The organism is Bacillus sp. 95MFCvi2.1 (assembly GCF_000374965.1).
In the GTDB taxonomy this organism is placed as follows: Bacteria; Bacillota; Bacilli; order Bacillales; family Bacillaceae_G; genus Bacillus_A; species Bacillus_A pseudomycoides.
In genome coordinates this window covers 1-81,474 of sequence record NZ_KB895711.1, presented here as the reverse complement: position 1 = coordinate 81,474, position 81,474 = coordinate 1, and the positions used below count along the sequence as shown (strand labels likewise).

Annotated in this window: 94 protein-coding genes, 1 rRNA gene and 3 pseudogenes; 51 read left to right on the top strand and 47 right to left on the bottom strand. The window is 36.6% G+C overall.

Annotation, left to right across the window (positions count from 1 at the left end):
* The coding region (locus tag C568_RS31140) for a thiol-activated cytolysin C-terminal domain-containing protein (protein WP_018782878.1) at positions 1–389 on the top strand (389 nt) is incomplete at its 5' end.
* A gap of 339 nt (positions 390–728) precedes the next feature.
* Here the strand turns inward: C568_RS31140 and C568_RS0123475 are convergent.
* From C568_RS0123475 to C568_RS0123465, 3 genes are read right to left on the bottom strand one after another with little or no spacing between them, the layout of a single operon-like run.
* Positions 729–1,334 carry an ABC-2 transporter permease gene (locus C568_RS0123475; RefSeq protein ID WP_018782877.1) on the bottom strand — a complete coding sequence of 202 codons (606 nt, stop codon included), beginning with the start codon at positions 1,332–1,334 and terminating at the stop codon, positions 729–731.
* Entirely contained in the window at positions 1,327–2,193 is an 867-nt protein-coding gene (locus C568_RS0123470) for an ABC transporter ATP-binding protein (RefSeq protein ID WP_018782876.1), read from the bottom strand. Before C568_RS0123470 ends, C568_RS0123475 begins: the two co-directional genes overlap by 8 nt.
* Positions 2,194–2,198: 5 nt before the next feature.
* Positions 2,199–2,570 carry a GntR family transcriptional regulator gene (locus tag C568_RS0123465; protein WP_003208951.1) on the bottom strand — a complete coding sequence of 124 codons (372 nt, stop codon included), beginning with the start codon at positions 2,568–2,570 and terminating at the stop codon, positions 2,199–2,201.
* A 351-nt stretch (positions 2,571–2,921) separates the two neighbouring features.
* Here C568_RS0123465 and C568_RS36150 point away from each other — a divergent pair, with 351 nt between their 5' ends.
* A complete protein-coding gene (locus tag C568_RS36150; protein ID WP_003201647.1) occupies positions 2,922–3,056 on the top strand; it encodes a hypothetical protein in 135 nt (44 codons plus the stop codon).
* 126 nt (positions 3,057–3,182) lie between these two features.
* Here C568_RS36150 and C568_RS0123455 read toward each other — a convergent pair whose 3' ends face one another.
* Entirely contained in the window at positions 3,183–3,476 is a 294-nt protein-coding gene (locus C568_RS0123455) for a hypothetical protein (protein ID WP_141522328.1), read from the bottom strand.
* 170 nt (positions 3,477–3,646) lie between these two features.
* Between C568_RS0123455 and C568_RS0123450 the strand changes: the two genes are divergently transcribed.
* The 3 genes from C568_RS0123450 to yunB all read left to right on the top strand — a co-directional run bounded on the left by C568_RS0123450 (position 3,647) and on the right by yunB (position 6,225).
* On the top strand, positions 3,647–5,062 hold the full coding sequence (locus tag C568_RS0123450; protein WP_331271564.1) for a bifunctional metallophosphatase/5'-nucleotidase: 1,416 nt from the start codon (positions 3,647–3,649) through the stop codon (positions 5,060–5,062).
* Positions 5,063–5,129: 67 nt separating this feature from the next.
* Positions 5,130–5,432 (top strand): YunC family protein, encoded by a 303-nt coding sequence (locus C568_RS0123445; protein WP_003201652.1) that lies wholly within the window; start codon positions 5,130–5,132, stop codon positions 5,430–5,432.
* A 55-nt stretch (positions 5,433–5,487) separates the two neighbouring features.
* A complete protein-coding gene (gene yunB, locus C568_RS0123440) occupies positions 5,488–6,225 on the top strand; it encodes a sporulation protein YunB (protein WP_003201655.1) in 738 nt (245 codons plus the stop codon).
* Between the two features lie 158 nt (positions 6,226–6,383).
* Here the strand turns inward: yunB and C568_RS0123435 are convergent, their stop codons facing one another.
* Entirely contained in the window at positions 6,384–7,382 is a 999-nt protein-coding gene (locus C568_RS0123435; protein WP_018782873.1) for a M23 family metallopeptidase, read from the bottom strand.
* A gap of 190 nt (positions 7,383–7,572) precedes the next feature.
* Between C568_RS0123435 and lipA the strand changes: the two genes are divergently transcribed.
* Positions 7,573–8,469 carry a lipoyl synthase gene (lipA, locus tag C568_RS0123430; protein ID WP_003201659.1) on the top strand — a complete coding sequence of 299 codons (897 nt, stop codon included), beginning with the start codon at positions 7,573–7,575 and terminating at the stop codon, positions 8,467–8,469.
* A 97-nt stretch (positions 8,470–8,566) separates the two neighbouring features.
* On the opposite strand, the gene C568_RS0123425 is transcribed toward lipA, so the two are convergent.
* The 4 genes from C568_RS0123425 to C568_RS0123410 form a co-directional block, all read right to left on the bottom strand.
* The gene (locus C568_RS0123425; RefSeq protein ID WP_003201661.1) at positions 8,567–9,043 is read right to left on the bottom strand and encodes a YbaK/EbsC family protein; all 477 of its coding nucleotides are present in this window, start codon (positions 9,041–9,043) and stop codon (positions 8,567–8,569) included.
* A 19-nt stretch (positions 9,044–9,062) separates the two neighbouring features.
* On the bottom strand, positions 9,063–9,773 hold the full coding sequence (locus tag C568_RS0123420; protein WP_080740350.1) for an N-acetyltransferase: 711 nt from the start codon (positions 9,771–9,773) through the stop codon (positions 9,063–9,065).
* Between the two features lie 28 nt (positions 9,774–9,801).
* Complete coding sequence (locus C568_RS0123415; RefSeq protein WP_029427661.1) at positions 9,802–10,371, bottom strand: histidine phosphatase family protein; 570 nt, start codon at positions 10,369–10,371, stop codon at positions 9,802–9,804.
* Between the two features lie 89 nt (positions 10,372–10,460).
* Positions 10,461–11,240 (bottom strand): YhfC family intramembrane metalloprotease, encoded by a 780-nt coding sequence (locus tag C568_RS0123410; RefSeq protein ID WP_018782870.1) that lies wholly within the window; start codon positions 11,238–11,240, stop codon positions 10,461–10,463.
* Positions 11,241–11,407: 167 nt separating this feature from the next.
* Between C568_RS0123410 and C568_RS0123405 the strand changes: the two genes are divergently transcribed.
* Positions 11,408–12,142 carry a MerR family transcriptional regulator gene (locus C568_RS0123405; protein ID WP_018782869.1) on the top strand — a complete coding sequence of 245 codons (735 nt, stop codon included), beginning with the start codon at positions 11,408–11,410 and terminating at the stop codon, positions 12,140–12,142.
* Positions 12,143–12,182: 40 nt separating this feature from the next.
* On the opposite strand, the gene C568_RS0123400 is transcribed toward C568_RS0123405, so the two are convergent.
* On the bottom strand, positions 12,183–12,761 hold the full coding sequence (locus C568_RS0123400) for a YhcN/YlaJ family sporulation lipoprotein (RefSeq protein ID WP_016112382.1): 579 nt from the start codon (positions 12,759–12,761) through the stop codon (positions 12,183–12,185).
* 148 nt (positions 12,762–12,909) lie between these two features.
* Here C568_RS0123400 and C568_RS0123395 point away from each other — a divergent pair, with 148 nt between their 5' ends.
* Positions 12,910–13,182: a YutD family protein gene (locus tag C568_RS0123395; protein ID WP_371388589.1), complete on the top strand. Its 273-nt coding sequence runs from the start codon at positions 12,910–12,912 to the stop codon at positions 13,180–13,182.
* Between the two features lie 39 nt (positions 13,183–13,221).
* Here C568_RS0123395 and C568_RS0123390 read toward each other — a convergent pair whose 3' ends face one another.
* The 4 genes from C568_RS0123390 to glpX all read right to left on the bottom strand — a co-directional run bounded on the left by C568_RS0123390 (position 13,222) and on the right by glpX (position 15,881).
* Positions 13,222–13,737 carry a GNAT family N-acetyltransferase gene (locus C568_RS0123390; protein ID WP_006096415.1) on the bottom strand — a complete coding sequence of 172 codons (516 nt, stop codon included), beginning with the start codon at positions 13,735–13,737 and terminating at the stop codon, positions 13,222–13,224.
* A gap of 11 nt (positions 13,738–13,748) precedes the next feature.
* Positions 13,749–14,249, bottom strand: a complete 501-nt coding sequence (locus C568_RS0123385) for a S4 domain-containing protein (protein WP_018782868.1) — start codon at positions 14,247–14,249, stop codon at positions 13,749–13,751.
* 375 nt (positions 14,250–14,624) lie between these two features.
* On the bottom strand, positions 14,625–14,891 hold the full coding sequence (locus C568_RS0123380) for a DUF3055 domain-containing protein (protein ID WP_018782867.1): 267 nt from the start codon (positions 14,889–14,891) through the stop codon (positions 14,625–14,627).
* 18 nt (positions 14,892–14,909) lie between these two features.
* Positions 14,910–15,881, bottom strand: coding sequence for a class II fructose-bisphosphatase (glpX, locus tag C568_RS0123375; RefSeq protein WP_003208882.1), 972 nt, complete (start codon positions 15,879–15,881; stop codon positions 14,910–14,912).
* A gap of 147 nt (positions 15,882–16,028) precedes the next feature.
* Between glpX and C568_RS0123370 the strand changes: the two genes are divergently transcribed.
* From C568_RS0123370 to C568_RS0123360, 3 genes are all read left to right on the top strand, one after another.
* Positions 16,029–16,469 carry a DUF86 domain-containing protein gene (locus C568_RS0123370; protein ID WP_003201498.1) on the top strand — a complete coding sequence of 147 codons (441 nt, stop codon included), beginning with the start codon at positions 16,029–16,031 and terminating at the stop codon, positions 16,467–16,469.
* A gap of 81 nt (positions 16,470–16,550) precedes the next feature.
* A complete protein-coding gene (locus tag C568_RS0123365; RefSeq protein WP_018782866.1) occupies positions 16,551–17,183 on the top strand; it encodes a helix-turn-helix transcriptional regulator in 633 nt (210 codons plus the stop codon).
* A 98-nt stretch (positions 17,184–17,281) separates the two neighbouring features.
* Positions 17,282–18,046, top strand: coding sequence for a TIGR01457 family HAD-type hydrolase (locus C568_RS0123360; RefSeq protein ID WP_003208886.1), 765 nt, complete (start codon positions 17,282–17,284; stop codon positions 18,044–18,046).
* A gap of 569 nt (positions 18,047–18,615) precedes the next feature.
* Here C568_RS0123360 and C568_RS0123355 read toward each other — a convergent pair.
* Entirely contained in the window at positions 18,616–19,200 is a 585-nt protein-coding gene (locus C568_RS0123355) for an NAD(P)H-dependent oxidoreductase (protein WP_018782865.1), read from the bottom strand.
* Positions 19,201–19,459: 259 nt separating this feature from the next.
* Here C568_RS0123355 and C568_RS0123350 point away from each other — a divergent pair, with 259 nt between their 5' ends.
* The 4 genes from C568_RS0123350 (at position 19,460) to C568_RS0123335 (ending at position 23,796) form a co-directional block, all read left to right on the top strand.
* Positions 19,460–20,248 carry an ABC transporter ATP-binding protein gene (locus C568_RS0123350; protein WP_003201505.1) on the top strand — a complete coding sequence of 263 codons (789 nt, stop codon included), beginning with the start codon at positions 19,460–19,462 and terminating at the stop codon, positions 20,246–20,248.
* Complete coding sequence (locus C568_RS0123345) at positions 20,232–22,805, top strand: FtsX-like permease family protein (RefSeq protein ID WP_018782864.1); 2,574 nt, start codon at positions 20,232–20,234, stop codon at positions 22,803–22,805. The genes C568_RS0123350 and C568_RS0123345 overlap by 17 nt, the downstream gene beginning before the upstream one ends.
* Before the next feature lie 163 nt (positions 22,806–22,968).
* Positions 22,969–23,508: a hypothetical protein gene (locus C568_RS0123340; RefSeq protein ID WP_003208889.1), complete on the top strand. Its 540-nt coding sequence runs from the start codon at positions 22,969–22,971 to the stop codon at positions 23,506–23,508.
* A gap of 24 nt (positions 23,509–23,532) precedes the next feature.
* The gene (locus C568_RS0123335) at positions 23,533–23,796 is read left to right on the top strand and encodes a response regulator transcription factor (protein WP_003208890.1); all 264 of its coding nucleotides are present in this window, start codon (positions 23,533–23,535) and stop codon (positions 23,794–23,796) included.
* A 49-nt stretch (positions 23,797–23,845) separates the two neighbouring features.
* Here the strand turns inward: C568_RS0123335 and C568_RS0123330 are convergent, their stop codons facing one another.
* Genes C568_RS0123330 through C568_RS0123300 form a run of 7 tightly spaced genes read right to left on the bottom strand, consistent with a single transcriptional unit; the run spans position 23,846 to position 31,589 of the window.
* Positions 23,846–25,141: a helix-turn-helix domain-containing protein gene (locus tag C568_RS0123330; protein WP_018782863.1), complete on the bottom strand. Its 1,296-nt coding sequence runs from the start codon at positions 25,139–25,141 to the stop codon at positions 23,846–23,848.
* A complete protein-coding gene (locus tag C568_RS0123325; protein WP_003201514.1) occupies positions 25,138–25,806 on the bottom strand; it encodes a vWA domain-containing protein in 669 nt (222 codons plus the stop codon). The genes C568_RS0123330 and C568_RS0123325 overlap by 4 nt, the downstream gene beginning before the upstream one ends.
* 60 nt (positions 25,807–25,866) lie before the next feature.
* Positions 25,867–26,679: an HAD family hydrolase gene (locus C568_RS0123320; RefSeq protein ID WP_018782862.1), complete on the bottom strand. Its 813-nt coding sequence runs from the start codon at positions 26,677–26,679 to the stop codon at positions 25,867–25,869.
* On the bottom strand, positions 26,676–27,794 hold the full coding sequence (locus tag C568_RS0123315; RefSeq protein ID WP_018782861.1) for a cysteine protease StiP family protein: 1,119 nt from the start codon (positions 27,792–27,794) through the stop codon (positions 26,676–26,678). Before C568_RS0123315 ends, C568_RS0123320 begins: the two co-directional genes overlap by 4 nt.
* Complete coding sequence (locus C568_RS0123310; RefSeq protein ID WP_018782860.1) at positions 27,791–29,179, bottom strand: phosphoribosyltransferase family protein; 1,389 nt, start codon at positions 29,177–29,179, stop codon at positions 27,791–27,793. The genes C568_RS0123315 and C568_RS0123310 overlap by 4 nt, the downstream gene beginning before the upstream one ends.
* Positions 29,106–30,320, bottom strand: a complete 1,215-nt coding sequence (locus C568_RS0123305) for an HpcH/HpaI aldolase/citrate lyase family protein (protein ID WP_003201524.1) — start codon at positions 30,318–30,320, stop codon at positions 29,106–29,108. Before C568_RS0123305 ends, C568_RS0123310 begins: the two co-directional genes overlap by 74 nt.
* Before the next feature lie 12 nt (positions 30,321–30,332).
* Positions 30,333–31,589 (bottom strand): TerD family protein, encoded by a 1,257-nt coding sequence (locus tag C568_RS0123300; RefSeq protein WP_006096403.1) that lies wholly within the window; start codon positions 31,587–31,589, stop codon positions 30,333–30,335.
* A gap of 165 nt (positions 31,590–31,754) precedes the next feature.
* On the opposite strand from C568_RS0123300, the gene C568_RS0123295 reads away from it, so the two are divergent.
* Positions 31,755–32,240, top strand: coding sequence for a GNAT family N-acetyltransferase (locus tag C568_RS0123295; protein ID WP_018782859.1), 486 nt, complete (start codon positions 31,755–31,757; stop codon positions 32,238–32,240).
* 157 nt (positions 32,241–32,397) lie between these two features.
* Here C568_RS0123295 and C568_RS0123290 read toward each other — a convergent pair whose 3' ends face one another.
* Both C568_RS0123290 and C568_RS0123285 read right to left on the bottom strand, forming a co-directional pair.
* A complete protein-coding gene (locus C568_RS0123290; protein WP_003201532.1) occupies positions 32,398–32,673 on the bottom strand; it encodes a stage V sporulation protein S in 276 nt (91 codons plus the stop codon).
* Between the two features lie 296 nt (positions 32,674–32,969).
* A complete protein-coding gene (locus C568_RS0123285; protein WP_018767382.1) occupies positions 32,970–33,461 on the bottom strand; it encodes a phosphatidylglycerophosphatase A family protein in 492 nt (163 codons plus the stop codon).
* A gap of 119 nt (positions 33,462–33,580) precedes the next feature.
* Here C568_RS0123285 and yutH point away from each other — a divergent pair, with 119 nt between their 5' ends.
* Positions 33,581–34,582 (top strand): spore coat putative kinase YutH, encoded by a 1,002-nt coding sequence (gene yutH / locus C568_RS0123280; protein ID WP_018767383.1) that lies wholly within the window; start codon positions 33,581–33,583, stop codon positions 34,580–34,582.
* A gap of 213 nt (positions 34,583–34,795) precedes the next feature.
* Here the strand turns inward: yutH and C568_RS0123275 are convergent, their stop codons facing one another.
* Positions 34,796–35,032: a NifU family protein gene (locus C568_RS0123275; RefSeq protein WP_000431179.1), complete on the bottom strand. Its 237-nt coding sequence runs from the start codon at positions 35,030–35,032 to the stop codon at positions 34,796–34,798.
* A 208-nt stretch (positions 35,033–35,240) separates the two neighbouring features.
* Here C568_RS0123275 and C568_RS0123270 point away from each other — a divergent pair, with 208 nt between their 5' ends.
* Both C568_RS0123270 and C568_RS0123265 read left to right on the top strand, forming a co-directional pair.
* Entirely contained in the window at positions 35,241–35,549 is a 309-nt protein-coding gene (locus tag C568_RS0123270; RefSeq protein WP_006096400.1) for a YuzD family protein, read from the top strand.
* A gap of 87 nt (positions 35,550–35,636) precedes the next feature.
* Entirely contained in the window at positions 35,637–36,443 is an 807-nt protein-coding gene (locus C568_RS0123265; protein WP_006096399.1) for a nucleotidyltransferase domain-containing protein, read from the top strand.
* A gap of 93 nt (positions 36,444–36,536) precedes the next feature.
* On the opposite strand, the gene C568_RS33530 is transcribed toward C568_RS0123265, so the two are convergent.
* From C568_RS33530 to C568_RS0123245, 4 genes are all read right to left on the bottom strand, one after another.
* Positions 36,537–36,695: a YqbF domain-containing protein gene (locus C568_RS33530; RefSeq protein WP_016112359.1), complete on the bottom strand. Its 159-nt coding sequence runs from the start codon at positions 36,693–36,695 to the stop codon at positions 36,537–36,539.
* Between the two features lie 218 nt (positions 36,696–36,913).
* The gene (locus C568_RS0123255) at positions 36,914–37,702 is read right to left on the bottom strand and encodes an ABC transporter permease (RefSeq protein ID WP_018782857.1); all 789 of its coding nucleotides are present in this window, start codon (positions 37,700–37,702) and stop codon (positions 36,914–36,916) included.
* Positions 37,686–38,345, bottom strand: a complete 660-nt coding sequence (locus C568_RS0123250) for an ABC transporter ATP-binding protein (RefSeq protein WP_006096396.1) — start codon at positions 38,343–38,345, stop codon at positions 37,686–37,688. Before C568_RS0123250 ends, C568_RS0123255 begins: the two co-directional genes overlap by 17 nt.
* A 275-nt stretch (positions 38,346–38,620) precedes the next feature.
* Complete coding sequence (locus C568_RS0123245; protein ID WP_006096394.1) at positions 38,621–39,691, bottom strand: NAD(P)/FAD-dependent oxidoreductase; 1,071 nt, start codon at positions 39,689–39,691, stop codon at positions 38,621–38,623.
* Positions 39,692–40,197: 506 nt separating this feature from the next.
* Between C568_RS0123245 and C568_RS0123240 the strand changes: the two genes are divergently transcribed.
* The 6 genes and pseudogenes from C568_RS0123240 to C568_RS0123215 all read left to right on the top strand — a co-directional run bounded on the left by C568_RS0123240 (position 40,198) and on the right by C568_RS0123215 (position 43,721).
* Complete coding sequence (locus C568_RS0123240) at positions 40,198–40,437, top strand: YuzB family protein (protein ID WP_000595023.1); 240 nt, start codon at positions 40,198–40,200, stop codon at positions 40,435–40,437.
* A 25-nt stretch (positions 40,438–40,462) separates the two neighbouring features.
* Positions 40,463–40,891: pseudogene (locus C568_RS0123235) on the top strand (nucleoside transporter C-terminal domain-containing protein); the annotation flags it as partial.
* A 178-nt stretch (positions 40,892–41,069) separates the two neighbouring features.
* A complete protein-coding gene (dapF, locus tag C568_RS0123230) occupies positions 41,070–41,936 on the top strand; it encodes a diaminopimelate epimerase (protein WP_006096391.1) in 867 nt (288 codons plus the stop codon).
* Between the two features lie 41 nt (positions 41,937–41,977).
* Positions 41,978–42,331 carry a HesB/IscA family protein gene (locus C568_RS0123225; protein WP_003201551.1) on the top strand — a complete coding sequence of 118 codons (354 nt, stop codon included), beginning with the start codon at positions 41,978–41,980 and terminating at the stop codon, positions 42,329–42,331.
* 689 nt (positions 42,332–43,020) lie between these two features.
* A complete protein-coding gene (locus tag C568_RS33525) occupies positions 43,021–43,176 on the top strand; it encodes an FbpB family small basic protein (RefSeq protein WP_006096389.1) in 156 nt (51 codons plus the stop codon).
* 191 nt (positions 43,177–43,367) lie between these two features.
* Positions 43,368–43,721 carry a YxeA family protein gene (locus C568_RS0123215; RefSeq protein ID WP_018782854.1) on the top strand — a complete coding sequence of 118 codons (354 nt, stop codon included), beginning with the start codon at positions 43,368–43,370 and terminating at the stop codon, positions 43,719–43,721.
* 32 nt (positions 43,722–43,753) lie between these two features.
* On the opposite strand, the gene C568_RS0123210 is transcribed toward C568_RS0123215, so the two are convergent.
* Complete coding sequence (locus C568_RS0123210) at positions 43,754–44,206, bottom strand: DUF523 domain-containing protein (protein WP_018782853.1); 453 nt, start codon at positions 44,204–44,206, stop codon at positions 43,754–43,756.
* Positions 44,207–44,323: 117 nt separating this feature from the next.
* On the opposite strand from C568_RS0123210, the gene C568_RS0123205 reads away from it, so the two are divergent.
* The 4 genes from C568_RS0123205 to C568_RS0123190 all read left to right on the top strand — a co-directional run bounded on the left by C568_RS0123205 (position 44,324) and on the right by C568_RS0123190 (position 47,842).
* Positions 44,324–44,509, top strand: coding sequence for a hypothetical protein (locus C568_RS0123205; RefSeq protein WP_003201556.1), 186 nt, complete (start codon positions 44,324–44,326; stop codon positions 44,507–44,509).
* A 309-nt stretch (positions 44,510–44,818) separates the two neighbouring features.
* The gene (locus C568_RS36145) at positions 44,819–45,745 is read left to right on the top strand and encodes an N-acetylmuramoyl-L-alanine amidase family protein (protein WP_018782852.1); all 927 of its coding nucleotides are present in this window, start codon (positions 44,819–44,821) and stop codon (positions 45,743–45,745) included.
* A 350-nt stretch (positions 45,746–46,095) separates the two neighbouring features.
* Positions 46,096–46,818: an N-acetylmuramoyl-L-alanine amidase family protein gene (locus C568_RS0123195; RefSeq protein ID WP_018782851.1), complete on the top strand. Its 723-nt coding sequence runs from the start codon at positions 46,096–46,098 to the stop codon at positions 46,816–46,818.
* 145 nt (positions 46,819–46,963) lie between these two features.
* Positions 46,964–47,842 (top strand): helix-turn-helix domain-containing protein, encoded by an 879-nt coding sequence (locus tag C568_RS0123190; RefSeq protein WP_018782850.1) that lies wholly within the window; start codon positions 46,964–46,966, stop codon positions 47,840–47,842.
* A 17-nt stretch (positions 47,843–47,859) separates the two neighbouring features.
* On the opposite strand, the gene C568_RS0123185 is transcribed toward C568_RS0123190, so the two are convergent.
* Both C568_RS0123185 and C568_RS0123180 read right to left on the bottom strand, forming a co-directional pair.
* The gene (locus C568_RS0123185; protein ID WP_006096383.1) at positions 47,860–49,107 is read right to left on the bottom strand and encodes an MFS transporter; all 1,248 of its coding nucleotides are present in this window, start codon (positions 49,105–49,107) and stop codon (positions 47,860–47,862) included.
* Positions 49,108–49,289: 182 nt separating this feature from the next.
* Positions 49,290–49,769, bottom strand: coding sequence for a GyrI-like domain-containing protein (locus tag C568_RS0123180; RefSeq protein ID WP_003201568.1), 480 nt, complete (start codon positions 49,767–49,769; stop codon positions 49,290–49,292).
* A gap of 193 nt (positions 49,770–49,962) precedes the next feature.
* Here C568_RS0123180 and C568_RS0123175 point away from each other — a divergent pair.
* Positions 49,963–50,229 (top strand): annotated as a pseudogene (locus tag C568_RS0123175) (SDR family NAD(P)-dependent oxidoreductase); the annotation flags it as partial.
* Positions 50,230–50,342: 113 nt separating this feature from the next.
* Here the strand turns inward: C568_RS0123175 and C568_RS0123170 are convergent.
* Positions 50,343–51,332 (bottom strand): NAD(P)/FAD-dependent oxidoreductase, encoded by a 990-nt coding sequence (locus C568_RS0123170; protein WP_006096381.1) that lies wholly within the window; start codon positions 51,330–51,332, stop codon positions 50,343–50,345.
* Positions 51,333–51,800: 468 nt separating this feature from the next.
* Between C568_RS0123170 and C568_RS0123165 the strand changes: the two genes are divergently transcribed.
* Positions 51,801–53,009 (top strand): NAD(P)/FAD-dependent oxidoreductase, encoded by a 1,209-nt coding sequence (locus C568_RS0123165; RefSeq protein ID WP_016132155.1) that lies wholly within the window; start codon positions 51,801–51,803, stop codon positions 53,007–53,009.
* A gap of 91 nt (positions 53,010–53,100) precedes the next feature.
* Here C568_RS0123165 and C568_RS0123160 read toward each other — a convergent pair whose 3' ends face one another.
* Positions 53,101–53,535, bottom strand: a complete 435-nt coding sequence (locus C568_RS0123160; RefSeq protein ID WP_018782849.1) for a DUF5391 family protein — start codon at positions 53,533–53,535, stop codon at positions 53,101–53,103.
* 239 nt (positions 53,536–53,774) lie between these two features.
* Between C568_RS0123160 and C568_RS0123155 the strand changes: the two genes are divergently transcribed.
* The 5 genes from C568_RS0123155 (at position 53,775) to C568_RS0123135 (ending at position 57,318) form a co-directional block, all read left to right on the top strand.
* Positions 53,775–54,269: an NUDIX domain-containing protein gene (locus C568_RS0123155; RefSeq protein ID WP_003201575.1), complete on the top strand. Its 495-nt coding sequence runs from the start codon at positions 53,775–53,777 to the stop codon at positions 54,267–54,269.
* A 15-nt stretch (positions 54,270–54,284) separates the two neighbouring features.
* A complete protein-coding gene (locus C568_RS0123150) occupies positions 54,285–54,602 on the top strand; it encodes a YuiB family protein (RefSeq protein ID WP_006096380.1) in 318 nt (105 codons plus the stop codon).
* Between the two features lie 85 nt (positions 54,603–54,687).
* Complete coding sequence (locus tag C568_RS0123145) at positions 54,688–55,314, top strand: 3D domain-containing protein (RefSeq protein WP_018767486.1); 627 nt, start codon at positions 54,688–54,690, stop codon at positions 55,312–55,314.
* A 69-nt stretch (positions 55,315–55,383) separates the two neighbouring features.
* On the top strand, positions 55,384–55,758 hold the full coding sequence (locus C568_RS0123140; RefSeq protein WP_018782848.1) for a DUF309 domain-containing protein: 375 nt from the start codon (positions 55,384–55,386) through the stop codon (positions 55,756–55,758).
* Positions 55,759–55,833: 75 nt separating this feature from the next.
* Positions 55,834–57,318, top strand: a complete 1,485-nt coding sequence (locus tag C568_RS0123135) for a leucyl aminopeptidase (protein WP_018782847.1) — start codon at positions 55,834–55,836, stop codon at positions 57,316–57,318.
* Positions 57,319–57,356: 38 nt separating this feature from the next.
* On the opposite strand, the gene cdaS is transcribed toward C568_RS0123135, so the two are convergent.
* A complete protein-coding gene (cdaS, locus tag C568_RS0123130) occupies positions 57,357–57,962 on the bottom strand; it encodes a sporulation-specific diadenylate cyclase CdaS (RefSeq protein WP_018782846.1) in 606 nt (201 codons plus the stop codon).
* A 143-nt stretch (positions 57,963–58,105) separates the two neighbouring features.
* Between cdaS and C568_RS0123125 the strand changes: the two genes are divergently transcribed.
* Positions 58,106–59,830 (top strand): phospho-sugar mutase, encoded by a 1,725-nt coding sequence (locus C568_RS0123125; protein WP_018782845.1) that lies wholly within the window; start codon positions 58,106–58,108, stop codon positions 59,828–59,830.
* Between the two features lie 191 nt (positions 59,831–60,021).
* Positions 60,022–60,909 carry a UTP--glucose-1-phosphate uridylyltransferase GalU gene (gene galU / locus C568_RS0123115; protein ID WP_018782844.1) on the top strand — a complete coding sequence of 296 codons (888 nt, stop codon included), beginning with the start codon at positions 60,022–60,024 and terminating at the stop codon, positions 60,907–60,909.
* Positions 60,910–60,948: 39 nt separating this feature from the next.
* On the opposite strand, the gene C568_RS0123110 is transcribed toward galU, so the two are convergent.
* Both C568_RS0123110 and C568_RS0123105 read right to left on the bottom strand, forming a co-directional pair.
* Positions 60,949–61,539, bottom strand: coding sequence for a biotin transporter BioY (locus C568_RS0123110; protein WP_018782843.1), 591 nt, complete (start codon positions 61,537–61,539; stop codon positions 60,949–60,951).
* A 50-nt stretch (positions 61,540–61,589) separates the two neighbouring features.
* On the bottom strand, positions 61,590–62,333 hold the full coding sequence (locus C568_RS0123105) for a DUF3298 and DUF4163 domain-containing protein (RefSeq protein ID WP_018782842.1): 744 nt from the start codon (positions 62,331–62,333) through the stop codon (positions 61,590–61,592).
* A 93-nt stretch (positions 62,334–62,426) separates the two neighbouring features.
* Here C568_RS0123105 and C568_RS0123100 point away from each other — a divergent pair, with 93 nt between their 5' ends.
* Entirely contained in the window at positions 62,427–62,810 is a 384-nt protein-coding gene (locus tag C568_RS0123100; RefSeq protein ID WP_006096373.1) for a hotdog fold thioesterase, read from the top strand.
* A 31-nt stretch (positions 62,811–62,841) separates the two neighbouring features.
* Here C568_RS0123100 and C568_RS0123095 read toward each other — a convergent pair whose 3' ends face one another.
* Both C568_RS0123095 and C568_RS0123085 read right to left on the bottom strand, forming a co-directional pair.
* Positions 62,842–64,218 carry a glycine--tRNA ligase gene (locus C568_RS0123095; RefSeq protein ID WP_003208934.1) on the bottom strand — a complete coding sequence of 459 codons (1,377 nt, stop codon included), beginning with the start codon at positions 64,216–64,218 and terminating at the stop codon, positions 62,842–62,844.
* Between the two features lie 640 nt (positions 64,219–64,858).
* On the bottom strand, positions 64,859–65,551 hold the full coding sequence (locus tag C568_RS0123085) for a DNA alkylation repair protein (RefSeq protein ID WP_018782840.1): 693 nt from the start codon (positions 65,549–65,551) through the stop codon (positions 64,859–64,861).
* A 98-nt stretch (positions 65,552–65,649) separates the two neighbouring features.
* On the opposite strand from C568_RS0123085, the gene C568_RS0123080 reads away from it, so the two are divergent.
* On the top strand, positions 65,650–66,111 hold the full coding sequence (locus C568_RS0123080; RefSeq protein WP_003208937.1) for a hypothetical protein: 462 nt from the start codon (positions 65,650–65,652) through the stop codon (positions 66,109–66,111).
* 96 nt (positions 66,112–66,207) lie between these two features.
* Here the strand turns inward: C568_RS0123080 and C568_RS0123075 are convergent, their stop codons facing one another.
* A complete protein-coding gene (locus C568_RS0123075) occupies positions 66,208–67,533 on the bottom strand; it encodes an ArsB/NhaD family transporter (protein WP_018767497.1) in 1,326 nt (441 codons plus the stop codon).
* A 277-nt stretch (positions 67,534–67,810) separates the two neighbouring features.
* Between C568_RS0123075 and kapD the strand changes: the two genes are divergently transcribed.
* Positions 67,811–68,434, top strand: coding sequence for a 3'-5' exonuclease KapD (gene kapD / locus C568_RS0123070; RefSeq protein WP_003201608.1), 624 nt, complete (start codon positions 67,811–67,813; stop codon positions 68,432–68,434).
* A 41-nt stretch (positions 68,435–68,475) separates the two neighbouring features.
* Here the strand turns inward: kapD and C568_RS0123065 are convergent, their stop codons facing one another.
* On the bottom strand, positions 68,476–68,859 hold the full coding sequence (locus C568_RS0123065) for a kinase-associated lipoprotein B (RefSeq protein ID WP_018782839.1): 384 nt from the start codon (positions 68,857–68,859) through the stop codon (positions 68,476–68,478).
* Positions 68,860–69,012: 153 nt separating this feature from the next.
* Here C568_RS0123065 and C568_RS33520 point away from each other — a divergent pair.
* The 3 genes and pseudogenes from C568_RS33520 to C568_RS0123055 all read left to right on the top strand — a co-directional run.
* A pseudogene (locus tag C568_RS33520) lies at positions 69,013–69,150 on the top strand (ThiJ/PfpI family protein); the annotation flags it as partial.
* Complete coding sequence (locus C568_RS34875) at positions 69,149–69,325, top strand: hypothetical protein (RefSeq protein WP_003201612.1); 177 nt, start codon at positions 69,149–69,151, stop codon at positions 69,323–69,325. The pseudogene C568_RS33520 and the gene C568_RS34875, both read left to right, overlap by 2 nt.
* A 69-nt stretch (positions 69,326–69,394) precedes the next feature.
* Positions 69,395–69,934: a superoxide dismutase family protein gene (locus C568_RS0123055; RefSeq protein ID WP_018782838.1), complete on the top strand. Its 540-nt coding sequence runs from the start codon at positions 69,395–69,397 to the stop codon at positions 69,932–69,934.
* A 35-nt stretch (positions 69,935–69,969) separates the two neighbouring features.
* Here the strand turns inward: C568_RS0123055 and C568_RS0123050 are convergent, their stop codons facing one another.
* On the bottom strand, positions 69,970–71,121 hold the full coding sequence (locus tag C568_RS0123050) for a MalY/PatB family protein (RefSeq protein ID WP_003201616.1): 1,152 nt from the start codon (positions 71,119–71,121) through the stop codon (positions 69,970–69,972).
* Between the two features lie 117 nt (positions 71,122–71,238).
* On the opposite strand from C568_RS0123050, the gene C568_RS0123045 reads away from it, so the two are divergent.
* Positions 71,239–71,490, top strand: coding sequence for a DUF1871 family protein (locus C568_RS0123045; RefSeq protein ID WP_003201618.1), 252 nt, complete (start codon positions 71,239–71,241; stop codon positions 71,488–71,490).
* A gap of 220 nt (positions 71,491–71,710) precedes the next feature.
* On the opposite strand, the gene C568_RS0123040 is transcribed toward C568_RS0123045, so the two are convergent.
* Entirely contained in the window at positions 71,711–72,550 is an 840-nt protein-coding gene (locus tag C568_RS0123040; protein ID WP_006096364.1) for an alpha/beta fold hydrolase, read from the bottom strand.
* 109 nt (positions 72,551–72,659) lie between these two features.
* Positions 72,660–73,652: a 2-hydroxyacid dehydrogenase gene (locus C568_RS0123030; RefSeq protein WP_029427658.1), complete on the bottom strand. Its 993-nt coding sequence runs from the start codon at positions 73,650–73,652 to the stop codon at positions 72,660–72,662.
* 83 nt (positions 73,653–73,735) lie between these two features.
* Here C568_RS0123030 and C568_RS0123025 point away from each other — a divergent pair, with 83 nt between their 5' ends.
* The 3 genes from C568_RS0123025 to yugI all read left to right on the top strand — a co-directional run bounded on the left by C568_RS0123025 (position 73,736) and on the right by yugI (position 76,070).
* On the top strand, positions 73,736–74,233 hold the full coding sequence (locus C568_RS0123025) for an Lrp/AsnC family transcriptional regulator (protein ID WP_003201624.1): 498 nt from the start codon (positions 73,736–73,738) through the stop codon (positions 74,231–74,233).
* The gene (locus C568_RS0123020) at positions 74,230–75,420 is read left to right on the top strand and encodes an aminotransferase (RefSeq protein ID WP_018782836.1); all 1,191 of its coding nucleotides are present in this window, start codon (positions 74,230–74,232) and stop codon (positions 75,418–75,420) included. Before C568_RS0123025 ends, C568_RS0123020 begins: the two co-directional genes overlap by 4 nt.
* 305 nt (positions 75,421–75,725) lie before the next feature.
* Positions 75,726–76,070, top strand: a complete 345-nt coding sequence (yugI, locus tag C568_RS0123015) for a S1 domain-containing post-transcriptional regulator GSP13 (protein ID WP_018767503.1) — start codon at positions 75,726–75,728, stop codon at positions 76,068–76,070.
* 119 nt (positions 76,071–76,189) lie between these two features.
* Here yugI and C568_RS0123010 read toward each other — a convergent pair whose 3' ends face one another.
* Positions 76,190–76,423, bottom strand: coding sequence for a DUF378 domain-containing protein (locus C568_RS0123010; protein WP_003201633.1), 234 nt, complete (start codon positions 76,421–76,423; stop codon positions 76,190–76,192).
* 355 nt (positions 76,424–76,778) lie between these two features.
* Between C568_RS0123010 and C568_RS0123005 the strand changes: the two genes are divergently transcribed.
* Positions 76,779–78,131, top strand: coding sequence for a glucose-6-phosphate isomerase (locus C568_RS0123005; RefSeq protein WP_003201635.1), 1,353 nt, complete (start codon positions 76,779–76,781; stop codon positions 78,129–78,131).
* Between the two features lie 298 nt (positions 78,132–78,429).
* Complete coding sequence (locus tag C568_RS0123000; RefSeq protein ID WP_018782835.1) at positions 78,430–78,840, top strand: YugN-like family protein; 411 nt, start codon at positions 78,430–78,432, stop codon at positions 78,838–78,840.
* Here C568_RS0123000 and C568_RS0122995 read toward each other — a convergent pair.
* A complete protein-coding gene (locus C568_RS0122995; RefSeq protein WP_018767505.1) occupies positions 78,830–79,825 on the bottom strand; it encodes a potassium channel family protein in 996 nt (331 codons plus the stop codon). The two genes, C568_RS0123000 and C568_RS0122995, sit on opposite strands and share 11 nt — an antisense overlap.
* Positions 79,826–79,929: 104 nt before the next feature.
* Positions 79,930–80,610, bottom strand: a complete 681-nt coding sequence (locus C568_RS0122990) for an MgtC/SapB family protein (RefSeq protein WP_003201638.1) — start codon at positions 80,608–80,610, stop codon at positions 79,930–79,932.
* A gap of 668 nt (positions 80,611–81,278) precedes the next feature.
* On the opposite strand from C568_RS0122990, the gene C568_RS0122985 reads away from it, so the two are divergent.
* Positions 81,279–81,474: ribosomal RNA gene (locus tag C568_RS0122985) — 16S ribosomal RNA — on the top strand; the annotation flags it as partial.

Sequence of the window (81,474 nt, the reverse complement as noted above, 5' to 3'; positions counted from 1 at the left end):
CAACTGCTGCTGTTCATAACAATACAGATTATATTGAGACTACAACTACAGAATATTCTAGTGCTAAAATGACGCTTGATCATACTGGTGGATATGTTGCTCAATTTGATGTATCTTGGGATGAAGTCTCATATGATCAAAATGGAAAAGAAGTACTAACCCATAAAACTTGGGAAGGAAACAACAGAGACAGAACTGCTCATTTCAATACAGTTATACCACTTCCGCCGAATTCAAAAAATGTAAAAGTTGTAGCAAGAGAATGTACAGGTCTTGCATGGGAATGGTGGAGAACAATTATTAATGAACAAAATGTTCCATTAACAAATGAAATGAAAGTTTCAATTGGAGGAACGACATTATACCCAAGTGCTAATATTAGTCATTAGTTAATAGAGGTACTATATGATTATGATGTAACGACAGATAACTAAGGTGATGTATACGCCTTAGTTATCTTTTCATTCAATGAGAGTACAATGTAAAGGATAATATTTTAAAAATCCCGTCACATCAATATTTGTATCCCATCTATACTGAAAATAAAATTAGTTTAATTTTAAATTTAACAAATCACTTACGATGATATTAGATATGTTATACAAAAAATATTTTGAAATTAATTTTCGTACATAAATAAAATCCGATGAAATCTCACCGGATTTTGCTCCTTCAAAAAGGTAACATATTCAATTTTTATTTTATTGTACAATACGGAAAATTCTGAATTAAAATGCTTTACGTTGATAAATGATTAATGATACCCCACATGAAATGATATAAGCACATACGATAATCATCGTAGCTATGGCATACAAAGTAGGTATAGATAAGCTGAAAATAGTATCAGTAACGGTACTAAACTCTGTTGCAAGAAATTGTACAGCACCTGGACCAAAAGCAGTTAATACTAAAAATAAAGCCATAATAATCAAAAGCATATGATCTTGTTTAAATTGATAAAATAGTGGAAATGTAATGGCTGCAAATAGCAAAAATAATGCATTGCCCATTACAATATGCTCTACAGTAAATGACTTTTGGAAGATGATAAGCATTGCGCTTGTTACAGCAATTGCCAACAACATGTAAACAATTGCTCCAATATAACGTGAAGCGACAATTTCCTTACGTGTATATGGCAAAGAATTTAATAAAATATTTGTTTCTGCCTTTGCATCATAGGCATGCGTATTAAATGGAATCAAAATACTTGCAATCGTAAATATTAAAATAGGGTGCTTGTTCATCACAATAAAAAAGATAATGAAGCCTAAATAAACTAGTAATTGTTTCTTCTGTAAAATTAAATCGCGCTTGATTAAATTAAGCATGGTGCCCTACTCCTTTCGAGTAATACATAATATCTTCTAATGAGGCGCGTTCAATCATAACCTCATTACCAAAAATTTGTTCAACTTCAGCTACATTATTTGTTAATGCCTCAAAGCCAGTCGGTGCACGATGAATATGCATAAAGGCTTTTTCTGTATCGCGATCTAATAAGTCCGTACTGCCTTTTACTAATGCATAGTTTTCTTCCACCTCATGAATTGACTGATTAAACATTAATTGTCCCTTTTTTAAAAAGGCAATAAAATCAGCGATGCGATCTAAATCCGTCGTAATATGTGTAGAGAAGAAAATTGTGCGATTGCCATCAAGCATTAATTCATGCAGTAAATTGAGTAACTCACGTCTAAAAATTGGGTCTAAACCTGCTGTTGGCTCATCCATAATAATCAACTCAGCATGATGTGATAGAGAAAGTGCTAATGAAGCCTTCATCTGCATACCTTTTGAAAAAGTTTTAATCGCTTTATTCATCGGCAGTTCAAACTGCTCTACATACTGCTTAAATATCATCTCGTCCCAATTTTTGTAAGCGGGTGCGACCATTCGCTTAATATCCTTTAGAGTTAAGCCCTCATAAAATACGTTACTATCAAAAACAAAACCGATGCGCTCCTTAATTTCCTTTTCGTGTGATGCGTAGTCTAAGCCGAAAATTTTAATCTCACCTGCATCTGGCTTTAATAAGTTCATCATCATTTTAATGGCTGTCGACTTCCCAGCACCATTTGCGCCAATGAAGCCTGTTACAAATCCTTTTTTGATTTGTAAATTTAATTGCTCTATCGAAAAACCTTGAAATGTTTTACTAACATTGTGTAGCTCTACTATATTCTCCATACATTTTACTCCTCATATAAAATAGTTAATAATTCTCGCAGTTCCGTTAAGGGTAGCCCAATTTCCTTACTATTCGTAATGACAGACAATAACTGTTCTTCAATAACTTTTAATTTTTTCTCACGTACTACATCTAAATTTTGTTCAGCAACAAAAGAGCCCTTACCTACAATCGAATAAATAAATCCTGTTCTTTCTAGCTCCTCATACGCGCGCTTTGTCGTAATAATACTGACTTGCAAATCCTTGGCGAGCTGGCGCATTGATGGGAGTGTCGTTCCCTCTTTTAAATCACCACTCAAAATTAGTGATTTTATTTGATTGGTAATTTGTTCGTAAATCGGCTCCTTAGAACTGTTTGAAATAATTATCTGCATGCAAATCCCTCTTAGTCTTTATATTGTATATACACTCTATATACAATATATAAATTTTATATCAAAAATGCAATGATTTTCCAGATTTTTTTTTTGTAAAGGGTACTCATGTAAATGAATAGTAGGTTTAATCATGGGAGTGAGTATATTCAAATTTATCCCGTAAAAGCTCGATTGGTTCAACTAATAATCAGTGGGGGATGAAGAAAATTCCCACTGATTAAAATTTCACTTTATTTTAGACAGCGTATCAAGAATGTTATAAGTGTGAATGCAAACGTCTATTATGTGTAGTTAAAACATTTAGAAATCCTCTTAAAAATTTTTAAGGAATTTCTAAAAAATAGATAAATGGGAATAACGGGAGGTGGAACATATGAAGCAATTTGCGAAAGGAGCATGGAGAAAAAAGTATGGGGAATTGTAAAAGAAAGCATTTATATTGCAGCAACATTTATTACAACTTATCTTTTCTTTATTTTCTAAAACAGAAGCTATCCCAGTATATGGGATAGCTTCTGTTTAAACGGTCTAAGTATTCAAAAAAGATAAAGAGTTTTGTTAGCTGTACCGTGAAAATTCCAAAGTGTTAAAGTCGTACGATGGGCGCTTTTACGGTTCCCTAAATCCAAATGCTCCAATAAGAACAGGGATGAGTAATATGAAAATAACAGCTAGAAGTGGAACAAAAATACCGACAAACTTCCATTTGCTTGGTTCGTTCTTGTTTATAGCTATCATGCTGAATATGAGGCCGAGGATGATGCAAGCGGTGCTAATAAAAAAGAAAATGATTGGTAAAAAACTTAAATTTGCTGCAAGGGCATAACTGAGTGAAAATGAAACAACTCCAGCTAATGTAACCCACAGAGAGAGAAAGCTATATTTGTTAAACAAAGGAATCACCTCCATACATCCATTTTAGTGTGGAAATTTTCTAATTAAAAGGTATCTTTTTGCTTTTTTCCCCAATCAGAGTACAATGTAAAATAGCAAGAAAAGGCGAAAAGTATTTACAGGATTATTGCAAGTAGATAGCGTAAAAGGCAGTAAGGAATTGAGAGGAGGTTTTTTCTCTGGATATAAATAAAGAAACAATCATTCACCTTTATCATACAAACGATATACATAGTCATTTTGAAAACTGGCCGCAAATTTCTCGGTTTGTACAAGAAGAGAAAAAGCGCAGACAAAAAGCAGGAGAATCTGTTTTCACATTAGATATTGGCGATCATGTGGATCGTTTTCATCGTATAACGGAAGCAACGAATGGAAAGGGCAATACGAAATTATTAAACGAAGCGTTATATGATTATGTAACGATTGGAAATAACGAAGGAATTACATTAGCGAAGGAGCATCTTGAACATTTATATGATGAAGCGAATTTTGAGGTGCTTGTAGCTAATTTATTTGAAAGAAATGGAACGCGTCCTAATTGGGCAAAACCGTACAAGCTGCATACAACTGCAGATGGAGTTACGATTGCTTTTATCGGCTTAACGGTAGCTTATCCAGAGTTCTATGAAATGCTGGATTGGCATATTGAAGATCCGATTGCACATTTGGAAGTAATTTTAGAAGAAGTGAAAGAAAAAGCTGATGTTACTGTTGTTCTTTCTCATCTTGGAAAGAATGCAGATGAGTATATGGCAGAGCATTATGATATTGATGTTATTTTAGGGGCACATACGCATCATTTGTTTGAGCGTGGTGTTCTTGTGAATGGGACTTTGCTTTGCTGTGGAGAAAAGTGGGGGCATTATGTCGGACATGTTCAGCTAACGGTGGATCTAGAGACAAAAAGAGTGACAGAAAAGGATGGGAGAGCGATTCGTACAAATCGTCTGTCAGCTTACGGAGAGTCATTGCCGACGATTGAAGCGTTAGAGAAAGAAAGCGAACTCATTATGGCAGATCCGATTGTTGAGTTAAAAGAACCATTGCCGATTGATTGGTTCCAGGAGACACAAATTTCCCGTATGTTAGCAAGTGCATTAAACAAATGGTGTAATGCGGAAATTGGGATGGTCAATGCGGGTGTGTTATTAGAAGGATTAGAAGAAGGAATTGTAACGCGCGGAGATATCCACCGCATTTGTCCACATCCTATTAATCCATGTGCACTAAAAGTAAAAGGAAAAACATTACGAGATGTTATTTTAAAAGCACGTCGTCCAAATATGGAACAACTTGAGGTGAAAGGCCTTGGTTTTCGCGGGAAAGTTATGGGGAAAATGATTTATGATGGCCTGGAAGTTACATTAGATACGATTCCTGGAAATAAAATTTTACTCGAAGATGTATTGATTAATGGAGAATCATTAGAGTTAGAACGTATATACACTGTCGGAACGATTGATATGTTTACATTCGGGTACTTATACCCAGAACTATCCACACTTTCTGAAAAACAATATTATATGCCAGAGTTATTGCGAGATGTGTTAACAGAGATGTTGATAACTTATACATCTTCCATCAAACTATAGGCTAGTTAACCTGTAACACTCATTTTTCTCTTTTCATAAAGATAAGAAAGAGAGGAGTGTGTGAACTATGGTTAATGTGGAACCAATTATCATTGATAACTATACGTTTATAGCGGTTAGCGTAAAGCTTCCGAAAACAAATTTGCTGGCTGTTATGAGCGATAAGGGATATATTATGTGTGGAGCTTTAGATGTCGGTCTATTAAACGAGAAGTTAGGGGACCGAGGTATTATTGCTGGCCGCGCAGTTGGTGTGAGAACGATTGAGCAGCTTCTTGAAGCGCCGCTTGAATCGGTAACGACTGAAGCCGAGGCTCTAGGCATTCCAGCAGGAACAATTGGAAAAGATGCTTTATTAAAAATGATATAGGTATATATCGTCCCTCTTTCTTGCATAGAAATGATATAAGAAGGAGGGTTTTTTTATGCGTACATTTCGTCCAAAAGCTTCGCGTTTCCGAAAAGGACCACTCCCCTTTCGGCATGTACTACTCATTTCGTTTATCATTTTTTTATTGTTAACTTTACAAGGATTCTGGATTGTGAATAAAAGTATTCAACCTACATTAATAAAATATGGAGAAACGCAGACACATAAAATGGCAACGGTTGTGATGACGAAAGCGGTAAAGGATCGAATTAAGGAAGGGTTTGATGTGGATTCATTAATGAAAGTACAAAACGATAAGAATGGAAGAGTATCCACAATCGATTTAAATACAAAGCAAGTAAATGAGATTTTGACATCGACTACTGCATACATAGAGAAATATTTGCATCAAGTGGAGAAGGGGGATATGAAGGCACTCGGTCTTCCAGAAGAGAGCGGAGTGTCAATGTCTGTTCCTCTTGGACGCATAACGGATAATGCACTCCTTGGTAATTTAGGGCCGAATATTCCGATTGATTTTACAACAATTGGTCATGTGAATACGGATATTAAGCAAAATGTAAAACCGCATGGAATTAACAATACAGCGATTGAAGTTGTTATGGAGGTACAGGTTACGCTACAGGTAATTATTCCATTTCGTACAAAAGAAATTACAGTAAAACAAAATATCCCAATTGCAACGCGAATTGTACAAGGAGAGGTACCATCTTATTATGGAAGCGGCGGAGTTGTTATGCCAGATAGTAAAGGGAAGAAAGCGGATGATTAAATCATTCGCTTTTTTATGTTGTATTGCTTTTTTAAGCTAATGCTAAAAAATATGGAAAATTTTATCGAATAAAGCAAAGGATTAACAAAATATGTATTATAACGGATGAGTAAGTTTGAAAAGACATTATAGGACCTAAAAGGAAACAACCGTAGCAATTAGCTACGGTTATTTTTTAAATTCGCACGTTCTTTCCGCTCCCACAAACTTAAATGCATATACGGATCAAAAGCCCATTCTGTATACCCGTTGTCTTTATATAATCCAAAGTGCAAGTGTGGTGGGAACTTTCCAGCTGTACCAGGAGGTCCATAACCTGTGTTACCAACGAAGCCAAGAACGGTTCCTGGCTCTACAATTTGTCCTAGCTGTATTTCTTTAGAAAAGCCACCTAAATGTGCGTAATAATGATAATTGTTATATAAATCACGAATGCCGATGCGCCAACCACCAAGGCGATTCCAACCTTTTGTTTCAATAACGCCGTAGCAGGTAGATCTTACTGGTACACCGTGCCTTGCGAAAATATCGGTGCCTTCATGAATACGTCTTCCTCCAAAACTCCGCCCAGCGCCAAATGTACTACGGTAGCTATTGTCGCTATGGACAGGAAGAGGGAAAGCATTCCCTTCTAAGTTAATACGACCATAGTGCTTATAGATTCGAGCATATTCGGTAATTAATTCAACCGTTTTTGCACGTCTATAATATTCCCAGAGCATAATTTTAATACGGTCTTCTGAAGTCCCTTGCTTTTTTATAATAGTTGCCATTGTATGCAAAAGGTCTCGGTCGTTATTTGCATTTGCAATTCCATCTTTATCGCCATCTAAACCAATCCCCCCAAACAGAGAAATCGTGTGGGGAAGAGTATCGTTAGTAGAACCATTGGCAGGTCCAGCCCACATTTCTGGTTTAAAGTAAATTGATATGATAGCATCGGGCTTTTTCGGAATATCTTTTCTTACGCTCCGTATATTGCGTTCATATTGATCAATTGCGGCTAAGTAATACCATGGAATATTAGCATCTTTTTCAGTTTCTTTATATAGTGTCATGCGCTTTTCGTATATTTGATTTTGATTCACTTCACCATAGGCAAGGCCTTGCCCAAGAAGAAAACAAATAGAAAGCAATAAGGCAATCTTTCGAGGCATGAAAATAAACTCCTTTCACAACATCACTCTTTCTAGTGTGGGATATACGAGATATTTCATTATAGTAAATCATTGGTAAAAATTCTTGGAATCTTCATTTGAGCAAATCGCTTTCATACGTTAGAATAGATATGTTACATTGAAAGAAGCGAACACGGTAAACTATTTCATATTGTGCGGAGTTGATAACATGACAAAACAAACAGAATATAAGCGCAAGCCCGAATGGTTGAAAATTAAGTTAAATACAAATGAAAACTATACAGGCTTAAAGAAAATGATGCGTTCTAAGCAGCTGCATACCGTTTGTGAAGAGGCGAAATGTCCGAATATTCACGAATGCTGGGCTGTAAGAAAAACAGCAACGTTTATGATTTTAGGTGCGGTTTGTACACGTGCTTGTCGTTTTTGTGCGGTTAAAACAGGCTTACCAACGGAGCTTGATTTACAAGAGCCAGAACGCGTAGCAGATTCTGTAGTACACATGGGCTTAAAACACGTTGTTATAACAGCGGTTGCACGTGATGATTTGAAAGATGGCGGAGCTGCTGTTTTTGCTGAAACAGTGCGCGCTGTTCGTCGCAAAAATCCATTCACGTCTATTGAAGTACTGCCATCTGATATGGGCGGGGTAGAAGAAAATTTAAAAATGTTAATGGATGCAAAACCGGATATTTTAAACCATAACATTGAAACAGTACGTCGATTATCTGACCGAGTTCGCGCTAGAGCAAAATATGATCGTTCCTTAGAGTTTTTACGTCGTGCGAAAGAAATGCAACCTGATATTCCAACTAAATCTAGCATTATGGTGGGACTGGGTGAAACAAGAGAAGATTTAATTGAAGCAATGGACGACTTACGTGCGAACAATGTGGATATTTTAACACTTGGACAATACCTACAACCATCTAAAAAACATTTACCAGTTATTAAATACTACACACCAGCTGAATTTGCAGAGCTAAAAGAAATTGCTCTTAGCAAAGGATTTAGCCACTGTGAAGCTGGCCCGCTTGTTCGTTCTTCTTACCATGCAGATGAGCAAGTACGTTCTGCAAAAGAAAATACAGCACAAGCAAAATAATAGTAAAAAATCCTTCTTAGCATGAAAACTAAGAAGGATTTTTTTACTTCAAACACAACTAAATAGGAAACAATAAAGGAAGTTTTACCGCAGTTTTTCAATTTGTTTTTCTATATTCTAAAACGGTATTTTGACATGTGGATAAAATCTTTTTCAATTCTTCTGTGGATAATTCAATTGTAAATTCCGGAACACCCGGTGTAATTAAAATTTTGTCATAGGCATAGACGGAACTATCCACAATAATTGTTACATTCTGTGAATAGCCAAAAGGAGCGACGCATCCCGGAATACATCCTGTTTGTTCTCTTAGTTCATCAGGTGAACAAATTGATAAGCGCTGCCCCGTGATTTCCTTCATTTCGTTTCTCTCGAGACGAGTTCCTTCCAATGTGAAGAAAACGTAATAGGATCCAGATTTTGATTTTAAAAATAAGCTTTTACTTGGAGCACCCTGCAAGCCAAGGCGTTCACGAACAACACGATCTGTCTCATAATCGAGAACTGGTTCATGTTCAAATTTTTCATAAGAAACATTTGTCTTATGTAATAAAGAGATTACTTCTTCGTACATATTTTTGTAATGCTCCTTTCTATATTTGCTGCATGTTCATCATGACTTTTTCAAATTTTTTTGCACTTAAAATTTCATGTGTTAAAAATTCTCCGTTATAAAAAGCTCCATATGTCGTGAAGGCACAAGGAGCATGCTGCGCATCTTCTCGCGATGTCAACTGAATGCATTTGAAAGGGATGTGATATTGCTGAGTGATATTGGCCAATTCTTGATGAATGTAATAATCAGTATAAGGACACTGATTTGTATAATAGACAACCAAGCCGTTTTGATTTGGAATCTTCATGTCCTTGGCGCTTGCTGTGAAATGTGGTGAAGGAGCATTTGGATCAAGTTTGTATACAAGTAATTCAAAATAAGGCGGTGCTGTATCACATACTTGAAACCCTTTTTTCTTTAAGTAGCCGCCATCTGATAAATAGGGGCGTTTTTTCTTGCTTGAAATAACAACGATTCCATGCTTTCCTTTCGCTTTAGAATCTTGCATACATTCTTCTAAGAGCTGTGCACCATAGCCTTGCCCTTTAAAACGCCCCGATACCCAAAAGCAATTGATGAATGTGTATCCTGGTGCAGAGATAGGCACCCATGCATACTCAGCCGGAATGTGTTCAATGAACACCTTTCCTTTTACATCTAGCTTTTTAAACATAAGTCCTTCTTCAAATCGATCCTTTAGCCACTCTTTTTTTAGCTCGACACCACGTTTCACTTTTTTGTCTGACATTGCACAGCAGATATGTTCTTGTTCAATATTATCTCGTGTAACAATTTTCAACGGTCTTTCCCCACAATCTGTGGATTGTCGTTTGTTCATCAATTGTAATTTCGTAAATATCAGGATTGCTTAAGTTTTTCCATGCTAGAAAACCAATCCGATTATCAAAGTACTTTAAAATGAGCGTTAATAAATTTCCATGTGTAACAAGTAATGTTACTTGGTGTTTTTGTTGTAAAATATCTTGAATAAGCGATGCAACGCGGTCCATCGCTTGTTTTGTTGACTCTCCGCCTAAAAAGGCAATATCTATATTTGTAAAAGTATATTCTAGTTTTTGTAGCCAATCTTCCATTGGATTATTGCTTAATATGCGTTCCTCTAGGCGCTCATCTTCGCCTACGGGTAGATTGGTTCGTAATGCAAATGGTGCAATGGATTGAATGGCTCGAGTAAAAGGACTTGAAATAATGGACTCTATTTGCAGGTTATTTTGTATGAGAAAATCAGCAAGAAAGTGTGCTTGCTTTTCCCCTGCAATTGTTAGTGCTGCATCTCGTTCTTGTCCAGTTGCTGAGCAGTGACGTACTGCGATAAGTTTTTTCAAAATCCATCCCTCATTTTTTAAGTTGACCATACATACTTCGACAAATAGGAAAAAAATCCTCTATACAAAAAAAGCTAAGCCACATGGACTTAGCTTTTTTCGGATTCAATTGTTAATTTGTCTTTCATTTTACGAATAAGAATAAAAGCGCAAATCGTAAAAATAAGCGTGATTCCTTCTGCAACAAATATGTTGATAATTTGTTTTTGATAAAGAGCTGCAAAGAAGTCTATAAATGCATGGAACAAGCCGGCATATATAACAAAAATATATTTCTTATGTTTTACGCCGTATAATACAAGCATTGAGAAGGCGATTTGTAAGACCAAAGCTAAGATTCTTTCTAAGCTACCAAGTAGGTAGAGATAGGAAGGAGTGCTAAGTAATAAATCTTGCACTTGACTGAGCTGAGGGGCCTTTTCAATAAGTTTTGAAAAACTTCCATTATTGATTGAAATAGCAAAGTATAGAGTTTGAAGACTAGCTAGAGCCCCAATTGAAATAGATTCAATCCCTCCGTGTCCAATTCCATATGCTAAACCATCTTTATATTCTTGATATTTCTTAAGTAAATAGAAGAAGGCTATGAATCGACCTGCTTCTTCAAAGATAGCGGCAGTAAGTCCACCATAGATGGCATAAAGAAATGGGTTTTTCAATATTTCCGATGTTGTTGGATTGCCCAGCATAAATACGTGAAAAGGTGTTTCGAGAATTTGTGAAAATCCAATAAAGATAAGAACCCCAACACCAACAACTTTCCAGTTTATATGATATTTTTTTCGAAAATAAATAAGTACAATAATTGGAACTAGAACCGAAATCGCTAGTTGCACAATCATACTGGTAATTACAGCATTTGAAACCATATTTTTCACCGCTTTCTAATATATGTACATATATATTATGCCTGAATTTTAAGGGAATGTGGAGTGGAGGAGTTTTTAGTCATAAAAAACACATAATTTAATAATCATTTTTTATTGACTCTCACGTTACGTAATACTTTATTGTATGTATGAAGGGAGGCGAAACAATGACAATGAGGGTAAAAGAAGTAGCTGATTTAGTTGGTATTAGTGTGCGCACACTGCATCATTATGATGAAATTGGGTTGTTAACCCCAGACGAGACGACAGAGTCAGGGTATCGTCTGTATTCCAATGAAAATCTAGAGACACTGCAGCAAATTTTATTTTTTAAAGAGCTTGGCTTCCCTTTAAAGAAGATTAAGGAAATTATCATGAGTCCTTCATTTGACCGGGAAGAAGCGCTTCAATTGCATAAGAAAATGCTGCTCGAGAAGCGAGCTAGACTGGATAAGGTGATTGCGACAATTGATAAGACAATTAAGCATACAAAAGGAGAGATTCAAATGACGAATAAAGAAAAATTTGAAGGATTTGATTTCAGCCAAAATCCATATGAGCAAGAAGCACGTGAGAGATGGGGAGACGAAGCTGTGGATAAAGCGAATAAGACAGCAGCTGGCATGCCTAAAGAAAAGCAAGAAGAGTTTAATGGCATTTATAGAAAGCTGGCTACACTTCGAAATGGCGCGCCTGATTCTAAAGAAGCACAAGAAGCAATCCAAGAATGGTACGATTACTTGCAAAACTTCGGTCAATATTCATTAGAGACATTCAAAGGATTAGGTGAAATGTATGTAGATGATGAACGTTTTACAAAAAATATTGACCAATTTGGAGAAGGTTTAGCACAGTTTATGTGCGATGCAATGGCGGTATACGCAGATAACCGTAAAAAATAAAAAAGATGGGGCTGTCTCAAGTGGGCAGCCACCATCTTTTTTATTTTTTAAGCATGTCATTTAATGTTTGATTCTGCGTATTATTCAAATGCGGATTTTTCCCCATTTCACGTTTTAGCATATCAAGGCTTTGTTCATATTCTTTATTGTTTAATGTACCAGATTGCAGACCTTGAATTTGCGTAATCAATTTTTGGTCTGTTGATACATATGCTTTATAATAGCGAGGAACGATGGATAAAGCTGTTTTATATACTTGATCTGTTACAAGAGCAGGATCGTTTGTTTTTGCTTTGTATACAACAAATACTTCGTCATCGGTCACAAGTGTAGCAGCATTTGTGACATCCGGAAGATTTACTGTCATACTTGTAATCATTTCAGCTACCTTCTCACGGTTAATGGCACCCACTTGTTTGTTAGATACTTCATGTTTTTGTTTAGAGGAGTATCCGACTCTTGTAAGCTTTGTATTTGTATTTTCTGTATGATACATGTCGTTTTTATTGGAGACAAGAACGCGGCTGCCTTTTTCATGTTCCATTTCAGCTTTATTTGTCGAGTAGCAACCTACAAATAAAGAGAGCGTGAGAAGAGAGAGTATCATTTGTTTTTTCAAGATGTATCACCTCCTTCTTCATAGCATTTACTACTTTTCAATTTTTTGTATTTGAAATTGTTGGTTGTTAGGCTTTGTGATACGATAAAAAGAAGAATGCTTAGAAAGGAAGTTAATGATGGAGCAAAAGCAGGAGATTCATGCTACAATGAGCATTAATAATGTTCAATACGAAGTAATTAAAGACTATCGTAACGGTTTTCGTGAAGAAGCATTTAAAGAGCGCTATGCAGAAATTTTAAATAAATATGATTATATCGTTGGTGACTGGGGCTACGATCAACTCAGATTGCGCGGTTTTTTTGATGATAGTAACCAACGTGCGACATATGATACGAAAATTAGTACATTATCGGAGTACTTATACGAGTACTGTAATTTTGGTTGTGCACACTTTGTATTACGAAAAGTGAAGAAGTAAAAAGAATTCCTCTTACGATAGGCGTAAGAGGAATTTTTTTTAATCAAGTATTTTTTCATAGCAGTTATACCAATTATAGGGCTTTGGTTTACTTGAAAAATAAACAGCGCCCCGGCATATATAATTATTTGTTTCGTATAAACGTAAGGAAACAGGATTACCTGTGAAAGCATCTAAGCGTATCCCGATATAGTTCTTTTGCTGTGCTTCATTTTCCCAAAAGGATAATAGTTCTTTACTATATCCTTTTCCTTGTGCGACTGGATGGATGACAAAAGAGTGGACAATGAGAAAACGTCCTTCCGTTTTTGACCAGTCAATAAGCGTATACTCTGGGGACTGCCATTCATTCAAAATGACGGCACCAACGATTGAATCATCTTTACATAGACAATAGAGTTCATTATTTTCTAAGTGGTAGGAAATTGTTTCTCGCGTCGGATAAGAGTCATCCCATTGGTAAATTTGTTTTTGGAGTAGGTCCGTTTTACACTGCTCATACATATCATCTAACTTATCTAATAGGTTAAGTGTACCTTTTGTTATTTTTAGCATATGTGTCCCCTTTACAAGCAAATTGAAATAAGATCACCTTCAGAAAGCGTTGTATTTGGTTTCATCTTCTGTCCATTCAACTGAATGTGTCCGTTTTTTATTCTGTCTACAATCGCGGTGCGGCTCCAATCTGAAATATACGTAGCGAGTGCTTTATCCATGCGATGAGAGCCAAAAACTGTTTCTAATACAATGGCTAATTCTGTAGTGCCAGCTTCTTTATATTGCATAATCGAGATAGTAGTGATCATCTCACCTTGTTCTTTTTGAAACACATCGATCGTTTCGACATGATCAGAAAAAGACTTATAAATGTGAAGTTTCTTGTTCCACGTATGTCCTTTCGGGCATTTATAAATGGCAAAGCGGTAAATATTTTTTCCGTTTGCGTTATGCCTATGAATGTTCGTATCAGTAAAAAGGGTGGTATGCCCGCAATTTTTACAATGCTTTTCGACTATCGTTTCAAATTCATTTTCATATAAATTCCAAGAAAGTTGTACTTTCTGCATTTTCCTTCACCTCGTTTGATGGTAAAGGAACGTAAGACAGCTATTTGGATGTCTTGCAGTATGAATGGGAAAGAAATAGGCAAAAATAAAAGGAGGTTCTCCCTTAAGAGGAACCTCCGTAAAACATCATACTACAGATGTGCTACGTTCCTTTGTAATGGGAAATGAACAGACTACTCCCTTGACAAAGCACATAGCTTTTTTGAGAGTAATGCTATTCAGTTGCTGATCCATTACAAAGTAAATGTTGGCATACGTAGTAGACGTCCTTTCTTCCAAATAGATTTGTTCATAAGTATAACATAAAAGATTGAAAATTCAAAACTTTGTTATATATAAAAAACACCAGCTATCAAGGTAGCTGGTGCCATAATATTATATAAGTTCAAATAAGAATGAGCGAAGTTCTTCTGCAATCTCTTCAGAGACAGAAAAAGCGTGCTCTAAGTAGCCAGGTTCGTTTAAATCGTCAGTGCCGATGATTGCAAATTTATTACGCTGCATATCAAGGACAATTGTTTTACTGTAATGGCGATCGGAATATAAAAGCGCTAAATCGTGGCGCTCATTTTCTCCCATAAAGCTAACGAAACGCGTTTTTGTATCGACTGTATCGTCGTAAAGAAAGAAACGTTCTTCCATACTACACAGGCTCCTTTTTTAAATATCTAAGTTTAAGTGAGGCTTATGATCTAAATGGTGATGTGTTTTAATAAAGCGTACTGTTCTTGTTTTGTAGCGCATAACGATAGAATATGTTTCTGCTAAGTCTCCGCCAAGGAATTTCACACCATCTAATAACTCGCCAGCAGATACGCCTGTTGCTGAGAAGATTGCGTCGTCACCAGATACTAAGTCATTTAACATAAGAAGTTGACGAGGGTCTTCTAATCCCATTTTACGGCAACGTGCTTCTTCTTCTTCGTTCATTGGAACTAAGCGTGCTTGCATTTCGCCTTCAAGACATTTTAGTGCTGCTGCAGAGATAACGCCTTCTGGAGCGCCGCCAATACCAACGAATAAGTCAATCCCTGTTCCTGGAAGAGCTGTTGCGATTGACGCACCAACATCTCCATCACCGAATAGTTTTACACGTGCACCTTTTGCGCGAACACGGTCAATAATATCTTGATGACGTTCACGTTCTTGGATGATAACCGTTAGGTCACGAATTTTCTTATTGTTTGCTTCTGCTACAATTTCAATTGTTTTTTCAATTGGATCATCTAAGCTAATCTTACCAGCTGCTTTTGGACCAACCGCGATTTTTTCCATGTACATATCCGGAGCATGAAGAAGGTTTCCTTTATCTGCGACTGCAATAACTGCCATTGCATTTGCAAGACCTTTTGCAACGATGTTTGTCCCTTCTAATGGATCAACGGCGATATCTACTTCTGGACCGTTACCTGTTCCTAGTTCTTCACCAATATATAACATTGGTGCTTCATCAAGTTCTCCTTCACCAATTACAACAGTACCTGCCATGTTTACTGAATCAAACATATCACGCATAGCGGTAGTTGCTGCATCATCTGCTTCGTTTTTCTTTCCGCGGCCCATCCATTGTGCGGATGCTAAGGCTGCTGCTTCTGTTACACGGACAATTTCTAATGCGAGTTCACGTTCCAAGGTGACATTCCTCCAATTTCAAAAATCATACAGTTATAACTATAACAAATAACGCGTGAAAGGTGAATTCGAAAAATTGTCGATTTTTTCAGAAGAAACGGTTACAATTAAAATGTAAATGCTTTAATTTCCAGGTAGGTGACATTCATGTACTTTGTAGACAGAAAAAAAATAGAGCAAATGTTAGCATGTTTAGAACAAGTAGTAGATACATTTCAAGAGAAGCAAGAATATGAAACGGATTTTGAATATTACGCATTAGAGCGTATGTCGCATCTCATCATTGATTGCATACTAGATGTTGGAAATGCAATGATTGATGGATTTATTATGCGTGATCCAGGGAGTTATGAAGATATTATTGATATTTTAATGGACGAAAAAGTCATAAGTGAGGAAGAAGGAAAAGGGATAAAAGAAGTGATTGTTCTTCGGAAAATGCTTATGCAAGATTATATTCAAATGAACCATGAAGAATTATATACAACGATTCAAAAACAAATTGCCGTGGTACAAAAATACCCTGCGAATATTCGCCGTTACTTAGAAAAGGAATTAGGACCTGTATCTGCATTTGTAGCAGAATAAGCGCATGGATAAGATCCCCATTAACCTTTTTGGGGGTCTTTTTTGTCTATGGGAACGGCTCAAAAGGGAGAAGGATGAGAAATGGAGGAAGCACGTACAACGAAGGAAGAAATTGTACAGCTTTTAAAAATAAATGGCGAACAAACAGTTGCATCGTTAGCTGAATCTTTAGAGATTACGGAGATGGCAGTACGTCGTCATTTAAGTAAGCTTGAGAAAGAAAAAATCATTCAGTCGAAAATGGTGCGTCAACATGTGGGAAGGCCAACATATGTATACGACCTAAGTCAAAAAGGAGAAGATTCGTTTCCGAAAGATTATAAGCAATTTGCTTTAGAAGTGTTAGAGGATTTAGAGTCAATCGGTGATGAAACACTTGTTAATGCTATTTTAAAAGCGAGAACGAATCGGATGGAGGAGCAATTACAAAAGCGAATCAGCAGACAAGATAATGTATGGCAGAAGCTTCGGGAAGTTGCTGTTATCCAAGAGAAAAAGGGATATATGGTACAAGTGAAGCAAGAGGGAGAAAACTCGTACATATTACAAAAACAAAATTGTCCATTAAAGGCTGTTGCTGAAAAATATCCACAGCTTTGTTTGGAGGAAGAAAGTATGTATAAGCGGTTGTTTTCTGATGAAAAAGTGAAAGTGTTATCAAATATGTGCAATGGTGACTGTCACTGTTCGTATCACATACAAGAGAAAAAATGAACGTTATGGGACGCTTTTAGACAAAGCGTTTTTTTCTTTGGAAAAAGCGGTTAATATAAGAAGGGTATGAACGCTAGAAAAAAAGGAGAGACAGATGGATGTATAAAGGCTATTTAATCGACTTAGATGGTACAATGTATCGCGGTGAAGAACAAATTGAAGAAGCAAGCGACTTTGTAAAAGCACTACAGGAGCGCGGCATTCCCTATTTGTTTGTAACGAATAACTCAACGCGTAAACCAGAGCAAGTGGCAGAAAAGCTTGTTCGTTTCGATATTCCAGCTAAACCAGAGCAAGTATTTACAACAAGCATGGCAACAGCAAACTTTATTTATGAGCGTAAACAAGATGCGTCTGTGTATATGATTGGTGAAGAAGGATTGCATGACGCACTTGTAGAAAAAGGATTCAAACTTGTGGATGAAAATCCTGACTTTGTCGTTGTTGGATTAGATCGCGAAATTACATATGAAAAGCTAGCGAAAGCATGTCTTGCAGTACGTAATGGTGCGACATTTATTTCAACAAATGGAGATATTGCCATTCCAACTGAGCGTGGTTTATTACCTGGAAACGGTTCCTTAACATCTGTTGTAACAGTGTCAACAGGTGTAGAGCCAATCTTTATCGGAAAACCAGAATCCATTATTATGGAACAAGCACTAAAAGTACTTGGCATGGCGAAAGAAGAAGCGCTAATGGTTGGGGATAACTATGATACTGACATTTTAGCGGGGATAAATGCTGGTATGCATACACTTCTTGTCCACACTGGAGTCACAACTGTGGAGAAGTTAACAGAGTATGACGTGCAGCCAACACAAGTTGTGCATAACTTGACAGAGTGGATTGAGAAGATGTAATAGTGGACAGGCAATCTTTTAGATTGCTTGTTTTTTGCTGAATGAAGGCTGTAATTCGATTTAAGTAGGGATGGGCGTAAGTGTATATTAAAATTACATTCATTGTTTAAATTATAGAAAAAGACCTGCTCACTCATCGTTAATCAACATACAGTAATGTAAATCCGTCAAAATATCCACAGCTTACTGTTTTGAGCACTTACTAAAGTAGGGATTATACAGCTGCTGGGAAGGTGGATTTAGCTGCTGAAAAACACTCACTTGAGTGTCTTTTTTACTTTAATAATATTTTTTATAAATGGATTTGCGAGAAGGGGAAGGGATATGGATCATACAATTACATTCAATTTTGGAATATCCATAGTAATTATTCTATTCGTTTTGTTTGTACTAGCTATATGCGGATGTTAAAAAGACACCCTTTCGAGTGTCTTTTTTTGACTTGAAAACCACATATGTATTAGGACTCCTATCTTATTTACTATTTTACCATGTTCAGTCATATCCGTTATTGAGAAAATTAAATCAGCATGTCACTCTGCGTTAACCTCACTGATGGAAGTTTCATCTTACCCTAATAAACGATTCACTACTTCTTTTACTTCTTCAAGATATTGTTTTCTCGCGCCGTCATCCACAGAAGGGACACTCGTATAGAATGTGTGCTCTAACGTTTCAATTCCTGTAAATTCAAAGATTCCAGCATCAGTTGTTTTCTTCATTGCATCAAACATACCGCTTGCTGTATAAGCTTCTTTTGTATTTCCCATTGTGGATAGTAGCAATCCTTTTTTACTGCTTAGTAACTTTTCAATTCCATTTTCACCATAAGCGTACGCAAAGCCGTGGCTAAATACACGATCAACATATCCTTTTAAGATTGCTGGAAGACCTGCCCACCACACTGGATAAATAAATGTGATGTTATCAGCCCAAGTGATATGTTCTTGTTCTTCTTTAATATCAGCTGGTGTATTTCCTTGAGAAAAGGAAACAAAATCAGAAGCTGCTAATACTGGATTGAAATTTAGTTCATATAAATCGCGAACACGTACTTCATGACCTTTTTCTTCAAGTTCACTTTTTACTGTTTCTAAAATCGCATGATTGAAGCTTTGTGGATTTGGGTGTGCATAAACGATTAGATGTTTCATGTTTATTCCTCCTATTTGTGGATATGTTGATAGTTTTTCTTAAAAAGAAAATATTATTGTAACTATTATGGTTACGAATCGAGGGGGAAATCAAGAAATTCAAATTCTTATTAGAAAATGTGAGATGTGCTATTTTGCGAAGTATGTTTCAAAATATATTTATATTACAATACAAGTACAGTGTGATAGGAAGATTGGTTTCGCAGCAGAATATATATTTAATATAAAGATAATTAAATGAAAAAAAGGGGTATAAAAAATGAATATCATTGAAATTGAAGGGGTAGAAAAATCATTTGATATTGGTGATAGTAAGGTAAAGATATTAAAGAGGATTAATCTCCAAATCCAAAAAGGTGATTTCGTTTGTATTATGGGAGCGAGTGGGTCGGGGAAAACCACTCTTTTACAGTTGCTTGGAGGATTAGATATTCCGACGACGGGAAGCATTCGAGTAGATGGTACTGAAATTTCATCATTAAAAGAAAAAGAACTCGCGTTGTTTCGGAGGCATAAAATAGGTTTTATTTTTCAGCAGTTTAATTTAATACCAGTATTTAATGCGGAAGAAAATGTGGGATTACCGTTACTGTTAGATAATGTCCCGCAGAAGAAGGCGACAACAGCGGCAAAGCGTTTATTAGAGCTTGTTGGTTTAAAAGGGAAAGAACAGTACTTACCATCGCAATTATCAGGTGGCCAGCAGCAAAGGGTTGCCATTGCGAGAGCATTTGCCAATGAACCAGCTATTATATTAGCAGATGAACCGACAGGAGCGTTGGATTCTGAAAATAGCAAAAATATCATTGCGGCTCTTCGTAATGCTTGTGATGAATTGGGGCAAACGGCAGTTGTTGTAACGCATGACCCGTTTGTAGCCGCTCATGCAGATAAAGTTGTTTTCTTACTAGATGGTGAAGTAATTCATGAACATGCCGAAAGTAAAGGATGGAAATTCCGGCATATTCCGCAGCAAGTTACGCACATTCAAGAGATTATGAATCGGCACTTTAAGGTAGGTGATAAGAGCGATGTCTTGGATAATTAAATATGCGGCCAAGTCTATTAGACAGAATTGGCTAAGGAACATGTTAATCGCTCTTGGGGCTGCTTTAGGCGTTATGTTAGCAACAATGTTACTACTAGGAAATCAGTCTGTAGAACAAAGTGTTAAAGAGCAGGTTGTGAGTCGTTATGGTGATTATGATTTGCAATTTGGTTATATTAAAAATGATGTGTATTTAAAAGATAAAAAATTAAAAGAACTGAATGGTTTTGAAAGTGCGGAAAAAATATCAAAAGTACTTATTCCTTATCCGTTACCAAATTATAAAGAGCTTTCTGGCAAACCATCGTATTGGGGTGTGGAACAAGATTCTCCCGATATGCGTTCTTATAAAATTACAGAAGGGCGATATCCGAAAGAAGGAGCGGAAGTAGCACTTACGAAAGGGTATACAGATCGAGAGAATATAAAAGTAGGAGATATGATTCGTCTGCCTTTTCCACCGCATGGTGAAAAAAATGTGAGAGTTGTAGGGATTTTGAATCCACCATTGATGGCAGCAATGGGACATAGCGCATATTTTCCAATTACTTGGATGCAACAGGAATTAAACTTACAAGGTCAATTTAACCTTGTTCAAGTGAAAACATCTGATGTCAATGTGAAGAGAATGATTGCTAGTGATGTGAATAAAAAATTTGAAAATATTAAAATAGATCAGCGTACATATGTAGATAAAGCATTAGAAAGATTAAATGTGATGAAGCCATTAGTCTTTAGTTTAGGTGGAATTGCTTTATTTGTTGTAGCGCTTTTGATTATGGGAAGCTTCTTCTTATCTGTAAGAAGTCGCTTTAAACAATGGGCTTTATTACGTGCGATTGGTAGTAATCCAAATCAAGTCATTTTCGTTGTTTTATTAGAAGCATTATGTATTGGAACGATTGGTTCGTTAGTAGGAGTTGTACTTGGTGCTAGCACACAGCAGCTCGCAGCTTCTTTTATTAACATGTGGGTGAATGTAGAAAGTACAGGGCAAGAATCATTTTCTATTTCATTTGAGATTTTATTCATTACATTTTTACTAGGGATTATCATGTCTGTAATAGGTGCAGCCATACCGGCATTTATGGTAAGAAAAATACCACCAGTTCAAGCTTTAAGACCAGGACTTCCGAGCAATCAAAAGAAAGAACGGAAATGGAGTATCTTCAGTCTTATTGTTTTAATGGCAGGTATCGTAATTGGTTTAAGTGGAACAGTTGTTGAAAAATATATTGGCTTTAATCCAAGTGCGATTGGAGCAATTTTATTTGCAATTGGTTTATTGTTTACAATTCCATTGTTGATTCGTGTGATTACGTCAGTTATCGCTAAACCATTTCAAACGATATTTCGCATTGAGACAACAATTAGTAGCCGAAATGTCATTCGTTATCGTAAAAAGGCAGCTGTTTCAGTCGCAATTCTAGCATTTGGATTTATGTTATCTCTAGTTGGAACGATGTATGTGAATGCGATGTATGAAGGAATGAAGCAAGGATTACAAAAGAATTTACCAGCAGATTTAGTCATTCGTGTTCCAATGGAGTCACAAGGAATTGAAAATATCCCATTTAATTGGCTAGGAAAGATACAAGACGTTAAAGGGGTAAAAGAAATTGTCGGAGCAGCCTCTGATTCCACATCTAAACTTGTAAATTATGACTTTAAAGAAGCAAATCAAGAATGGTACGAATTTATGAAGAAAAATAAATATAATTATGATGCGATGGAAGTTGTGGGTACTGATATTACAGCGTTTCAAAAGGTGACCAAGATGAAAGTTATTTCTGGTCAAAACTTGAGTACTCCATTAAAAGATGGAGAAGGAGTAATTACAAAAGAAACAGCAAAAAATTTAGGGATTAAGCTACATGATACGATTGAAGTGCAAGGGAAAGGGAAGCAAAAACAGTCTATTAAAGTCGTTTCTATTATCGAGAAAAACTTGAGAATGCAAAGTACTTATGTCTTCGTAAATGAACAATGGGCGCGAAATATGTTTCATGTAAAAGGATATGAATCGATTCAAATTATGACAGACTCTAAGGTACCTTTTGAAACAATTAAGAAGAAAGTAACAAAGATAACAAATGGTAAAGATAATATAGAGGTTATAAATAGTACCGATTTATTAAAAGAGCAAGAACAATTGTTATCTCAAATGGTTATGCTCATTCGTTTATTGGTTGTAATTATTTTTGTTATTTCGGGTATTGGCTTAATGAATGCGATTGTGGCAAGTTTACATGAAAGACGCGCTGAAATAAGTATGATTCGTGCAGTAGGAGCAATTCCTGGGCAAATGCGAAGAATTGTATGGCTAGAAGGTACATTACTCGGTGCAATAGCTGGATGTATAGGAATTGGAGGCGGTGTGATTTTTAGCTATATTGTCTTAACGAGTTTAGAACTAACCGTTATTACGATTCCATACAATCAAGTTTTATTACTGGCTGCAGCGAGCGTTATACTCGGAACAAGTGCAGCAATGATTGCTTCATCCCAGTTAAGAAAATTTAAACTAAGTGATACGCTCAAGGAATTATCAGCGTAAGAAAGACCGCTTTTATAGCGGTTTTTTTTTGTGAGTTTGGTTAAATCGTTCTATGAAATAATAAAAATTACTTCTGTTTTTTCAGTATTTTTAACTACTATAAATTAACTAACTCCACGTTATAAAGTAATAGTAAGGACTTGAAAGTGGAGGTGATCCATTCATGATTCATAACGAATTATTCATTAGAAACGAACAGACGGTTAGATTGTATCAGCGTATTATTTCGGACAAACTTTTTTCATTGCATGATAAAGGTGATGGAAAGGTATTGAATGTCCATATTAATATTTTGGCTCAGTTGTTGTATGAAGCATTTAAAGAAATCGATTTAACCAATTCTCCTGTTGTTCCCGTTCTTATTATTTCTAACCCTGTAGCAGTTCAAAGTATTTATGTTCCAGGGATATATACAATGAATTTTGTTTGTGATGAGTTCATGTATATTTGTGATGTTGATCGTCTTCAAAATGAGGTTGCAACATTAGCAATCGGCTATACAATCCAGCATAGTAGACTTGAGCGATTATTAGATAAAGAGGTAGAAAAAATGCTTCTGTATATGATTAAGAGAATAAAGAAATTTTTGGATATCCACGGTGAGTTAACATGTTCTTTTGAAATTGCTGTTAAGGAAGATGTTTTATTATATGAGAACAATCTATCTCCCGTTTTTTTATGTCAATGGATTGTAAATCGATAGGAGTAGAGGAAGGAGAATGAAAAAATGAGTGTCAGATTAAGTGCAAAAGAAAAAGAAGTAGCCATTCTCGTCTCAAACGGAATGAAGGATAAAGAAATTGCTCAAACGTTGTATATTAGCCGGAGAAGGGTAGGGGAGATAATAGCTTCTATTAAAGAAAAATGGAACATTCATCATCGTGTAGAAATTGGAATTCGGGCCTACTATTATGGGCTAATTACGATAGAAATCGCTCCTAGAGAAGAGAATTGTTCACAGAGGATAAAACAGAAGAGTTTTGTTTTTTAATTACAATTTTCGCCCTCTTTGATTGTGTGCAAAGAGGGGAAATGTCATTTTAGAAATTAGTTTGAAAATCTTCTATATCAAGGTCGCATTGTAAGGCGATTTTAAAATATTTTGCTCCTAATTTATAAGCACGTAATTCATAAAAATGATCTCCTAATTCAGTAGCTAGCTTTTTAACCTGTATATATTGTCTGTTACCCATTCCAAAATCAATAATTCTCTGCATTTCTTTCTCGTAGCCCTGATGGTCACCTTGAAGCTTATAGAGATGCGCTTTATATGTATAAATTTCGATATAAACAGAAGGCATATCGTAAGTTTCTAAGATTTTGATGGCTTCCGGCATGACTTTATTGATTTGCTCCCATTCTTTTAAATGTAAGTAAATTTCAATAAGGCTTCGCAATGCGTAAATATTTGACTCTTGCTGATTGATTGCTATATTTATTTTCAAGGAATGCTTGAAGTGTTGAATTGCTGTATCGAATTCTTCTAACCCTTGATATACTCTTCCGTAATTGTAATAAATCATTGCAAAATACATAGCAGGATCGTGAAGTTCTTTTACATATTGTTCAGCTTCTTTTAAGTATTCTAAGGATTCTTCGTATCTTTCATCGAGATGATATTGTACAGCAATTGTAATAAGCGTATCTGATATGAAAACTTTGTTATTTAACTTGCTATATATTTCATATGCTTTTTTTGAATATTTCCGGCTCACACTTTGGTTTTTAATGAGACGTTGTTTAACTAGGCTCATATTATAGTATAAATTAGCTCTTTGTAAGTTTTCTTCCGTAGTTAATAATTGATTTGCCTGCTCGTAGTATTCATTTGTTTTAATAAAATCTTGTTTCATATAAAAATAATTACCACATGCTATGTAATAATAGGAAAAGTCTTCAGCAAACATTTGATTAGGCTGATTAGGTATTAAATTTATTGCTTGTCGATAAATGGAATCACCTTTTTTGGGTGAACTAGTACGAGCGTAATAATGGAGTAGTACACCGGAAATATGTAAAAGAATTGGGAGTGGATGCATTTCCCGAGTATGTAACTCTAAAAAAGAAATTTCACTTTCAGTCAATTTATTATTCTCTTTATAGTTTATCGTAATTGCTATTATATCTGCCTCAAAGTCAGTTTTACTTTGCTCTGTGAGATAATCCACACTAATATCCAGTTTGGCTGAAACCTTCTCTAAAAAAGAATGAGAAGGTTTTGCCGTTCCATTTTCAACTCGACTTAAATATGGAATAGAACAAATTCCATTTACTAATTCCCCTTGTGTCATTTCGCGATGTATCCGGATTTGGCGTATCTTTTCTCCTATTTTCAAAGTATCACCTTTTTCTCCTTCGCTTCTTTTATCCACATCGGAAGTTCATTCAACAAATTGTTATACAACGTTTCATCTGTTGTTTTTTCGATATCGCGAATGTAGAAGAAGTTTGCGTTATCAATGAAACGCCCTTCCATTTCGTCTAGCTTTCTAAGAACGTCGAATTTGCCGTTTCCAATTCCAACAAACTGCCAAAAAATCGGTTGGTTAGAAGAGAATACAACCGGTTTTTGAATTCCTTTTTTACAGCCTCCATCGTTAATAAAAATAACAAAGGCAGGCTCTGTGCTTTTTTCTTCAATCGTATATTTTTTTATGATATCTTCCATTACTTGTGGCTCATCATTTCGGCCAAATTTATGAATGGAAGTGTTATTTAAAATATGTTTTTCAACATAACCAGCAAAATCTTTTTCGGTAACGGCTGGTAATCTTGAAAACTCATTATCGTACACCCAAATATCTAATGAACCATCATCATCGAATTGACTTGCTACAGCAAGAACACGTTCAACAACTTCTTGGACAGTACCGTTTTTATAAAGTGTTCGCATAGACCCAGAAATGTCTAATACGAGCGCAACTTTTGCGACAACGCCTGTTAATTTCTTTTTCTCTAATACAACGCGTACTGCTTCTTTTCTTAAAGTAATTGTACTCAAGTATAATCGCTCCTTTTTTTATCATGTAACAAAGATGCCGGTTCTTGAAGTATGTATAGATTACGCAGTAGGAAGAGAACTATGGACCATTTGAAGTGCTTTACTTACAATTTCCTCCGCTGCATATATACCAATTTCATTTGTTCTTACAATATGGGGTAATAAACTCCCCTGTTTTGTTTCAAGTTCACCATGAAGAGGTGCGATTGCATGATTCGCCCTTTCTAACATGCATAGATCAAGTAAGGAATCTCCAGCAGTAATTACGGTTTTTTCCTGAAGTTTTTCTTGTACATACTGAACAGCATCCCATTTGTTCACAGGCTTTGGCACAAAATATAATTTTCTGCCTTGCAATGAATGAGTCCATCCTTGTTTATCGAGCCAAGTGGTGAATGATTGTAATTCGTCGTATGGAATATTGTCACGCTTAATGATGCAGTAGTGAAATAAATCATCAGCTGTTTTTTGTGAAATGACCCATTCTTCATGAGAAATATTTTGAAATTCTGTTAGAACATCTTCTTTTTCCATGCATGCTACTAATCGCTCCGTTTGTATGTTTTCCCAAGTGTCATCTAGCTTACCGTTATGAAGGATATTACCGCCATTGCTTGTAATCGCATATTCCGGAATGACTTCTGTTTGAAATAGTGTAATACGTTGAAACTGTTCAATCGTTCGAGTTGTAACTGGGATGAATTGTGCTTGTAATTGTAGTTGTTTTAATAAAGAAATCGTTTTGTGTGTGATAAAAGAAATCTCTTTCCCATCTAAAGTCTCGATGAGCTTAATATGTTCGTCTTCTATGTTAGCTCGAAATGATTTCCGAGAATAAATGAGCGTTTGATCAAGATCGCTTGCAAAAATCATGAAGACGTCCTCCTTAGAGGTTTAATTATGCCGCAGCACGAATACGTCATATCTTTATAGATTTCTACTGGCACATTTTTTTCTTTTGCTAAAAGTAAAATGTGCTTTAAATCTGGATTGTTTTCGCCCTGGATTAAAATTTTCCATGGTACTCGTCTTAGTAAAACACGCGTTGTTTCTCCAACTCCTGGTTTAATTAAGTTTATATTTTCTATTCCAAAATGCTTTTGAATAGAGGCGATGTCTTGCATACCTTGCCAAGATGGTTCTGTATAGGTAGCAATAATGTGTTCTAGTTGCGTTGTTACGTCAGCGCTAATGGAAGGGAATAACGCTGTGATTTTTTCAATAAAGAAGTTAGATAAATCTTCTGTTTCTCGTTCTCGATAATATTTGGCGCCGTGGAAATCATTTGGACCAATATAAGTTTCATTTAAAACAGTGCGGCTGATTAACCCTGATACGGTCGCGTTTAAACAAGCGCTTGGAATGAGAAAATCTTCTCGTGTTCCATATATAGAAGTACAATGGCCCGGATCAGCAAGCACTGCCATGCAGTCTGAAATATATTCATGATTCTTTTCGTTAAATGTATACACAGATTGGCGTAGTTCTTTTTTTATCGCACCTTTTCCAGTCCAGCCATCAATGAACTGAATGGTTTGATTTGGATGGTGCTTCAAAATATAATGAAGGGCATTTTCATCGATGCCGCGGCCACGAATAATGGAAATACAATAATGCGGCAAGTCGATATTATATTGATAGCGAATGTATCGTTTTATTAAAACACCTATTGGTGTACCGGCCCTCGCTAGTGAAACAAGAACAAGCTTCTTTCCTTTCGTTTTTATAATTTGCTCGGCTATTATACCGGCTGCAATGGCTAGTTTACGTTTGTATTGCTCGAGTGAAGCAAAAAATAAATCCATATAAGGTTTAGATGGTTTATATTCAATTGGAAGCATTTCAGAGTAATGTGTGCCCGATTGAATTGCTCGTTCTCTTTCTTCTGTTACGCTTTCTTCTATGACAGCACTAATATCTTTTAATAGAAAAATAGCATCCTCTTTCGCATAACTACCGATAAGCTGTAATGTTTTGGGATCGGTCATATTTCTTCACCCTCACTTTCTACTAAACTTTTAAATGAAACGATATGAATGAGTGGAATAACTGTTTGTAATTGTGTAAGAAGGGAATGGAAAGCATCTTCCTGTAAATCACGCTCTATAAAAAGAAAGACTTCATCGTAGTCCCCAGGCTGGATATTATAAAAATAACTTGTAACTACTTTATCTTCAGGGCTTTCATAGGAAAAACGACTATGAATAGCGTATTGTACATCACCCGCGTAAGGATGAATAGGACTTCGTGTTGTTGATTGATAGGAAATGTTTTCTCCCATTTCAGCTGCGATTCGCATTGGAAGATACATAAACTCGCCAGTTCCTAAGCAGAGTGTCTGTTGACCTTTTCGATTTTTCCTTAAATCATGACCAATCTTTTTAGCAAAAGAGTGGATACACTTTTGATCATCGGATGAAATGCCAAAACGTCCTGTGTAGTTTATGTAACTGACATCATGGTTTATAGATGTATAAGGTAAAATAGGACATGAAATCATATGTTTTTCTATCTTAGACTCTATTGATTTATAAACTGTCTCATCATGTGAAGAAGAAGTAGTAACAGGACTACCAATTACGTCGATTGAACCGCTTAATAGAGAAATCACATGAATCGTAATATCAAGTTCTTGCTCGAGTTCTGTAAATTGTTTTCGATGCGCATCTGAGCGCCAATCTAATAAAGAAGCAATAATATATTCTTTTCTTGGAAACTTTTCTTGAATAGATCGAATGATATTAAGTGCGGTTTTTCCTGTTGTCATTTCATCATCCACAAGGACGATGGGCTGTTCATTTTGAAAATAGCTTTTGTCCACATAGCAACGATGTGATGTCGCGTGAGAATGTTCCTCTTCGAATGTAATGATAGGATCGATTTGTGAGATCATCTCCCTTGTTGTATGAACATATTTTGCATTTTGAAAACATTGAAACATCGAGTGGCCTAATGCGGTAGCTGTTTCTGCAAATCCGATAAATAATACTTCTTTTTCTAGAGGGAATTGATACTGGAGAATTGCCTCTAGCTCATTATTGGTACTGTCTTTAGAAGAAATCAGGTTAAGAATTTCTTTTTGATATGGATGATTTGTACGATGTAGCACTTCCATATATCTTGCAGCAAGAGCACAGCCTCCAGCTAAAGAGATTGCAGGTAGAACAGGAAGATGTTTTCCTAAAATGGTACTCACAAATAAAAAGCCGCGCCTCTTATTCATTCTTGCGGCCATTTGAAATAGTTGATCTGGTAATAACAAATATGGATTATGTAGCACATCTATATGAACTGTTATTTTATTTAAAATGTGGTACGTGTACGTTTTGTTTTGACTTTTCGGTAAGGAGATCGAAGAAAGTTTGTTGTTCATGTAGCACCCCATAAATATTAGATTTCAGAAGTGTTTTACGCGCCCAATTATAATGTGGCTTCACTTCATTCATTTTGTTAGAAAAGCTGCTTTTCATAACGCCGTTATACGTCTGAGCAGCTTCAAAAACAGCTTTTGCATCTAAATAATCTTCTAGTGTTACAACGTGCAAGGCTTGTACGAGTTTAATGTGAGAAGGGTGAATGACCGTTTTTCCAATTAATCCATTTGCTTGATCGAGCAATACTTCATGAATGAGCCCGTCCTCATAACGATGAAGCATTTCCTCACGCATTGTTACTCCAGCGCTTCCGAATGATTTACGGAACGGTGTTTGCCGAAGCTGTGGTTTTAGTACGCGCTGCCTGTTTCCGAAGTACTCCCACACAGGACCAGATATAACGTATTCATCTGCCTTTCTAGAAAAAATATTAATAATATCAGAAATACAATCACGAATAACAGCAATATCATAGATTGTCGTATCTTTATTTCGGCGAATGCCAAATATGCCAGAAAAGTCGGTGGCACCAATTCGTACGTTCAAAATGAAAGCGCGATAAGAATCTAGGATTGCTTTAATTGCTAGTAACGTATCAATACGAGTTTCTTTATAAATAATTTCAGGAGACTCTAAAATAGGCATCCCGTAAAGTGAAAGTGAATATGTTTCGTTTATATCCTGTAGTTCATGAATGTAAGACATTCCGTTCGCAGGTGTGAATTTAGGAAAGACAAAACCGCTCATACAATGAACGGCGCTACCTAGTTCATGAATGAGTGAACGCATCTGTTTCGGTTCACGAATCCGGATAAAGAGAAGTGGCACGTCTGATGGAAGAAGCCTGTTTGCATCAATCATATGAGCCAGTAGTTGCATTTGTATGACGACATTTTGCTCGGCAAGTTTCACATCTCCATCACTAATGGAATCTTCTAAACAAAGTACGATTGATGTAGCACCTTCGTGCTTTTTCGCGGCAATATCCACTGCGATTGTATCCTTTGTACCAGGTGTGTATAGAGTAGCACCTAATGCGTAAGCCAATTGTTCTTTTGTGATATCTTTGGAAAAGGTTATTGGCTCTTGATAGAAAAGTTTTTTCTTTTCTTCAGAAGACAGATAGGAAAAATGCTTCAAGTTGTCACCACCTTATTTTGAACCTGCGACCCAGTTCATGTTCCATTTGTAATGCCGATCCATTTCTAGGTGCCCTCTAAAATAGTTCACAAGCCTTTGTACTTTGAATGTCTCATCATTTACATTTTCGAGCATTGCAATTGCACATGTGTTGAAACCGTTACGGTGCTCATCCATTTTTACAATAATATCTGGGCCATTTTCCTGTTTTAATGTGACAATACCATCAACCTGTGACCAGTTAGCTACACCTTCATAAATATAAGAGAAAATTAATATTCTTTTTATTTCATGAATCATGTCTCCGTTAATACGTAAATTTTCTCCTTTATTTGAAGCACCTGTGCGATCGTCTTGATCTAAATGAATGTAAGGCTCGTTATAAAATGAACCAAATATATTTCCAAGTGGTTGTACAACACCTTTCCAACCATCTTTAAATTCAAACAAACAGCCTAAATCTAAATCTATTTGAGGGGAGCTATTTGCAGTTAAGGATGAAAAAAATCCTTTTTGTTTTGGTGTACTTTGTTTACCCCAGTTTAAGTTCACTGCAATTTCGCCAAGAGGCTTGTCCGTTTTTTGTAAGTTGATCGTATCTCCAGATTTCTTTAACTCAATTTTAGAAAGGTTAATACTTTTTGAAATAGGAGAAGGTGCAGCGGTTGTCTTTGCAAAAAAATCAGGTGGTGTATGGGATAAACCCAATTGTTTAGAAAGTTCGATAAGTCCGCCTTGCACACCGCGACCGATGGCACCAAATTTCCATTCTCCTTTGTAACGATAGACTTCACAGGCGATTAGTGCAGTTTCGGATGAGAATTGTTCTTTTAGATTATAGCGGAACATTTCGTCATTGTTTGCGGAGTTTAGAATGCGGACGTAAGAGTGAGCTATTTGTCCAAATGTTTGCAGACGAGTTTGTGCTTCGTGAATCGTAATAGTGAAAATAATACGTTCAATATGAGATGGGAGTTTGGAAAGGGAGATGGAAATTTCCTCGTCATCGCCAGATCCTGCTCCTGTACGATTGTCTGATGAAAGTGTAATCGCATCTTGTAAAGCAGATTGCTGTTTATAAAATATAATATGGTCTGTTGTTGTTAAGCTTCCATTTGCATCTAATAAGAAAGCAGCAGCATCTAAATCGAATGCATGTGAATTTGAATTCGTAGGAAGATCCCAGCCGAGACCTATTTTTATATGAGTTAATGTAGGATTTGTTTTTGTTAAATCTACCTTTTGTCCTTTACATAACTGTAGGGGCATTTTGATTTCACCTCTTTTAGAATAGTTAATCCAATCGTAACATGCTAAGAAAAGTTTTCCAATTTAGTATTTTGAAAATTTACAAACTTTTCAAAAACAAAGTGAGATAATAAGATAAATGTAGAAATTTGTTAGGGAATTGTTTTTTTGAAAGGAAGAAGAAAAATGAATATACACAAACTAACAGAGGCAGAAGCAAAAGAAATCAATACATGGCAGTATGAGGAACTATATTCGTTATACAGCTTTTCAGGCAGTGAAGAGACAATAGAAGAACTATTAGATGGTACATATTATGGCTGTTGTAATGAACATGGAGAATTAATAGGTTATTTTTGTTTTGGTGAAAACGCACAAGTGCCAGGGGGAAGAAATGCGAAGTTATACGTGGGAGAAGATACTGTAGATATTGGGCTTGGAATGAAGCCAGAGCTAACGGGGCGGGGGCTGGGGAAAGCCTTTTTGCAAGCTGGAATAAATTTGGCGGAAGAGCAAATCCAACCGGATAGACTTCGTTTAAGTGTTGCAGGTTTTAATAAACGGGCAATAAGGTTATATCAACAGGTAGGTTTTGTAGCAGAAAAAACTTTTGATGATAGAGGAAGAGAGTTTATTTTGATGACATATTCCTGTAGGAAGAAGAGAAACTGAAGAATTGATACAATAGGGAAAAGACTGATTGTTATCAGTCTTTTCATATATCATTTAACAATTGGTATTTATGAATCTAATAAAAGAATGCAGTTGAGCGGAGATGTTCTTTCATAATTTTTGTATGGATGGTTTGAATGATAAGCTATCATTTTTTCTACGATCTAATTTTTCTAGGGCCGACAATTAATTTGATTGCTGTACTTTTCTCGTTATTGATTGTGATATCTGTAAATGCTGGAATGAGAACAAGGTCAATGCCGCTAGGAGCTACGAATCCTCTTGCAATAGCAACGGCTTTAACTGCTTGATTTAAAGCACCAGCTCCAACTACTTGAATTTCTGTACTACCTTTTTCTCTTAATACACCGGCAATGGCACCTGCAACTGAATTGGGATTGGATTTTGATGATACTTTTAAAATATTATCCATATAAATTGCTCCTCCTGTTATTGAATCATTTTTTTTATTACTGAAAGGAATGTAATTCGCATATCTTTAACTAATATTCAGATCCCAATCAAACAGAACCATTAAGCTTATTCATTCGCTACTTTTTAGGCTATTCCTGTTTATTCGTGTAAATAAAAAAATGATAGGTGTATGAAAAAATCTTGAAAAGAAAGAAAAACATAACGGACCATGATTTTTTCACATGGTCCGTTATGTTTTCTATAACATTTTCAACTGAAAGTATTACGTAAAATTATGCTGACTATTGTTTTACTTTATTCCCCATGCTCCGCGCGATGTGCCAAACGACTAGAAGCGGCAGCGGCAATACCGCCAACGATGTCATCAAGGAATGTATGGACTTTCCCAGTTGATTTATCATTTAAGTATTCTAAAATACCTGGTTTTAATTTATCGATATATCCAAAGTTTGTGAAGCCGATAGAGCCATACACGTTTACGATAGAAAGTGCGATGACTTCATCAATTCCGTACAATCCTTCATCCCGTTTTACGATATCTTGTAATGGTTCGCTTAACATTCCTTTTTCGGCAAGGACATCTAATTCAATTCCTGTAATGAGTGCATTTTGTACTTCGCGTTTGGATAATACACGTTCTACGTTGTAACGACATTCTGACATCTCTAAATTTGGATGGTATTTCTTTTGAAGAAAATGAACAAGCTCCGCAATATCATCGATTGTTACACCACGTTCTTGTAGAAGTTGTAATGCTCTTTCTTGTAGTTGATTTGATTCTTTCATGTTATCACCTTTTTTTCTTTTTATTATTTGTATACGTTTTACTGCTTTATCATGTGCATAGGAATGAAAGGCGAGCACAAGCTCATATATATAAAGAAAAACCATAGGTGGCGACTATGATGATTCAGCATATTTATGAGCATTATCAAATGCATGTCAAAGAATTAATCCCCCTTGGCCCCTATAAAAGCTTTTGGATTCGCAATAAAATTTATGTACTTCTTCCGATTGGAAATATGGAGGAAGATGTACTTGTTGAAATGAAAAAATTAAGCGATTATATGAACCAGCAAGGGGATATTACTGTTGCGACTTTCGTTCCGACGGTGCACGGTTACTATGTAAGTGAGATAGAAGAAAAAAATTACTGTTTATTAAAAGGTATGCGTTTGCTTGAACGACATGCTACTTCGTTAGGTAGTGAGCTTTCCTTATTCCATAAACGAGGCGCTTTTTTTCCAGAAGAAATAGAACAATTAAGTCGCATTGGTGAATGGAAGTCATTGTGGGAAAAAAGGCTCGATCAATTAGAGCGATTTTGGCAATCACAACTTATGAATCAGCCATCAGATGTATTTGATCAACTATTTATTGAGTCTTTCCCATACTATTTAGGCATTGCTGAAAATGCCATTCAATATGTTGTTGATACAGAAATAGATGATACACCTCAGCTTGCCGATGCAGCAACAATCTGTCAAGAACGCTTTACCCCTTTATTATGGCAGCAAACTAATAAATTAAAAATCCCCATCGATTGGGTATATGATCATCCAAGTAGAGATTTGGCGGAATGGATTCGATATGTATCGATGGAAAAGAAGAAAGATTGGGAACAAACAATTTTTCAGTTTGTAACGGATTATGAGAAAAATTATGCACTTTCTTCTTTTGGCTGGCGTCTACTATTTGCGCGTCTTCTCTTTCCACTTCGCTACTTTGAAACGGTAGAACAGTACTATCTGACGGGAAATGAAGAACAAAAAAGTATGTATCGAGATCGCTTAGAAGACATTTTACACGATGTGAACCGTTCAGAGCAATTTATGAAGCATTTTTATGAATTTCTTCGCTTGCCTGTTGATAAGCTCGGAATTCGAAAGTTGGATTGGTTATCTTAATACGAATTTACAAAAAAGAGACCATAGTGGTCTCTTTTTTTGTAAATTATCCAGTGGAAGCAATTCTAAGCGAGCCGCTGCCGCCTTAAAAGATATCTAGCTCCAGCGGCTAGAATGTTCGGTGGCTTCGCTTCTTTCGCCGAGGCAAAAAACGCCTCTATGTCAGAAGCTCCATCCTCCTCACATTCTAAGTGAGCCGCTGCCGCTTTAAATTTAAAATACTTGTTCTACTTCGATAACGCCTGGTACTTCTTCAAGTAGTGCGCGTTCGATACCAGCTTTTAATGTGATTGTAGAACTTGGGCAGCTACCGCATGCACCCATAAGGCGTAGTTTTACAATACCTTCTTCAATATCTACTAATTCAACGTCACCGCCATCACGAAGTAAGAACGGACGTAATTTATCTAATACTTCTAGTACTTGTTCTTGCATATTTGGGTTTTCCATTTTTATCGACTCCTTTCATCCATTTTATTATAATCAAGATACAGGGGAAAATCTATTTTTTCTGTTCTTGTTTTATTGTCGAAATATTGTATCATGTTTACAATGTGTTTTTTCAGTATAGAGGACAAGAATTAAACTTGTAAAGAGATGTGCTTATAAGGTAAGTCATCTAGGCATACTGTTAGAACAGAGAAGTGGGGGAGAAGTAATGGTAAATGTTCAAGTATATGGTGCAAAAGTAATTTGTGCAAGCTGCGTTGGAATGCCGTCTTCGGCTGAAACATTTGAATGGCTACAAGCGGCAATTGGTCGCAAATATGAAGGACAAGATGATAAATTCAAGTTTGAATACATTGATATTCAGGAAGAGCAAGAAGATGCTGAGAAACAAGCTTTTGTAGAGCACGTAATTGAAGAGGATTTATTTTATCCAGTTGTTCTTGTAAACGGAGAAATCGTTGGAGAAGGAAATCCTCGTTTAAAAGACGTATACGAAGAAATTGAGAAATATTTATAATACAAAAAAGTCTTTGCGGTAGCAAAGGCTTTTCTTACATGTTTATATGAAAAAAATAACCGTTATAGGTAATGTTATCAAGGAGGTATGCGTGTGAAAGGGGTAGTGAAACATAGACTTCCAGAAGAAGTAAAGGTCTTAATGGAGCAATATGTGATTGGATTACAAGATATTTTTTTTAACGAACAATTAATTGGAGTATATGTATATGGTTCAATTGCATTAGGAGCATTTCATTTAGAAACGAGTGACGTTGATTTTGTTACAGTAACGAGAGAGTCGGTCAGTGAAACCCAGAACATACAAATAATTGAGTTACACAAAAAAATGAGTAAAAGCATGTTAGGAAGACGAATGGACGGTATGTATATTCCACTTGCTGATTTAGGGAAATACAATGAGGAAATGCCGCAGTATGTCTATTGTGCAGATGGAAAAGCTCACACAGGACATTGGGATGTGAATGCTGTAACGTGGTGGACGTTAAAAAATCAAGGGATTACTGTAATTGGGGAGGAAGCAAGTAAGCTTCCGTTTCAAACGCCATGGAGTGATGTGGTAGAAACAATGAAATATAATGTAGAACAGTACTGGAGTGAAAAAGCATCACGGCCATATTTATTTTTAATTGAAGAATGGGTAGAATCAGCTGTTGTAACGATGGGACGCATTTTGTATACATTAGAGCATAAAACAATTGTTTCAAAAGATGAGGGATTACAATATATGATGAGGGCGTCTAGTGAAAAATGGATACCTTTGTTACAAGAGGTAGAGCGGATGCGTCATAATAAGAGAGCGAAACGAATGATTTCCATTTGGAAGCGGGCACATATGACGAAGAAGTATGTGCTTAGTGGGATAGAGGAGTGCCGGAGGAAATGGGAAGAATAAAAAAGCAGCCATACTACAAATAGTATGGCTGCTCAGTTTGTAGATAAAGGGATTTGTTAGTGCTTAACGTACACACTACTAAGCTACTCATTATTATGCTGTGGAAGTATTCTCGTCTTTACGTACTTCGAAAAACTCATTTTTGCACAGGTATTTAAAAATTCTTTGTGTAACTTGTTCTTCTTGATCTAGCAAGAAGCGATGATCAAAAGCATAGAAGGATTGTCCCTGAATTAATTTAACATAATACATACCCCATACCTCCATTATAGAACGATACAAATCTAAAGATTTATTACTATAATATCCATAAATTGGATTGATATACCAGGTGTGTTAATCAGAGATTTTAAATGGAAGTTAAAGTAAATCAAGGATGTTGGAAGTATGGGGGAAATGAAATTCGCCTCTATGTTTTATGTATAGTCTCAATGGTTATAGTATGTTTCCTTAAGGGACACAATTAGCATTTAAGATTCTATCTCTTTCAATTGACACCGTTTATTAAAGAATGTTTTATAACCAAGTTGTAAAAAGATGATGACAGAAAAAGCTGTACTTCCGGAAATACCGAGTATAATAGCAATTTGATATTGAATGGCGGTAAATGGTGAAACTCCTGATAAAATTTGGCCTGTCATCATACCTGGAAGGCTAATGATTCCCATTCCTATCATGGAATTAATTGTTGGCAAAATAGCTGAATCGAAAGCATCCCTCACAAGGGGAGCTGCTGCTTGTTTCGGAGTTGCCCCAAGCATAAGCGCACCTTCAATGTGTTCGCGCTGTGATTTCATATTGTTTAAGAATGTATTTGCGCCGAGAGATATACCAGTCATCGCATTTCCGATAAGCATTCCAGCGATTGGAACGATATATTGCGGCGCATACCAAGGGTCGTGTCCAATAATTACAAAAATAAATAATAAAAGCGGTCCGATTGATCCCGCAATCATCGAAATTGCAGCCACACGTTTTAACTCTTTTGACATAGGTATATTTACTCGTTTATAGATATTAAAAATAGCAAATGTCGTAATAGAAGTAATGATAGCAATTGTATAAAATGGATTACTATTTTCAAATATGTATGTAAGTACGTATGCAACAAGGACAAGCTGAATGGTCATACGTAATGTAGCGATCGTAATTTGCTTTTCACGAGGTATTCCTTTTAATTTTACAAGTCCGATTAAAATGATAATGAAAATATATGCAGCGGCAAGTTGCCAAATTTGTAGTTCAATAACGCCCTTCAAGTGCGTGCACTTCCCTTCTAATAGCACCTTTGGTTTTACTGATTTCAATCATATCGTCTGCGATTTCTTCTGGGAGCTGCTGTGAATGGGTAATGAAGATAACCGTTTTCTTTTTTTGTCTCGCAATTGCAGTAAACTGTTTCATGACGCGCCTTTCTGTATCAGCATCTAATGCAGAAGTTGGCTCATCTAATAAATAAACGGGCGGGTCCATAAGTAAAACGCGAGCTAAGGAGAGCCTTTGTTTTTCGCCACCAGATAATGAGGAGGCGATATGTGTTAAATCTTTTTCTAAACTTACAATTGCTAGGGCTTCTTGTAATGATTCGTTAGTTGGAAAAGGTTTCTCTGAAAAGCGAAGTCCCATTAGCAGATTATCTTTTACGGTTCCGTCAAAGATGGGAGGTGTTTGTCCTAGCATAACGACTTCGCGGCGTAATTGAATAGGCGGATAAGACGAAATAGGTGCACCATTATATTCAATTTTGCCAGCTGTTGGTGACTGTAGATCATTGAGCATGCGAAGTAGTGTGCTTTTTCCGCTCCCACTCTCACCGATAATGCAGGTGATTTTTTCTTTGTGAATCTCTAAGTAAGGGATGTGCAGGATATCTTTATATGTTACGTCGTTTAATAGAAACATAATTTTCTCCTTTCTGATTCTATATAAACCCATCTTGATTTTCCAACATATAAAACGCGGCTATGGAAACAAAAAAAGATCTCTACTCGTTTACTTCCTTTGTTTTAACATGGCATGGGGCAGGAAAAGGCCCGAACCGTTTCTATGCATGGCTAGATGCTCTCTTCCATCTAAAGATTAGGTTTTATTCCGGTTTTCAATTTGTGCTTACATATTCATATCGTATCAAAAAAGGAGAAAAGTAGAAAAAAACAAGAGCGATAAGCTCTTGTTTTTTAACCGTTATGATATTTATACATCCAAAGGATACCCGACTTGAGAAGTCTAGGAACTCGTCCCATTAATGGTTGATTTGCTAATAATCCGAATCCGTGTTTCTTACCGAGAGAACCGAGAACACCTTTTAATTTAATAACAGGTAGTTCATCAGGAAGGGGTTCATTGTTCCAACGTTTTAATAATATTTGGACAATTTGTTCACCTTGGCCTTCAGCAAGCTGTGCGGAAGGTGCGTGCGGAAGGGCAGCACAATCCCCTACAACATAAACGTGTTCGTTATTCGGAATATTATGATATTTTGTTAATGCAACCCGACCACTACTATCTTGTTCGACTGGAAGGTTTCGAACAACTTCGTTTGCTTGAATACCAGCTGTCCATACGATTGCATCACATTGAAGTGGTTCGTCATGGTTGTACACAACGTTTGGTTCTACTTTCGTAATGTTAGAGTTTCGTATAATTGTAACATTATGCTTTACGAACCACTCTTCTACGTATCTACTTAATTTTTCTGGGAACGGGAATAAAATGCGATCTTTTCGATCAAATAAGTAGATCTTTAAATCAGAACGGCTTTCACGAAGTTCACTTGCAACTTCAACACCGCTTAAACCAGCACCGACAACAGCGACCGTTGCGTTTGGTTCTAAACTATTTAATTGTTCATACGTTTTACGAGTTTGTTCAATTGATTGAAGGCTATGTGTATATTCCTTCGCCCCCGGAACGTTATGATATTTGTCTTCGCAGCCAAGGCCGATAATTAAGTCATCATATTCGACAACTTCACCGCCATCGAGATGAACGGCTTTGTTTTCAAGGTCAACATTCGTTACAGTGCCATATTGAATGTTGAGACGCGGGTGTTCTGGAAACGGAATGCGAATATGTGTTTCGGAAATTGTACCCGCTACTAATGCGTAATATTCTGTTTTAAAACAGTGGTATGGTACTTTGTCGATTAATGTCACTTGGACATCATCTGGGAGTTGATTGTTTGGAAGAAGCCGTTGTAGAATTCTCATTCCACCGTAGCCGCCACCCAGTAATACGAGGTGTTTCATGATGGATTACCCCTTTTCTGTTGAAATATCCCCTAATCATACAATTATATATTGAAAAAATATTTTGACTTTACTCACTCAAATTATATCGAATTTGTGAACAAATAACAATGCATGAATGTGTACTCTGTTGTACAATAAGAAGAAAAGTGGGCAAACTGTTTTAATTTGTATGTTTGAAAATCAATATGTAGATAAAAAAACGATAGAAACCCGTTCTTTTAGGTTAGAGAGAGCGTCCGCCGATGGATAGAAGCGGTCAGTGCCCTTGTTGGCCCCATGCTGTGTGAAACCAGAAGGATGAAATGAGTGGAGATCTTTTTTTGTTTTCATAGCAGTGAAGTGTATGTTGGGAAATCAACATGGATTTATATAGAGAAGATCTTTTGATTCGAAATGAAACAGTAAAGTAGCTAAATATTTTATTAGGTGTAATTAAAACAACAAGAAACAGCTTAGTTTTCTTATTATAGATTTATTTTTTGAAGATACAGGGGGGGATTGTTTTGATTAAGCCATTAATCGAATTTTGTGTAGGTAATCTTGCGAGTGGCTCACAAGCAGCGCTAGAAAAATTTGAAAAAGATCCAAATTTAGATGTTATGGAGTACGGTTGTCTAGGATATTGTGGCATTTGTTTTGAAGGGCCTTTTGCACTTGTAAACGGGGAAGTCGTACAAGGTGCAACGGTAGAAGAACTTGTGAAAAATGTATATGATTACTTAGATGAAAATCCAATGTTTTAAGGCGTTGCAAAAGAGCGACGTCTTTTTTATTGCCATCATCGCTCTTTTGAATGGAATTGTTGGTGGGATTGGTGGTCTTTTCGGTTATCCAGATCTATCCCTACAACTTATATTAGGATATATTTTTTCACCGCTTGCGTTTGTCATTGGTGTACCGTGGACAGAAGCAATTACAGCGGGAAGTTTTATTGGGGAGAAGTTAATTTTAAATGAGTTTGTAGCGTTTACTGATTTTGCTCCTCATAGGGGGAAACTTTCAGAGAAAACAATGGCAATGATTACCTTTTCACTTTGCGGATTTGCGAATCTATCTTCTGTTGCCATTTTACTTGGGGGACTTGGGGGAATGGAGCCAACCCGTCGTAGTGATATTGCGAAATTTGGAATAAAGTCAATTGTAGCTGGAACACTTGCTAACTTATTGAGTGCTGCAATTGCAGGAATGTTTGTGTGAAATAAAAAAAGGCCCTTTCCGAGAAGGGCTTTTTTCTTACACAATTTGTGTAAGAACGGCTCTTATATAAAAGCCATCAAAACGTTGTCAAATATGAGAAACGGGGGACGTTCTTATTGTGTTCCAAAAGCATGCATTTTATACTTAAAACAACAAATTTTTTTTGGAGTGAATGAGGATGAATAAATTTTCTTTTACAAAAATGCATGGTCTTGGGAATAGCTATATATATGTAAATATGTTTGAAGAGCAAATTCCAGAAGAGGAACTATCTCTTGTAGCGGAAAAAGTGTCGAATATCAACACTGGAATTGGCGCAGATGGAATGATTTTAATTTGTCCGTCTGAAGTAGCACCAGTGAAAATGCGCATGTTTAATAATGATGGGTCAGAAGGAAAAAGCTGTGGAAATGGACTGCGTTGCGTAGCGAAATATGCGTATGAGCATAAACTAGTAGAAGAGACTGTTTTTACAATAGAAACATTGGCTGGAATTGTAACGGCTGAAGTGACAGTAGAAGACGGTATCGTTACATTAGCTAAAATTGACATGGGAGCACCTCGTTTAACTCGTGCAGAGTTACCGATGCTTGGCGAGGGAGAAACACCGTTTATTCGTGAAGACTTCCTATACAATAATCATCGCTATGCGTTTACTGCTGTTTCAATGGGAAATCCGCATGCGGTCATTTTTGTTGATGATGTGGAAGAAGCTCCGCTTACAACATTAGGTCCGGTACTTGAGACTCATGAAATGTTCCCGGAACGAGTGAATGTTGAATTCATTGAAATTGTAAATGACAATGAAATGAACTTCCGCGTTTGGGAACGTGGGTCAGGTGTGACGCAGGCATGTGGAACAGGAGCATGCGCAGCAGTTGTTGCAGCAGTGTTGAATGAAAAAATGAAACGCGGTGAAGAAATTACGGTTCATTTAGCGGGCGGAGATTTAATGATTGCCTGGACAGAAGAAGGGAACGTTTTGATGAAAGGTCCAGCGGAAGTAATTTGCCGCGGAGTGTATGAGTACAAGATAGAGGCGTAAAGATGTATAATAGAACGAGAGAAGAAAGGAAGGTGGATTTCATGATTGATGTAACAGAACAAGCAGCATATCAAATTAAAGATATGTTAAAAGATGCTGAAGATGGAGAGAAGTACGTTCGCCTTGCTGTGCATGGCGGTGGATGTAGCGGTCTTTCTTACGGTCTAGGATTTGAAAGAGAACCAAATGAAGACGACACAGTGCTTGAGTTTTTCGGTGTTGAATTTGTTATTGATAAAGAAAGTGCTCCGATTGTAAAAGGAGTAAAAGTTGATTACAAGCAATCTATGCTTGGCGGCGGGTTCACAATCGATAACCCGAATGCAATCGCATCATGCGGATGTGGATCATCTTTCCGTACGGCGTCGAATGCTGGTAAGCCGGAAGAGTGCTAATGTAATGCTTTTCGTATCGAGATATGATTGAGTTTTGCAGACTTAATCAAGCGCTTATTTAATTCGCTATAAAGGAAAAGAGTGTCCGAAGACGGACGCTCTTTTTTTATTCATATAATTAGTGTTATTGATTGTTAAGAGAATAACCTATTTTATGATGTTGGAGAGGGGAATCTAGCTGCTTCAAAGTGCATGAGGTGTACTGTATTTTCAAGCGGTTCGGGAACAGTATTACCATCTGTAGTAGCTTGGGCAATAACTCGTATTGTATCTCCCACCTAACTTCTTTGCTTTCCCCGAATTTTGAGGTGGGAGTATTACTGCCCGTTAATGCGGGATAAATTCATTTTGTTTATTGAACATGGACGTTGCGGTTATGTGAAACAAAAGATGATATGCACTCGTTTGTTCTATTTACTTTACCGCAGCATGTGGCAGAAAAAGGATCTGGCCTCTTCGAAATCCTCTCGATTCTCCTTAAAAAAGGATTTTTATGTTCGTTTTACAATTTGTATTTGTATATAATTTTTTTTATTAAATTCACATAATGTTCAAACAAATAGGTCTAAAAACTCGGAAGTTATAGTATTCTTGAATTAAGAATAATTTTTCGACAAATAAAGACAAAAAATTTATGGTGATTGGAAAATTTTATTTTATATCTGTGATTACACAGACAATAAGGAGAAATGATTATGGCGAACAAACGTTGTAAATTACTTCATAAATCGTTTAAAGAATTGGTACAAGAAAATAAACAAAAGATATTGAATGATAAACAAGAGATGGAAAAAATTGAACAACGTATTGAACAACGGTATACACTTAATAAATCGGCTTCCTAATTAAGATACGAAAACTTTGTTGATATACAAAAAAGAAGATAATCGACTAGGTGCAGTAGTTGGTTATCTTTTTTGTTTTTTCAGTGTTTAATCTTACAAAAGTGTAATGTTCATGTCACGTTTTTGAATTTCTCCTCTGAAGAAAAGAGATTATGATAACAACATAATAAAAAACACATGAGGTGAATAACGTGAAAAGATATATTGCACTTTTTAGTATTTTAATTGTATTTGCTAGCTTGTTAGTTGGCTGTGATTTAAACCGTATGGGAAAAGATGAGTACTATGTTCAAATTACAGTTGATGGAACGGAAAAAAATGAAAAAGCTGATAATGGTCAGTCTCACAAATCATTTGAGTATAAGTTACCTGCATTTGATAAAGATGGTAAAGAAAAAGAAATGGAATTTACAGCTGTGAAGAATCTTCGTAAGGAAGCATTTCTACGTGTATTCTACTCCGATAAAAAAGGTGTAGCAGCTTGGGAAGAAGTGAAGAAGGACGAGCTTCCTGCAAAAGTGAAAGAAAAATTAGGCGTGAAATAATGAAGAAAGAGTTGGCCAAATGGTCAACTCTTTTATTTGCTTGCAAAGTCTTCTTCTGAAATTACTGTAAATCCATGTCTGCGAAATAAAGCAGTTGTTACACCATATCCATCTCGTTTTTTTTCGTTGAATTCTCCTGTATAAATGGTAGAACTTCCGCAAGAAGGACTTCGTTCTTTTAAAATGATGTATTCTGGATTTAAATCTTGTATTTCTTTCAAAGCTTTATAAGCTCCGTGTACGAAAGCTGTTGTTACATCATTACCTTCGTTGTCCATTACCTTTGCTTTACCATCTAGTACATCATCACCATTGCCTCCGATAATTTCTGCTGATGGACGAGGTGTAGGTAAGCCTCCTAATACCTCTGGACAAACAAGAACAGCTTCTTCTTTTTGTAATAGCTCTTCAATTTTTGCAATGAGATTGTCATTTCCATCGTAACGACAAGCAATACCAGCTAAGCAAGCACTAATTACAATCATGTTTTTTACCTCAGTTCATTAAAGATTATGAAATAATTTCTAATTTTACTGTTGTTCTCTTGTTGATATGCGGGATGATAAGAATAGAAACTTTATATCATTTAATGAAAACATATAGTGAATTTCAAAGTAAAGAAGAATGTAATATATTTCTTAAATAATAACGGGGTAAAACAAACAGGTTGGCTATCCAATGGTGGTAAATGGTATTACCTTGACTCTTATGGAGAAATGGTAACAGGTCAAAAATTTATTGATAACAACTGGTACTATTTTAATGATAACGGTGTTTGGATTGGTTAATTATAAGTAATAGTCTTTATCGATAAGTAAAGCAGGTCGTGGGATTAAATACGACCTGCTTTATTTTTTATGCTTTCAAGTTATCAAAAAGGAGAGATTTCTATTATTTCATGACAACATATAGCGAATTTTAGAGCGTTATCAAACTTGCATAATTTAAAAAATTCTCTAGTAATTTGTTTATAACAATCTATAGCTCATAAACATCTAGTAATTTGTTTGTACAAATATTACAAAAAAACATTTAATTTGTTTGATAAAATTGGTAAAATAGTATAAACTATCTATTTTTTGAAAAGGGGAAAGAGAATGAAAAAGGGAAATAAAATGAAAAAGATGATTGCTACTTCTGTACTTTCTACTGCACTATTAATTCCAGCTATTGCTCATGCAGAAGAAAACAAGACGATTCAAAATTCTACTGCTACTCCTAAAGTTGCAAGTGTAAGTAAGGCTACTCAAGCAAAAGGATGGGTAAAACAACAGGGTAAATGGTACTACTATAAAAATGGAAAAAAGGTAACAGGTTGGTCATCTATTGGTGGTAAATGGTACTACTTTAGCTCTTATGGAATTATGCAAACAGGCTGGGTTTCCATTCAAGATAAAAAAACAGGGAAATATACATATTACTATCTCAATGAAAGTACGGGAGCAATGCACACAGGTTGGACGAAAGTAAATGGATCTTGGTATTTCTTCAATAATAATGGAGTAAAACAAACAGGCTGGCTATCCACTGGAGGAAAATGGTATTATCTTGGCGGTTACGGAATTATGGAGACAGGCTGGACTTCATTCAAAGATAACAAAACAGGAAAATATACGTATTACTATCTTGATACAAACACTGGTGCTATGAAAACAGGTTGGGCGCAAATTAATGGATCTTGGTATTTCTTCAATAATAATGGAGTAAAACAAACAGGCTGGCTATCTACTGGTGGAAAATGGTATTACCTTGACTCATCCTTCGGAGAAATGAAAACTGGAAGAGTTTCTATAAACAACGTATATTACCACTTCGATAACACTGGTGCTATGCAAACCGGTTGGCAAAAATGGGGCAATTACTGGTACTACTTTAACCAAAATGGATCAGAATACAGAGGTTGGTTAAAACTTGGTGGAAGCTGGTACTACCTCGATGCTTCTTTTGGTGATATGAGAACAGGCTGGGTATTTATTAATAACAAATGGTACCATTTCAATAATAACGGTGTTTGGGTTGGTTAATTGTAAGAAATAGTCCTTATTGATAAGCAAGACAGGTCGCATGATGTAATGCGACCTGTTTTATTTTGCTAAAAAAAGATTCTGTCAATGAAAATGTCACCTTAAGGATGACATTTATATGATATGGAAGTTTCATCTTATAACAATCTATGTCGTGCAATCATTGTAAATATAAACTTGTATGCTTTTATATTTTCTATCATGCTATCATGCTATCATGGCGTCGCTGCTACTAATTCTATAGTTATCGTACAATTTATTTGTATATATATTGTAAAAAAACATTTAATTTGTTTGATGAAATTGATAAAATAGTATAAATTATCTATTTTTTGAAAAGGGGAAAGAGAATGAAAAAGGGAAATAAAATGAAAAAGATGATTGCTACTTCTGTACTTTCTACTGCACTATTAATTCCAGCTATTGCTCATGCAGAAGAAAACAAGACGATTCAAAATTCTACTGCTACTCCTAAAGTTGCAAGTGTAAGTAAGGCTAGCCAAGCTAAAGGATGGGTAAAACAAAATGGAAACTGGTATTACTATGATAAAAATGGTAGGAAGGTAACAGGTTGGTTATCAACTGGAGGAAAATGGTACTACTTTAGCCCTTTTGGAATTATGCAAACCGGGTGGATGCCAATACAAGATAAAAAAACCAAGAAATATACATATTACTATCTCAATGAAAGCACGGGAGCAATGCACACAGGTTGGGTGCAAATTAAAGGATCTTGGTATTTCTTTAATAATAATGGAGCAAGACAAACAGATTGGTTATTAACTGGAGAGAAATGGTATTACCTTGGACCATACGGAATAATGGAAACAGGAAAACGTTTTATAAACAATACGTATTACTACTTTGATAACGGTGGGGCAATGCAAACAGGATGGCAAAAAATCAGTAATTACTGGCACTACTTTAACAGCAATGGATCTGAACACGAAGGCTGGTTAAAGCTTGATGGAAGCTGGTACTACCTTGATTCTTTTGGTACGATGGTAACGGGAACAAGATGGATTGATGGTAAATATTACAAATTTAATAATAATGGTGTTTGGATTGGTTGATGATAGATAGTAAGCGGGATTGATAAGGAAGACAGGTCGCATGATGTAATGCGACCTGTTTTTATGTTTTACGCTTTTAAATCATTAAATTAAAAAAATTGCCCATTCTGCTTTATCGCACCTATTTATATATGGGGTGATAAAAATGGGAACTTTCTATCATTTAATGAAAACATATAGCGAATTTCAAAGTAAAGAAGAGTTTAATACATACCAGCAGCAAATTTTAATCTGTTATCAAGCAAACATAAATAAAACGGACTTTTTAGTAATTCGTTTTTTAGGGAGATATGCGATTAATGAAAAGCAAAAAACAGTTGGAGTTGCTTGTCCGTTAATGGCAACAATTGCGACCAAAATAGGAAAAAGTATTCGTACGGTGCGTCGCTCTGTTGCCAAACTGGAGGAACTCGGGATTATTGAGCGGATTCCTACGAAAGAAAGATATAAGCGCGGGGGATATAGTGCGAACTTATATGTATTTCGTAAAGCAGCTGTTGACCGTATGGATGACCGTATGAAAATGACCGCATGTGAAAAGAGCCTACATGTAGAGGGGCGTAAGAAGGAAGAGGTGTCAGAGAAGGAGGAAACTATTCTTTTTAAAAACTTTTCTCAAGTACAAAAGAAAAGAGAAACGTATGAACTTGATGAAACATATTGTCGTCATGATATTCCAATTGCATTTGTAGATGCAATTGTTCCAATGTCGAGAAATCCACAAACGATTAATGTGCTTTGGAGTAAGGTGGAACTTGCTTATAAAAAGAGTGGTTTATTAGAACAAGGGGTGTTTTTTGAGCAATTGATTACGGATGAGGAGACTTGTACGCAACTTATCTGTCGTACGAAAAGTGTGGTAAGAGCGTATAAATGTGGTAAGATTCGTAAAGATGTTAGAGCACTTTTGTATAGTACGATGCGAGCTCTATTTTTAGATGTTGGATTAGAATGGGGGGCGGCTATAAGAAGGAGCAGGAAGGTGACCTTATTTGATCCATTCAAAAAAGAGTCATGCGTATGATACATGACTCCCCTTGATTAATCGAATTTTCTTACAACAGGAACGCGAATCGCAACAAATAATACAAAGACAATCACTGCGATTGCGCCGCTTTTCATAATCGTCACAATCGGAATACCAGCTGCAAGTGCGAGTGATGTGAATGCATAGGAAAGCGGGATGAAGCCCATAGATGATAGCATCAGCAAGCTCATGACGCGCCCCATCATTTCTTCTTTGACAGTAGATTGAATCATCGCCATTAACGGAACGATAGCCATGGCAATTGTAATGCCGTAAAATGCGCCTGCTAATAATGCTTGCCAAAGTGCTATGCTGAAGTTAATGGATAAGAAGAAAACGCCAGATAACAGCATCATAATGATGCAAAACAAGCCGCGTCTACGATTAATGTTTTTAAGGCCAACAATGACAGCACCAATTGCCATTCCGCCTCCAACAGCTGCTTCTAAATAACTAAATTGAAGCGAGTCACCATGCAGTACATTTTTGATAAATAACGGGAAGCCAACTTGCATTGGCCCGATTAAAAATAGATTTAGAAAGGCGCTACAGATAAGAAATGTTGAAAGAAAAGGCGATTCCTTTACGTACAAAATGCCTTCTTTAATAGAGGTAAACATTCCTTTGTCTGTATCCGTTTTTTCTTGCAATGTAAATTGGATTTTTTGGACGAGTATAGCAGCAATAATGAGAAGCAGAATAGTAATAGTAAAAATGGTCTCATAGTTACTAAACTTGATGAGAATGCCACCGAGTACAGGTCCTAAAATTACGGATGCTTGGTTCGTCATTTGGGTAAGTGAATTCGCCTGTGTTAAACGATGTTTTTCTACAAGTTCAGGGAGAATGGAACCGTCTGCTGACCAAAAGAAGGCGTCCGCTAATCCGAAAAACAAAGCAAACAAAGCAAACGTATATAACGTTACATGACCAACGATAAACCAGATTAGAATTGTTGCGACAAGAAGTGCACGAATGATATTTGAGTAAAACATAATATTTTTTTTCGGAAATTTATCTGCGACAGCTCCGCCGACAATCATAAAGATAAGTCTTGGGACGCTAAGTGCAACAAAGACAACACCTAGTGAAGCTTCGAGATTTAATGTTTTCGCTATGTACCATGTTTGGGAAAAGGTAAAAAAAGCTAAAGCAAAGCTTGAAAATAGAGTAGCTGCCCAAAGAAATAGGAAGTTTGTATTTTGTAGTAAAGGTGTCCCGCCTTCTGTTGGAGCAGATTTGTTTTGTTGTAGTTCCTCCATATTGCTTCCTTTCTATGTAACAATTTTGAGTGGATATAAAATCCTGTTAACACTCGTTTTATACAGTTTCTAATATTTCTATACTGCACTTTTTCATTGTAGACAATAATAGCACATTTGCCCAGTGGATTTTTTAAGGCAAAAAAATAAAAAGATGCGAAAGCACCTTCTTATTATATGGTTTAGGCTAATGCAATATAGATATCAACTTGCACATTATTTGGATCCATCGCTCGTTCATCATACAATTCAAAGTCTGTTGTGAAAGCACGTTTGTTTTCTTTCGACCACTTCCAAATGTCTTGCCATGTTTCTACGATGACCTCTGATACTGGGCCTTTGCGAGTCGTAAATACCGCATATGTCTGAGCAGGTATTGTGAGAGATGTCATATTTTCAGGGATTGTGTCTAATGAAGAGACTGGCATACCGATTGTATATGTATAGGCTCCAGTTTCATCGGACTCATAGTTTGAATACAATGCTAGTGTTTCGCTTTGCTTCCTTTTGTTAGGAATTTGATCTGTTATTTGACCTTGGCAGTAGTCGGTCCATAGCTTGGGGATCTTTCCTTCAGTGGACATTTCAATTTCATTTTTTGTTGTAGCGGAGATGCCAATCGCTTGGAAAGCTTCTTTTTTAATAATCTTTGGTTGACTCATGTTTTATACTCCCCCTTTTCAAATAAGAACAAATGTTCTTATTTGATTGTACCATAATTATACAGATGAAGGGAAGAGGGAGATTTGTTTATCGAGGGGAACTTTTTTTGCTAGGGCAGAAAAAGGAGAATCCCCCACTTCAAAGCTCGTGTAGAGGGAGGTGTGGGTAGTTCAATAATTTGGAAGAAATGTTGCAGCAACAAAGTCCGCCATTCATACGATGACAAAATCGCTCGCTATTGCATTGGTACCTGACATTAGAGTAAACAGTATTGCTCCTGGTGCAGTTCATACGAGATGGTGGTCAGGTAATGAAGATAAGATGTACCAACTTGCGGGAACCTTGCCGCTTAACAGAATTTCAACACCAGAAGATAGTGCAGAAGCAGTCTTGTTTCAATTGACTCAGGAATCTATTACAGGACAAATATATACAATTGATAATAGACAGACGCTTTAAAATTATAAAGTATCTTAGCGTAATAAAATTCACCTAATGAGGTTTTTATCTATAGAATAAAGAAGCCGCAATTTCTGCTTTAGAAATTGCGGCTTTGCTATCATACTTATGGATTAAAACATACTAGAGCTATGCATTGGTTGTAGTTTTGCATTTGGATCGAAGTAAGCTTTTGCATTGTTTACTGCTGTTGGTGCTTCACCGAAGCCACATGCAATCAGCTTTACTTTTCCTTCATATGTACAAATGTCACCAGCTGCGTAAATACCAGGGATGTTCGTTTCCATTTTAGAGTTTACAACGATGCTGTTCTTTTGAATGTCTAGGCCCCAGTTTTTAATTGGACCAAGAGAAGAGACGAAGCCGTAGTTTACGATGACATCATCAACGTCAATAACAACTTTTTCTTCTGTTTTTACATGTTGCAGAACAACTTGTTCAATCTTGTCTTCACCAATTAATTCAACTGGAACATAAGGTGTTTTTACGTCTGCACGAGAGTTCGTTAAGTTTTCTACGCTGTGCTCATGAGCACGGAATTTATCACGGCGATGAACGATTGTTACTTGTTCAGCGATTGGCTCTAGCATCATTGTCCAGTCCACTGCAGAGTCACCGCCGCCAAATACAACGACGCGTTTTCCAGCGAATTTATTCATATCATCAACGAAGTAGTGTAAGTTTTTCTTTTCAAATTTCTCTACACTATCTAGTTCTAATCGGCGTGGTTGGAAGGCACCATTACCAGCTGTAATAATGACAGATTTAGAATAGTGTGTTCCTTTATTTGTTACAAGCTTAAATACGCCATCAGCTAGCTTTTCAAGTGTATCAACTGCTTCTTCTAAGCAAACAGTCGGTTCAAACTTTTTCATTTGTTCTTTTAAATTATCAACAAGTTCTTGCGCGCGTACTTTCGGGAATCCCGCTACGTCATAAATATATTTTTCAGGGTATAGTGCGGATAATTGTCCTCCAAGCTGCGGTAAGCTTTCAATAATTTTTACACTTGCCTGTCTCATTCCGCCATAAAACGCTGTGAATAATCCTGTTGGACCTCCACCGATAATCGTTATGTCGTAAACTTTTTGAATTTCTGTCACTATTTATTCCCCCTATAGATGGAATTTCGATATTGATTCCATATATTGTTCATATGTATACGGAAATCCTGCAAATAAGATTGCACTTTACAATAAAAATGATACCATATTTCAGTTTAGAATACTGCAAGAAATGACTGAATTATATGTAAGCTTGTGCATAGATAGGATGGAAATGTATAAAATATACCAAGTAGGAAAATACATGAAAAAAAGGCTGAAAAACCCTTGAAAACGCTATGTTATTTTAAAATATTGATAATTCTCTAGGTGCTTGAATTCTGAAATAAAACCGACTAATATAGGAAAGTATTATGTTAATTTTTTATGACAAATTTCGTAAGATTTTTTGAACACGTTTTGTTATGGTTAAGAATGTGAGGAATTCCACATTCTTGACAAAATAAGTGTTTAATACTTTGGTCTTATGCTTATTTACTATTATATAAAGAAAAGGGTTGTGATTTAGTGAAAACTCCAAAAATCGTAGTTTTGGGTGCAGGTTATGGTGGGATGATTACGACTGTTCGTCTACAAAAAACATTATCTGTAAGTGAAGCTGAAATTACGTTAGTAAACAACAACAGCTATCACTACCAAGCAACTTGGTTACATGAAAGTGCAGCTGGCACATTACATCATGATAAAATCCGTCTCGACATTCAAGACGTTATTGATACAAATAAAGTAAACTTTGTACAAGATACAGTTGTAGAAATTAAAGCAGCTGAAAAACGCGTTATCTTAAAAAATGCTGAGTTAGAGTATGATTATTTAGTAATTGGTCTTGGGTTCGAGTCTGAAACATTTGGCATTAAAGGACTGAAAGAGCATGCATTCTCTATTACTAACATTAATGCCACTCGCCAAATTCGTGATCATATGGAATACAAGTTCTCTCAATATGCGACTGAAAAGCGCGATGAGTTAGTGACAATCGTTGTTGGTGGTGCAGGATTTACAGGTATCGAGTATGTAGGTGAGCTTGCAAACCGTATTCCTGAACTTTGCAAAGAGTATGATGTTCCACGTGAAAAAGCACGTATTATCTGTGTGGAAGCTGCTCCGTCGGCACTTCCTGGCTTCGATCCAGAATTAGTTGAGTACGCTGTAAAACAGTTAGAGAAAAAAGGTGTAGAATTCCGTATCGGCACGGCAATTAAAGAAGCAACTGAAGAAGGTATTCTAGTTGCGAACGGTGACGACGTAGAATTACTTAAATCTGAAACGGTTGTTTGGGCTGCGGGTGTTCGTGGTAATGGTATTGTGGAAGAGTCTGGTTTTGAAGCAATGCGCGGACGTATTAAAGTTGATGAGTATATGCACGCTCCAGGCCATGAAGATGTATTCATGGTTGGTGACGCAGCGTTAATTATTAATGAAGAGATTAACCGTCCATATCCTCCAACAGCACAAATTGCAATTCAACAAGGTTACAACATCGCACATAACTTATCCGTGTTAATTCGCGGTAAAGGTGAAATGAAAAAATTCGTGTTCGATAACAAAGGATCTGTATGTTCATTAGGACATGACGATGCAATGGGCGTTGTTATGGGTAAAAAGTTAACGGGATGGAAAGCTTCCTTCATGAAGAAAGTAATCGACAACCGTTACTTATTCTTACTTGGTGGACCTTTATTAGTTCTTAAAAAAGGCAAATTGAAGTTCTTTTAATATATAAATACAAATAGTAGAAAAAAGCAGAAACGGCTATGAGTCGTTTCTGCTTTTTTCATGTAATACAAGTTTTTCTTAAAGTTCTGTTTCAGCGAACATTCAGTGTATAAGTGGACATTTTGTTTGATCGAAAAGCAACAAAAAACCAAATTATATTTGTGAGTGATACCGCCGAGCAAAAAATGATGACTCCTAAGACGGAAGAAAGGCTATAGTCATTTACGCGCATTATAATAAATACGGATGCAAGTATCACAAGATTTATGAATAGTCCCATACCGCAAAGAACTGCCATGATGAATCTCATTGCCTTTATTCCTGCTATATAAAGAAGTAGAGGTACGACATAAAATACTAAAATCTCGCCGATTGATGTCCACATCCCTAAAGAGTTAAATTTATTTGCATTAGATCCTAAATCTGAGAGTGGAGAAAGGGAAGCTGAGACTAATACAGAGCAGAAGAGTAATGCAGAAACTAAGGTTACGAATACAATACCGGATTTCTTTGATTGATTTCTCATAATTTTTCACACTCCTTTCTCAATGATTATTTGCGGAGCAGCATCCAAAGAAGAACTTTGAAGAAATTCAAGGTGTTTTTTACAAAGAACACCCTATATTCTCATTATATCAAATATATGGAAAATGAGTTAACTCCATAAGGAATAAGGAAGATTATATTATTCTTACTGAAAAATATAGTATAATACATAGAAAAGAATGAATATTCTGTTGTTTCAGCTGAAAGGAGTTTTACATCATGGGGAAGCGTGGGAATGTTTGGCTAGCTGTAAGTGGACTTGTAGCCACAAAAGATGGTCGCTGGCTCTTCGTTAAGAAAAAATACGGAGGCTTAAAAGGGAAATGGTCATTGCCCGCTGGTTTCGTAAATGAGGGCGAAACAATTGACCAAGCTGTTAAGCGTGAAATTTTAGAAGAGACAGGTATTGTTGCACATGTAAAAGGAGTGATTGGCATTCGTTCTGGTGTCATACGTGATGAGATTAGTGATAATATGATTATTTTTCTACTGGAACCAGAAGGAGAAAAAGTTATTGTTCAAGAGGATGAGCTGTTTGAAGTAGCGTTTTTAAATCCTAACGATATTGCAGACGATCAAAATACTTCTATATTAGTTCGATATTTATTAGAAGGGAATACGGCACAGCTTCTTGAGATGGATGCAACATTAAATCCAGGAGATCAATTTGGATATACATCTTATCATGTATTTACGGCAGGGGATAAGAAATAGAAGGAGTGGGGAAACATGAGTATTCCAGTATTACTAATTTCAATGATGCTGTTTTTTATTTTATTTTTTGGAATTGGATTTTTACTCAATATGATTTTACGTGCTACTTGGGTGATGGTTATCATTTATCCGATTGTTTGTATACTGATCATTAATAAAGCAGGTGTCTGGGATTACTTTTCAAAACCGAAAGAAACATTTTCTTCATTTGGAACAAGTGTCTCGCATCTTGGACAAGCCGATCTTTTTATTTTATCAACTGGATTAATCGGGGCAATTTTGTCTGGTGTTGTGATAAAGAAGCTACGTCAAAGCGGGTATCAAATGTTTTAATCTCCAGTTTTCTGGGGATTATTTTTTTGCATATTTCTACATCATATGGGGAATGACTAACGATGAAGGAGTGTGGAATATTAAAATGTTAAAACGATATGGTATTCGCATTATGATGACTTGTTTACTTGTAGCAGCATTATGTGTGACATGGCAAGCGTTCACAGGAGTCTCTCTACTAGAGGTTGTAAAAACATATCAAGAAGGCAATGTAAAAGAAGTACATGCAGCAGAAAGAGGGCAACAAGTTGTTCCAAGTAAAGAAGTGATAAATGCTTTAGAACAGGGAAAAGACTGGTCTAAATATCGTGTAATGGAAATGACAGCAACTGGTTATACGTCAGGGATAGAATCAACCGGTAAAAGACCTGGGCATCCGGAGTATGGCATTACATATTCAGGTGTGAAGGCAAAAAGGGATATATATTCTACAATCGCAGCTGACTTACGTGTGTTTCCGATTGGGACCATTCTTTTTGTACCAGGCTATGGATATGGTGTGGTAGCAGATAAAGGCGGAGCCATAAAAGGAAATAGACTCGATTTATATTATGAAACTGTTCAGGATGTATATAGTGAGTGGGGCAAGAAAAAAGTAAATGTATATGTAGTGAAAATGGGGAACGGTAAGTTAACAGAAGAACAGTTAACGATGCTCAATCAAGATGAAACGCTGCAAGTATTCCGCGGTCAATATTTGAAACAGAAATAGTCTAGTGAGATTGACACTAGACTTTTTTATTTGTCCTCATTCACAATATAAGAAAAACGAGGTGCGGAAGTGGAAGACTATCCTTTGGCGTATTATGAGTTTTTCGTGAAATATAATGAAGGAGATTATTATACGTGCCATGATTTACTCGAAGAAATGTGGCTAGAAGAGCGGAGCAATTTATTTTTAAAAGGCTTATTACAGATGGTAGTTGCTCAGTATCATTACAGCTATGGAAATGTAAAAGGAGCGCGGCTTATGTTGGAAGTGGCGGAGCAATATTTGAGGCCGTACTGCCCTTTGTATTGGAATTTAGATGTGAACGAAGTCGTGGTATTTATTCAAAGTTGCCGGAAAATCATACCTGAAAAGGTAGAGAAAGTCCCATATGAACAAATACATAATTTACCGTCATTACCGGAGCACATTCTATATATGAAGTGAAAGAGAAGTTAGAATTATCGCATTTTAGGGAAAATGCAGTTATAATGACAATAGAGAAATCTAGGGGGGCTGAACATGTTTCAAGTACAAAAAGAATTAGCAAGCCATGAAGCAGTAATCGTTGCTTTATTTGAAGAAGAGAAAACGAGCAGCTTTGTACAAGAATTGGACAAAGCATTTGAAGGACAATTACAAGTTTTATTAGAAGAGAAAGAGCTTAGTGCAAAGAAAAAATCCATTTCCAAACTACATAGCTTAGGAAAAACAAATGTAAAACGCTACTATTTTGTCGGTCTTGGCAAAAAAGAAGCATACTCAACAGAAACATTACGTACTTCACTTAGTAAAGCATTTAAAACATTAAAAGCTGACAAAGTAAAAGATGCAGCAATTTTACTTGATTCTTTCGTAACTGATAAGTTAGACGCAATTGATGTTGCGCATATTGCCAATGAAGTATCTTGCCTTGGTACATATGATTTACAAACATATAAAACGGACAAAAAAGAAAGTGTAGAGTTAGAAAACTTTACGGTTATTACAGCAGAAGATGCAAAAGAAATCGAAGCTGCATTAACAGTAGGGTATGTGCATGGACGTGCGACAAATTCAGCTCGTACACTTGTAAATATGCCGCCAAACGTATTAACAGCAACAAAACTTGCAGAGTATGCAGTTGAATTAGCTGAGAAATATGATATGGATTATAAAGTACTTGAGAAAGAAGAGATGGAAGAGCTTGGTATGGGTGCATTACTTGCAGTAAACCAAGGTTCTACAGAGCCACCAAAAATGATTGCTCTTATTTATAAAGGAAAAGAAGAGTGGACGGATGTTATCGGATTTGTAGGAAAAGGGATTACATATGATACAGGGGGCTACTCTTTAAAACCACGTGAAGGTATGGTTGGCATGAAAGGTGATATGGGCGGCGCTGCAGCTGTTCTTGGGGCAATGGAAATTATCGGAGAACTTCGCCCAGAACAAAACGTAGTTGCTGTTATCCCATCAACAGATAATGTTGTGAGCGGTACAGCATTTAAGCCAGATGATGTGATTACATCTATGAGCGGTAAAACAATTGAAGTATTAAATACAGATGCAGAAGGCCGTCTAGCATTAGCTGATGGTATTACGTATGCGAAGAAACTTGGTGCAAACTATCTTGTTGATATTGCAACGTTAACAGGCGGTGTCATTGTAGCGCTTGGAAACCATACAACGGGTGCAATGACAAACAATGAAACATTGTTTGAACAAGTGCTAGAAGCATCGATGGAAACAGATGAGCCGATTTGGCAATTACCGATTTTCGAGCGCGATAAAGAGCGTGTTCGTAACAGTAAATTCGCAGATTTAAATAACTCACCAGGCCGTGAAGGTCATGCGGTAATGGCGGGAACATTCCTTGGTGAGTTTGCAGAAGAAACGCCATGGGTACATTTAGATATCGCTGGAACTTCTGATACAACGAGTGCACATGATTTGGGGCCAGCAGGAGCAACAGGTGCAATGGTTCGTACACTTGCAACACTGGTTGACCGTTTTGGAGAAGAATAAGAGGTTTTTGAAAAGGCAGCGGATTACGCTGCCTTTTCTTATAAAGAAATGGTATATAACGTTCCGTTTAACGCAAAAGATGTGCGGCCTGTTTCTTCAGAGACAACTAATATGAGTGCATCGCTTTTTTCAGATAAACCTATTGCAGCTCGGTGGCGTGTTCCAAGTTTTGAATCAATCTCTATATTTTTTGTTAGAGGGAGAATGTTCGCTGCTGAAACAATATGATTACTTCTAATGAGAATAGCTCCGTCATGAAGAGGATTTCCTGGATAAAAGATAGATTCCAGTAGTGGAACGGTTAAATAAGCTTCAAGTCTTGTTCCAGTTTGAATAAGGGAATCAAGTGAATCATTTCTTTCTACAACAATTAACGCACCATGTTTCCTATCACCTAAATGATGAATTGCTGTTGTAAGGGGAGCATAACCTGATGTAAATGGTGATAAATATGCCTTTAAATAATAAGAAGCTGCTAGGGTTTGAACATTGCTTAGTAGATGATGAATTTCTTCCATTTTACATAAAATGCACTCACCGTCTTGTTCAACCGTTTGTTTCATGCTCCGTAATTCCGCTTCTACAACCTCAATCATTTGTTTCGTTTTTATTTTTAACTCGTCTGATAATCCCCATTCTTCCATTTTTCTCACCTTTTTGTTTGAATTATATAGCATTAGTGTGTGCAAATCACAATAGTAAAATCCTGCTATATTTTAAAATATATTGAGATACTTGTCGTTTTTTTCATATAATGTAGTTATGATATGCGAGAGGAGATAAGAAAATGGATTGGAAACAAGAATATAGTCGCTGGCTTTCCTATGTAAACTTAGATGCAGAACTAAAAGAACAGCTAGAAAATATGAAGCAGGATGAAAAGAAAATAGAAGATAGCTTCTATAAAAACTTAGAATTCGGTACAGGTGGTATGCGCGGAGAACTTGGTGCTGGTACGAACCGTTTAAACGTATATACAGTTCGAAAAGCAACAAAAGGATTGGCGCACTTTATTGAAAAATTAGGTGAAGAAGCGAAGAAACGTGGCGTTGTTGTCGCGTATGATTCTCGTCATAAATCACCTGAATTTGCAATGGAAGTAGCAGCTACCCTTGGTGCGCATGGCATTACAACATATGTATTTGAAAGTTTACGCCCAACGCCAGTACTTTCTTTCGCAGTGCGTTATTTACATACAGTAAGTGGAATCGTTCTTACGGCAAGTCATAATCCACCTGAATATAACGGTTATAAAGTATATGGAGAAGATGGTGGACAATTGCCTCCGAAAGAAGCAGACGAATTAATTAGCTACGTAAATGAAGTAGAAGATGAATTAACAGTAGAAGTTGCTGATGTGGAACAATTGAAAGCGGATGGCTTATTACATATCATTGGACAAGAAGTAGATGATGCATATTTAGAACAGTTAAAAACAGTCATCATCAATAAAGAAATGGTACAAGAAGTTGGAAAAGATTTAAAAATCGTCTTTACACCACTACATGGAACATCCAATATTCCAGCGCGTCGTGGTTTAGAAGCAGTTGGATTTACAGACGTAACAGTCGTAAAAGAACAGGAGTTACCAGATCCAAACTTTTCAACAGTAAAATCACCAAACCCAGAAGAGCACGCAGCGTTTGAACTTGCGATTCGTGACGGAGAAAAAGTGGGAGCGGATGTGCTAATCGCAACAGATCCAGATGCAGATCGTCTTGGCGTAGCTGTTCGTAATCACGCTGGTGAGTATCAAGTGTTAACAGGAAACCAAACGGGTGCGTTAATGCTTGATTACTTATTATCACAAAAGAAACAAAACGGTACACTTCCAGAAAACGGTGTTGTGTTAAAAACAATCGTAACTTCTGAAATTGGTCGTACAATTGCGAAAGCGTATGGCTTAGATACAGTAGATACATTAACTGGATTTAAATTTATCGGTGAGAAGATTAAGCAGTATGAAGAAAGTGGACAATATGAATTTCAATTTGGCTATGAAGAAAGTTATGGTTATTTAATTCGTCCATTCTGCCGTGATAAAGATGCAGTACAATCTGTTTTATTTGCATGTGAAGTTGCAGCATATTATAAATCACAAGGCAAAACGTTATACAATGGTTTATTAGAAGTGTTTGCGAAATACGGTTTCTTCCGTGAAGACCTTGTATCGTTAACGCTAAAAGGAAAAGATGGTGCAGAGAAAATTCAAGAGATGATGGCATCATTCCGTGAAAATCCACCAAGAGAAGTGGCTGGCTTAACAGTGAATTCTGTAGAAGATTATAAAGCAAGCATCATTACATCACTAATAGATGGAAATAAGGAAGAAATTCACTTACCGAAATCAAATGTGTTAAAATATCAATTAGCGGATGGTTCTTGGTTCTGCCTACGTCCATCTGGAACAGAGCCAAAAATCAAGTTTTATTTTGGTGTGAAAGATGATTCCTTACAAAATAGTGAACAAAAGTTACTTGCTATTAAAGAAGATATCATGAATCGTTTATAATGAGATAGAGTGTTACTTCCATTAATGGAGGAAGAAAGAGGAGAACGTAGAACGGCCTCCTCTTTTCTTGCATATGGAAAAAATTCGCTTGCTGAAGGTGGATGAAAGGTTCACTTTATAGAAAATAGAGAATTACACCATACATTAAGAAAAGGTACTGGACGATTAGAACAGAAAAGAGGGTATTTGTTATGAAAAAAGTGAGAAAAGCGATTATTCCCGCTGCGGGATTAGGAACGCGTTTTTTACCGGCAACAAAAGCGATGCCGAAAGAAATGCTTCCAATTGTAGATAAGCCAACGATTCAATACATTGTAGAAGAAGCTGTGGCATCTGGAATTGAAGATATTATTATCGTTACTGGTAAAGGAAAGCGCTCTATTGAAGATCATTTCGATAATGCGTTCGAATTAGAACAAAACTTATTAGAGAAGAAAAAATATGAGTTACTTGAAAAAGTACAAGCTTCTTCTAAAATGGTTGATATTCATTATATCCGTCAAAAAGAGCCAAAAGGATTAGGGCATGCGGTTTGGTGTGCACGTAAGTTTATTGGTGATGAACCATTCGCTGTTTTATTAGGTGATGATATTGTTCAAGCTGAAAAACCATGTTTACGTCAATTAATTGACGAATATGATAAAACACTTTCTTCTGTTATTGGTGTGCAAACAGTTCCAGAAGCAGAAACACATCGTTATGGAATTATTGATCCACTAGAACAAGAAGGTCGTCGTTATCAAGTTCGAAAGTTTGTTGAGAAGCCAGCGCAAGGTACAGCGCCTTCAAACTTAGCGATTATGGGACGCTACATCTTAACACCTGAAATCTTTATGTTCTTAGAAAACCAGAATGTTGGTGCAGGTGGTGAAATTCAATTAACAGATGCAATCCAAAGTTTAAATGAAATTCAACGTGTATTTGCTTATGACTTTGAAGGAAAGCGTTACGATGTTGGAGAAAAATTAGGCTTTGTTCAAACGACAATTGAAATGGCACTTCAGCATGAAGAATTAAGAGATGACATGCTTGTTATGATGAAGGAAATTTTAGAAAAACAAATGAAACAAGAGTCTTAATACAAAAAGGAGCTACTTCAAGTAGCTCCTTTTTCGTTATTATAGTCTCGAATGAGAATGCTGATAAGCAGAACGACGTACAGCGTAATATATGCGAGGTGAGATGATAGCACCGATAATTGTAAAGATCATATCTTTAACCGCGAACCACATCATAATTGTCCAAGCCGCTTTGTAACTCATATTTCCGCCTATCCAGAAGTTTACAGCTGCATACATATAAGTAGTACCAATGATATAGGTTAAAATAATTCCTGTAAAAGACGCGATTGCAAAGGTACTGAATTGTGGTTTTTCTCTTTGTTCTACTAGTTTTCCTGATACGTAAGCAACGATAATGAATGCGATAATAAAACCACCAGTAGGATCTAAAAGTGCGCCAAATCCAGCTTTGAACTGCGCGAAAATTGGTGCTCCTGCAATACCAACAAGCATATAAACAGTCATAGATAAGGCCCCAAGTCTGCTTCCAAGAAGAAGACCTGCTAAAATTGCGAAAAATGGTTGCATGGAAAGTGGAATACCAGCCACTTGTAAAAACGGTGCCCAGGATACGATATTCGCACCAATCGCCATGAGCGCAACAAACATGGCAGCTAGTGCTAAATCTAAAGCACGTAATTGTCTCATATTGTTAACCTCCAGTTGTTATTTGGTTAACAATATAGTAGCGAATCCATTTATCCGTTGTCAATTAAAATGTTTTGGTAGTTAGGCTTTAGTGCTTCTCTAAGTAAAGTGTATGGAATGCGAAATTGTGGAATACCGCTTGAGTAAGGAGCTATTTCATATAATGAGAAATAGATGACAAGATGATCGGGTTCCAAATAATAGTTAAATTTCTTTGTACTCATGACTTTTTCAGTTGCATCTGGAAAATAGATACTTTCATTTTGCTTAATTTGTCTAACGATTTCTGTGCGGATGATATCTTGATACGTACTGCCTTTTTGAAATAAGTCGTCCAAATTAAGTAATCTTTTTTCATTTAAATCAAATGTATTCGCCTTCCATGTATATAGTCCGTGTGCTCCGCCTGTATACTGATAATAATTTACATAGAGACTGAGTAAGGGGAATTTTTGCAATGTTACTTTATAGTCAACATTTGCAACATATGGATGAAAAGGAGCATTTGATTCCTGAGCCTCTGTATAATATTTTTTTGCTTCTTTCGCTAATGTTGTTTTAAAACGATCAGTAGTTGTTTTATAGTATGTATTCAACTTTTTTTGAAATTTTGTATCGTAAAAATTACTAAAATAAGGTCTGCTAATTTGATATTCAAGATAAGGTTTCTTACCTTTTTGTGTGACATGCTTAATATCGATTGTCAGGTTAGAAGGGTGGGCTGCATTCGTATAATTTGGTACAATAATGAGCAAGGAGACTAAGAGTAATAGAATATAGAATTTGTTTTTCATGTAGATAGAACCTCCTTATATAAGTGCTATAGGTAGTTTGAAAATAAATAGGGAAAATTATACATTTTTAAACAAGAAAAAGGAGGAAGTAGTATGTCGAAAACATTAATGGATGCACTTGGGATTGAGCTGTTAGAAATGACAGAAGAAAAAGTAGTAGCAACTATGCCAGTAGATGGACGCACACATCAACCATTTGGTTTTTTACATGGTGGCGCATCAGTTGCATTAGCAGAAACTGTAGCGAGCGTAGGCTCCTATAATTTAATTGATCAAGAAAAGTGTATTTGTTTTGGTCTTGAAATAAATGCGAATCATATTCGCGCGAAACGCGATGGAATCGTAACAGCAATCGGTACGCCGATTCATAAAGGACAAACAACAATGGTTTGGGATGTGCGCATCATTGATGAAAATGATGATTTACTTTGCATTTCAAGATGTACAGTTGCAATTAAAGAGAAGCGTGAGCAATAAAAGAGGCTGCCCAGAGGCAGCCTTTCTATCATTAGAACTGGATTTTCTTCTCTAAGAAGCCTTTTAGTTCGCTAATTGGCATACGAACTTGCTCCATTGTGTCACGGTCACGTACTGTAACTGCTTTGTCTTCAACTGAGTCGAAGTCATAAGTGATACAGAATGGTGTACCGATTTCGTCTTGACGACGGTAACGTTTACCGATAGAACCAGTTTCGTCAAAGTCTACCACGAAGTCTTTTGCTAGTTCTGCGAACACTTCCCCAGCGCCTTCAGATAGCTTTTTAGATAGTGGTAAGATTGCTGCTTTGTATGGTGCTAAAGCAGGGTGGAAACGAAGAACTGTACGAGAGTCGTTTTCTAATTGTTCCTCTTCGTATGCATCACATAAGAATGCTAATGTTACGCGGTCTGCGCCAAGAGATGGCTCGATGCAGTATGGTACGTAACGTTCGTTCGTTTGTGGATCGATATAGTTAAAGTCCTCGTTAGAATGTTCCATGTGACGTTTTAAGTCGAAGTCTGTACGAGATGCAACGCCCCAAAGTTCGCCCCAGCCGAATGGGAATTTAAATTCGATATCTGTTGTTGCGTTACTGTAGTGAGATAACTCATCCTCACCGTGGTCACGAAGACGCATGCTTTCTTCGTGCATACCAAGTGATAGTAACCAGTTTTTACAAGTGTTACGCCAGAATGTGAACCACTCTAAATCTTCACCAGGTTTACAGAAGAATTCAAGCTCCATTTGTTCGAATTCACGTGTACGGAATGTGAAGTTACCAGGTGTAATTTCGTTACGGAAACTTTTACCGATTTGGCCAATACCAAATGGAAGTTTTTTACGCATAGAGCGTTGTACGTTTTTGAAGTTTACGAAAATACCTTGTGCTGTTTCAGGGCGAAGGAAGATTTCGTTTGTGCTAGATTCTGTAACACCTTGGAATGTTTTAAACATTAAGTTGAACTGACGGATTTCAGTGAAGTCTTCGCTACCGCAATCTGGGCATTTTACTTCATGTTCTTTCATTAATCCAGCCATTTGATCGAAAGTAAGACCATCAACGATCATTTCGATGCCTTTTGCATCTAAAGCATCTTCAATTAATTTATCAGCACGGTGACGCGCTTTACATTTTTTACAGTCAATCATTGGATCGTTAAAGTTACCAACATGACCAGAAGCTACCCAAGTTTTTGGGTTCATTAAAATCGCTGCGTCTAAACCAACGTTGTATGGAGATTCTTGAATGAATTTTTTCCACCAAGCTTTTTTAACGTTATTTTTTAATTCGATACCAAGTGGACCGTAATCCCAAGTGTTTGCAAGACCACCATAAATTTCAGAACCAGGGAAAACAAAACCGCGATGCTTCGCTAAGTTTACAACTTGTTCCATTGAATACATAATAAAATCCTCCTTTTAAAAGTTAACGTATTGGCGATGACTGGATGTACTTGTTGAATGGCAATTTCTCGAGCAAGCCGCTTGCACCTTGAAATACAAAAAAGCTCGTCTCTAGGCATTTTTGCCTAGGGACGAGCTTGTATACCCGCGGTTCCACCCTAGTTGATGTGTGCGTAAACACACAACCACTTTATCACGTATTGCTCGAGACTGCCGTTTCCTCGCTTTTTCAGGCTTTCACTATCCCTGAATCGCTTTTTGTGCAAGTACTTATAAGTCCGTCATCGCTACTATATTTTATAATAATGACCATATTCTATCATGTTCCTTTTTAAATCACAATAGAGGAACGATTGTATCTGTATAAATACAAATTGAAAAAAGGATAGAAAACCTTTCTTTTTTAGATGGGAGAGAGCGTCCGCCCATGGCTAGAGGCGGACAGTGACTTTTTTAGTCCCATGCCAAGTGAAAACAAAAGGAGAAAATGAGACCATCGTTTCTTTTGTTTTCATGGCAGGGACTGCTATGTTGGAAAATCAAGATGGATATATATGATAGAGTTTCGCCTATTTTACTATTCTTTATCATTTTAACCGAGAAGACCCCCTCCTCTAAATGAAGTGAAGGTGGGGGTAGTTCAATCTGAAGAGGTGCTCATAGTAGAGCGAATATGTTTAATTGCTTCACGTTTGCTTAGAGGAGCAAGTTCATGATTTTGAACATATTCCCATACAACATCTGGGCTTGTTTTTGCGTATTCACGAAGTACCCAGCCGATTGCTTTTTGGATGAAAAATTCTTTTGAAGATTTGAGTTGTCCAATGATTGAGAAGAGAAGTTTTTCATCCATTTGTTCTTTATATTTTAGTTGAAATAAGATTGCGGAGCGCTGTAACCATATATTTTCTGAAGCAATCCATTTCGGGATGTATGTTTGAATGGCTTCTGGATGTTTCAAAAAAATGCTTCCTAGGGAGGTAGGAACAATGCCATCAACGGAATCCCACCATGATTTCGTTATAATGAGTTCTTCTAAGAACGGGATGTGAGTTTTATCGAGATGCTTTTTATATTTCTGTAATAGATCGAGAGCGGCGGCTTGGAATTCGCGTTCTGGTAAATCCCAAAGTCCAAGGATGACGGTTTGAAAGTCCTCTTTGTCTGGAAGTTTATGTACTTGTATGACTTCACGTAATAGCTTTCTTCTTTCCGGTGTTTGAATACCGAGAAATGGGAAATGATTTTTCATATAACGAGCCATTGGTTCTGCTTTTTCAGGATTTTGATGTGCGATAAACTGTTGCTGTAAGGCTTTTACAAATGGGTGCATAAAATTGTTCTCCTTTCATGGTCTTTGTTCATATTATATAAAGAAGTGATATGAAATGGATATAAGAAATCCGATGAGAGTAGAAAGGAGAGGGAGCGATGGAAGATCAAAGTATATTAGCGGGTTTTTTTGCTCTTAGTTTTGTTGCTATTGTTATTATTTTAATCTGGGCATTTATTGCGTATTTGTTAACTGCATTTGCACTCTATACAATGGCAAAAAATGATGGTGCTGAAGATGGCATTCTTGCTTTTATTCCATTTTTAAATAGTAAAGTATGGGGGGATTTGGCAAGGGAGAAGTTACCTGACTTTTTGAAAGAAGGCGCTGGATGGAAAGTATTCGGTATATACGTTGCTTGTTTTATTTTGAACTTCATTCCAATCATAAGCCTTTTAGCAAGTGTTGTAGTACTTGTTCTGTCGATTTACTTAGTATACGCCATTTTGGAGCGTTATGGTACGAACGCAATATTATTTACAGTCATCCATGTGATAACATGTTCTATTTTTCTTCCGATTCACCTGTTTTTGATTCGAAATGAGCCAACGAAATATTAGGATCTATTATGGAAAATAGAAAGGGAAAAGGCTATCGCATCTAGCGATAGCCTTTTTTGGATAGTGATTCTAAGCGAGCCACTCCGCTTTTTATACCTACATTAAGTAACGCAGATAAATATAAATGTGAGAAACAATTAATGAAACGATCATAATTGGGAAACCGACTTTTAGGAAGTCCACGTAGCTAAATCGGTGTCCTTCACGGCTTGCGATTCCAGCAACGATTACGTTAGCGGAAGCACCGATTAATGTTCCGTTTCCACCTAGACAAGCTCCTAATGCTAATGACCACCATAATACATCGATTTGTGCATCAGAAGGTGATAGACCAAGACCGACTGCCATATCGTTAATAAGTGGAATCATTGTTGCAACGAACGGAATGTTATCGATTGTTGCTGAAGCAATGCCGGATACCCATAAAATAAGGATGGATGCGTAAGAAACATCTCCGCCTGTTAAACCGATTACTTTTTGGGCTAACATTTTGATAAGTCCGATATCAATAAGTCCACCAACGAGTACGAATAGACCGGCAAAGAAGAAAATTGTAATCCACTCTACGTGAGCGAATACTTCTTCAATTTCATGCTCTTTTACACCGATTAGCATAAGTACAGTAGCACCTGTTAATGCGATTACTGCGGCGTCAATGTGGAAAATAGAATGAGTCATAAAACCGAGGATTGTAAGTCCAAGTACAGTTAAAGATTTTTTCATTAGTACAGCATCTTTAATGTATTGTTTTTCGTCTAAGCTCATTAGTTTTTTAATTTGTATAGGGTCAGCAATTAACTGCTTGCGGTACATAAAGTAAATCATTGTCGCGGTAACAGCGATAATAATTAGTACGATTGGGGCTAAGTTGAATAAGAAAGCATTAAAATCTAAATGCTTGTTTGCAGAACCAATCATAATGTTTGGTGGGTCACCAATTAATGTTGCAGTTCCCCCAATATTTGAAAAAATAATTTCGGAAAGTAAATATGGAACAGGATTTACTTGTAAAATGCGCGTAATAGATAAAGTAACGGGAACAACAAGAAGTACAGTTGTTACGTTATCTAGAAATGCGGAACCGAGCGCGGTAAGCAAAGAAAGAGAAATTAAGATTTTAATTGGATTTCCTTGTGCTTGTTTAGCGGCTTTAATTGCAACATATTGGAATACGCCTGATTTACTTGTGATGTTTACTAATATCATCATACCGATCAGTAGCGTGATGGTTCCCCATTCAATATGTTTTGTAAAAGCGTTGTGCAAGTCGACGACACCAAAGATGACCATAAGTGCTGCACCGAGAAGTGCGATAACAGCACGGTTAATTTTTTCTGAAATGATAATGGCATATGTAATTAGAAAGACTGCGATTGCAAAGTAATATTGCCAGTTAGCGATTTCTTGCGTTGTTTCGTGCAAAAATTCCATCTCCTTTCGGGTAACTTTTCTTAGTGTGTCATAAATTTCTGGAAGAAACACACTTAAAGCCATTATAAAGTAGAAAAATGTCGGATGTAAATGAAAGGGTTTGTTTTGTCATATTTTCTGTACAAATGAATTTTTCTTCTTTTTAAAAATATTTGTGGTTATTTGACATATACATAAGATACATCAATCTGAATGTATCTTATGTAATAGCATTCGAGCCTGTTCGTGTAGGAGTACAAAGTAGACAGAATGATAAGGAAGGGATCGTATGGATGGACAACAATTTTTATTTTTGGATTTTGAGTTCACGATGCCTCAAAATAGGAAGAAACCAAAGGGTTTTTTTCCAGAAATTATTGAGGTAGGACTCGTATCAGTTGTTGATTGTGTAGTGGAAGATACGTATTCATCGTATGTACGACCGGAAACTTTTTCATGCTTAACAGAGCGGTGTAAAAAATTTTTAGGAATTAATCAGGAAGCGGTAGACGGAGGAATTTCTTTTTTGGAACTTGTCGAGAAACTTGTACAATATGAAAAACGTTGTCAAACAACAATTGTAACGTGGGGTAATATGGATATGAAAGTATTGAAGCATAATTGTGAGGCCATAGGTGCCGAGTTTCCTTTTTCGGGGCAATGCCGAGATTTATCACTCGAGTATAAACGTTTCTTTGGCGAACGGAATCAAACTGGATTATGGAAAGCGATTGAAGCGTACGGGAAAGTAGGAACAGGAAAGCATCATTGCGCGCTTGATGATGCGATAACGACCTATAATATTTTTAAACTGGTTGAAAAGGATAAAGAATATTTAGTGAAACCATCTCCCCCGACTTTAGGTGAACTCATCGATTTTTCAAAGGTGTTAAAGAAAGTGAGTACACAATAGCGACCAAATTACAAACTGTGTAATTTGGTCGTTTTGTTTTTTTACAGCTTGTAATCTTGTTTTAACTGCTGGAGTGTCTGCAAACTACGCCTCGCAAACGGACCATCATCTGCTGAGAATGCATTCATTTGTGCTTCTAGTGCGGATTGTAAGGATTCTTTATAATCCGGAATATCGCCATCGTATTTTTTCACCATTTGCTGCGGGATATTTGTTTGCTCCCTGAATGCTAAAGCGCGTCTTTCATGGAAAAATGGAACATCCGCTTGTTTTACATTATGTAAATCACCTTGCGTTGGATGTTTTAAAACAGCTAACACTTTCACAACGTAACTTCCAGGACGGCTGTTTGTAATTTCACCGATATACTTTCCTGTTTTATAGATACCAGTAACGATATCACCAATTTGGAATGTTTCGTTCATATTTTTCACCTCAATTTTATAGTAAGGAAAGTGGGGAATAGAGTCAAAGAAATCATTTGCTGGAGAATGATTTTGAGAAGTTAGGTGTGCTTGTGATCAGAGAAATGTTATAATTCGAGATGATATAACAGAAAATTCTGAGGAATTGAAAGGATGAAGGTATGTATCGTTTGCTTCGATGAATTCACAGGTATAGATGTATTTTTGCCGTGGGATTTACTGAATAGAGTAAACTCGATTGGAAGAATAAAAAATTGGGACGTTAAACTTGTAGGGAGGAGTGATCTTCATGATGCCTTTATATTTTCCAGAAGATAAAACAGAATATATTATTCCAGGGATTGTTTGTGTTTTATTTATAATCGGTGCGATTGCAACATGGCGCATGTTTATTCGCGTATCAAAGAGAGAGGCGGAACGTTTGGAGAAAGTGGAGCGAAAGCTGTTAGCGGAAAAGAAACACTAATTCGTTTTTGTATGTTTCCCTCTATGCTCGGACAATCTAAGGGCAGAATGTATTCTGGAGGGAATTGTGATGAAAAAGCAGCTTTTATTCGGGTGTTGTTTGCTGTTTCTTATGGCAGGTTGTGATAAAGGAAATCCGAAAGAAATCGATGTGAAATTATATAATGCTTCTGGTGATAAAGTTGGAACAGCAAAAGTGAAGCAGCAAACAAGTGGTGTGAAAATATCCATTAAGGCAGAAGGATTTTCGCCAGGTGTACATGGATTACATATTCATGAAATTGGAGAGTGTAAAGCACCGCGTTTTATATCAGCTGGTAATCATTTTAATTTAGAGAAGAAAAAGAAACATGGACTTATGAATCCAAAAGGTGCAGAGAATGGTGATTTGCCGAATGTTATTGCGGATAATACAGGAAAGATTAAGGCGGAGATTGAAGCGCCTCATGTATCACTTCAAGAAGGGAAAACAACGCTGCATCGAAAAGATGGTGCGTCTATCATTATTACGGAAAAGCCTGATGATGGTATGACGCAACCTGCTGGAAATTCAGGGAATCGAATTGCTTGTGGCGTCATTGTAGAAAAGGCAGCCGCTAAGAAAAAGTAGAAGCTACCTTTGAAAGGGTAGCTTTTTTCAGTTAATTATGAAAATGCACACTTAAGTCTATGTAGTATTTCTTCAAGTTGTCTTCTTGAACAGCCGATGTTAATCCGAATATGTTGTTCTCCACCTGCTCCGTATTTTTCACCTGGTTCAACGATAATTTTCCCGTTTTCTTCAAGCTGTTTTGTTCGTTCTTTTTGAGATAGGTCAAGGCGAGAACAGTCGACCCATAGTAAAAAAGTACCTTCTGATTGAATAACGGAAAGGGTAGGGATATGCTGCTTGATAAATTCACAAGCAAATCGGGCATTTTCTTCTATATATAAACGCATTTCTGCTAGCCAATCGTTACACTCTGTATAGGCGCTTTGCATTGCTACATAAGCAAATGTATTTAACCCATGAAAGCCTTGACGGTGTTGCACAGCTGTAAAGGCATTTCGAAGTTTTTTGTCAGGAATAATAATAATAGATGCTTGTAAGCCTGCGATATTAAATGTTTTACTTGGCGCCATGCAAGTGATTGTACGCGCTGCTAATTGTTTTGACAATGAAGCAAATGGCGTGTGTGTATGACCTGAGAAAATAAGGTCTGCATGAATTTCATCTGAGATAACGGTTACATTATATTGTTCACATAGCGTGCCGAGTTTTGTAAGCTCGTCTTTTGTCCAAACGCGACCAACCGGGTTGTGTGGACTACAAAGAAACATAAGTTTTACACCTTGCTGAAACTGTGTTTCCAAATGTTCAAAATCCATTGTGTATGTGCCGCCCTGTAAAAGTAATGGACTTTCCCATACATGACGGTTATTTTTTGTGACCATGTCAAAGAATGGGGGATAAATAGGTGGTTGTACAAGTACGGCATCATTTTCAGTTGTGAAAGCCTGTACACTAGTGCTAAGAGCAGGAACGATACCTGAACTAAATACAATCCATTCTTCTTTTATATCCCAATTGTATGCACTTTTTGTCCAACGACAAATAATATCTGTTATTTCTTCAGGTGGCATTGTATATCCGAAAATAGGATGCCCAAGGCGTTTTTGCAGTGCAGATTGAATTGGCTCTGGAATAGGGAAATCCATATCTGCAATCCATGCGTGTAACAATTCTTCATTCTTATATGTATCCCACTTTACACTATGTGTTCCCCGGCGGTTTACAGTTTTATGAAATTGCTGCATCTTTTTTGCTCCCTTCTACTTGAATCTATAATTTTGTGAAAGTTCCTCCCTTCTTCTAGAATAGCTGATGTGATACGATAAAGAAAAGAGTGAAAAATAGGAAAAGGCGGGAAGTAGATGGGCGCATATGAAAAGATGGTGGAAATGGTGAAGAATTGGGATCCTTTTCAAATGGGACCGGAATTTTATGAAACAGAAGCAAGCGATGTTGTGTACGTGGTAAGTGCGTTTGACGATCCGAAATATATTGCAAAAAAAATACAGCATATTTATTTTATGTCGTTTGAAGAAGTACCAGCTATTGAAAAATGCGAGAAATTAGCACAGGAATTACTCGTATTAAAAGAAGGCGGAAGTTGTTCATTGTAGGCTGTCGGAAGTTCCGACAGCTTTTTTAGTAGGAAGTTTATCCCGCATTAACTGGCAGTAGCACTCCCACCTCAAAATTCAGCGAAAGCAAAGAAATTAGATCGGGGATGAAGACCTTCCACTGAATAAAGTTTCACTTTATATCGTACCTTTTAGAATGGTTGATATGTTGTGTCGAAGCGCCGATATATTTTAAAAAGCGCTGATGTGTATATGAATACTATTGTGCTGAAAATGCTATGATTTCTTCATATACATGTTCTGGCTTTTCCTCTGGTAGCAAGTGTCCTGTATTTTCGTATGAAATAAATGTAGAGTTTGGCAAGTCTTTGTGTAGCCGGTGCCCGACATGAACAGGAACAACGCGGTCTTTTTCACCCCAAATGAGTAAGGTTGGGGTCTCGATCTTTCGTAATTCAGCTGATGATAAATCTCCTTCTCGGTCCCGGATCATTCGCGTTAAAGCAGGGAAAATGCGGTTATCATAAAAGGGAGCAGCGTACCCTTCCATCATTTCATCATCAATTAAAGAGTGGTCATGAACGACATTCATTAAATTATGAACGATGCCTCTTCTTATAATCCAATTTTTTACGTATAAATGAAAGAACGGTAAATAGGAAGAGTAGATGAGCGGAAACTTTGCTCGTGTTAAGTAGCTTGAGCTACATAGTAAGATTGTTTTTGTAATTAAATCAGGACGTATGCGATTCACATAGAGTGAGATTTGTCCGCCCATTGAATGACCGACTAGCACAATGTTTTGGAGTGCTAAGTGTTCCATTAAATCGATAATTATAGTTGCTAAATTATGATAGGAATATATAAATTGGTTGGACTTATCACTTTTTCCGAACGGTGGTAAATCAAGTGCGACAACCGTTCCTTCTTTTGCAAGCAGTGGGATAAGTCGTCGGTAACTAAATGAGGATGAGAGAAAACCGTGAACGAGTACAAAAGTTGGTTTTTCCTCATTACTCTGGTGTTCATACAATTCGTAATGAACAGTAGTGCCGCGAGTGGAAAAAGTGAAGTAGGGATGCTCTAGCTCATGTTTCATTTTCTTTCACTCCATTGATTTTTTTCATATCATCTCCTAGTAGAAAAAGATTTATGTTAACAAAAAAAGGCAAGATGGGGGTCCATCCTACCTTTTTCAGTGCTAAGTGTTATCCTCGTACAATATTAGGCGGTGTTTTTCCTTGTAACCCTGCAACTAAATTTTCTGCAGCAGTCATTGCCATTTGGTGTCTTGTCTTTAATGTCGCAGATCCGATGTGCGGCAGCGTAACGACGTTTGTTAAAGATAATAACGGATTATCTTTTTCGACCGGTTCCTGTGTAAATGTATCGATACCTGCTGCAAAGATTTTCTTTTGTTTCAGTGCGTCGATTAATGCAGGTTCATCAACTGTTTTCCCGCGGGAAGCATTAATGAAAATAGCTGTTTCTTTCATTAATGAAAATTCCTTTTCTCCAATGAGCTGATATGTTTCTTCTGTTAATGGCGTTAAAAGAACAATGAAATCAGATTGCTTTAGTAGTGTGTGTAAATCACAGTACGCGGCATCAAATTTTTGTTCGGCTTCTTCCTTACGACGCCGATTATAATAAAGGACATTCATATCAAATCCAAATTTTGCGCGCTTGGCAACAGCTTCTCCAATTCGCCCCATTCCAATAATCCCAATTGTACTATGATGCACATCCAGTCCGAAGTGCTTTTTTGTAATTTCGGCATTCCAATTACCGTCTTTTACATAAGAATCAAGCTCACATACGCGTCGTCCGGCTGATAGCATAAGAGCGAAAACAAGATCGGCCACTGTATCATCTAATACATATGGAGTATTTGTTCCAATCACGTTTCTGCCCTGCATCGATTCTAAATCAAAGTTATCATAGCCAACAGAAATGTTGCTCACAACTTTTAAGTGAGGAGCTGCTCGCAATAACTCTTCGTTGATTTTTGTCCCAAAGTTAAGCAAGCCATGTTTATCTTTTATTTTTTCTAATAGAACTTCACGAGGAATCTTTTCACTACTATCCCATTTTTCATATTCACAATGCTCGGAGAGATATGTTTCTACAAATTTTGGAACGCGTTCAGCGATATATACTTTTGGTTTCACGGTTTCCGCCCCTTTCTTTTTCATTTTCACATAATTCTCTAAAAAAATCTTCTTTTCAAACATAAAAAGGTGTCTGTATAATTTAAAAACAAACAAAAGGAAGGATGAAGAATATGGTGACTGAAAAAGAATTAGAATTATTAGCTTGTCTTGAAAAAAGTAGTCGTTTATCCGTAGAAACTTTAGCAAAAATGTTAAATATAAAAGTAGAAGCAGTAAAAGAAATGGTTGAGAAATTAGAAAGAGAAAAAATCATTGTTGATTATGTTACACATATAGATTGGACAAAAGTAAAAGAACATAGCGGTTTAACAGCTATGATTGATGTGAAAGTTACACCGAAGCACGGTGTTGGCTTTGATTCTGTTGCAGAACAAATTTACCGTTATTCAGAAGTGAAATCGGTTTATTTAATGTCAGGGACATACGACCTTTCTATTACGTTGGAAGGAAAAAGTATGAGTGAAGTGGCAAGTTTTGTTTCTGAAAAGTTAGCAACAATTGAATCAGTTGTGTCAACAACAACACATTTTATTTTGAAAAAATATAAACATGAGGGACTTATTTATGACAAAACTGATGACGATAAACGGATTGTGGTGGCACCATGAAGCAGTTTGAACTATCAAGAGCAGCAGAATCTTTACAACCATCCGGTATCCGTAAGTTTTTTGACTTAGCGGCAGGTATGAAAGGTGTTATTTCACTAGGGGTGGGAGAGCCGGATTTTGTTACACCATGGCATGTGAGACAGGCATGTATTCGTTCGTTAGAAGAAGGATACACAGCATATACTGCGAATGCAGGATTATTGGAGTTACGTCAAGAAATAGCAAAGTATCTTCAAAAGCAATTTCATGTTTCCTATAATGCAGATGAAGAAATTATTGTTACAGTTGGAGCGAGCCAAGCGTTAGATGTTGCGATGCGCGCTATTGTAAATCCTGGCGACGAAGTGATCATCATTGAACCGAGCTTTGTATCATATGGCCCACTTGTTACATTAGCTGGAGGAGTGCCAGTTCTGGTAGCAACTTCATTAGAGGATGCATTTAAAGTACAGTCGGAGCAAATTGAAGCAGCGATTACAACAAAAACAAAAGCAATTTTACTTTGTTCTCCAAATAATCCAACAGGAGCACTTTTAAACAAGTCTGAATTAGAAAAGTTAGCAGTAATCGTTGAAAAGTATAATCTCATTGTATTATCTGATGAAATTTATGCGGAGCTTGTATATGACGAGGCTTATACGAGTTTTGCGAGCATTAAAAATATGCGTGATCATACGATTTTAATTTCAGGATTTTCAAAAGGATTTGCGATGACTGGATGGCGCCTTGGAATGATTGCGGCTCCTGTCCACTTTTCAGAGTTGATGCTGAAAATTCATCAATATTCAATGATGTGCGCACCAACGATGTCACAATTTGCAGCATTAGAAGCGCTTCGTTTTGGAAATGATGAAGTCATTCGAATGAGAGAAAGTTATAAAAAGCGCCGTAATTTTATGACGACATCGTTTAATGAAATGGGCTTAACGTGTCATGTGCCAGGCGGAGCATTCTATGTGTTTCCTTCGATTTCTTCAACAGGATTATCCTCAGCAGAATTTGCGGAACAATTATTGCTAGAAGAAAAAGTTGCAGTTGTACCTGGAAGTGTGTTTGGTGAGAGCGGTGAAGGGTTTATTCGATGTTCATATGCAACTTCGCTTGAACAATTAATGGAAGCCATGAAGCGAATGAAACGATTTGTAGAAAATAAAAAAAGGACAAAACAGAATACGTTTTGTCCATAAAAGGGGGGGAATACTAGAAAGCCATGTGTTAGTATTCTATCCCAATATTTGAAAATTATACTTACTAAAGGAAACTTTTTCATGAATTTTGAATGAAATGGGAGCTGGTGGTATAATTTACTAATATAGAGTGAAGTTTTTCTCAAGTGGGATATTTCTTTCCGCTTGAGAATGAGTCTTCACCAATTGGATATTTATGAGCAGTTACTCACTTTGCGTATACATGCGTTTAAATGTTGAGGTGGGTACTTTTACTGCAACCTGCAAATAGCAGGGAAACTGGTAAACGTATGGGAGTGTTTCATATGTCAGAACAATACACAACAGGAGTGGTTGTAAAAGGGAAAGTAACTGGAATTCAAGATTACGGTGCATTTGTAGCATTGGATCAAGAAACACAAGGACTTGTGCATATATCTGAAATTACAAATGGGTATGTAAAAGATATTCATGATTTTTTAAAGGTTGGAGATATAGTTGAAGTAAAGGTACTTTCAATTGATGAAGAACACAGAAAAATGAGTTTATCGTTAAAGGCAGCAAAGCGTAAGCAAGGAAGAATTATCGTACCAAATCCATCTGATAAAGGATTCAATACGCTTCGCGAGAAGTTAACAGAGTGGATTGAAGAATCACAGTTAACAAAATAAAAGAGAGTCGCTAAATTAGCGATTCTCTTTTATTTTATTATGATATATATTAGCAAATATGATTGCATGCAATCATATTCGTATGTCGGATGGGAAGTGCGAAGTCCGTGCTTCGCTTATTATCGAACTTCGCGTGTTTCTGGGTGTGTTCCGAGATTTTCGGATGGTTTAAATAATAAACCAAGGTTAATCAGCCCAGAAATACCAACGATACCGTAAATGATTCGTGCAAGTGCTGAACTTTGCCCACCGAAGATAGCTGCTACTAAATCAAATTGAAAGAATCCAATTAGTCCCCAGTTGACGGCACCAATTACAGTGAATACTAAAGCAATACGTTGTAAAGTACTCATCTTGAGTAATCCTCCTTAAATTTGAAGCATAAGTATGCCTTTAGTTTTCGTGAGTAGTAAGAATCCACCTATATGAGGTTGGTGGGTATAAAGCGAAATCCGAAAATGGAAGTGCACCTTCTACAACTTAACTCTCTTATAGAATGACTCTCCTTTGTTGTTTTTATACACAAAAAATATCCATTACAGGATGTATATACATCTATACTTAAAAATACGAATTTTTATGCGAAAAATGAACTTTTTTTAAAAAATACATATTGGTTACGTTTACAATTCTCCAATTGCTTGATTTACAATCCCAGTTTCGCTAAAGTGAATACAGAAATACATATACATAATTGGAGGGAAAAAAATGAGCACACATGTGACGTTCGATTATTCTAAAGCGTTATCGTTCATCAGTGAACAAGAACTAACTTATTTACGTGATGCAGTAAAAGTATCACACCATGCAATCCATGAAAAAACTGGAGCTGGGAACGATTTCCTTGGGTGGGTAGAGCTTCCGCTTCAATATGATAAAGAAGAATTTGCTCGCATTCAAAAAAGTGCAGAGAAAATTAAAAATGACTCTGACATTTTACTTGTTATAGGTATTGGTGGTTCTTACTTAGGAGCACGTGCAGCAATTGAAATGTTAAACCATTCTTTCTACAATACGCTTTCTAAAGAACAACGCAAAACTCCACAAGTGCTATTTGTTGGACAAAACATTAGCTCCACTTATATGAAAGATTTAATGGATGTATTAGAAGGTAAAGATTTCTCCATTAACGTTATTTCCAAATCAGGTACAACAACAGAACCTGCAATTGCATTCCGTATTTTCCGTAAATTGTTAGAAGAGAAATATGGAAAAGAAGAAGCGCGTAGACGTATTTATGCAACAACTGATAAAGCGCGTGGTGCTTTAAAAACATTAGCTGACGAAGAAGGATACGAAACATTCGTAATTCCAGATGATGTTGGCGGTCGTTTCTCTGTATTAACACCAGTTGGTTTATTACCAATTGCAGTGAGTGGTTTAAATATTGAAGAGATGATGCAAGGTGCAGCTGCCGGACATGATGACTTTGCAAAATCTGAGCTGGAAGAAAACCCTGCTTACCAATATGCAGTTGTACGTAATGCTCTATATAATAAAGGAAAAACGATTGAAATGCTTGTGAACTATGAGCCAGCACTTCAATATTTTGCTGAGTGGTGGAAACAACTATTTGGCGAAAGTGAAGGGAAAGATCAAAAAGGAATTTTCCCATCTTCAGCAAACTTCTCTACTGATTTACATTCATTAGGTCAATACATTCAAGAAGGACGTCGTGACTTATTTGAAACAGTTCTTAAAGTAGGAAAATCTACACATGAACTAAAAATTGAATTAGATGAGAACGATTTAGATGGTCTGAACTACCTTGCTGGTGAAACAGTAGACTTCGTAAACACAAAAGCATACGAAGGTACATTACTAGCTCATAGTGATGGCGGGGTACCAAACTTAATCGTAAACATTCCAGAATTAAATGAATATACATTCGGTTACCTTGTATACTTCTTCGAAAAGGCATGTGCGATGAGCGGTTACCTATTAGGCGTAAATCCATTTGACCAACCAGGTGTAGAAGCATACAAGAAAAACATGTTTGCTCTTCTTGGAAAACCAGGATTCGAAGAATTAAAAGCAGAATTAGAAGAACGTTTGAAGTAAGAAAAGCGGAAGCGGCTTGCTCAGAACCGCAAGGCATTGGAGTTCTCGACGAAGAAGTGTTTTTTACTTCGACCGAGAGAGCGAAATGACCGGAGGTTCTAGCTGCTGTAGCTGGACAAAGAAAAGCGAAAAAAGCTATCGGGATAGTCCCGATAGCTTTTTTTATTGGAAAGATTGGGATGAGACTTGTCGAATGTTGCTGAATAGTCGATAAGTTGTGTCGAATCGCCGATATATCGATATTAGAACAAATACGAATCGGGCATGCTAAGGAAAAAGTCTAGGAAGGATGAATAGCTTGATTCCAATTCAATCAAATTTAGAAGGCCATACATATGCCCTTTTTAAATTAGAAGAAGTATTAAAACCGCTTGGTTATAGTATCGGCGGCAATTGGGATTACGACAAAGGATGCTTCGATTATAAAGTAGATGAGGAAGATGGGTATCAATTTTTAAGAGTACCATTTACAGCAGTTGAAGGAGAGCTGGATGTACCAGGAGTAGTTGTTCGCCTTGATACACCGTATCTTCTTTCACATGTATACCAAGACGAACTGGATGATCAGGTAAATACATTAGCAGCTGGAGCAAGTGGATTAGATCAATTTGCAGAGCCACAAGATGCAGATGGGAATATAAAAAGAAAATATATTGATATTGGAAAGGCATTAGTAAAAGAGTTGGAAAAGCATCTCATTAATGTTTAATTACGATAAATACGTCGCTTTCAATAGTAACGAAGGAATGAATGGGATTGATGTGATATTGTTCATTCCGCTGTACACCTAGCAGTAGGGTGCCTTGTTTTAAAAGGAGGCTACTGCAAGCTTCGAAAGTTTTTCCGCTATAAGATGTAGGAACAGTCATCAGCTGCAATTTACTTTCCGAGATTTCATTATAAAGTGTAAATAATACACCTGAAATAGAAGGGAATAAAAGAGATGCAGTAAAGACGTAGCTTGTTAATTTATTTCCTTCTATAATTTCTGTCGCTCCCGCTCTAGTTGCATTTTGAACTTGTTCAGAAGTGAGTAGTTCAGCGATACAGTGAATATTTGGATTCAGTCCTTTAGCAGTTAAAATGTTTAAAATTGATTGTGTGTCAGCTAAGCTTTCATTTTTTTCTTTATCTGCCGTTATTAAAATCGTATGGGCTGTTTTGATATTTGCTTTTAATAAAGTTTGATCATGGTGTGGACATCCTTTAATAAACTCTAAGTGATGGAAAGGCTTTGGAAGCAAGGAAAGGGTTTCGTCGATGAGTACGATATCAAGGTCTGGTTGTAACACATGCATTTGGCTCACGACTTGTTTTGCACGCTCATTCCAGCCGACAATAATCATATGACCATGACAAGAAGCAGCTTCTTCGCCTTTAATTTTCATATATTGCTTACTAATCATTTCGGTAGCGAATAATACCATATAATAGGAGCAGAAACCTGTGCCTAATAAAATGAGAATCATGCCTGTAAGTTTTCCTGCAGGTGTATGTGGAACGTAATCACCGTAACCGACAGTAAAGGTTGTAACAAGCGCCCACCAGATTCCATCAAACCATGTAGAAAAGTAAGTGGGTTCTAATTTATATATTAGAAAACCAAAAACAGTAATAAGTACAACAATGAAGCTAATTAAGCGGAAAATAATGGAGTCGCGAAATACATCTACTAGGTTAGCTCGTGATTTCAAACTTATATTCCTCCTCATTTTGTATAGCTACATTGTTACCATTATGAAAAAAAGAAAAACTCTCTGTTTTGTAAGAGAGTTTTTTCAGTAGTTCATAAGGAATACTACATACTTTCAACTTCCGTTTGCTGTACACTTTCTAAATGTTGCAGCGCATAATAGACGTCAGCTGTATGTCTTTTTTGATCGACAGACAATTTTAGTTGTAAAAAGTGTGAACCATTTTCTAATGTTTTGAGTTTCATGTTTTTTACTTTTATGTCCATTGCTTTTATTTCTTCAATAACAATAGGGATATTGTTCATATTGCTTACAACAAGTTTGACAGCGATATCTCGTTGCCGGAGTGACCTAGGACCTAAAACTTTCATTGTTAATGGAATGAGTTCGACGCTAATCATAAGAAAACACATGCCGAAAATTGCTTCAAGATAAAAACCAGCCCCCACAGCGATTCCAATACCGGAAGCTCCCCAAATCATAGCGGCGGTAGTTAAGCCTGCGATACTGTCATTTCCTCTTCTTAAAATAACACCGGCACCTAAAAAACCAATTCCAGATACAATTTGAGCTGCAAGGCGAAGGGGATCCATGTTGATATGATCTGTATGAGGTAAGTTATAAGCTGATTTAATAGAAACAATCGTGAGGAGACAGCTAATAATTGAAATGACTAAGCACGTTTTTAAACCAAGTGGTTTTCTTTTTAATTCACGTTCTAAACCGATAGCAAATCCTAAAATAGCAGAGAGACCTAACTTGATTAGTAAATCGGTATAGTCCATATGTATATTCCTCCTTGTAAGTTTGTTCGATGTAGTGGTGATGACAATCTATCAATAGAAAGTTCATCTTATAAAGTTGTGAATTGTATCTTTGTAAAGAATATGGATAAGAAGTTATAAACGCGTTGAGACGAATTGAAATGTAGAGAAAAACTGTGTTGATGGAAGATAGGCTGTATGTAAAGAAGAATATTCTATATAAATACAAATTGAAAAACCGACACAAACCTTTTTTAGGTGGGAGAGAGAATCCATCCATGCATAGAAGCGGTCAGCCCCTCTTCCAACCCCATGCCAAGTGAAAGTAAAGAGAGGAACCGAATGCAGGTCACTTCTTGTTCTGTAATAGCAATGATTTATATGTTAGAAAATCAAAATGGATATATATTATATTAATTATATGACGTAAATAGAGAAACTTGGCTATTTTTTATAAAAAGTTTTAAAAGGGTGTTGCATTTCATTTTTCTACATGCTATATTAATAACCGTCGCTGATGCGAAACAGCAGAAAGCGAAAAAAGAAATTAAAAAACTTAGTTGACATCGAAAAACGAAGATGTTAACATAAGGAAGTCGCAAATGAGCGGCAAACGAGTTCTTTGAAAACTGAACGAAACAAACAACGTGAAACGTCAATTTTTATTTTAGATGCTAGACAAACTAACTTTATTGGAGAGTTTGATCCTGGCTCAGGATGAACGCTGGCGGCGTGCCTAATACATGCAAGTCGAGCGAATGGATTAAGAGCTTGCTCTTATGAAGTTAGCGGCGGACGGGTGAGTAACACGTGGGTAACCTGCCCATAAGACTGGGATAACTCCGGGAAACCGGGGCTAATACCGGATAACATTTTGCACCGCAT

What these genes read in the sequence shown, in the direction of transcription:
- C568_RS0123475 (WP_018782877.1), bottom strand. Translation starts at nt 1,334, where the DNA reads ATGCTTAATTTAATCAAGCGCGATTTAATTTTACAGAAGAAACAATTA.
- C568_RS0123470 (WP_018782876.1), bottom strand. Translation starts at nt 2,193, where the DNA reads ATGGAGAATATAGTAGAGCTACACAATGTTAGTAAAACATTTCAAGGT.
- C568_RS0123465 (WP_003208951.1), bottom strand. Translation starts at nt 2,570, where the DNA reads ATGCAGATAATTATTTCAAACAGTTCTAAGGAGCCGATTTACGAACAA.
- C568_RS36150 (WP_003201647.1), top strand. Translation starts at nt 2,922, where the DNA reads ATGGGAATAACGGGAGGTGGAACATATGAAGCAATTTGCGAAAGGAGC.
- C568_RS0123445 (WP_003201652.1), top strand. Translation starts at nt 5,130, where the DNA reads ATGGTTAATGTGGAACCAATTATCATTGATAACTATACGTTTATAGCG.
- yunB (WP_003201655.1), top strand. Translation starts at nt 5,488, where the DNA reads ATGCGTACATTTCGTCCAAAAGCTTCGCGTTTCCGAAAAGGACCACTC.
- C568_RS0123435 (WP_018782873.1), bottom strand. Translation starts at nt 7,382, where the DNA reads ATGCCTCGAAAGATTGCCTTATTGCTTTCTATTTGTTTTCTTCTTGGG.
- lipA (WP_003201659.1), top strand. Translation starts at nt 7,573, where the DNA reads ATGACAAAACAAACAGAATATAAGCGCAAGCCCGAATGGTTGAAAATT.
- C568_RS0123425 (WP_003201661.1), bottom strand. Translation starts at nt 9,043, where the DNA reads ATGTACGAAGAAGTAATCTCTTTATTACATAAGACAAATGTTTCTTAT.
- C568_RS0123420 (WP_080740350.1), bottom strand. Translation starts at nt 9,773, where the DNA reads ATGTCAGACAAAAAAGTGAAACGTGGTGTCGAGCTAAAAAAAGAGTGG.
- C568_RS0123410 (WP_018782870.1), bottom strand. Translation starts at nt 11,240, where the DNA reads ATGGTTTCAAATGCTGTAATTACCAGTATGATTGTGCAACTAGCGATT.
- C568_RS0123405 (WP_018782869.1), top strand. Translation starts at nt 11,408, where the DNA reads ATGACAATGAGGGTAAAAGAAGTAGCTGATTTAGTTGGTATTAGTGTG.
- C568_RS0123395 (WP_371388589.1), top strand. Translation starts at nt 12,910, where the DNA reads ATGAGCATTAATAATGTTCAATACGAAGTAATTAAAGACTATCGTAAC.
- C568_RS0123390 (WP_006096415.1), bottom strand. Translation starts at nt 13,737, where the DNA reads ATGCTAAAAATAACAAAAGGTACACTTAACCTATTAGATAAGTTAGAT.
- C568_RS0123385 (WP_018782868.1), bottom strand. Translation starts at nt 14,249, where the DNA reads ATGCAGAAAGTACAACTTTCTTGGAATTTATATGAAAATGAATTTGAA.
- C568_RS0123380 (WP_018782867.1), bottom strand. Translation starts at nt 14,891, where the DNA reads ATGGAAGAACGTTTCTTTCTTTACGACGATACAGTCGATACAAAAACG.
- C568_RS0123370 (WP_003201498.1), top strand. Translation starts at nt 16,029, where the DNA reads ATGTACTTTGTAGACAGAAAAAAAATAGAGCAAATGTTAGCATGTTTA.
- C568_RS0123365 (WP_018782866.1), top strand. Translation starts at nt 16,551, where the DNA reads ATGGAGGAAGCACGTACAACGAAGGAAGAAATTGTACAGCTTTTAAAA.
- C568_RS0123360 (WP_003208886.1), top strand. Translation starts at nt 17,282, where the DNA reads ATGTATAAAGGCTATTTAATCGACTTAGATGGTACAATGTATCGCGGT.
- C568_RS0123355 (WP_018782865.1), bottom strand. Translation starts at nt 19,200, where the DNA reads ATGAAACATCTAATCGTTTATGCACACCCAAATCCACAAAGCTTCAAT.
- C568_RS0123350 (WP_003201505.1), top strand. Translation starts at nt 19,460, where the DNA reads ATGAATATCATTGAAATTGAAGGGGTAGAAAAATCATTTGATATTGGT.
- C568_RS0123345 (WP_018782864.1), top strand. Translation starts at nt 20,232, where the DNA reads ATGTCTTGGATAATTAAATATGCGGCCAAGTCTATTAGACAGAATTGG.
- C568_RS0123340 (WP_003208889.1), top strand. Translation starts at nt 22,969, where the DNA reads ATGATTCATAACGAATTATTCATTAGAAACGAACAGACGGTTAGATTG.
- C568_RS0123335 (WP_003208890.1), top strand. Translation starts at nt 23,533, where the DNA reads ATGAGTGTCAGATTAAGTGCAAAAGAAAAAGAAGTAGCCATTCTCGTC.
- C568_RS0123320 (WP_018782862.1), bottom strand. Translation starts at nt 26,679, where the DNA reads ATGATTTTTGCAAGCGATCTTGATCAAACGCTCATTTATTCTCGGAAA.
- C568_RS0123315 (WP_018782861.1), bottom strand. Translation starts at nt 27,794, where the DNA reads ATGACCGATCCCAAAACATTACAGCTTATCGGTAGTTATGCGAAAGAG.
- C568_RS0123310 (WP_018782860.1), bottom strand. Translation starts at nt 29,179, where the DNA reads ATGAACAACAAACTTTCTTCGATCTCCTTACCGAAAAGTCAAAACAAA.
- C568_RS0123300 (WP_006096403.1), bottom strand. Translation starts at nt 31,589, where the DNA reads ATGCCCCTACAGTTATGTAAAGGACAAAAGGTAGATTTAACAAAAACA.
- C568_RS0123295 (WP_018782859.1), top strand. Translation starts at nt 31,755, where the DNA reads ATGAATATACACAAACTAACAGAGGCAGAAGCAAAAGAAATCAATACA.
- C568_RS0123290 (WP_003201532.1), bottom strand. Translation starts at nt 32,673, where the DNA reads ATGGATAATATTTTAAAAGTATCATCAAAATCCAATCCCAATTCAGTT.
- C568_RS0123285 (WP_018767382.1), bottom strand. Translation starts at nt 33,461, where the DNA reads ATGAAAGAATCAAATCAACTACAAGAAAGAGCATTACAACTTCTACAA.
- yutH (WP_018767383.1), top strand. Translation starts at nt 33,581, where the DNA reads ATGATTCAGCATATTTATGAGCATTATCAAATGCATGTCAAAGAATTA.
- C568_RS0123275 (WP_000431179.1), bottom strand. Translation starts at nt 35,032, where the DNA reads ATGGAAAACCCAAATATGCAAGAACAAGTACTAGAAGTATTAGATAAA.
- C568_RS0123270 (WP_006096400.1), top strand. Translation starts at nt 35,241, where the DNA reads ATGGTAAATGTTCAAGTATATGGTGCAAAAGTAATTTGTGCAAGCTGC.
- C568_RS0123265 (WP_006096399.1), top strand. Translation starts at nt 35,637, where the DNA reads ATGCGTGTGAAAGGGGTAGTGAAACATAGACTTCCAGAAGAAGTAAAG.
- C568_RS33530 (WP_016112359.1), bottom strand. Translation starts at nt 36,695, where the DNA reads ATGTATTATGTTAAATTAATTCAGGGACAATCCTTCTATGCTTTTGAT.
- C568_RS0123250 (WP_006096396.1), bottom strand. Translation starts at nt 38,345, where the DNA reads ATGTTTCTATTAAACGACGTAACATATAAAGATATCCTGCACATCCCT.
- C568_RS0123245 (WP_006096394.1), bottom strand. Translation starts at nt 39,691, where the DNA reads ATGAAACACCTCGTATTACTGGGTGGCGGCTACGGTGGAATGAGAATT.
- dapF (WP_006096391.1), top strand. Translation starts at nt 41,070, where the DNA reads ATGAATAAATTTTCTTTTACAAAAATGCATGGTCTTGGGAATAGCTAT.
- C568_RS0123225 (WP_003201551.1), top strand. Translation starts at nt 41,978, where the DNA reads ATGATTGATGTAACAGAACAAGCAGCATATCAAATTAAAGATATGTTA.
- C568_RS33525 (WP_006096389.1), top strand. Translation starts at nt 43,021, where the DNA reads ATGATTATGGCGAACAAACGTTGTAAATTACTTCATAAATCGTTTAAA.
- C568_RS0123210 (WP_018782853.1), bottom strand. Translation starts at nt 44,206, where the DNA reads ATGATTGTAATTAGTGCTTGCTTAGCTGGTATTGCTTGTCGTTACGAT.
- C568_RS36145 (WP_018782852.1), top strand. Translation starts at nt 44,819, where the DNA reads ATGAAAAAGGGAAATAAAATGAAAAAGATGATTGCTACTTCTGTACTT.
- C568_RS0123195 (WP_018782851.1), top strand. Translation starts at nt 46,096, where the DNA reads ATGAAAAAGGGAAATAAAATGAAAAAGATGATTGCTACTTCTGTACTT.
- C568_RS0123190 (WP_018782850.1), top strand. Translation starts at nt 46,964, where the DNA reads ATGGGAACTTTCTATCATTTAATGAAAACATATAGCGAATTTCAAAGT.
- C568_RS0123185 (WP_006096383.1), bottom strand. Translation starts at nt 49,107, where the DNA reads ATGGAGGAACTACAACAAAACAAATCTGCTCCAACAGAAGGCGGGACA.
- C568_RS0123180 (WP_003201568.1), bottom strand. Translation starts at nt 49,769, where the DNA reads ATGAGTCAACCAAAGATTATTAAAAAAGAAGCTTTCCAAGCGATTGGC.
- C568_RS0123160 (WP_018782849.1), bottom strand. Translation starts at nt 53,535, where the DNA reads ATGAGAAATCAATCAAAGAAATCCGGTATTGTATTCGTAACCTTAGTT.
- C568_RS0123155 (WP_003201575.1), top strand. Translation starts at nt 53,775, where the DNA reads ATGGGGAAGCGTGGGAATGTTTGGCTAGCTGTAAGTGGACTTGTAGCC.
- C568_RS0123150 (WP_006096380.1), top strand. Translation starts at nt 54,285, where the DNA reads ATGAGTATTCCAGTATTACTAATTTCAATGATGCTGTTTTTTATTTTA.
- C568_RS0123145 (WP_018767486.1), top strand. Translation starts at nt 54,688, where the DNA reads ATGTTAAAACGATATGGTATTCGCATTATGATGACTTGTTTACTTGTA.
- C568_RS0123135 (WP_018782847.1), top strand. Translation starts at nt 55,834, where the DNA reads ATGTTTCAAGTACAAAAAGAATTAGCAAGCCATGAAGCAGTAATCGTT.
- cdaS (WP_018782846.1), bottom strand. Translation starts at nt 57,962, where the DNA reads ATGGAAGAATGGGGATTATCAGACGAGTTAAAAATAAAAACGAAACAA.
- C568_RS0123125 (WP_018782845.1), top strand. Translation starts at nt 58,106, where the DNA reads ATGGATTGGAAACAAGAATATAGTCGCTGGCTTTCCTATGTAAACTTA.
- galU (WP_018782844.1), top strand. Translation starts at nt 60,022, where the DNA reads ATGAAAAAAGTGAGAAAAGCGATTATTCCCGCTGCGGGATTAGGAACG.
- C568_RS0123110 (WP_018782843.1), bottom strand. Translation starts at nt 61,539, where the DNA reads ATGAGACAATTACGTGCTTTAGATTTAGCACTAGCTGCCATGTTTGTT.
- C568_RS0123105 (WP_018782842.1), bottom strand. Translation starts at nt 62,333, where the DNA reads ATGAAAAACAAATTCTATATTCTATTACTCTTAGTCTCCTTGCTCATT.
- C568_RS0123100 (WP_006096373.1), top strand. Translation starts at nt 62,427, where the DNA reads ATGTCGAAAACATTAATGGATGCACTTGGGATTGAGCTGTTAGAAATG.
- C568_RS0123095 (WP_003208934.1), bottom strand. Translation starts at nt 64,218, where the DNA reads ATGTATTCAATGGAACAAGTTGTAAACTTAGCGAAGCATCGCGGTTTT.
- C568_RS0123085 (WP_018782840.1), bottom strand. Translation starts at nt 65,551, where the DNA reads ATGCACCCATTTGTAAAAGCCTTACAGCAACAGTTTATCGCACATCAA.
- C568_RS0123080 (WP_003208937.1), top strand. Translation starts at nt 65,650, where the DNA reads ATGGAAGATCAAAGTATATTAGCGGGTTTTTTTGCTCTTAGTTTTGTT.
- kapD (WP_003201608.1), top strand. Translation starts at nt 67,811, where the DNA reads ATGGATGGACAACAATTTTTATTTTTGGATTTTGAGTTCACGATGCCT.
- C568_RS0123065 (WP_018782839.1), bottom strand. Translation starts at nt 68,859, where the DNA reads ATGAACGAAACATTCCAAATTGGTGATATCGTTACTGGTATCTATAAA.
- C568_RS34875 (WP_003201612.1), top strand. Translation starts at nt 69,149, where the DNA reads ATGATGCCTTTATATTTTCCAGAAGATAAAACAGAATATATTATTCCA.
- C568_RS0123055 (WP_018782838.1), top strand. Translation starts at nt 69,395, where the DNA reads ATGAAAAAGCAGCTTTTATTCGGGTGTTGTTTGCTGTTTCTTATGGCA.
- C568_RS0123050 (WP_003201616.1), bottom strand. Translation starts at nt 71,121, where the DNA reads ATGCAGCAATTTCATAAAACTGTAAACCGCCGGGGAACACATAGTGTA.
- C568_RS0123045 (WP_003201618.1), top strand. Translation starts at nt 71,239, where the DNA reads ATGGGCGCATATGAAAAGATGGTGGAAATGGTGAAGAATTGGGATCCT.
- C568_RS0123040 (WP_006096364.1), bottom strand. Translation starts at nt 72,550, where the DNA reads ATGAAACATGAGCTAGAGCATCCCTACTTCACTTTTTCCACTCGCGGC.
- C568_RS0123025 (WP_003201624.1), top strand. Translation starts at nt 73,736, where the DNA reads ATGGTGACTGAAAAAGAATTAGAATTATTAGCTTGTCTTGAAAAAAGT.
- C568_RS0123020 (WP_018782836.1), top strand. Translation starts at nt 74,230, where the DNA reads ATGAAGCAGTTTGAACTATCAAGAGCAGCAGAATCTTTACAACCATCC.
- yugI (WP_018767503.1), top strand. Translation starts at nt 75,726, where the DNA reads ATGTCAGAACAATACACAACAGGAGTGGTTGTAAAAGGGAAAGTAACT.
- C568_RS0123010 (WP_003201633.1), bottom strand. Translation starts at nt 76,423, where the DNA reads ATGAGTACTTTACAACGTATTGCTTTAGTATTCACTGTAATTGGTGCC.
- C568_RS0123005 (WP_003201635.1), top strand. Translation starts at nt 76,779, where the DNA reads ATGAGCACACATGTGACGTTCGATTATTCTAAAGCGTTATCGTTCATC.
- C568_RS0122990 (WP_003201638.1), bottom strand. Translation starts at nt 80,610, where the DNA reads ATGGACTATACCGATTTACTAATCAAGTTAGGTCTCTCTGCTATTTTA.